This window comes from Pseudomonas sp. SDI (genome assembly GCF_003105155.1).
Taxonomy (GTDB): Bacteria; Pseudomonadota; Gammaproteobacteria; order Pseudomonadales; family Pseudomonadaceae; genus Aquipseudomonas.
On the sequence record NZ_QETK01000001.1, the window covers coordinates 169753 to 282493 of the forward strand.

At 63.2% G+C, this 112741-nt stretch carries 107 protein-coding genes and 1 pseudogene (2 of these 108 running past the window's edge); 58 read left to right on the plus strand and 50 right to left on the minus strand.

All coding sequences use genetic code 11. The features are described from left to right. From DCO48_RS00870 to mtnA, 5 genes are all read right to left on the minus strand, one after another. Positions 1-479: the 5' end (the start) of a bifunctional prephenate dehydrogenase/3-phosphoshikimate 1-carboxyvinyltransferase gene (locus tag DCO48_RS00870; RefSeq protein ID WP_116548743.1), read on the minus strand. Its footprint begins 1762 nt before the window's first position; 479 of the gene's 2241 nt are visible here — the first part of the coding sequence; its start codon is at positions 477-479; the stop codon falls past the left edge of the window. Between the two features lie 40 nt (positions 480-519). Beyond that, positions 520-1614, minus strand: a complete 1095-nt coding sequence (gene pheA, locus DCO48_RS00875; protein ID WP_116548744.1) for a prephenate dehydratase — start codon at positions 1612-1614, stop codon at positions 520-522. 1 nt (position 1615) lies between these two features. Then, positions 1616-2701: a 3-phosphoserine/phosphohydroxythreonine transaminase gene (serC, locus tag DCO48_RS00880; RefSeq protein ID WP_116548859.1), complete on the minus strand. Its 1086-nt coding sequence runs from the start codon at positions 2699-2701 to the stop codon at positions 1616-1618. Positions 2702-2798: 97 nt separating this feature from the next. Further along, positions 2799-5588 (minus strand): DNA gyrase subunit A, encoded by a 2790-nt coding sequence (gene gyrA, locus DCO48_RS00885; RefSeq protein ID WP_116548745.1) that lies wholly within the window; start codon positions 5586-5588, stop codon positions 2799-2801. Positions 5589-5916: 328 nt separating this feature from the next. Next, positions 5917-6981, minus strand: coding sequence for an S-methyl-5-thioribose-1-phosphate isomerase (gene mtnA / locus DCO48_RS00890; RefSeq protein WP_116548746.1), 1065 nt, complete (start codon positions 6979-6981; stop codon positions 5917-5919). A gap of 109 nt (positions 6982-7090) precedes the next feature. Here mtnA and DCO48_RS00895 point away from each other — a divergent pair, with 109 nt between their 5' ends. From DCO48_RS00895 to DCO48_RS00910, 4 genes are all read left to right on the plus strand, one after another. Next, positions 7091-8422 carry a TRZ/ATZ family hydrolase gene (locus tag DCO48_RS00895; protein ID WP_116548747.1) on the plus strand — a complete coding sequence of 444 codons (1332 nt, stop codon included), beginning with the start codon at positions 7091-7093 and terminating at the stop codon, positions 8420-8422. A gap of 60 nt (positions 8423-8482) precedes the next feature. Next, positions 8483-9181 carry a bifunctional 2-polyprenyl-6-hydroxyphenol methylase/3-demethylubiquinol 3-O-methyltransferase UbiG gene (gene ubiG, locus DCO48_RS00900; RefSeq protein ID WP_116548748.1) on the plus strand — a complete coding sequence of 233 codons (699 nt, stop codon included), beginning with the start codon at positions 8483-8485 and terminating at the stop codon, positions 9179-9181. 2 nt (positions 9182-9183) lie between these two features. After that, complete coding sequence (gene mupP, locus DCO48_RS00905; protein ID WP_116548749.1) at positions 9184-9855, plus strand: N-acetylmuramic acid 6-phosphate phosphatase MupP; 672 nt, start codon at positions 9184-9186, stop codon at positions 9853-9855. A 100-nt stretch (positions 9856-9955) separates the two neighbouring features. Further along, positions 9956-10696: a YciK family oxidoreductase gene (locus tag DCO48_RS00910; RefSeq protein ID WP_116548750.1), complete on the plus strand. Its 741-nt coding sequence runs from the start codon at positions 9956-9958 to the stop codon at positions 10694-10696. A 3-nt stretch (positions 10697-10699) separates the two neighbouring features. On the opposite strand, the gene DCO48_RS00915 is transcribed toward DCO48_RS00910, so the two are convergent. From DCO48_RS00915 to DCO48_RS00945, 7 genes are all read right to left on the minus strand, one after another. After that, positions 10700-11494: a TenA family transcriptional regulator gene (locus DCO48_RS00915; protein WP_116548751.1), complete on the minus strand. Its 795-nt coding sequence runs from the start codon at positions 11492-11494 to the stop codon at positions 10700-10702. Between the two features lie 41 nt (positions 11495-11535). After that, complete coding sequence (locus DCO48_RS00920) at positions 11536-13995, minus strand: EAL domain-containing protein (RefSeq protein WP_116548752.1); 2460 nt, start codon at positions 13993-13995, stop codon at positions 11536-11538. A gap of 106 nt (positions 13996-14101) precedes the next feature. Continuing rightward, positions 14102-15934 (minus strand): ABC transporter ATP-binding protein, encoded by a 1833-nt coding sequence (locus tag DCO48_RS00925; protein ID WP_116548753.1) that lies wholly within the window; start codon positions 15932-15934, stop codon positions 14102-14104. Continuing rightward, positions 15927-16577 carry a DsbA family protein gene (locus DCO48_RS00930; RefSeq protein WP_116548754.1) on the minus strand — a complete coding sequence of 217 codons (651 nt, stop codon included), beginning with the start codon at positions 16575-16577 and terminating at the stop codon, positions 15927-15929. Before DCO48_RS00930 ends, DCO48_RS00925 begins: the two co-directional genes overlap by 8 nt. Positions 16578-16580: 3 nt before the next feature. Next, complete coding sequence (locus DCO48_RS00935) at positions 16581-17519, minus strand: rhodanese-related sulfurtransferase (RefSeq protein WP_116548755.1); 939 nt, start codon at positions 17517-17519, stop codon at positions 16581-16583. A gap of 107 nt (positions 17520-17626) precedes the next feature. Next, positions 17627-17926, minus strand: coding sequence for a BolA family transcriptional regulator (locus DCO48_RS00940; RefSeq protein ID WP_116548756.1), 300 nt, complete (start codon positions 17924-17926; stop codon positions 17627-17629). 12 nt (positions 17927-17938) lie between these two features. Beyond that, complete coding sequence (locus tag DCO48_RS00945; protein WP_116548757.1) at positions 17939-18463, minus strand: DUF2059 domain-containing protein; 525 nt, start codon at positions 18461-18463, stop codon at positions 17939-17941. Positions 18464-18620: 157 nt separating this feature from the next. Here DCO48_RS00945 and DCO48_RS00950 point away from each other — a divergent pair, with 157 nt between their 5' ends. The 3 genes from DCO48_RS00950 to DCO48_RS00960 all read left to right on the plus strand — a co-directional run bounded on the left by DCO48_RS00950 (position 18621) and on the right by DCO48_RS00960 (position 22209). Beyond that, complete coding sequence (locus tag DCO48_RS00950; RefSeq protein ID WP_116548758.1) at positions 18621-20015, plus strand: class II fumarate hydratase; 1395 nt, start codon at positions 18621-18623, stop codon at positions 20013-20015. A 141-nt stretch (positions 20016-20156) separates the two neighbouring features. Beyond that, positions 20157-21080 (plus strand): RHS repeat-associated core domain-containing protein, encoded by a 924-nt coding sequence (locus tag DCO48_RS00955; protein WP_116548759.1) that lies wholly within the window; start codon positions 20157-20159, stop codon positions 21078-21080. Positions 21081-21195: 115 nt separating this feature from the next. Then, a complete protein-coding gene (locus tag DCO48_RS00960) occupies positions 21196-22209 on the plus strand; it encodes an RHS repeat-associated core domain-containing protein (RefSeq protein ID WP_116548760.1) in 1014 nt (337 codons plus the stop codon). 18 nt (positions 22210-22227) lie between these two features. Here the strand turns inward: DCO48_RS00960 and pap are convergent, their stop codons facing one another. Next, positions 22228-23721 carry a polyphosphate:AMP phosphotransferase gene (gene pap, locus DCO48_RS00965; RefSeq protein WP_116548761.1) on the minus strand — a complete coding sequence of 498 codons (1494 nt, stop codon included), beginning with the start codon at positions 23719-23721 and terminating at the stop codon, positions 22228-22230. 215 nt (positions 23722-23936) lie between these two features. Here pap and DCO48_RS00970 point away from each other — a divergent pair, with 215 nt between their 5' ends. From DCO48_RS00970 to DCO48_RS00985, 4 genes and pseudogenes are all read left to right on the plus strand, one after another. Continuing rightward, positions 23937-26342: a hypothetical protein gene (locus DCO48_RS00970; RefSeq protein ID WP_116548762.1), complete on the plus strand. Its 2406-nt coding sequence runs from the start codon at positions 23937-23939 to the stop codon at positions 26340-26342. Positions 26343-26473: 131 nt separating this feature from the next. Further along, the gene (gene mnmC, locus DCO48_RS00975) at positions 26474-28465 is read left to right on the plus strand and encodes a bifunctional tRNA (5-methylaminomethyl-2-thiouridine)(34)-methyltransferase MnmD/FAD-dependent 5-carboxymethylaminomethyl-2-thiouridine(34) oxidoreductase MnmC (protein ID WP_116548763.1); all 1992 of its coding nucleotides are present in this window, start codon (positions 26474-26476) and stop codon (positions 28463-28465) included. A 27-nt stretch (positions 28466-28492) separates the two neighbouring features. Then, positions 28493-28636 (plus strand): annotated as a pseudogene (locus DCO48_RS00980) (osmoprotectant NAGGN system M42 family peptidase); the annotation flags it as partial. 63 nt (positions 28637-28699) lie between these two features. Next, the gene (locus DCO48_RS00985; protein WP_116548764.1) at positions 28700-28927 is read left to right on the plus strand and encodes a YheU family protein; all 228 of its coding nucleotides are present in this window, start codon (positions 28700-28702) and stop codon (positions 28925-28927) included. Here DCO48_RS00985 and csrA read toward each other — a convergent pair whose 3' ends face one another. The 3 genes from csrA to DCO48_RS01000 all read right to left on the minus strand — a co-directional run bounded on the left by csrA (position 28928) and on the right by DCO48_RS01000 (position 30488). Beyond that, positions 28928-29113: a carbon storage regulator CsrA gene (csrA, locus tag DCO48_RS00990; protein WP_116548765.1), complete on the minus strand. Its 186-nt coding sequence runs from the start codon at positions 29111-29113 to the stop codon at positions 28928-28930. It lies immediately after the preceding gene. A 178-nt stretch (positions 29114-29291) separates the two neighbouring features. Then, positions 29292-29621 carry a YnfA family protein gene (locus tag DCO48_RS00995; RefSeq protein WP_116548766.1) on the minus strand — a complete coding sequence of 110 codons (330 nt, stop codon included), beginning with the start codon at positions 29619-29621 and terminating at the stop codon, positions 29292-29294. Between the two features lie 51 nt (positions 29622-29672). Further along, a complete protein-coding gene (locus DCO48_RS01000; RefSeq protein WP_116548767.1) occupies positions 29673-30488 on the minus strand; it encodes an SDR family oxidoreductase in 816 nt (271 codons plus the stop codon). Between the two features lie 196 nt (positions 30489-30684). Between DCO48_RS01000 and DCO48_RS01005 the strand changes: the two genes are divergently transcribed. Continuing rightward, positions 30685-30837, plus strand: a complete 153-nt coding sequence (locus DCO48_RS01005) for a DUF3309 family protein (RefSeq protein WP_116548768.1) — start codon at positions 30685-30687, stop codon at positions 30835-30837. Between the two features lie 106 nt (positions 30838-30943). On the opposite strand, the gene DCO48_RS01010 is transcribed toward DCO48_RS01005, so the two are convergent. The 3 genes from DCO48_RS01010 to DCO48_RS01020 all read right to left on the minus strand — a co-directional run bounded on the left by DCO48_RS01010 (position 30944) and on the right by DCO48_RS01020 (position 33952). Next, positions 30944-32602: a cation acetate symporter gene (locus DCO48_RS01010; protein ID WP_116548769.1), complete on the minus strand. Its 1659-nt coding sequence runs from the start codon at positions 32600-32602 to the stop codon at positions 30944-30946. Next, the gene (locus DCO48_RS01015; protein ID WP_116548770.1) at positions 32599-32910 is read right to left on the minus strand and encodes a DUF485 domain-containing protein; all 312 of its coding nucleotides are present in this window, start codon (positions 32908-32910) and stop codon (positions 32599-32601) included. The genes DCO48_RS01010 and DCO48_RS01015 overlap by 4 nt, the downstream gene beginning before the upstream one ends. Positions 32911-33103: 193 nt before the next feature. Further along, positions 33104-33952: a glycine betaine ABC transporter substrate-binding protein gene (locus tag DCO48_RS01020; protein ID WP_116548771.1), complete on the minus strand. Its 849-nt coding sequence runs from the start codon at positions 33950-33952 to the stop codon at positions 33104-33106. A gap of 226 nt (positions 33953-34178) precedes the next feature. On the opposite strand from DCO48_RS01020, the gene DCO48_RS01025 reads away from it, so the two are divergent. Then, positions 34179-35732 (plus strand): beta (1-6) glucans synthase, encoded by a 1554-nt coding sequence (locus DCO48_RS01025; protein WP_116548772.1) that lies wholly within the window; start codon positions 34179-34181, stop codon positions 35730-35732. 47 nt (positions 35733-35779) lie between these two features. Here the strand turns inward: DCO48_RS01025 and DCO48_RS01030 are convergent, their stop codons facing one another. Further along, a complete protein-coding gene (locus DCO48_RS01030; RefSeq protein WP_116548773.1) occupies positions 35780-36160 on the minus strand; it encodes a hypothetical protein in 381 nt (126 codons plus the stop codon). Between the two features lie 243 nt (positions 36161-36403). Between DCO48_RS01030 and DCO48_RS01035 the strand changes: the two genes are divergently transcribed. Continuing rightward, entirely contained in the window at positions 36404-37702 is a 1299-nt protein-coding gene (locus tag DCO48_RS01035) for a serine/threonine protein kinase (protein ID WP_116548774.1), read from the plus strand. Then, entirely contained in the window at positions 37695-38480 is a 786-nt protein-coding gene (locus tag DCO48_RS01040; RefSeq protein WP_116548775.1) for a VacJ family lipoprotein, read from the plus strand. Before DCO48_RS01035 ends, DCO48_RS01040 begins: the two co-directional genes overlap by 8 nt. A gap of 6 nt (positions 38481-38486) precedes the next feature. Here DCO48_RS01040 and DCO48_RS01045 read toward each other — a convergent pair whose 3' ends face one another. Both DCO48_RS01045 and DCO48_RS01050 read right to left on the minus strand, forming a co-directional pair. After that, the gene (locus tag DCO48_RS01045) at positions 38487-39650 is read right to left on the minus strand and encodes a patatin-like phospholipase family protein (protein WP_116548776.1); all 1164 of its coding nucleotides are present in this window, start codon (positions 39648-39650) and stop codon (positions 38487-38489) included. Positions 39651-39714: 64 nt separating this feature from the next. Continuing rightward, positions 39715-40644, minus strand: coding sequence for a lipid A biosynthesis lauroyl acyltransferase (locus DCO48_RS01050; RefSeq protein ID WP_116548777.1), 930 nt, complete (start codon positions 40642-40644; stop codon positions 39715-39717). A 111-nt stretch (positions 40645-40755) separates the two neighbouring features. On the opposite strand from DCO48_RS01050, the gene minC reads away from it, so the two are divergent. The 7 genes from minC to DCO48_RS01080 all read left to right on the plus strand — a co-directional run bounded on the left by minC (position 40756) and on the right by DCO48_RS01080 (position 47402). After that, a complete protein-coding gene (gene minC, locus DCO48_RS01055) occupies positions 40756-41514 on the plus strand; it encodes a septum site-determining protein MinC (protein WP_116548778.1) in 759 nt (252 codons plus the stop codon). A 96-nt stretch (positions 41515-41610) separates the two neighbouring features. After that, entirely contained in the window at positions 41611-42423 is an 813-nt protein-coding gene (gene minD, locus DCO48_RS01060) for a septum site-determining protein MinD (protein WP_116548779.1), read from the plus strand. Positions 42424-42426: 3 nt separating this feature from the next. Continuing rightward, positions 42427-42681 carry a cell division topological specificity factor MinE gene (minE, locus tag DCO48_RS01065; protein WP_065760412.1) on the plus strand — a complete coding sequence of 85 codons (255 nt, stop codon included), beginning with the start codon at positions 42427-42429 and terminating at the stop codon, positions 42679-42681. 95 nt (positions 42682-42776) lie between these two features. Continuing rightward, a complete protein-coding gene (locus DCO48_RS01070; RefSeq protein WP_116548780.1) occupies positions 42777-43412 on the plus strand; it encodes an RluA family pseudouridine synthase in 636 nt (211 codons plus the stop codon). A 186-nt stretch (positions 43413-43598) separates the two neighbouring features. After that, complete coding sequence (locus DCO48_RS01075) at positions 43599-44888, plus strand: M18 family aminopeptidase (protein WP_116548781.1); 1290 nt, start codon at positions 43599-43601, stop codon at positions 44886-44888. 125 nt (positions 44889-45013) lie between these two features. Continuing rightward, positions 45014-45178 carry a hypothetical protein gene (locus DCO48_RS22650; protein ID WP_165840713.1) on the plus strand — a complete coding sequence of 55 codons (165 nt, stop codon included), beginning with the start codon at positions 45014-45016 and terminating at the stop codon, positions 45176-45178. 82 nt (positions 45179-45260) lie between these two features. Further along, the gene (locus tag DCO48_RS01080) at positions 45261-47402 is read left to right on the plus strand and encodes a mechanosensitive ion channel family protein (protein WP_371919477.1); all 2142 of its coding nucleotides are present in this window, start codon (positions 45261-45263) and stop codon (positions 47400-47402) included. On the opposite strand, the gene phnR is transcribed toward DCO48_RS01080, so the two are convergent. After that, positions 47399-48112 carry a phosphonate utilization transcriptional regulator PhnR gene (phnR, locus tag DCO48_RS01085; RefSeq protein ID WP_116548782.1) on the minus strand — a complete coding sequence of 238 codons (714 nt, stop codon included), beginning with the start codon at positions 48110-48112 and terminating at the stop codon, positions 47399-47401. The two genes, DCO48_RS01080 and phnR, sit on opposite strands and share 4 nt — an antisense overlap. A gap of 357 nt (positions 48113-48469) precedes the next feature. Here phnR and DCO48_RS01090 point away from each other — a divergent pair, with 357 nt between their 5' ends. From DCO48_RS01090 to DCO48_RS01115, 6 genes are all read left to right on the plus strand, one after another. Continuing rightward, positions 48470-49534, plus strand: coding sequence for an ABC transporter substrate-binding protein (locus DCO48_RS01090; RefSeq protein ID WP_116548783.1), 1065 nt, complete (start codon positions 48470-48472; stop codon positions 49532-49534). A 113-nt stretch (positions 49535-49647) separates the two neighbouring features. Continuing rightward, on the plus strand, positions 49648-50454 hold the full coding sequence (locus DCO48_RS01095) for an alkaline phosphatase family protein (RefSeq protein ID WP_116548784.1): 807 nt from the start codon (positions 49648-49650) through the stop codon (positions 50452-50454). A gap of 5 nt (positions 50455-50459) precedes the next feature. Continuing rightward, the gene (locus DCO48_RS01100) at positions 50460-51293 is read left to right on the plus strand and encodes an ABC transporter permease subunit (protein WP_116548861.1); all 834 of its coding nucleotides are present in this window, start codon (positions 50460-50462) and stop codon (positions 51291-51293) included. Further along, entirely contained in the window at positions 51280-52077 is a 798-nt protein-coding gene (locus tag DCO48_RS01105) for an ABC transporter permease (protein ID WP_116548785.1), read from the plus strand. Before DCO48_RS01100 ends, DCO48_RS01105 begins: the two co-directional genes overlap by 14 nt. Position 52078: 1 nt before the next feature. Next, on the plus strand, positions 52079-53068 hold the full coding sequence (locus DCO48_RS01110) for an ABC transporter ATP-binding protein (protein WP_116548786.1): 990 nt from the start codon (positions 52079-52081) through the stop codon (positions 53066-53068). A gap of 25 nt (positions 53069-53093) precedes the next feature. Beyond that, complete coding sequence (locus tag DCO48_RS01115; protein ID WP_116548787.1) at positions 53094-53747, plus strand: HAD family phosphatase; 654 nt, start codon at positions 53094-53096, stop codon at positions 53745-53747. Positions 53748-53868: 121 nt separating this feature from the next. On the opposite strand, the gene DCO48_RS01120 is transcribed toward DCO48_RS01115, so the two are convergent. Next, positions 53869-54831, minus strand: a complete 963-nt coding sequence (locus DCO48_RS01120) for an NAD(P)H-quinone oxidoreductase (RefSeq protein WP_116548788.1) — start codon at positions 54829-54831, stop codon at positions 53869-53871. A gap of 138 nt (positions 54832-54969) precedes the next feature. On the opposite strand from DCO48_RS01120, the gene DCO48_RS01125 reads away from it, so the two are divergent. Then, positions 54970-57051 carry a carboxy terminal-processing peptidase gene (locus tag DCO48_RS01125; RefSeq protein ID WP_165840714.1) on the plus strand — a complete coding sequence of 694 codons (2082 nt, stop codon included), beginning with the start codon at positions 54970-54972 and terminating at the stop codon, positions 57049-57051. A 114-nt stretch (positions 57052-57165) separates the two neighbouring features. Next, on the plus strand, positions 57166-58950 hold the full coding sequence (locus DCO48_RS01130) for a bifunctional diguanylate cyclase/phosphodiesterase (RefSeq protein ID WP_116548790.1): 1785 nt from the start codon (positions 57166-57168) through the stop codon (positions 58948-58950). On the opposite strand, the gene DCO48_RS01135 is transcribed toward DCO48_RS01130, so the two are convergent. The 9 genes from DCO48_RS01135 to DCO48_RS01165 form a co-directional block, all read right to left on the minus strand. Continuing rightward, positions 58926-59300 carry a hypothetical protein gene (locus tag DCO48_RS01135; RefSeq protein ID WP_116548791.1) on the minus strand — a complete coding sequence of 125 codons (375 nt, stop codon included), beginning with the start codon at positions 59298-59300 and terminating at the stop codon, positions 58926-58928. The two genes, DCO48_RS01130 and DCO48_RS01135, sit on opposite strands and share 25 nt — an antisense overlap. Then, positions 59297-59641 carry a helix-turn-helix domain-containing protein gene (locus tag DCO48_RS01140; protein ID WP_116548792.1) on the minus strand — a complete coding sequence of 115 codons (345 nt, stop codon included), beginning with the start codon at positions 59639-59641 and terminating at the stop codon, positions 59297-59299. The genes DCO48_RS01135 and DCO48_RS01140 overlap by 4 nt, the downstream gene beginning before the upstream one ends. 115 nt (positions 59642-59756) lie before the next feature. Then, positions 59757-60212, minus strand: a complete 456-nt coding sequence (locus DCO48_RS01145; protein WP_256583938.1) for a response regulator — start codon at positions 60210-60212, stop codon at positions 59757-59759. Positions 60213-60347: 135 nt separating this feature from the next. Then, positions 60348-60788, minus strand: a complete 441-nt coding sequence (locus tag DCO48_RS01150) for a YkvA family protein (RefSeq protein WP_116548794.1) — start codon at positions 60786-60788, stop codon at positions 60348-60350. 276 nt (positions 60789-61064) lie between these two features. Further along, a complete protein-coding gene (locus tag DCO48_RS01155) occupies positions 61065-61790 on the minus strand; it encodes an FKBP-type peptidyl-prolyl cis-trans isomerase (RefSeq protein WP_116548795.1) in 726 nt (241 codons plus the stop codon). Between the two features lie 198 nt (positions 61791-61988). Then, positions 61989-62921 carry a pca operon transcription factor PcaQ gene (gene pcaQ / locus DCO48_RS01160; protein ID WP_116548796.1) on the minus strand — a complete coding sequence of 311 codons (933 nt, stop codon included), beginning with the start codon at positions 62919-62921 and terminating at the stop codon, positions 61989-61991. A gap of 187 nt (positions 62922-63108) precedes the next feature. Beyond that, positions 63109-63225, minus strand: a complete 117-nt coding sequence (gene ccoM, locus DCO48_RS23075; protein ID WP_305887839.1) for a cytochrome c oxidase subunit CcoM — start codon at positions 63223-63225, stop codon at positions 63109-63111. Positions 63226-63360: 135 nt separating this feature from the next. Next, positions 63361-63522: a hypothetical protein gene (locus DCO48_RS22655; protein ID WP_165840715.1), complete on the minus strand. Its 162-nt coding sequence runs from the start codon at positions 63520-63522 to the stop codon at positions 63361-63363. An 82-nt stretch (positions 63523-63604) separates the two neighbouring features. After that, a complete protein-coding gene (locus DCO48_RS01165; protein WP_116548797.1) occupies positions 63605-63937 on the minus strand; it encodes an aspartate-semialdehyde dehydrogenase in 333 nt (110 codons plus the stop codon). A gap of 200 nt (positions 63938-64137) precedes the next feature. On the opposite strand from DCO48_RS01165, the gene rapA reads away from it, so the two are divergent. Next, complete coding sequence (gene rapA / locus DCO48_RS01170; RefSeq protein ID WP_116548798.1) at positions 64138-66984, plus strand: RNA polymerase-associated protein RapA; 2847 nt, start codon at positions 64138-64140, stop codon at positions 66982-66984. A 213-nt stretch (positions 66985-67197) separates the two neighbouring features. Here rapA and DCO48_RS01175 read toward each other — a convergent pair whose 3' ends face one another. Further along, on the minus strand, positions 67198-68541 hold the full coding sequence (locus tag DCO48_RS01175; protein ID WP_116548799.1) for an MFS transporter: 1344 nt from the start codon (positions 68539-68541) through the stop codon (positions 67198-67200). 274 nt (positions 68542-68815) lie between these two features. Here DCO48_RS01175 and DCO48_RS01180 point away from each other — a divergent pair, with 274 nt between their 5' ends. Beyond that, positions 68816-71080 (plus strand): bifunctional diguanylate cyclase/phosphodiesterase, encoded by a 2265-nt coding sequence (locus DCO48_RS01180; RefSeq protein WP_116548800.1) that lies wholly within the window; start codon positions 68816-68818, stop codon positions 71078-71080. On the opposite strand, the gene DCO48_RS01185 is transcribed toward DCO48_RS01180, so the two are convergent. Then, positions 70980-71867: an NAD(P)-dependent oxidoreductase gene (locus tag DCO48_RS01185; protein ID WP_116548801.1), complete on the minus strand. Its 888-nt coding sequence runs from the start codon at positions 71865-71867 to the stop codon at positions 70980-70982. The genes DCO48_RS01180 and DCO48_RS01185 overlap by 101 nt on opposite strands. Before the next feature lie 200 nt (positions 71868-72067). Between DCO48_RS01185 and DCO48_RS01190 the strand changes: the two genes are divergently transcribed. Further along, positions 72068-74242: a hypothetical protein gene (locus DCO48_RS01190; RefSeq protein ID WP_116548802.1), complete on the plus strand. Its 2175-nt coding sequence runs from the start codon at positions 72068-72070 to the stop codon at positions 74240-74242. Positions 74243-74446: 204 nt separating this feature from the next. On the opposite strand, the gene DCO48_RS01195 is transcribed toward DCO48_RS01190, so the two are convergent. Next, positions 74447-74752, minus strand: a complete 306-nt coding sequence (locus DCO48_RS01195; RefSeq protein WP_116548803.1) for a DUF2288 domain-containing protein — start codon at positions 74750-74752, stop codon at positions 74447-74449. A 359-nt stretch (positions 74753-75111) separates the two neighbouring features. Between DCO48_RS01195 and DCO48_RS01205 the strand changes: the two genes are divergently transcribed. The 6 genes from DCO48_RS01205 (at position 75112) to DCO48_RS22860 (ending at position 81402) form a co-directional block, all read left to right on the plus strand. Beyond that, a complete protein-coding gene (locus tag DCO48_RS01205; RefSeq protein ID WP_116548805.1) occupies positions 75112-76239 on the plus strand; it encodes a branched-chain amino acid ABC transporter substrate-binding protein in 1128 nt (375 codons plus the stop codon). Positions 76240-76465: 226 nt separating this feature from the next. Then, on the plus strand, positions 76466-77389 hold the full coding sequence (gene livH, locus DCO48_RS01215) for a high-affinity branched-chain amino acid ABC transporter permease LivH (RefSeq protein ID WP_116548807.1): 924 nt from the start codon (positions 76466-76468) through the stop codon (positions 77387-77389). Next, complete coding sequence (locus DCO48_RS01220) at positions 77386-78642, plus strand: high-affinity branched-chain amino acid ABC transporter permease LivM (RefSeq protein ID WP_116548808.1); 1257 nt, start codon at positions 77386-77388, stop codon at positions 78640-78642. The genes livH and DCO48_RS01220 overlap by 4 nt, the downstream gene beginning before the upstream one ends. Further along, positions 78639-79406: a high-affinity branched-chain amino acid ABC transporter ATP-binding protein LivG gene (gene livG / locus DCO48_RS01225; RefSeq protein ID WP_116548809.1), complete on the plus strand. Its 768-nt coding sequence runs from the start codon at positions 78639-78641 to the stop codon at positions 79404-79406. Before DCO48_RS01220 ends, livG begins: the two co-directional genes overlap by 4 nt. Beyond that, positions 79407-80108, plus strand: a complete 702-nt coding sequence (locus DCO48_RS01230) for an ABC transporter ATP-binding protein (protein ID WP_116548810.1) — start codon at positions 79407-79409, stop codon at positions 80106-80108. A gap of 145 nt (positions 80109-80253) precedes the next feature. After that, positions 80254-81402 (plus strand): RHS repeat-associated core domain-containing protein, encoded by a 1149-nt coding sequence (locus tag DCO48_RS22860; protein ID WP_256583939.1) that lies wholly within the window; start codon positions 80254-80256, stop codon positions 81400-81402. Between the two features lie 84 nt (positions 81403-81486). On the opposite strand, the gene DCO48_RS01240 is transcribed toward DCO48_RS22860, so the two are convergent. Continuing rightward, positions 81487-82395 (minus strand): LysR family transcriptional regulator, encoded by a 909-nt coding sequence (locus DCO48_RS01240; RefSeq protein ID WP_116548811.1) that lies wholly within the window; start codon positions 82393-82395, stop codon positions 81487-81489. A 105-nt stretch (positions 82396-82500) separates the two neighbouring features. Here DCO48_RS01240 and DCO48_RS01245 point away from each other — a divergent pair, with 105 nt between their 5' ends. The 4 genes from DCO48_RS01245 to nhaA all read left to right on the plus strand — a co-directional run bounded on the left by DCO48_RS01245 (position 82501) and on the right by nhaA (position 86933). Then, on the plus strand, positions 82501-83100 hold the full coding sequence (locus DCO48_RS01245; RefSeq protein ID WP_116548812.1) for a short chain dehydrogenase: 600 nt from the start codon (positions 82501-82503) through the stop codon (positions 83098-83100). A gap of 70 nt (positions 83101-83170) precedes the next feature. Next, a complete protein-coding gene (locus tag DCO48_RS01250) occupies positions 83171-83842 on the plus strand; it encodes a COG3650 family protein (protein WP_116548813.1) in 672 nt (223 codons plus the stop codon). 107 nt (positions 83843-83949) lie between these two features. Then, positions 83950-85560, plus strand: coding sequence for an NAD(P)/FAD-dependent oxidoreductase (locus tag DCO48_RS01255; RefSeq protein ID WP_116548814.1), 1611 nt, complete (start codon positions 83950-83952; stop codon positions 85558-85560). A 197-nt stretch (positions 85561-85757) separates the two neighbouring features. Further along, on the plus strand, positions 85758-86933 hold the full coding sequence (gene nhaA / locus DCO48_RS01260; RefSeq protein WP_116548815.1) for a Na+/H+ antiporter NhaA: 1176 nt from the start codon (positions 85758-85760) through the stop codon (positions 86931-86933). Between the two features lie 68 nt (positions 86934-87001). Here the strand turns inward: nhaA and DCO48_RS01265 are convergent, their stop codons facing one another. Further along, a complete protein-coding gene (locus DCO48_RS01265) occupies positions 87002-87466 on the minus strand; it encodes a glycine zipper 2TM domain-containing protein (RefSeq protein ID WP_116548816.1) in 465 nt (154 codons plus the stop codon). A 147-nt stretch (positions 87467-87613) separates the two neighbouring features. On the opposite strand from DCO48_RS01265, the gene DCO48_RS01270 reads away from it, so the two are divergent. Then, positions 87614-87847, plus strand: coding sequence for a hypothetical protein (locus DCO48_RS01270; RefSeq protein ID WP_116548817.1), 234 nt, complete (start codon positions 87614-87616; stop codon positions 87845-87847). Here DCO48_RS01270 and pdxH read toward each other — a convergent pair. The 5 genes from pdxH to dinG form a co-directional block, all read right to left on the minus strand. Continuing rightward, positions 87844-88491: a pyridoxamine 5'-phosphate oxidase gene (gene pdxH, locus DCO48_RS01275; RefSeq protein WP_116548818.1), complete on the minus strand. Its 648-nt coding sequence runs from the start codon at positions 88489-88491 to the stop codon at positions 87844-87846. The two genes, DCO48_RS01270 and pdxH, sit on opposite strands and share 4 nt — an antisense overlap. 18 nt (positions 88492-88509) lie before the next feature. Further along, on the minus strand, positions 88510-89505 hold the full coding sequence (locus tag DCO48_RS01280; RefSeq protein ID WP_116548819.1) for an OmpA family protein: 996 nt from the start codon (positions 89503-89505) through the stop codon (positions 88510-88512). Positions 89506-89603: 98 nt separating this feature from the next. After that, positions 89604-90749: a serine hydrolase domain-containing protein gene (locus tag DCO48_RS01285; RefSeq protein WP_116548820.1), complete on the minus strand. Its 1146-nt coding sequence runs from the start codon at positions 90747-90749 to the stop codon at positions 89604-89606. Between the two features lie 99 nt (positions 90750-90848). Next, positions 90849-93104 (minus strand): beta-galactosidase, encoded by a 2256-nt coding sequence (locus DCO48_RS01290; RefSeq protein WP_116548821.1) that lies wholly within the window; start codon positions 93102-93104, stop codon positions 90849-90851. An 81-nt stretch (positions 93105-93185) separates the two neighbouring features. Further along, entirely contained in the window at positions 93186-95330 is a 2145-nt protein-coding gene (gene dinG / locus DCO48_RS01295) for an ATP-dependent DNA helicase DinG (protein WP_116548822.1), read from the minus strand. Between the two features lie 97 nt (positions 95331-95427). On the opposite strand from dinG, the gene DCO48_RS01300 reads away from it, so the two are divergent. Further along, on the plus strand, positions 95428-95892 hold the full coding sequence (locus DCO48_RS01300) for a CopD family protein (protein ID WP_116548823.1): 465 nt from the start codon (positions 95428-95430) through the stop codon (positions 95890-95892). Positions 95893-95959: 67 nt separating this feature from the next. On the opposite strand, the gene DCO48_RS01305 is transcribed toward DCO48_RS01300, so the two are convergent. From DCO48_RS01305 to DCO48_RS01320, 4 genes are all read right to left on the minus strand, one after another. Continuing rightward, positions 95960-96718: a collagen-like protein gene (locus DCO48_RS01305; RefSeq protein ID WP_116548824.1), complete on the minus strand. Its 759-nt coding sequence runs from the start codon at positions 96716-96718 to the stop codon at positions 95960-95962. Next, entirely contained in the window at positions 96711-96986 is a 276-nt protein-coding gene (locus tag DCO48_RS01310) for a DUF1145 domain-containing protein (protein ID WP_116548825.1), read from the minus strand. Before DCO48_RS01310 ends, DCO48_RS01305 begins: the two co-directional genes overlap by 8 nt. A 102-nt stretch (positions 96987-97088) precedes the next feature. Then, entirely contained in the window at positions 97089-97808 is a 720-nt protein-coding gene (locus DCO48_RS01315; RefSeq protein WP_116548826.1) for an OmpA family protein, read from the minus strand. 89 nt (positions 97809-97897) lie between these two features. Beyond that, positions 97898-98587, minus strand: coding sequence for an OmpA family protein (locus DCO48_RS01320; RefSeq protein WP_116548827.1), 690 nt, complete (start codon positions 98585-98587; stop codon positions 97898-97900). A 159-nt stretch (positions 98588-98746) separates the two neighbouring features. On the opposite strand from DCO48_RS01320, the gene DCO48_RS01325 reads away from it, so the two are divergent. The 11 genes from DCO48_RS01325 (at position 98747) to DCO48_RS01375 (ending at position 109717) form a co-directional block, all read left to right on the plus strand. Beyond that, positions 98747-99241, plus strand: a complete 495-nt coding sequence (locus DCO48_RS01325) for a DUF6231 family protein (RefSeq protein ID WP_116548828.1) — start codon at positions 98747-98749, stop codon at positions 99239-99241. A gap of 4 nt (positions 99242-99245) precedes the next feature. Then, on the plus strand, positions 99246-99722 hold the full coding sequence (locus DCO48_RS01330; protein ID WP_116548829.1) for a YchJ family protein: 477 nt from the start codon (positions 99246-99248) through the stop codon (positions 99720-99722). 5 nt (positions 99723-99727) lie between these two features. Next, a complete protein-coding gene (locus tag DCO48_RS01335; protein ID WP_116548830.1) occupies positions 99728-100213 on the plus strand; it encodes an LEA type 2 family protein in 486 nt (161 codons plus the stop codon). A gap of 6 nt (positions 100214-100219) precedes the next feature. Then, a complete protein-coding gene (locus DCO48_RS01340; RefSeq protein ID WP_116548831.1) occupies positions 100220-100423 on the plus strand; it encodes an SEC-C metal-binding domain-containing protein in 204 nt (67 codons plus the stop codon). A gap of 226 nt (positions 100424-100649) precedes the next feature. Then, positions 100650-103088 carry a penicillin acylase family protein gene (locus tag DCO48_RS01345; RefSeq protein ID WP_116548832.1) on the plus strand — a complete coding sequence of 813 codons (2439 nt, stop codon included), beginning with the start codon at positions 100650-100652 and terminating at the stop codon, positions 103086-103088. A 196-nt stretch (positions 103089-103284) separates the two neighbouring features. Continuing rightward, entirely contained in the window at positions 103285-105327 is a 2043-nt protein-coding gene (locus DCO48_RS01350) for a c-type cytochrome (RefSeq protein ID WP_116548833.1), read from the plus strand. Between the two features lie 201 nt (positions 105328-105528). After that, positions 105529-106311 (plus strand): transporter substrate-binding domain-containing protein, encoded by a 783-nt coding sequence (locus DCO48_RS01355; protein ID WP_116548834.1) that lies wholly within the window; start codon positions 105529-105531, stop codon positions 106309-106311. A 72-nt stretch (positions 106312-106383) separates the two neighbouring features. Next, positions 106384-107112 (plus strand): ABC transporter permease, encoded by a 729-nt coding sequence (locus DCO48_RS01360; RefSeq protein WP_116548835.1) that lies wholly within the window; start codon positions 106384-106386, stop codon positions 107110-107112. Continuing rightward, positions 107109-107819: an ABC transporter permease gene (locus DCO48_RS01365; RefSeq protein ID WP_116548836.1), complete on the plus strand. Its 711-nt coding sequence runs from the start codon at positions 107109-107111 to the stop codon at positions 107817-107819. The genes DCO48_RS01360 and DCO48_RS01365 overlap by 4 nt, the downstream gene beginning before the upstream one ends. A 7-nt stretch (positions 107820-107826) precedes the next feature. After that, on the plus strand, positions 107827-108942 hold the full coding sequence (locus DCO48_RS01370) for a succinylglutamate desuccinylase/aspartoacylase family protein (protein WP_116548837.1): 1116 nt from the start codon (positions 107827-107829) through the stop codon (positions 108940-108942). A gap of 10 nt (positions 108943-108952) precedes the next feature. Next, positions 108953-109717, plus strand: coding sequence for an ABC transporter ATP-binding protein (locus tag DCO48_RS01375; RefSeq protein WP_116548838.1), 765 nt, complete (start codon positions 108953-108955; stop codon positions 109715-109717). Between the two features lie 3 nt (positions 109718-109720). Here the strand turns inward: DCO48_RS01375 and DCO48_RS01380 are convergent, their stop codons facing one another. Both DCO48_RS01380 and dcd read right to left on the minus strand, forming a co-directional pair. Beyond that, a complete protein-coding gene (locus DCO48_RS01380) occupies positions 109721-109948 on the minus strand; it encodes a hypothetical protein (protein WP_116548839.1) in 228 nt (75 codons plus the stop codon). 100 nt (positions 109949-110048) lie between these two features. After that, positions 110049-110615 (minus strand): dCTP deaminase, encoded by a 567-nt coding sequence (gene dcd, locus DCO48_RS01385; RefSeq protein ID WP_028943496.1) that lies wholly within the window; start codon positions 110613-110615, stop codon positions 110049-110051. 350 nt (positions 110616-110965) lie between these two features. On the opposite strand from dcd, the gene DCO48_RS01390 reads away from it, so the two are divergent. Then, entirely contained in the window at positions 110966-111175 is a 210-nt protein-coding gene (locus DCO48_RS01390; RefSeq protein WP_010221054.1) for a cold-shock protein, read from the plus strand. Positions 111176-111304: 129 nt separating this feature from the next. Here the strand turns inward: DCO48_RS01390 and apbC are convergent, their stop codons facing one another. After that, positions 111305-112399, minus strand: coding sequence for an iron-sulfur cluster carrier protein ApbC (gene apbC / locus DCO48_RS01395; RefSeq protein ID WP_116548840.1), 1095 nt, complete (start codon positions 112397-112399; stop codon positions 111305-111307). A gap of 154 nt (positions 112400-112553) precedes the next feature. Between apbC and metG the strand changes: the two genes are divergently transcribed. Further along, positions 112554-112741: the 5' end (the start) of a methionine--tRNA ligase gene (gene metG / locus DCO48_RS01400; RefSeq protein WP_116548841.1), read on the plus strand. Its footprint extends 1852 nt past the window's final position; the window shows 188 of its 2040 coding nt (coding positions 1-188); the start codon lies at positions 112554-112556; its stop codon lies beyond the right edge, outside the window.

Here is a 112741-nt window from a genome sequence, read left to right on the forward strand (position 1 = left end):
AGCGGCGTCAAAATGACCTTATGCCGGCGGAACAGAGCCGCGTTGGACGCTTCTACCCCGCTCTGCTCGGAGCCTGCAATTGGGTGGCCAGGCACGAAACGCGGCAGATTGCTCGCCATCGCCGCGCGCGCGGCACGAACCACATTACCCTTGGCGCTACCGACATCGGTAAGCACCGCCCGGCCAAGGTCGAGCAGGGCCAGTTTGGCCAGCAGCTTCTCCATGGCCAGGATCGGCACCGCCAGCTGGATGACGTCGGCACCGACACACGCCGCCGCCAGGTCGTCTTCACAGCGATCGACGACACCCAGCTCCACCGCCAGCTTGCGCGACTGCGGATCCAGGTCGACGCCGACCACTTCCCGGCACAGACCGCTTTCACGCAGCCCCTTGGCGAACGAGCCACCAATCAGCCCCAAGCCGACCACCACCAGCCGCCCGATGACAGGGCTGCCTTGCTGTTTTACGACGTCAACCACGGAGCAGGACCCTGTTCAGAACTTCACGCATTGCCATACCTCAGAGCACAGCTTTCGGGTAGGAGCCCAAGACTTTCAGGGCCACCGCCTCCTGGCTGATCTGTTCGAGCACGGCCTTGATCAATGGATCGCGGTGGTGACCGACAAAATCGATGAAGAACACGTAGGTCCACTTGCCGCTGCGCGACGGACGGGTCTCGATCCGGGTCAGGTCAATACCGTTCTCGTGGAACGGCACCAGCAGCTCATGCAGCGCCCCCGGCTTGTTGCTCATCGAAACGATGATCGAGGTCTTGTCGTCGCCGGTTGGCGGCACTTCCTGATTACCGATCATCAGGAAGCGTGTGGAGTTGTCCGGACGGTCTTCGATCTTCTCGGCCAGGCGAGTCAGGCCATACAGCCCGGCTGCCATGTCACCGGCAATCGCCGCCGAGTTCCACTCGCCCTTCACCCGCTTGGCCGCCTCGGCATTGCTCGATACGGCAACACGCTCGACGTTCGGATAATGAGCGTCCAGCCACTTGCGGCACTGGGCCAGCGACTGCGCATGGGAGTAGATCCGGCTAATGCTGTCGGTCTTGGTGTTCTCGCCCACCAGCAGGTGGTGGTGAATCCGCAGCTCGACTTCGCCACAGATGACCATGTCGTGCTCAAGGAAGCTGTCGAGGGTGTGGTTGACCGCACCTTCGGTGGAGTTTTCCACCGGCACTACACCGAAGTTGACCGCGCCGGCAGCCACTTCACGGAACACTTCGTCGATCGCCGCCATCGGCTTGCTGATCACCGCGTGACCGAAGTGCTTCATGGCCGCGGCCTGGGTGAAAGTACCTTCCGGGCCCAGGTAAGCGATTTTCAGCGGCTGTTCAAGGGCCAGGCACGAGGACATGATTTCGCGGAACAGCCGCGCCATCTCTTCATTACCCAACGGCCCCTGGTTGCGCTCCATGACCCGCTTGAGCACCTGCGCCTCGCGCTCCGGCCGATAGAACACCGGCGCTTCGCCTTCAGCCAGGGTCGCCGTCTTGACTCGCGCCACTTCCTGCGCGCAACGAGCACGGTCGCTGATCAGTTCGAGAATCTTCTCGTCGAGACTGTCGATACGGACCCGCAGCGCCTTGAGTTCCTGTTCCGACATATCAGGAGTGCTCCTTCTCGAATTCCGCCATGTAGGCTACCAGCGCCTCCACAGCGTCCAGGCCCAGGGCGTTATAGATCGAGGCGCGCATGCCACCCACCGAGCGATGACCTTTCAGGTTGAGCAGGCCACGGGCATCGGCACCGGCCAGGAAAGGCTTGTCCAGGCGCTCGTCCGCCAGACGGAACGGCACGTTCATCCACGACCGGGCATTGGTGCTGATCGGGTTGGTATAGAAGTCGCTCTTGTCGATGAAGCCGTACAGGCGGTCTTTCTTCGCCTTGTTGCGCTGCTCCATGGCGGCGACACCGCCCTGCTCCTTCAGCCACTCGAAGACCAGTCCCGAGAGGTACCAGGAATAGGTGGCCGGGGTGTTGTACATCGAGCCGTTATCGGCCGCGACCTTGTAGTCGAGCATGGTCGGGCAAGCACTGCGCGCGTGCCCCAGCAGGTCTTCACGGACGATGACCACCACCAGGCCGCTCGGGCCGATGTTCTTCTGCGCGCCAGCATAGATCATGCCGAACTGCGAAACGTCAATCGGCCGCGAAAGGATGTCGGAAGACATATCGACCACCAGGGGCACGTCGCCAGCCTGCGGCACCCAGTCAAACTGCAGACCACCAATAGTCTCGTTCGAGGCGTAATGCAGATAGGCCGCACCAGGGGTCAGCTTCCACTCGTTCTGGCCCGGGATAGCCAGGTAGTCGTAAGGCTTGGCGCTGGCAGCGACATTGATGTTGCCGTAGCGACGCGCTTCCTCGATGGCTTTCTTCGACCAGATACCGGTTTCGACGTAGTCGGCCGTACCGCCTTCAGGCAGCAGGTTCAGCGGGATCTCGGCAAATTGCTGGCTGGCACCGCCCTGGAGGAACAGCACCTTGTAGTTGGAGGGGATGGACAACAGGTCGCGCAGGTCCTGCTCGGCTTTTTCGGCAATGGCCACGTAGTCGTCGCTACGGTGACTCATTTCCATGACCGACAGGCCTTTGCCGTTCCAGTCCAGCATCTCGGCCTGGGCACGTTGCAGCACAGCTTCAGGAAGCGCAGCAGGGCCTGCGCAGAAGTTAAAGGCTCGTTTGCTCACATCCACTCTCGCTCTGCTCTTGATAACAGCGGGAGCGGACGCCGCGAAAGCGGGTAAGCCCGCCCCCACAGCCGCTCCCAAAGGTTGCGCTTACAGTTTATTCCTGGGGTGTCTCTTCGTCGGCAGCAGCATCCAGTTGCGCCCCGTCCACGACTTCGGCATCGCCTTCAGCAGCCACGCCGCCGACACCATCGATATCGCCGTCGAAACCTTCTTCATCTTCTTCCGAAGGCTCCTGGACCCGCTCCAGACCCACCAGGGTCTCGTCACTGGCCAGCTTGATCAGGGTCACGCCCTGGGTGTTACGACCCAGGCTCGACACTTCACCAACCCGGGTACGCACCAGCGTGCCTTGGTCGGAGATCAGCATGATCTCTTCGCCTTCCTGTACCTGGATGGCGCCGATCAGCTTGCCGTTACGCTCCTTGGTGACCATGGCAATCACACCCTGGCCGCCACGACCGCGACGCGGGAACTTGCTCAGCGGCGTGCGTTTGCCGAAGCCGCGCTCGGAGGCGGTGAGAATCTGCGCGCCGGACTCCGGAATCAGCATGGAAATCAGCTGCTGCCCCTTGCCGATACGCATACCGCGGATACCACGGGCACCGCGCCCCATCTCACGCACCACGCCTTCGGCGAAGCGGATCACCTTGCCGGCATCGGAGAACAGCATGACTTCCTTGGAACCGTCGGTGATCGCGGCAGCAATCAGGGTGTCGCCTTCCTTCAGTTTCAGGGCAATCAGGCCGCTGGAACGTGGACGACTGAACTGCGCCAGCGGCGTCTTCTTGACGGTACCCATGGCGGTTGCCATGAAGATGTACGCGCCGGTAGGCTCGGCCACCAGCTCGGCGGTGTCGCCATCGACTTCTTCGATTTCCTCGGCTTCGATCACTTCGCCTTCGAGCACCGCGTCGTCGGCATCGTCCAGCTCCTCCTCGTCGCCGGCACTCTGCTGCAGGGCCTCCAGGTCGATCTGCAGCATGGTGGTGATGTACTCACCCTCGTCCAGCGGCAGCAGGTTGACCAGCGGGCGACCACGGGCGGCACGCGACGCTTCGGGAATTTCGTAGGTCTTCAACCAGTACACCTTGCCCTTGCTGGAGAACAGCAACAACGTGGCGTGGCTGTTAGCTACCAACAGGTGCGAAATGTAGTCTTCGTCCTTCACGCCAGTGGCCGACTTACCTTTGCCGCCACGGCGCTGGGCCTGGTAGGCAGACAGTGGCTGGGTCTTGGCGTAGCCGCTGTGGGAGATGGTCACCACGCGCTCTTCTTCCGGGATCATGTCACCCAGGGTCAGGTCCAGGCGCGCATCGAGAATCTCGGTACGGCGCACGTCGCCATATTCGGCGCGGATCAGTTCCAGCTCTTCGCGGATGACTTCCATCAGGCGCTCGGCGCTGTTCAGGATGCGGATCAGCTCGCCGATCTGGTTGAGAATCTCCTGGTACTCGGCCAGCAGCTTCTCGTGCTCCAGGCCGGTCAGGCGGTGCAGGCGCAGGTCAAGGATGGCCTGAGCCTGTTCTGGCGAGAGGAAATACTTGCCATCGCGCAGACCGAACTGCTCGTCGAGGTTCTCCGGACGGCAGGAATCGGCGCCAGCGCGCTCGACCATGACCTGCACGGCACTGGACTCCCACGGCGTGCTGATCAGCGCTTCCTTGGCCTCGGACGGCGTCGGCGAGGCCTTGATCAGGGCGATGACCGGGTCGATGTTGGACAGCGCAACCGCCTGCCCTTCAAGGATATGACCACGCTCGCGGGCTTTGCGCAGTTCAAACACGGTGCGGCGGGTAACCACTTCGCGGCGGTGACGGACGAAGGCTTCGAGCAGGTCCTTGAGGTTCAGCACCCGCGGACGGCCATCGATCAGCGCCACGATGTTGATGCCGAACACGCTTTGCAGCTGGGTCTGGGCGTAGAGGTTGTTGAGGATAACCTCTGGAACCTCACCACGACGCAGCTCGATGACGATGCGCATACCGTCCTTGTCGGACTCGTCGCGCAACTCGGTAATGCCTTCGAGTTTCTTTTCCTTAACCAGCTCGGCGATCTTCTCGATCAACCGCGCCTTGTTCAGCTGGTACGGCAGCTCGGTGACGACGATTTGCTGACGGCCGCCGACCTTGTCGATGTCTTCGACAGTGGAGCGCGCACGCATGTAAATGCGGCCACGGCCGGTGCGATAGGCCTCGATGATGCCCTGGCGGCCGTTGATGATCGCGGCAGTCGGGAAGTCCGGACCCGGGATGAACTGCATCAGCTCATCGACCGTGATCTCGGCGTTATCGATCAGCGCCAGGCAACCGTCGATGACTTCACCGAGGTTGTGCGGCGGGATGTTGGTCGCCATACCCACGGCGATACCGCTGGAACCGTTGACCAGCAGGTTGGGGATCTTGGTCGGCATCACCGCGGGAATCAGTTCGGTGCCGTCGTAGTTCGGCACCCAGTCCACGGTTTCCTTGTGCAGGTCGGCCAGCAGCTCGTGCGCCAGCTTGGTCATGCGCACTTCGGTGTATCGCATGGCCGCGGCGTTGTCGCCGTCAACCGAACCGAAGTTGCCCTGACCGTCTACCAGCAGGTAGCGCAGCGAGAACGGCTGGGCCATCCGTACGATGGTGTCGTACACCGCAGTATCACCGTGCGGGTGATACTTACCGATCACGTCACCGACCACACGGGCGGATTTCTTGTACGGTTTGTTCCAGTCGTTACCCAGTTCACTCATCGCATACAGAACGCGGCGATGCACGGGCTTCAAGCCATCACGCGCATCGGGCAGTGCACGCCCGACAATGACGCTCATCGCGTAGTCGAGGTAGGACTGTCTCAGTTCGTCTTCGATATTGACCGGGAGGATTTCTTTGGCCAGTTCGCCCATGAGAAGCCTGATTCCTTTTTCTGGTGAAACCTCGTCACATCCATATGGGACGAACGAAGCTCGCCGCTGCCGGGAGATGCCCTGCAACGACTTACGACAAATCAACGAGTTATGCCATGGATCTGCGCAGTAAAGACAGCCCCAGCGGGCGGTCTTGGAAACCGCCGGATGTTACCACAATCGCCGCAGGCATGGGAGTATGGCAAAGCGCCGCCGGGCATACAGGGGGATAGTGGGGGTTATTGAGACCCCTGCGTGAGCCGGCCTTGCCGGCGATGCGACCCGCAAGCCCGCTATCGCAGGCCAGGCCGCCCCACCCACCGTGCGATCAATGCAACCGCTTGCGACACATCAGCTGCGCGAGCTTCACGATATCCGGCCGCTCTACAATGCCTTTTTCAGTCACGATTACGTCGATCAGGTCCGCGGGCGTCACATCAAATACCGGGTTAAAGACGTCGACCTGCAAGCCGTCGAACTCCAGCAGCTCGCTGCCATCACGCTCCTCGATCAACACGTCGTCGCCACTGGGCAGGTTCATGTCGAGGCTCGAACTCGACGCCACCACCATGAAGCGCACGCCATGGTGCATGGCACTCACAGCCAACTGGTAAGTGCCGATCTTGCTCACCACATCGCCATTGGCAGCGATCCGCTCGGCGCCGACGATGACCCAGGTCAGGCCTTTGGTCTTCATCAGGTGCGCAGCCGCCGAGTCGGCATTCACCGTGACCGGAACCTGCTCCTGCGCCAACTCCCAGGCACTCAGCCGTGCGCCTTGCAGCCAGGGCCGGGTCTCATCGACATACACCCGCTCGATCATCCCTTCCAGGTAGGCCGCGCGGATCACCCCCAGCGCCGTACCCACGCCGCCGCTCGCCAGCGCCCCGGCATTGCCGTGGGTCAGTACCGCCTGTTCGCTACCCTGGTGCTTGCGGATCAGCTCGGCGCCGAGCTGGGCCATGGTCAGGTTGGCTTCGCGGTCGCTCTGGTGGATGGCAATGGCTTCGGCCTCCATGATCGCCAGCACATCGTCGCCGGCCTTCAGGCGCAGCAGCCGCTCACGCATACGATTGAGTGCCCAGAACAGATTGACCGCACTCGGCCGCGCTTCGCCGAGCAGTTCGAAGTCCTCTTCCAGCGCCCGCTCCCAGTCGTCACCCTGGGCCAGGCGTGCGCGCAGCGCCAGCACCAGTCCATAGGCTGCACTGATGCCGATGGCGGCGGCACCGCACACCACCAGGGTGCGGATCGCCTCGGCGACCCCGGCCGCATCGTGATAGACCCGCCAGTCTTGCGCTACCGGCAGCGCGCGCTGATCGAGCAGGTACAGGGCACCGTCCCGCCAATCGATGGCCGTTACCTTCTCTGCAGCCAACAGTCGATCGCGCATCCCTCACCCCGTCATTCGGACATCAAAAGCCGACGATTATAACGAGCCCCTGTCGCGGACGCTCGGGTATACTTCGCCATCCCTTTCGGCCACCCCGGGAAATCCGCGCATGCCCAAGCTTACCGCCCCCCTCGACCTGTTGCTCCTGCCAAGCTGGCTGGTGCCTGTCGAACCGGCAGGGGTGGTACTGCAAGCGCACGCCCTGGGCATTCGTGACGGCAAGATCGTGTTTATCGGCAGCCGCGAAGAGGCCGCACGCCTGAGCGCCAACGAAACCCGCGAGCTGCCAGGCTGCCTGCTCGCTCCCGGGCTGATCAACGCCCACGGCCACGCCGCCATGACCCTGTTTCGCGGCTTGGCCGACGACCTGCCACTGAAGACCTGGCTCGAAGCACACATCTGGCCGGCCGAAAGCCGCTGGGTCAGCGAGGATTTCGTCCGCGACGGCACCGCGCTGGCCATTGCCGAGCAGCTCAAGGGCGGCATTACCTGCTTCTCGGACATGTACTTCTTCCCCAAGGTTGCCGCCGACTGCGTGCATGACAGCGGCATCCGCGCACAAATCGCCACGCCGCTGCTCGATTTCCCGATTCCTGGTGCGCGCACCTTCGACGATGGCCTGCACATCGGCGTCGAGCTGTTCGGCGACCTGCGCCATCACCCGCGCATTACCGTCGCGCTCGGCCCGCACGCGCCGTACACGGTCAACGACGAGAACCTGGAAAAAGTCCGGGTAATCGCCGAAGAACTCGACGCACCGATCCAGATGCACATCCACGAAACCGCCTTCGAGGTGCAGCAGTCCGTCGAGCAGCACGGTGAGCGGCCGTTGGCGCGCCTGGCCCGGCTCGGCCTGCTGGGCCCGCGTCTGCAAGCCGTGCACGTGACCCAGGTCAGCGACGACGACCTGGCCCTGCTGGTAGAAAGCAACACCAGCGTGGTGCACTGCCCGGAATCGAACCTCAAGCTGGCCAGTGGCTTCTGCCCGGTCGAGCGTCTCTGGCAAGCCGGGGTCAATGTCGCCGTCGGGACCGACGGCGCGGCCAGCAACAACGACCTTGACCTGCTCGGCGAAACCCGCACCGCCGCGCTGCTGGCCAAGGCCGTGGCCGGGTCGGCGAGCGCCCTGGATGCGCATCGGGCGTTGCGCATGGCCACCCTGAATGGCGCCCGCGCGCTGGGCCTGGACGCCGTGACCGGCTCGCTGGAACTGGGCAAGGCCGCCGACCTGGTCGCGTTCGACCTGTCGGGCCTGGCCCAGCAGCCAATCTACGATGCAGTGTCGCAACTGATCTACACCAGCAGCCGCGACTGCGTGAAGCATGTCTGGGTGGCTGGCCGGCAACTGCTGGAAGACGGCCGCCTGACGCGGATGGACGAACAGGCCCTGCATGCCAGTGCCTGTGCCTGGGGCCAGCGCATCGCCGGCCAACACGAATAACCCGCTGCCAGCCCCGGCTGGCGCCCGTAGCAAATTATCGAAGTTTCAGAGGACCGTTCCATGAGCAACGTCGACCACGCCGAAATCGCCAAGTTCGAAGCCCTGGCCCACCGCTGGTGGGACCGCGAAAGCGAGTTCAAGCCGCTGCACGACATCAACCCGCTGCGGGTCAACTGGATCGACGAGCGGGTCAAGCTCGCCGGCAAGAAGGTCCTCGACGTCGGTTGCGGCGGCGGTATCCTCAGCGAGGCCATGGCGTTGCGTGGCGCTACCGTTACCGGCATCGACATGGGCGAGGCGCCACTGGCCGTGGCCCAACTGCACCAGTTGGAGTCGGGGGTGAGCGTCGACTACCGACAGATCACCGCCGAGGCCCTGGCCGAAGAAATGCCCGAGCAATTCGACGTGGTTACCTGCCTGGAAATGCTGGAGCACGTGCCAGACCCGTCCTCGGTGATCCGCGCCTGTTTCCGCATGGTCAAGCCGGGCGGCCAGGTGTTCTTCTCGACCATCAACCGCAACCCGAAGGCCTACCTGTTCGCCATCATCGGCGCCGAATACATCATGAAGTTGCTGCCACGCGGCACCCACGACTTCAAGAAATTCATCCGCCCGTCCGAACTGGGCGCCTGGAGCCGGGCTGCCGGCCTGGAGGTCAAGGACATCATCGGCCTGACCTACAACCCGCTGACCAAGCACTACAAGCTGGCCCCGGACGTTGACGTCAACTACATGATCCAGACCCTGCGCGAGGAATAAGCATGCGTTTGCGAGCAGTACTTTTCGACATGGACGGCACCCTGCTCGACACGGCGCCGGACTTCATCGCGATCTGCCAGGCCATGCTGGCCGAGCGCGGCCTGCCGGCAATCGATGAGCAGAAGGTCCGCGACGTGATTTCCGGCGGCGCACGGGCAATGGTCGAAGCCACTTTCGGCATCAGCCCCGACGCGGCAGAATTCGAGGCCTTGCGCCTGGAGTTCCTCGAACGCTACCAGCGCGACTGCGCGGTGCACAGCAAGCTGTTCGACGGCATGGCCGAGCTGCTTGCCGACATCGAGAAAGGTAACCTGCTGTGGGGCGTGGTCACCAATAAGCCGCTGCGCTTTGCCGAACCGATCATGCAGCGCCTGGGCCTGGCCGAGCGCTCGGCCCTGCTGATCTGCCCGGACCACGTAAAAAACAGCAAGCCCGACCCGGAGCCGCTGATCCTCGCCTGCAAAACCCTGAACCTGGACCCGGCCAGCGTACTGTTCGTCGGCGACGACCTGCGTGACATCGAGTCCGGCCGCGATGCCGGCACCCGCACCGCAGCGGTGCGCTACGGCTATATTCACCCAGAGGACAACCCCAACAACTGGGGCGCGGACGTGGTCGTCGACCACCCACTGGAGCTGCGCACGGTGCTGGATAGCGCACTCTGCGGTTGCTGACCCTGTCGCCGGCAACGCCGCCTCCCACACAACGGTGCCAATGGCCTGTGGGAGCCGGCCTTGCCGGCGATCAAGTCCCCCCCTTTTTCGAGGTAACCCCATGTTCGACTACACCGCCCGCCCTGGCCTGCTGCAAGACCGCGTCATTCTGGTAACCGGCGCCGGCCGTGGCATCGGTGCCGCCGCTGCCAAGGCCTACGCCGCCCATGGCGCCACCGTGCTGCTGCTGGGCAAGACCGAAGCCAACCTGACAGCGGTCTACGACGAAATCGAAGCTGCCGGCCACCCACAACCGGTGGTCATTCCGTTCAACCTGGAAACCGCCCTGCCGCATCAGTACGACGAGCTGGCCGTGATGATCGAGAATGCCTTCGGACGCCTCGACGGCCTGCTGCACAATGCCTCGATCATTGGCCCGCGCACGCCGATCGAACAGCTCTCGGGCGAGAACTTCATGCGCGTGATGCACATCAACGTCAACGCCATGTTCATGCTCACCGCCACCCTGCTGCCACTGCTCAAGCTGTCCCAGGATGCCTCGGTGGTGTTCACCTCCAGCAGCGTCGGGCGCAAGGGCCGGGCCTACTGGGGTGCCTATGGGGTGTCGAAGTTCGCCACCGAGGGCCTGATGCAGACCCTCGCCGACGAACTGGAAAATGTCGCGCCGGTACGCGCCAACAGCATCAACCCGGGCGCGACCCGCACCAGCATGCGCGCCCAGGCCTACCCAGGGGAAAACCCGGCAAACAACCCACTGCCGGAAGAAATCATGCCGGTGTACCTGTACCTCATGGGTCCGGACAGCACCGGCATCAACGGTCAGGCGTTCAACGCCCAATAAACGTCATTCGACCAGCGCCGCCCGCGTGGCGGCGCCTTGACGCTTCGGGAGTGCCGGTTCCTCTTGCAGGCAGCGCTCCAGAAACAGGTACATGTAGTGGTAACTCTTGCACACCGCCTCGCGCAGCTCCGCCTGCAATGTCGCCGAGGGGTGATTGCCCGCCAGTGTGCAAACGATCTCCAAGGCTTCCCAGGGGTGCTCATCGTCGTACTGGGCATGCAGCTTCAGCCACTTCATCGCGCGTTTGCGCCCCTCCTCCGGGAGCCCCGCCGCATAGGCACCGCTCGAGCAGACCAACGCCGACCACTCGCCCGTCGCCCCTTCGATGGCGTAGTTGGTGGCGGCTATCGCCACAATCAGCGAATCGGCCGAACTGGTGTGCCAGCACCAATGGCTGAGGGCATGCAGTTCCGGCGGCACCTGCTGCGCCTGCAACTCGGCCAGGCTGATGCCATGGGCATGGCACCAGTTCACCCAGTAGTCGGCATGATTGAGCTCGACGCGGATATTGCGCATCAACCAGCGTCGCGCCAGGTCTTCGCCGGGGTGACGCGCGTAGCGGGTCTTGGTCAGGTTCTGCGCCATGTACAGGGAAAACTGCTCGACCACCGGCCAGCCACCAATCAGGTACTGACGCAGGGCCTTGCTGCCCAGGCGGTTGTCGCGCAAGCGCTGATAAAACTCATGCTCCACCACGCGACGCTTGCTCGCGGCGCAGTCGCGGATCAACTGCTGGGCCCATAACGGGTAGCTTGCGGGGTCCATCAATGGACCGGTTCGAATGAACGCATCAATCACTGTCAGCTCCTTTGATTCCGTGTGATTTTTGCAGGGCAGCGTCAGCCGAAGGTGCCCGGTTCCCTGAACATCAGCGACCGCGCATTGTGGCGCTGGCGCTGCAAGCTTTCGCAGGTGAACACCTGCGGCCGCTCGATCAGGTAGCCCTGGGCATAATCGACACCGATCTCCTGCAGTGCCTGCTCGATCAACGGCGTTTCGACGAACTCGGCGATGGTGCGCTTGCCCATCACATGGCCGATGTGATTGATCACTTCGACCATCGCCCGGTTGATCGGGTCGTCGAGCATGTCCTTGACGAAACTGCCGTCGATCTTCAGGAAGTCTACCGGCAAGTGCTTCAAATACGCGAATGACGACATGCCGGCGCAGAAATCGTCCAGGGAGAAGCGACAACCGAGCCCCTTCAGCTCGTTGATGAAGCGGATCGCACTGCCGAGGTTGGCGATGGCGCTGGTTTCGGTGATCTCGAAGCAGATCAGCCGCGGCGGGATGGCGTACTCGGCAAACTGCCGGTGCAGGTATTCGAGGAAGTTGTCATCGCCGATGCTGCTGCCCGAGAGGTTGATCGCACACATGGCCAGCGCCCCGTCAGGGCGATTGTCCAGGCCCTGGCGGATCACCTGGAACACATTGCGCACCACCCAGCGGTCCAGCGCAGTCATCAGGCCATAGCGCTCGGCAGCGGGAATGAAGCTATCTGGAAGGATGATCCGGCCGCTCTCGTCGTGCAGGCGCAGCAAAATCTCCAGGTGCCCAGCGGTTGCCTCATGCTCATGCAGCGCAGCAATTTCCTGGGCATAGAGACAAAAGCGGTTCTCTTCCAGGGCAATGTGCAGGCGCTGGATCCAGGCCATCTCGCCAAAGCGCATGGACAGTTCGGTGTCGTCAGGGTGATACAGTTGCACCCGATTACGACCTCTTTCCTTGGCCATGTAGCACGCCATGTCGGCGGCCCGCAGCGACGCCTCCAACGAGCTCGGCGCCTGCACCAGGTGCACCAGACCGACGCTGACGGTGGTCATGAACGGCCGCCCCTTCCAGACGAAATGCAGGCTCTGCACTGCCTGGCGCAGGTTTTCGGCAATCCGCTCGGCCTGCTCGGCCGGGCAATTCTGTAGCAGGATGCCAAACTCGTCGCCGCCCAGCCGAGCCAGCACATCGCCCTCACGCAAGCCGGCTTGCAGCACCGCGCAGATGTGCCGCAGCAATTCATCGCCCGCGGCATGCCCGCTGGTGTCGTTGACCAGCTTGAACTGGTCCAGGTCGAGGAACATCAGCGAATGCCGCCCTACCTGCCTGGCCAGTTCATTGAGCGCCTGCTCCAGGCGGTATTCGAACTCGCGGCGATTGGCCAGCCCGGTCAGCGCATCGTGGGTCGCCTGCCACGACAGATTGGCAATGTACTGGCGCTCCTGGGTCATGTCGTGCAGCACCAGGACCACCCCGCCGACCTCGCCTTCGCTGAGGATCGGCGCGCCGACCAGCGTCACCGAAACAGTGCTGCCATCGAGCCGTTGAATCAGCTTGGCCTGCTCGCTACCGCCGCGCAGAGCCCCGTTGAGGATGTGCTCGGTGAGACTGAGGTGGTCCTTCTCGGCGTTGTCGTCAAGCAGACTGAACAGCGCGGCCAGCGGCAGGCCCTGGGCCTGTTCGGCGTTCCAGTGGGTCAGGTGCTCGGCAGCCGGGTTCATATAGGCAATATTGCCTTCGACGTCGGTGGTAATCACCCCGTCGCCAATCGACTCGAGGGTAATCTGGGCGCGATCCTTTTCCGCCTGCAAGGCGCTGGCAAAGGCCTGGCGTTGTGCCAGCAGCTTGCTCGAACGCAGCCAGGCCAGGGCGATCAGGAACAGTGCGGTGGCCAGGTTGACCACCAGCAGCAGGCGCAACAGCACCCGCGAACCTTCCCCAAGGGCATCGCTAAAGGCAGTGGCCGCCGGGGTGACGGCTTCGTTGATCGCGGCGATCCGCGCTTTCCAGTGCGTCACGGTCTGCGCTGAGTGGCGACCGTCGGCGAAACCGGTATGGATCTCATCGGCCAGGCTGTCCAGTTCCTGCAGGAAACCGTCGCCGACCGCCCACAGCTCGATAGCCCGGGCCAGGTAACTGACATGGCGGAAGTTCTGATACAGCCAGATCACCCGGGTGGCGTCATCCGGGTGGTTGCCACCTTGCAGAAAACCGGCGCGGGCGGCGTCGAGGTCCGGCGGCTGGCTATCCATGGCCACGCGCAGGTCGTGCCCGCCCTGGGGCACCGAAATCGCCTTGCGGTACTTGTAGAAGGTGGTTTCGTCGCCGCTATCGGCGTACAGGTTCAGGTAATAGATAGCGTCTTTCTGGCCCTTGGACCAGAGACTCTCGCCGGCAACGTAGCCACGCAGCGACGACAGCGCATAGAGGCTGATACCGCCCAGCATCGCCTGGAACAGCACCACCGCAACAAATGGCCAGATGATCCCCAACAGCCGGGGCGCTTCGAGAGTCCGTTTTCGCTTCATGAGGTCCTTGCCGCAGAGCCGTATGAATCTCAACACATATCATCACAGCCTAGGCTATTTGCCATCAAGGCAAAGGTGGATTTCTCGGCCGCCCCGGCAATTTCTTTCAGCTCTGCTGCAGATGCCCGTACAACTTGGCGTAAAGCCCGCCTTCGGCGATCAGTTGCTGGTGATCGCCGTCCTCGGCGACATGCCCGCCGTCGAACACCAGCACCCGGTCGGCCTGCTTCACTGCCGACAAGCGGTGGGCGATGATCAGCGTGGTGCGCGCACTGAGGAAGCGCGCCATGGCTTCGTGCAGGTTGTATTCGGTAGCTGCGTCCAGCGCCGAGGTGGCTTCGTCGAGAATCACCACTTTCGGTTCGGCCAGAATCATCCGGGCAATCGCCAGGCGCTGCCGCTGGCCGCCGGACAGACGAACACCGGAGCGGCCGACCACGCTGTCCAGGCCCTGCGGCAAGGCCGCAATGGTGGCATCGAGCTGGGCGATGCGCAGCGCCTGCCAACAGGCGTCGTCGCTGCTGTCGCGACCCATGGTCAGGTTGGCGCGCACGGTATCGTTGAACAAGGACGGGTGCTGCAGCACTACCGCGACCTGCTCGCGCAGGGTTTCCAGGCCGATTTCCGGCAAGGTTGCGCCACCGAAGCGGATAGTTCCGGCCTGAGCGGTGTACAAGCCCAGCAACAACTGCACCAAGGTGCTTTTACCGCCGCCGCTGGCGCCGACGATGGCGACCTTCTCACCCGGCGCAATCGACAGGTTGAGCTGGTCGAGCACAGGCTCCTCGCCATAGCCGAAGCGCAGGCCGCGCACGTCGATGCCGACGGTGGTCTGGCCCTTGAATGGGTCGATGCCGCCAGGATATTGCGGTTCGTCGCTACGCGCGAGCAGCTCGTTGAGCCGGCTCAACGCACCGCCGGCGGCGTAATAGGCGTACTGCAAATTAAGCAACTGCTCGACCGGGCCGATCATGAACCACAGGTAGCTGAACACGGCGAGCATCTGGCCGATGCTGAGGTCGGAAAACAACACGGTGAGCATGGCGGCGGCGCGGAAGATATCGATCCCGAACTGGAACAGCAGGCCACTGGCGCGACCGCTGGCATCGCTTTTCCATTGCGAAGCGACGGCATAGTTGCGCACTTCCTGGGCACGCAGGCCGAGCCGGCCGAGGAAATAGCCCTGACGGTTGCCGGCCCGCACTTCCTGAATGGCGTCGAGGGTTTCGGTGAGCGCCTGGGTGAAACGCGAAGTGCTGTCGTTTTCGAGCTTCTTCAGGTGTTTGACGCGCTTGCCCAACTGCACCGTGGCGAAGATCACCAGCGGGTTGAACAACAGGATCAGCAGCGCCAGCTGCCAGTGCATCCAGATCAGGATTGCCGCCGTGCCGGTCAAGGTGAGCATGGCCACCAGGAAGCGGCTGAGGGTTTCGCCGACAAATTTGTCCAGGGTGTCCAGATCGGTCACCAGGTGGGTGGTTACCGTACCGCTGCCCAGGCTTTCGTACTCGCTGAGCGAAATACGCTTGAGCCGCTCAATCAGGCGAATACGCAGTCGGTAGACAATGTCCTTGGCCAACCCTGCAAACAGTTTGGCCTGCACCACGTTGAAGGCCAGCGCGCAGCAGCGCAGGCACAGGGTCACCACCAGCATCAGGCCGATATAGCCGGCCGATACCTGCCAACTGCTCGGCAGAAAGTTGTTCATGAACTTCAGCGCGGCATCGCCATGCCCGAGCAACACTTCGTCGACCAGCAACGGCAGCAACAGCGGAATCGGCACGCTGCACAACGCCGCCAGTACGGCCACGCCGTTGGCGATCCACAAGGCTTTTTTATGGTGCAGGGCCAGGCGGCGGATTTCCGCCCAGCTCAGGCGATCGGCAGGGGTTGGCGCAGGCCCTGGTAGCGGGTCGGGCGAGCCTGGCAGATCAAGCATGCGCGGCGCGCTCCTGGTGCTTCAAGTGCTCCAGCCAGCGCCCGAGCAGCGGCGCCAAGGCGTCGAGCGGCTGATAGCCGTTGGTCAGCAGGGCCAACTGGCCATTACGTTCGGCAAGCAGGGTCGGGAACCCGGCAATGCCCAGGTCCTGCACCCAGCTGAAATCGGCAGCGGTCGCCGCGCGGGTCTCGGCGCTGACGAACGCATCGGAAAACGCCGTGCGCTCGAAACCGGCGCGCTCGGCAAGCTCGACCAGTTGCGGGGCACGGGTGACGTCTTCGGTGTGCTGATAGAACGCTTGTTGAATCGCCTTGAGCAAGGCCCAGCCAAGCTGCGGATCGAGGCTACGGGCCGCGACCAGCGCCCGGCAGGCCGGCTCGGTGTCGTAGACAAAACCGTCGGGCAGCGCGCCGTCGAGCTGGAACGGCTGGCCGGTGGCCGCAGTGACCGCCTGCCAGTGCTCAAGAATATAACGCCGGGTCGAGGCGTCCAGCGCGCTGCTCGCACTGCGCAACCCACCGACCACCAGGTGCGTGTGCACCCCGGCGGCGCTCGCCTGCGCGATCAAGGCCTCGGCTACCGGCGCAAAACCCCAGCACCAGGAGCACATCGGGTCCATCACATAGAGCAGGCGAGCGGTCATGTATCACTCCTCGGCGGCTTTGCGGTAGTTGTGGCCGATCGGGTGCGGCAGGTTGCGGGCCTTGGCCAGTTCGATCTGCTTCTGCCGATCGATGGCGCTACGCCGGGTCTTCTCGCTCAGGCTGTCCCAGCAGTGCGGGCAACTGACTCCGGGCGAGTAGTGCTCGGAGGCGCGCTCTTGCGCACTGATCGGGGTACGGCAAGCGTGGCACTGGTCGTAGTCGCCTTCGCTGAGGTCGTGACGCACGGTGACCCGGTTATCGAAGACGAAGCAGTCGCCCTGCCAGCGGCTCTGCTCCTGAGGCACCTCTTCGAGGTATTTCAGGATCCCGCCCTTAAGATGATAGACCTCTTCGAAACCCTCGCCGAGCATATAGCTGGAGGCCTTCTCGCAGCGGATGCCGCCGGTGCAGAACATCGCCACTTTCTTGTGCCGGGCCGGATCGAAATTGGCCTTGATGTACTCGGGGAACTCGCGGAAGGTGGTGGTTTTCGGATCGATGGCGCCTTCGAAGGTGCCGATCGACACTTCGTAGTCGTTGCGGGTGTCGATCAGCAGCACTTCCGGGTCGCTGATCAGCGCGTTCCAGTCCTTCGGCTCGACGTAGGTGCCGACCTGGTGGTTTGGGTCCACGCCCGGCACGCCGAGGGTGACGATCTCTTTCTTCAGCTTGACCTTGGTGCGGTAGAACGGCTGCTCGTCGCAGTACGACTCTTTATGGTCGACGTCGACCAGACGTTCGTCGCTGCGCAGCCAGGCGAGCAGGCCGTCGATGCCTTCGCGGGTGGCCGAAACGGTGCCGTTGATGCCCTCTTCCGCCAGCAGCAGGGTGCCCTTGACGCCGTATTTTTCCATGGTTTCGAGCAACGGCTCACGCAGCTCGACGTAATCTTTCAGGGTGACGAACTTGTACAACGCCGCCACGACGATAGCTTGGGTCATGCAATAACTCTCCAGGTGGTCACCCTCGTAAAGGGCGGACCGGATGACAAATAAAAACGCGCCGACGGGCGGCGCGTTGCGGATTCTAGCAAAAACCTGATCGGGAATCAGTGTTTGCTGCCTCCGGCACAGGTTGGCGAGGCCGGCGCAGCGCCGATCTTCTGCCATTCCTGCGGGGTATAGGTGTGCAGTGCCAGGGCGTGGAACTGCCCCATCAGGTCGCCGAGGGTGGCGTAGACCTTCTGGTGGCGCTTGACGCTGCTCAACCCGTCGAACTGCTCGCTGACCAGCACCGCTTTGTAGTGGGTCTGCTGACCGCGGCTGTGCATATGGCTCTCGTCGAGCACCTCAAGGTGCTGCGGGCCAAGTGCCTGCAGGCTCTGTTCGATTTTCTGCTGCATGGACATGGACGGCTCCGCTTACGGTTTCTTGGCCGCAGCGGCCTTGCCGGCGTTCGGGTCCAACTCGTTGGTCATGTCAGCCAGCAGCTTGTTGACCACCGGCACCGCGCTTTCCAGCTTCTGCTGGGTCAGCTGGGCCGATTGCTGGGTGACTTGCGGCATTTTTTCCAGGACTTTCTTGCCCAGCGGCGACTGGTAGAAGGCCACCAGATCTTTCAACTCCTGTTCGCTGAAGGTACTGGTGTAGAGCTTGACCATGTCCGGCTTGAGCTTGTTCCAGCCGATGGCCTGGTCCAGGGCAGCGTTGGCCTTGGCCTGGTAGCTGTCGAGCACGGATTTTTTCGAGGCCGGGGCCTTGGTCTGCTCGAAGCGCTGGGCAAACATCTGTTGCACCTGCATGTAGACCGGGGTACCCAGTTTGTCGGCATGCGCCATGACCAGGAATTTTTCGGCGCTGGCGTTGTGGCTGGCGGTGTCGGCAAGTGCCTGGCCGCTGGCGCAGACCAGCGCAACAGCCGTGCAGAGGGCGCGAAGACGGGTCATCTGAATTCCTTGAATTGAAAGTAAAGGGTGTACCCAAGAGTAGAGCATTCTGCGCCGAGTCGGCCGTACTGCTCAAGGGGGGCGACAGGCGATGGAACCGGCCTGTCGATTCAGGGCCTAAACTGCGGAATCGGACCGTTAAAGGAGTGAGAGCCGCATGAGCCGTATCGAAACTGACAGCCTGGGCCAGGTCGAAGTTCCTGACGACGCCTACTGGGGTGCGCAGACGCAACGTTCGCTGATCAACTTTGCCATCGGCAAGGAGCGCATGCCGCTGGCGGTACTGCACGCCCTGGCGCTGATCAAGAAGGCCGCCGCGCGGGTCAACGACCGCAACGGAGACCTTCCCGCGGACATCGCCCGGTTGATCGAACAGGCCGCCGACGAAGTGCTCGCCGGCGAGCACGACGCGCAGTTTCCGTTGGTCGTCTGGCAAACCGGCAGCGGCACCCAAAGCAACATGAACGTCAACGAGGTGATCGCCGGGCGAGCCAACGAACTGGCTGGCAAGGGCCGTGGCGGCAAGGTGCCAGTACACCCGAACGACCACGTCAACCGCTCGCAAAGCTCGAACGACTGTTTCCCCACGGCGATGAACATTGCCACAGCCAAGGCTGTGCAGGAACAACTGCTGCCGGCGATTGCCGAGCTGTCGGCAGGGCTGGCCGAGCTGTCGGCGCGCCATCAGCACCTGGTCAAGACCGGCCGTACCCACCTGATGGACGCCACGCCGATCACCTTCGGCCAGGAAGTGTCGGCTTATGTCGCGCAGCTCGACTATGCCCAGCGGGCGATCCGCGCCTCGCTGCCGGCGGTGTGCGAGCTGGCCCAGGGCGGCACGGCAGTAGGCACCGGGCTGAACGCGCCACATGGCTTTGCCGAGGCCATCGCCGCCGAGCTGGCGGCGCTGTCCGGGCTGCCGTTCGTCACCGCACCGAACAAGTTTGCCGCGCTGGCCGGGCATGAGCCGCTGGTGACGCTGGCCGGTGGCTTGAAAACCCTGGCAGTGGCCTTGATGAAGCTGGCCAACGACTTGCGCCTGCTCGGCTCCGGGCCGCGTGGCGGGATCGCCGAAGTGCGCTTGCCGGCAAACGAGCCGGGCAGCTCGATCATGCCCGGCAAGGTCAACCCGACCCAGTGCGAGGCGCTGTCGATGCTGGCCTGCCAGGTGCTGGGCAACGACACGGCGATCGGCGTGGCGGCAAGCCAGGGGCATCTGCAACTGAACGTGTTCAAGCCGGTGATCATCCACAACCTGTTGCAGTCGATCGTGTTGCTCGCCGATGGCTGCCGCAATTTCCAGCAGCATTGTGTGGCCGGCATCGAACCGGATGCCGCGCAGATGGCCGCGCACCTGGAGCGCGGCCTGATGCTGGTGACAGCGTTGAACCCGCACATTGGTTATGACAAGGCGGCAGAAATTGCCAAGAAAGCCTACGCCGAGGGCACCACCCTGCGCGAGGCGGCGTTGGCCCTGGGCTACCTGACCGACGCCCAGTTCGACCAGTGGGTGCGGCCAGAAAAGATGCTGGAGGCCGGCGGCAAGAGCTGACACAGCGCCCCGAACACCTGTCACCGCGGCTAAGGGCTGCGGTAACAGGTGAGCCCGGTCAACTGATATTTATGCCAGTTTCGCTCCCCCCCTTCGCCGCGCACACTGCATGGGCACATCCCGCCCCCTCAGGAGCATCCTATGGCAGTTTCTCGCGCCAGCCTGCTATGCCGCTACGGTTACACGGCGTCCGACCAGTTGCGTGAAACCCGCACCCATGCCCCAGGCGCCCAGCAGCACTTTTATCGTAACCAGCGCCGGGTGACGCAGATTGACGACCAGGCGCAATACACACTGCTCAATCACCTGCGGCATCTGCTGGCGCAACGGCAATGGGTGAACGGGTTGCCCAGTTCAACCCTACTGGCAACCGACGTTTGCGGCTCACTGCTGCTGACCAGCAAGTTGCCGCTCGGGCAATCGAACTACACACCTTACGGCTACAGCTCGCAAATCGACTCGTTGCCCGCTGTGCCGGGCTTCAATGGCGAATGGCCGGACCCGCTTACTGACAACTATCTACTCGGTAACTACCGCAATTACCGCCCGCAGCTGATGCGCTTCATCGCCGCCGATAGCGCCTCGCCGTTTGCGCAAGGAGGGCTGAACAGCTACGCCTATTGCGCTGGCGATCCAGTCAACCAGCAAGACCCTAGCGGCCATGGCCCCATTTCACGGCTGTTCAAGCTGCTGAAACGGCCACTGGGCAGCTCGACACGGGTTGATGACGACCTGATCAGAGCCGAACACAGCGCCGCACCGGCCGCCTCCCGCCCCTCCCGTTCCGCTACTGCGCAGCCTGCCCGCCTGATCGGGGCCAACCCCATAGCCGACGAATACTACCGACGCGTCGTCCAGGCCCGCCAACCGCAGCACCCAGCGCCCGCAACCCCTATAGCGCAGTCCGATTCGCCGCCGGCCTATGACAGCCTGTTTCCCGAGCCCCCGCCCCCCTCTTATGAAAGCGTGACGCAGGCCGCCCCCCCAGCGCCATATTTGCAGACGAGGAGAAGTCCAGAGCCTGCTCCAGCCACGACACGAGACACCATCAGACGCCGCAGTTGAGCCGCGGACACCCGCCTGAAGTGGCTCGCGGTGGGACCTGTCATTTCTGCCAGTTGTGGCAACACCCCATCGCGCTCAACCTGAGCGTCGTCGCCACCCGCACAAGGGCCCGCACATGACTCGCACCGGTAAAGCTTCAGGCTGTCGCTACCGCTACAACCCATTGGACCAGTTGACTGCCAGCGAACGCCTGGGCCTGGTGACCCAGCGCTTCTACCGCGCAAAACAAGCGGTAACCGAGCTGTCGGCAACCGCACGACGCAGTCTGGTGCAAGCGGACAACCAGCTGTTGGCCCTACAGCAATGGGGCGGCGCCAGCGAAGGCTCGGCCCTGCTAGCCAGCGACGGACACCGCTCGGTCTTGCACGCCCAGGGCGCCGTTGGCCAAGCACTCAGCTATAGCCCTTATGGCTATCGCTGGCGAACCGAGGCGCAAGGCGATCTGCCTGGGTTCAACGGAGAGTTTCCTGAATCGGTCAGCGGGCATTACCTGCTGGGCGATTACCGTCTGCTCAACAGCGCGATCATGCGCTTTCACAGCCCGGACAGCCTGAGCCCCTTCCGCAACGGCGGCTTGAATCCTTATGCCTATGCGCTGGGTGACCCGATCAACCATGTCGACCCGGATGGACACAAACCGATCAGCATCATCGCCAAGATGCTTGGCCTGGGCGCGAGTGCCGAACCCAAGGCGTCGAGGGCAATTCAGAAGATCGCCGCGACGAGCTCAGGAAGCACCGCGGCCAGCGACGATGCACTCAAATTCGGTATAAGACTGAAGCGCGAACCCAGCGGGCTGCTGGAACACAAGCCAGGCACCGCACGCTCGGGCAGCCCGGCAGCCACCCACGAGGGGCCGGTGGTCAGCTCACGCCCCCCCGACTGGGGCAACCAGCATCCCGTCGATACCATGCCGGACGAGGTGCCACGAAATCCGCTCCGCTTCGTCCCCGCGCGGCCATTGCCGCGGCTGAGCACCCGCGATCCCCGACTGAGAGGTAACACGGAAGCCATCGCGCGCCTGGAAGAGAACGCCCATCCTCCCGCCTACAACAACCTCGACATCGGCGGCGGATTGCCGAGTTACAAGGAGGCGAGCGAAAAAATCGCCTCGATACGCCGAAGCTGAACGCTGCCCAACCTGGCACTATTTGCGCTGTTTCTTGAACGCTGCCTCCAGTGCCTCGTTCAAGGTGCGCAATACCTTGACCCGGGCCCAGCGCTTATCGTTGGCCTCGACCAACGTCCATGGCGCGATCTCGGTACTGGTGCGGTCGACCATATCCCCCACCGCCTCCGAGTAAACGTCCCATTTGTCGCGGTTGCGCCAGTCTTCTTCAGTGATCTTGAAGCGCTTGAAGGGAATCTGCTCGCGCTCCTGGAAACGCTCCAGCTGGGTCTGCTTGTCGATCGACAACCAGAACTTCACCACCACCACGCCAGCGTTGCTCAGTTGCTCCTCGAAATCGTTGATTTCACCATAAGCGCGCATCCAGTCGGCCTGGGTACAAAAGCCCTCGACCCGCTCCACCAGCACCCGGCCATACCAGGAGCGGTCGAACACGGTGAACTTGCCGCGTGCCGGAATGTGCCGCCAGAACCGCCACAGGTAGGGCTGCGCGCGCTCCTCTTCGGTGGGTGCGGCAATCGGCACGATGCGGTACTGGCGCGGGTCCAGCGCGGCGGCCACCCGACGGATCGCCCCGCCCTTGCCAGCGGCATCGTTGCCCTCGAACACCGCCACCAGCGCGTGCCGGCGCATGCGCTTGTCGCGCAGCAGGCCTGCCAGGCGCGCCTGCTCGGTGATCAACTGTTCCTCGTAATCCTTCTTCTCCAGCCGCCGGGTCATGTCCAGACTGCCGAGCAGGCTGCGCTGGTCGATGCTCTCGCCCAGTGGTGCGATGTTGGTCTGGCGCGGCACCGGCCCCTGGGACTTGAGTGCGGTCTGCAGCCCCTCCAGCAGGATCTTGCCCACGGCCAGGCTGCGGTAATTGGGATCGACACCCTCGATCACATGCCACGGCGCATAGTCACGGCTGGTTCGGCGCAGCACGCGCTCGCCGAAACGCACGAAGCGGTCGTAGGTTTGCGATTGCTGCCAGTCCAGCGGACTGATCCGCCAACTGTGCAGCGGGTCGTCTTTGAGCGCCTTGAGCCGCGCTTTCATCTGTTTCTTGGACAGGTGGAACCAGAATTTGAAGATCAGCGCACCTTCGTCGCAGAGCATCTGCTCCAGGCGCTCGGCGCCGCTGATAGCCTGGTCGAGCACGGCATCCTTGAACCGCCCATGTACCCGCCCCTGCAGCATCTGGCTGTACCAGTTTCCGAAGAAGATGCCCATCCGCCCCTTGGCCGGCAGTGCCCGCCAGTAGCGCCAGGCCGGTGGTCGGGCGAGCTCTTCGTCGCTTTGCTGGTCGAAGGTGCGCACCTCGATCAGCCGCGGGTCCATCCATTCGTTGAGCAGCTTGACGGTCTCGCCCTTGCCGGCGCCTTCGATGCCGTTGATCAGCACGATCACCGGGAACCGCGACTGCTGCTTGAGCTCGAACTGCGCTTCAAGCAAGGCCTCGCGCAGCGCAGGCACTTCGGCGTCGTAGGTTTCTTTGTCGATGCTATGACCAATTTCGGCGGATTCGAACATACCAGGCTTCCTTTATGATCTGGCACCGTGGAGCGGTAGGTATCCACTATATTGGAAACGCCCCCGTGCAGACACACAGTGCTTAAGGTAGATTTTCAACACGAACCGCCCTTTGCTGGGCCCGCAGAGCGTGCGTTCGATTGAACACGCTGGCGCTGGGGGTTGGGCCCTCAATGGACAGTGAAGCGTAGCGCAAATACCAAGGAGGTCGCGCAATGAGCAACGACGATTTAAAGATCCCAACAGACTACGGGTTTGCCCGTATTGGTGGGGTGATGAACTACCTGACCCGCGAGTTTGTCACGGACCTGCATGCCTTCGACATGGCCGCTCTGGCTTCGCTCTCACGGTTAACGAGCAATCAGCCAAGGGGGGAAATGACCATCCAGGCCAATGCCTACTCCAAAGAAGAGCAAAGCGCATGGAGCGTCAGCGCCGCGGCAAAGGCAAGTGCTAACTTCCCGCTGTGCAGCGTGGCCCTAGAGTTTCATACCGACCAAAGCGCAGGCGAGCTATCAACGGCCTCCGGCATGAAGTTAACCGTCGGTTACGCGGTGCGCGATTATAAAATCAAGCTGTCCAGGGACGTTACTGCCGCCGAGCTGTATCAATGCGCCACTCCCCGATTCAAAGAAGCTTATGATGCCATTGCCAACGCCGAAACACCGGAAGACTGGCTGGCGGCATATATGGACTTTCAGGAAGACTATGGGCACGGCTTCATTACCAGCCTCGAGCTCATAAGCTGCGCGGCCGGAAACCTCAGCGTTCAATACACTTCCCGCGCCACTCAGAACGCTCAGAAATGGGGTGGCAGCATCACCGTTGGCGGCGTGGGAGGCGGCGCCAGCGCCTGTACCGAGTACGCCAAAAGCCAGCAAGCCGCCGGCTCGCAGGGTACCTTGACCGCCAATGTGTGTGGGGTACCTGCGGAGTCGCCCGCCATGAACTGGGCCAGGACGTTGATAACCAGTTATGCCGAAAAAAGCATCGACACCCTTACTCAACGCCCACCGTCGGCCATTGCCATTCCCGTCACCGCTGCCAAGTTACCGGACATCCCGAAGATCACCCCGCCCAGCAAAGGCGATGGTCTTCCGCCGGTGAAGATGAACCTGAACAGCAACAAGGACCTGGTTGACTACCTCAAACTCAAGGCCCTGCTGAAAGACGGTGGAGACATCCATTCGCTGCCTGACTGGGATGAGTGCAAGAAGAAGCCGGACGAAAGTCGTGCTCAGGTTCAGGAGGCGTTGAATCGGCACAGTTCGGCGATCAAGAAATCTGTTGATGAGCTGAAGTTCTCGGATGTCGCGGTCAGCAGCCCATCAGCGATAGAAGCAATACCTTCAACCTTACCCGCCGCGAGACGCCTGCGCGCCAGCGCTCGGGAAAACTCCGCTTCGGGTGATATTGATTTTGGCGACTATGCCATTTGCGGTTTCGGCTTCGAGAGCTACAGCAAATACCTGCCTGCGCTGAAGAGCAAAATTGCCGTACCGACGAAAACAGGGTTCTTTCTGGTAAAGCACAACCTTTTCATTGCAGCTCGACAGATTTTTGCAGCCTACCTTAATTACATAAAAGACTTGCCTGAAGCCATCCGGGGAACCCACATCGATAGTACGATGGCAGCGCGTTTCAGTGAGCTGCTGTCGCAGTACGTTAGCCGCTCCAGACAAGAGCTCAGGAACCGCCGGGAGGACGGTGATAAGTATTTCTCTGGTGCCGACTATGAACATACCGTCGCCACATTCGAGCGCACCCTGAGAAATGATGGCGTACTGCGTGGTGCCGTGAAAATCTACGATTACTTCATGGCGAACTTTGAAACGTTCTCAGCCGCCCCGTTCGGCTTCGCCCTGACAGTCACCAGCCCGAGCAATGAAACCGTGTATTTGAGTAGCGACGAACGCTATTCATTTCTACCTTCCTGGTTTTCGCTCCCCAACAAATCCATGTCTACCATGACCAAGCCTGTGATGGATTACACGGTGGCGAAGAACAGTTGCCGCTTTATTCCAGTCATTCGGATCGTCAATGACAACGCCTGCATTGTCTTGGCCACCTACACCAATAACCTGGCGCCCCCTCTTAAAGACTTTACGTTTCCCTGGCAGTTGAGCGTTCGGACAATCGATGCGTTCGACTATGCTCCCAGCGGTAGCGAGCCCGTCGAGTTTGGAGGCTCCGGCTGGTTGGCCGTCTGTATGGCAAAGGAAAATGGAACGGCCGTCGCGTTCCCGAGCATCGTGCCGGTTAACTATCCCGAATATGTTGTATTTGGCATATTCAGGCAGGGTCTCCCCCCGATACCGGGCGTAATGAAATACACCGCCTCGCTCCAGGGCTTCCATATCGAGAGGACCGCCAGCGGGGAGCTCAACCTCGTCGGCGCTCAGGACCGGGCCGTTCAGCGCTGGCCTGTCAGTAGAACGGGCGAGCCGTACGTCAGCGTTGATTTTTCCACCCCGCCCGGTGCCTTCACCGTTCCAGGGGAGGTAAAACTTAAGCCGATTGACTACGCAAGTTTGCCTGGCGCAACGATCAAGGGCATTCCCATGTGGTATGAGTTTCCGTTTGAACAGTTCAAGAAATCCATACTCGATGGCTACGAATAGCGCACACCGGTCAACTTAGGTTTACCGACGTTGTTGACCGGGCTCAACACCCGGTCTTCGCTGTCAACGCCGCAGCGTTTTGTCGTCGAACGATCGGCTAGAATGGCCTACCCGCCGTTACCGAGCCGACCATGACCGATACCTCCGCCACGCCCTTGCATTACGCCCAGATCGACTGGGACGAACAGGGCCGCCCGCATTCGCGGCAGTACGACGACATCTACTTCTCGAAAGAGCAGAGCCTGGCCGAAACCCAGCATGTGTTCATCGACCAGAACGACCTGCACCAGCGCTTTGCGGCCATGGCCGACGGCCAGTGCCTGGTGATCGGCGAGACCGGTTTCGGCACCGGGCTGAATTTTTTCTGTGCCTGGCGAGTATTCGCCGAATGCGCGCCGGCGGGGGCGCGGCTGCATTTTGTGAGTGTCGAAAAGTACCCGCTGACCCGCGCCGACCTGACCCGCGCACTGGCCCTGTGGCCAGAACTGGCGCCGTACAGCGCGCCGCTGCTGGCACAGTATGTAGCGGTGCACGAGGGCTTTCAGCAGTTCGTCTTCGAGCAGGGCCGGGTAACCTTGACGCTGATGATCGGCGATGCCCTGGAACAATTGCCGCAACTGGATGCGGCGGTCGATGCGTGGTTCCTCGACGGCTTCGCACCGGCAAAGAACCCGGACATGTGGACCCCGGAACTGTTCGCACAGATCGGCCGCTTGTCGGCACCAGGGGCAACCCTCGGCACCTTCACCAGCACCGGCTGGGTGCGCCGCGGTCTGGGCGCGGTGGGGTTCAAGGTGAAACGCATTCCCGGTATCGGTAAGAAATGGGAGATCTCTCGTGGGTTGTTTCTCGGCTGGCCGGAAGATCAGCCGCAGCCGCCCTCGCCGCCCTGGTACCAGCGCCCGGCGCCGCTCAGCGGGCCGCGTCAAGCACTGGTGATCGGCGCCGGCCTGGCCGGCTGCTCGACGGCGGCGAGCCTGGCCGCGCGCGGCTGGCAGGTGACGCTGCTGGAGCGGCATGCAGCGCCGGCGCGCGAAGCCTCGGGCAATCCGCAAGGGGTGCTGTACCTGAAGTTGTCTGCGCATGGTACCGCGCTGTCGCGGTTCATCCTGAGTGGCTACGGCTACACCCGGCGCGTGTTGGAAGCGTTGCCGCGTGGGCGTGACTGGGATGATTGCGGGGTGCTGCAACTGGCCTTCGACGACAAGGAAGAGCAGCGCCAGGCGCGGCTGGCCGAGGCGTTCCCGGCGGAACTGCTGCAACGGCTGGATCGTGCCCAGGCCCAGGCCCAGGCCGGGGTGGCGCTGGCCAGTGGCGGATTGTTCTACCCGGAAGGTGGCTGGGTGCATCCGCCGGCATTGTGCGAGTGGCAGGCACGGCAGCCGAATGTGCGGCTGCTGACCCATCATGAGGTGCTGGAGCTGCGCAAGGTCGAGGGGCTGTGGCAGGCCTGGGACGGCGAGCGCTTGCTGGCCAGCGCACCGCTGGTGGTGCTGGCCGGGGCCGCAGACATTCATCGCTTTGCGCCGTGTGCAGCGCTGCCGCTGAAGCGGATTCGCGGGCAGATCAGCCGCTTGCCGATGACCGACGCGAGCCAGGCGCTGGCCACCGTGGTCTGCGCCGAGGGCTATGTGGCACCACCGCGCCTCGGTGAGCATACGCTGGGGGCGAGTTTTGATTTCCACAGTACCGAGGTGACGCCAACCGTGGCCGAGCATGTCAGCAACCTTGGCTTGCTGGACGAGATTTCGCCGGACCTGGCTGAGCGGCTCGGGGCTGCCGGGCTGGACCCTCAGGCGTTGCAGGGACGCGCGGCGTTTCGCTGTACCAGTCCGGATTATTTACCGATGGTCGGACCGCTGGCGGATCGCCAGCGGTTTGCCGAGGCGTATGCGCTGCTGGCCAAGGATGCACGGCAGGTGCCTGATGTGGCTTGCCCATGGGTTGAGGGGCTCTATGTGAACAGTGGGCATGGATCGCGCGGGCTGATCACTGCGCCGTTGTCCGGCGAACTGATTGCCGCCTGGGTCAGCGGTGGGCCGTTGCCGGTGCCGTTGGCTGTGGCCCAGGCGTGCCATCCGAATCGGTTTATGTTGCGAGAGTTGATTCGGGGTAAGAGGTAAACGTTGAGCGCTGGTTTATCTGGTGGGAGCCTGGCGGCGTTGAGCCGCCTGCTCAGCGCCTACCTGCTGAGCCCGCCGGAGCGCTTCAGTGACCAGCTGGAACACACGGCACAGATGGAAAGCGAGACCCGGGTGCCGACCGTCGACAGCCTGGTGGGGAACAAGCGCTAGTCACGGCCGCAGGAGGTTTCGCGTAGCATGTGCGAAACCTCCTGCGGACCGATGCCCTTACTTATGCTGATTCCTTACGACCAACTCGAAGCCGAGACCCTGACCCGCCTGATCGAGGACTTCGTCACCCGCGACGGCACCGACAACGGCGACGATACCCCGCTGGAAACCCGCGTACTGCGTGTGCGCCAAGCGTTGGCAAAAGGTCAGGCGTTTATCCTGTTCGACCTGGAAAGCCAGCAATGCCAATTGCTGGCCAAGCATGATGTACCGCGCGAACTGTTCGAGTAATCAGGCGTCTTCGGGTTTGCCGCGCAGTGCGACGATGCGGTGATAAACCTCAGCGCGGTGCACCTGGATATCCCGGGGGGCGCTGATACCGAAACGGACCGTATTGCCGTCCACCTCCAGTACCTGAACCTTGATGTTGTCGTCGATGGCGATGATCTCGCCGATTTCGCGTCCTATGACCAGCATCTTCGAATCCTCCACAGACAGGGGAAACGGCAGACTGCGCCTGGAGTAGGATGGCAGCAATGGGCTTTGGGATAATTAGACTTTTCCTACTTTTCGCGGGGAACTTGCCTACAAAATACTGTGGCCAGGCACCCCCTGTAGGCGCTGGCTTGCCTGCGCCTACAGGCGTTACGCTGTTTCATTGCTGCAAGCGCGGCCCCAGCATGAGCACCGTCGCACCGAGCACGCACAACGCCGCCCCCAGCCAGTCGCTGCCCAGCGGCCTGGCCTTCTCCACCAGCGCCAGCCACAGCAACGAGGTGACGATATAGATGCCGCCATACGCCGCATACGCCCGCCCGGCATAGGCCGCCTCGACCCGCGTCAGGATCAGTCCGAACAGCGTCAGGCTGAGCAGCGCCGGGACGATCCACCAGGCGCTCTTGCCCAGCCGCAACCACAGGTAGAAGGCATAGCAGCCGCCAATCTCGAACAGCGCCGCAAGAAAGAACCAAACGTAATTGACCATGCCATACCCCTGGCGCTGCGCAAAAGCGCCAAGGATACCCCAGGCACCACGCTATGCCTGCGCCGGCTTGCCCTTGGCACGCATTTTTTCGGCCATGTTCGCCATCTCGTCGTAGAGCGCCTGCGGGTTGTGCTGCTTGAGCTGCCAGGCCATCCGCCCCTGCTCGTGCGGGAGAATCATGAACGCCCCGGCGGCCACCTGCTGGTAGATGTAATCGGCAATCTCGCTGGCACTGATCGGCGAGCTTTCCAGCAGCTTGCCGACCTGCGCCTTCATCGCCGGGGTGGGGCCACGGAACGAGTCGAGCAGGTTGGTCTGGAAGAACGACGGGCACACCACATGCACCGCCACTTCCTGCTGCCGTAATTCCACCAGCAGGCTTTCCGACAACGCCACCACACCGGCCTTGGCCACGTTGTAGTTGCTCATCGCCGGGCCCTGCATCAACGCGGCCATGGAAGCGATGTTGATGATCCGCCCCTTGCTGCGTTGCAACTGCGGCAGAAACGCCTTGCAGCCCTTGACCACGCCCATCAGGTTGATTGCGATCTGCCAGTCCCAATCCTCCAGCGACAGCTCGGCGAAGAACCCGCCCGAGGCGACCCCAGCGTTATTGACGATCACATCGACACCGCCAAGCTTCTCTTCGCAGGCCTGGGCCAGGGCGGTGAGCTGACTGTAGTCGCGCACGTCGCAGCGCTGCGTGAAGCCGTCGCCGCCGGCCTGGCGGACCAGCGCCAGGGTTTCCTTGAGGCCGGCTTCGTTGACGTCGCTGAGCGCCAGTTGCCAGCCTTCGCGGGCCCAGCGCAGGGCAATTTCCCGGCCCAGGCCGGAACCGGCGCCAGTGATCATCATGCGGTTTTGCATAGCGGGATGCCTTGTTCTGCCTTGTAGGTGAAGGCCAGTGTAGCGAAGGCGATCCGCAGCCCCACGCTGTATCAGGATGCTGAATGGCGCAGGCAAACAATCGATAAAACTTTCCGCCCTACGCCGCGGTCGGAACTACAAGCGGACATGATTCCCCATGACCGAACAGCTCCCTCTCGCCATATAGGACTTTGCCATGGGCACCCTACTCATCATCATCCTGATTCTGCTGTTGATTGGTGGCTTGCCGGTATTCCCCCACTCCCGAAGCTGGGGTTACGGGCCATCGGGGATCATCGGTACGGTGTTGATCATCCTGCTGATCCTGTTGTTGCTCGGCAAGATATGAAAAAGCAGCTGCAAGCCTCTAGCTGCAAGCGCCAAGCCGATCGGCTTGGCGCTTGAGACTAGCGCTTGCAGCTGCTTCTTCTTGCAGCTTGCAGCTTATAGCTGCCTCAATGACTCACTGCACCGCTGGCGCCCAGGCCGGTTTGCGAACGAACGAACTGCGGGAAGAACAGCGCACGTTCCTCGTCAGCCGCTTTCGACTTGTCAGTGATCGAGAAGAACCAGATCCCGACGAACGCAATCAGCATCGAGAACAGCGCCGGGTACTCGTACGGGTAGATGGCTTTCTCGTGACCGAGGATCTGCACCCAGATGGTCGGGCCCAACACCATCAGCGTCACGGCACTGACCAGGCCCATCCAGCCACCAATCATCGCCCCGCGGGTGGTCAGCTTCTTCCAGTACATCGAGAGCAGCAGTACCGGGAAGTTGCAACTGGCCGCAATCGAGAACGCCAGGCCAACCATGAAGGCGATGTTCTGGCTTTCGAAGAGGATACCCAGGCCGATGGCCAGCACTGCCAGGGCAATGGTGGTGATCTTCGACACGCGGATTTCGTCCTTGTCGTTGACCTTGCCTTTGCGCCAGACGCTGGCATACAGGTCATGCGACACCGCCGATGCACCGGCCAGGGTCAGGCCGGCAACCACGGCAAGGATGGTGGCGAAGGCCACTGCCGAGATGAAGCCGAGGAAGATGCTGCCACCCACCGCATTGGCCAGGTGCACCGCCGCCATGTTGTTGCCACCCAACAGGGCGCCAGCGGCGTCCTTGAACGCAGGGTTGGTGCTGACCAGCAGGATCGCGCCGAAGCCGATGATGAAGGTCAGGATGTAGAAGTAACCGATGAAGCCAGTGGCATACAGCACGCTCTTGCGCGCTTCCTTGGCGTCGCTCACGGTGAAGAAGCGCATCAGGATGTGCGGCAGGCCAGCGGTACCGAACATCAGCGCCAGGCCGAGCGAGAACGCCGAGATCGGGTCTTTCACCAGGCCACCCGGGCTCATGATCGCGTCACCTTTCGGGTGAACCTTGATCGCCTCGGAGAACAGCAGGTTGAAGTCGAAGTTGACGTGTTTCATCACCATCAGCGCCATGAAGCTGGCACCGGAGAGCAGCAGCACGGCCTTGATGATCTGTACCCAGGTGGTTGCGAGCATGCCGCCGAACAGCACGTACATGCACATCAGGATGCCCACCAGGATGACCGCCACATGGTAGTCGAGGCCGAACAGCAGCTGGATCAGCTTGCCGGCACCGACCATCTGCGCGATCAGGTAGAAGGCCACCACCACCAGCGAACCGGAGGCCGACAGGGTGCGGATTTCTTTCTGGCCGAGGCGATACGAGGCCACGTCGGCGAAGGTGTATTTGCCAAGGTTACGCAGGCGCTCGGCGATCAGGAACAGAATGATCGGCCAGCCGACGAGGAAGCCGATCGAGTAGATCAGGCCGTCGTAGCCAGAGGTGAACACCAGCGCGGAAATACCCAGGAAGGACGCGGCCGACATGTAGTCGCCGGCAATCGCCAGGCCGTTCTGGAAGCCGGTAATGCGCCCGCCGGCGGCGTAGTAGTCGGACGCCGAGTTGTTGCGCTTGGACGCCCAGTAGGTGATGCACAGGGTCGCGCCGACGAAGGCGACGAACATGAGGATCGCGGCGATGTTCAGCGGTTGTTTGTGGACCTCGCCGGTCAGGGCGTCGGCGGCCCAGACGGCCGGCGCAAAGGCGCCGATGGCCAGTGTTGCGAGTAGGCGCCGGATCATTGCTGAGCCTCCTTCAGGATCGCGTTGTTCAGCTCGTCGAATTCACCGTTGGCGCGACGTACATAGATCGCGGTAAGCACGAAGGCCGAAAGGATCAGACCGACACCGAGGGGGATGCCCCAGGTGATCGAAGAGGTCGCGCTGAGTTTGGCACCGAGGATTTGTGGTCCGTAGGCGATCAGCAGAATGAAACCGGAGTAGAGCCCCAGCATGATCGCCGAAAGAATCCAGGCGAATCGTTCCCTTTTTGTTACCAGCTCCTTGAACCGAGGGCTGTTTTGTATCGATAGATAAATGCTGTCGTTCATTGTTTTTGTCCTCGCAGCACAGATTAGGTAGTACCCACCGCCACTTTATGCTTGCTTCGGACGCACTCCAGACGACCTTAGTCTTAGATGTAAAACTCTTTTGCAGAAGCGGTAACAGCCCTGAACGACAAGGGCCGCACGCCTGTTTGCAAGCGTGCGGCCCCAGAAGGTGCGAGATAGAGGCTTCAGGCCATTATTTGCCGGTCCACTCGGCGACGCGCTCGGGGTGTTTGGCGACCCAGTCCTTGGCGGCGGCGTCGGGCTTGGCGCCCTCTTGAATGGCCAACATGACCTCGCCGATTTCGTCTTTCGACTGCCAGGCGAACTTTTTCAGGAACGCCGCCACTTCCGGCGCCTTCGCGCTCAGCGCCTTACTGCCAATGTTGTTGACGGTTTCGGCAGCGCCGTAGACGCCTTTCGGGTCATCGAGGAAGCGCAGTTTCCACTTGGCGAACATCCAGTGCGGCACCCAACCGGTCACGGCAATCGACTGCTGCTTGGCGTAGGCACGGCCCAGTTCGGCGGTCATTGCCGCGCCGGAACTGGCTTGCAGTTTGTAGCCGGTCAGGTCGTAGTCCTTGATCGCCTGATCGGTCTTGAGCATGACCCCGGAGCCGGCGTCGATGCCGACGATCTTTTTCTTGAAACTGTCGTCGGTCTTCAGGTCGGCCAGCGATTGCGCCTTGACGTACTCGGGCACGATCAGACCAATCTTGGCGTCCTTGAAGTTGGGCCCGTAGTCGACCACGTTGTCTTTATTCTTGGCCCAATATTCGCCGTGGGTGACCGGCAGCCAGGCCGAGAGCATGGCGTCGAGTTTGCCGGTGGCCACGCCCTGCCACATGATCCCGGTGGCAACCGGCATCAGCTTGACGTCGTAGCCGAGCTTTTGCTTGATGACTTCGGCAGCGACATGCGTCGTCGCCACACTGTCGGACCAGCCATCGACATAGCCGATGCTCACTTCCTTGGCCATCGCCTGCAGGGCGCCCATTGCCAGTACCAGAGCGGTGCCCGCCCCCAGGAGTCGTCGCATTTTCATCAAAGCTTCCCCTCGTCACGTCACGGAACCTGCATCATCGGCCGCAGGCGTCGCCGAACCTGCTCTGGCAGCGACCTCGAAACATCGAGAAACGACATCACCTTGCCAGCAGGGCCCGAGGCGCCGGGCGCTACCGCCGCCTCCGCCCGAACTTTGCATGCCAAGGCTTTAGCTGGCGGGATTTGCAGGTAGTATTGGCGGCTTTGTTCCTGCACCGGTTGGTTCCATGCCCTCGACTGCCCGCTTTCCCCTGCTGCCCTATGTTCTTGCCTGCCTGCTCGGTCTGTTGGCCCTGGGGGGGCTCTGGTACGGCTTAGGCAAGCCGGTGGTGCTGCCGGACGCTGCCAGCGCCACGCACAAATTGCAGTGTGCTTCGTACACCCCGTTCGCCAAGGACCAATCACCGTTCGACCAGCCGTTCACCCTGCGACCGGCGCGGATCGATGCCGACCTGGCCTTGCTGGCGAAACGTTTCGAGTGCATCCGTACCTACTCGATGGCCGGCCTGGAAGGTATTCCGGCGGTGGCGCGCAAGTATGGCCTGAAGGTGATGCTCGGGGCCTGGGTCAACGGTAATGCCGTGGACACCGACAAGGAGGTCAAGGCGCTGATCGCTTCGGCCAATGCCAACCCCGACGTGGTCTCGGCAGTGATCGTCGGCAACGAAACCCTGCTGCGCAAAGAGGTGACCGGGGCACGCCTGGCCGAGCTGATCGGCCAGGTCAAGCGCGAGGTGACGGTGCCGGTGACCTACGCCGATGTCTGGGAATTCTGGCTGCAGCACCCGGAAATCGCGCCGGCCGTGGACTTCCTGACCATTCACCTGCTGCCGTACTGGGAAGACGAGCCCAAGGGCATCAGCGATGCCCTCGCGCATGTGGGCGAGATTCGCCAGGTGTTCGGCAACCGCTTTGCACCCAAGGACATCCTGATCGGCGAGACCGGCTGGCCGAGCGAAGGTCGCCAGCGCGAGACGGCCGTGCCGAGCCGGGTGAACGAGGCGTTGTTCATTCGCGGCTTTGTCGCCATGGCCGAGGAGCATGGCTGGAAGTACAACCTGATCGAGGCGTTCGACCAGCCGTGGAAGCGTGCCAGCGAAGGTGCGGTGGGCGGTTACTGGGGGCTGTATGACGCCGACCGCCAGGACAAGGGCGTACTCGAAGGGCCGGTGAGCAACCTGCCGTACTGGCCGCAGTGGCTGGCGGTGAGTGGGCTGGTGTTCTTCGGCACCTTGCTGCTGGCAGGACGGGTGCGCGATGCGCGCGCCGGCTGGCTGTTGCCATTACTGGCGGCGCTGGGTGCGGCGAGCCTGGGCTTGTGGGGCGAACTGGTACGAGTGAACAGCCGGTTTGTCGGCGAATGGCTCTGGGCGGTGTTGCTGGCAGGCCTGAACCTGCTGGTGCTAGCCCACGCGGCGCTGGCCCTGGCCGAGCGCCGCGGCTGGCGTGAGCGGGCGTATGCCTGGCTGCAGGCGCGTGCAGGCTGGTGGGTAGCGGCGGCCGGCTTTGCCGCGGCGGTGAGCATGCTGGCGATGGTCTTCGACCCGCGCTATCGTAGCTTCCCGAGTGCGGCGCTGGTGTTGCCGGCGCTGGTGTACCTGTTGCGCCCGGTACGGGTGCCGCGAGCCGAGGTGGCGCTGCTGGCCTTCATCGTCGGTGCCGGAGTGGCGCCGCAACTCTGGCGCGAAGGGCTGGAAAGCCAGCAGGCCTGGGTGTGGGCCGGAGTGAGCGTGCTGATGGTGGCGGCCCTGTGGCGGTGCCTGCGGGTCAGGGGCCAGTAACCCCAATCACGGGACGAGCCCGCGCCCACAAAGGCAGCGCCTACAGGTCAAACGCAAATGGCTGTGGAACCGCCCTTGCGCACCAGGCGCAACCCCGCCAGCACCACCGCGAACACGGCGATACTCGCCGTGTACAACACCAGCGCCGGGATCCCCACCACCAGCGCCAGTACGGCCACGGCCCAGCCGGCACAGCGTGGCAACACAAACGCCAGCAGCGCCAGCCCCAACGCCAACCAGGCGATCACCCGGAAATGAATCAGGTAGCCCAGCGTCGAGCGCACGCCGCACTCCCACTGCTGCACCTGCGCGCTGCACAGCCCGACCCATTGCGGGTCCTCCATGAACCCATAGCGCACGGCATAACTGGCAGCCAGCCACAGCGGCAGGAATACCAGCAAGGCGATCAGCGGTAATCGGCGGGACATGCACTACTCCACAATCTGAAAAATCGGCGCCCAGCATAATCGCCCAAGCCGTCTATGCAAGGCAAAAGCGCCGGGGCCAGCTACTTTAAACCGCAGAGAAATGGAACCAATTGTTGCCGCAGCCACGCTCGGCACGGCACCATCTGGGACGATAAATGCCGGAGCGCCAGGCAACTTTGCCGATAAGCCAAGTGTCCTAGCCTGCGTAACGCCTTTTGCCTTTGCTTATTCCGGGGATCCGTCATGCTTCGATCACTGCGCCTCGCTACCCTGTTGGGTGGCCTCCTGCTAAGTGCGGCCGCGTCAGCGCGGGACGTCGACGCGGCCACCTACGGTTACCCGCTGACCAACCCATTCGAGGCCACCATCGCCTCTACCCCGCCCGACCTGCGCCCCGAGCTGCCCAGCGACGAGGATATCAACCAGGCCGACTATCAACTGAACCTGCGCCCGGAACGGGCCTTCACCCTGCCGGACAATTTCTGGCCGGTGAAGAAGCTGCGCTACCGCCTGGCCCGTCAAGACCATCCGGCACCGCTGATCTTCCTGATTGCCGGCACCGGCGCGCCGTATTCCAGCAGCCTCAACGAGTACCTGAAAAAGCTCTACTACAAAGCCGGCTACCACGTGGTGCAGCTGTCGTCGCCGACCAGCTACGACTTCATCAGCGCCGCCTCGCGCTTTGCCACCCCCGGGATCAGCAGCGAGGACGCCGAGGACCTGTACCGCGTGATGCAAAGCGTGCGCGCCCAGCACCCGCGCCTGCCGGTCAGCGACTATTACCTCACCGGCTACAGCCTCGGTGCACTGAACGCCGCCTTCGTCAGCCACCTCGACGAAACCCGGCGCAGCTTCAATTTCAAGCGCGTGCTGCTGCTCAACCCACCGGTGAACCTCTACACCTCGATCACCAACCTCGACAAGCTGGTGCAAACCCAGGTCAAGGGCGTCACCAGCAGCACCACGTTCTATGAGCTGGTGCTGAACAAGCTGACCCGCTACTTCCAGCAGAAAGGTTACGTCGACCTCAACGACGCCCTGCTCTACGACTTCCAGCAGTCGCGCCAGCAGCTGTCCAATGAACAGATGGCGATGCTGATCGGCACCTCGTTCCGCTTCTCCTCGGCCGACATCGCGTTCACCTCCGACCTGATCAACCGCCGCGGCCTGATCATTCCGCCGAAGTACCCGATCACCGAAGGCAGCAGCCTCACGCCGTTCTTCAAGCGCGCGCTGCAATGCGATTTCGACTGTTACCTCACCGAGCAGGTGATCCCCATGTGGCGCGCTCGCACCGATGGCGGCAGCCTGCTGCAACTGATCGACCAGGTCAGCCTCTACGCGCTCAAGGACTACCTGCACAAAAGCCCGAAAATCGCCGTGATGCACAACGCCGACGACGTCATCCTCGGCCCCGGCGATATCGGCTTCCTGCGTGCCACCTTCGGCGACCGGCTGACCCTGTACCCGCTCGGCGGCCATTGCGGCAACATCAATTACCGCGTCAACAGCGACGCCATGCTGGAGTTTTTCCGTGGTTAAAAAATTCCTCCTGCTGGCGACCCTGCTCGCCAGCGGCCCCTTGCTCGCCGATGAAACGCCGCCCGCCGCCAGCGCCATCGACACGGACGGTTTCACCGAGCCGCTCAAGGCACTGAAGTTCAACCCGGGCTTGGACCAGCGCGAGTTCGAGCGCTCGACGCTGAACGCGCTCAACGTCTACGACCCGCTGGAGTCGATGAACCGGCGCATCTATCACTTCAACTACCGCTTCGACCAGTGGCTGTTCCTGCCGGTGGTCAATGGCTATCGCTACATCACCCCGACCTTGCTGCGCAGCGGCGTCAGCAACTTCTTCAGCAACCTCGGCGATGTGCCGAACCTGTTCAACAGTTTGTTGCAGCTCAAGGGCAAGCGCTCGATGGAGATCACCGCGCGGCTGTTGCTGAACACCACCATCGGCGTCGCCGGCCTGTGGGACCCGGCGACCAAGATGGGCCTGCCGCACCAGAGCGAAGACTTCGGCCAGACCCTGGGCTTCTACGGCGTGCCCGAGGGCCCGTACCTGATGCTGCCGATTCTCGGTCCGTCGAACCTGCGCGATACCGGCGGCCTGGCGGTGGACTACAGCGCCGAGAACTGGATCAACTTCCTCAACGTTGCCGAGGTCAGCGCCAACCACCCGGAAGTCTGGATACTGCGCGCTATCGACAAGCGTTACACCACCCGCTTCCGCTACGGGCAGACGAACTCGCCGTTCGAGTATGAAAAGGTCCGTTACGTGTACACCGCGGCGCGCAAGCTGCAGATCGCCGAGTAAGCGCGCTCAAGCTGGCGCGGGCAGGCCGAGGAACTGGCAGAGCTGTTCGCGCTTGGCCAGGGCATCGCGCCGGCCCAACTCGATCAGCTCGCTGCAATAGCCGGCTTCGAACAGCAGGTAGCTGAGCACGCCGGCGCCGCTGGTCTTGGTCGCCCCCGGCCCGCGCAGGAATACCCGCAGCGCCGCCGGCAGTTCGCGGCGGTGGCGGGCGGCGATTTCGTCCAGCGGCTGGCTGGGCGCTACCACCAGCACCTCCACCGGGGCCATGCCCAGGCGCCGCTTGTTCAGATCGGCTGGCAGCAGATGACTGAGGTAATTGAGCCGTTGCAGCAGCTCCAGGTCGTCTTCCAGGCTGTCGATGAAGGTGCTGTTGAGCAGGTGCCCGCCGATCTGTGCAAGGCTGGGCTGCACGCCGCTGAAAATCCGTTGCTGTCCATCACCCGGCGCCGGCTGGTGCGGGTTGCCACTGACCCCGACCACCAGCACCCGGCTCGCACCCAGGTGCAACGCCGGGCTGATCGGTGCCGACTGGCGTACCGCGCCGTCGCCGTAGTACTCCTGGCCGAGCTTGATCGGCGCAAACAGCAGCGGAATCGCCGAGCTGGCCAGCAGGTGCTCGACGCTCAGCCGGGTGGGCATGCCGATACGCCGGTGGCGCAGCCAGGGGTCGATGGCGCCCTTGCCCTGATAGAAGGTCACGGCCTGGCCGGATTCGTAGCCGAAGGCGGTCACTGCCACGGCGCGCAGTTGCTGTTGTTCGATGGCATGGCCGATGCCGTCGAGATCGAGGTGGTCGTTGAGCAGTGTGCGCAGTGGCGAGCTGTCGAGCAGGGCCACCGGCGCCTGGGCACCGAGGCCGAGCAGGCTATGGCCGACGAAGCGGCTGGCCTGGCGGATCACCCCGGGCCAGTCGCTGCGCAGCACCTGGTGGCTGCGAAAGCCCTGCCAGAAGGCCGTGAGGCGGCGGATGGCCTCGGGAAAATGCAGGGCACCGCTGGCCAGGGTGACGGCGTTGATCGCGCCGGCGGAGGTGCCGACGATGACCGGAAACGGGTTGGCGGCGCCAGGCGGCAGCAGATCGGCGATGCCGGCCAGCACGCCGACCTGATAGGCGGCACGGGCGCCGCCGCCGGAGAGGATCAGGCCGGTGATGGGTGGGGCTGCTGGCATTGCGATCCTCCCTGGGTGTTGGTGGTGCGGCTATCGCGACCCGACGCGTCCCGCGATGGCGTCCTCAGCGTTTTTCGTAAAGCCGCGGCGCCCCCGGCGGACGCGACTTGAAACGCCGATGCGCCCACAGGTACTGCGCCGGGCAGGCGCGCAAGGCGGTTTCGATCCAGCGGTTGATCCGCAGGCAGTCGGCTTCTTCGGTCGCCCCCGGGAAGTCCTCCAGCGGTGCATGGATCACCAGACGATAACCGCTGCCATCGGCCAGCCGCTCCTGGGTGAACGGGATCACCCGCGCCTTGCCCAGCCGGGCAAACTTGGTGGTCGCGGTTACCGTGGCCGCCTCGATGCCGAACAACGGCACAAACAAGCTCTGTTTGGCGCCGTAGTCCTGGTCTGGCGCATACCAGATGGCCCGACCGGAACGCAGCAGCTTGAGCATGCCTCGCACGTCCTCGCGCTCCACCGCCAGCGAATCGAGGTTGTGCCGCTCGCGGCCACGCCGCTGGACATAGTCGAACAGCGGGTTCTTGTGCTCGCGGTACATGCCGTCGATGGTGTGCTCCTGGCCGAGCAACGCTGCGCCGATTTCCAGCGTGGTGAAATGCAGGGCCATCAGGATGGCACCCTGGCCATCACGCTGCGCCGCCTGCAGATGCTCCAGACCCTCGATGTGTGCCAGGCGCGCCAATCGGGCCTTTGGCCACCACCAGCTCATGGCCATTTCGAAGAAGGCGATGCCGGTGGAGGCGAAGTTTTCCTTCAGCAAACGGGTCCGCTCGACGGACGGTAATGCCGGGAAGCAAAGCTCCAGGTTGCGCGCCGCAATATAGCGGCGTTCGCCGGCAACCCGGTACATCAGCGCACCGAGGGCACGGCCGAGCACCAGCAAAGCCCGGTACGGCAGCTGCACGATCAGCCACAGCAGGCCCAGCCCCAGCCACAGCGGCCAGAAACGCGGGTGTAGAAAGTACGGACGAAAACGCGGGCGATCCATTCAAGATTCCGGAAAGACAATGGCCGCGCATTCTACAACGGTTCGGTGCGGGTTGCGGCTAACCGGCGTTCTCGTTATAAGTCTGGGCACTTTTTCGTAACAAGCCGCCCGATGCAGACCATGAGCCAAACCCAGACGCCAGACCAAGAACCCGTGTTCCAGCTCAAGGGCAGCATGCTCGCCATCACCGTGCTGGAACTTGCGCAGAACAACCTCGAAGGCCTCGATCGACAGCTGGCGACCAAGGTTGCCCAAGCGCCGAATTTCTTCAGCAATACCCCGCTGGTACTGGCGCTGGACAAACTCCCGGCCGGCGAAGGCGCGATCGACCTGCCGGGGCTGATGCGCGTCTGCCGCCATCACGGCCTGCGCACCCTGGCGATCCGCGCCAGCCGCATCGAGGACATTGCTGCCGCCATCGCCATCGACCTGCCGGTGCTGCCGCCGTCCGGCGCCCGCGAGCGGCCGCTGGAGCCGGAGCCCGAGGTGAAGAAGCCTGAGCCGGCGCCTACCCCGCCGCCGCCACCGGAACCGACCATCAAGCCGACCAAGATCATCACCACGCCGGTCCGTGGCGGCCAGCAGATCTACGCCCAGGGTGGCGATCTGGTGGTGATCGCCTCGGTCAGCCCGGGTGCGGAACTTCTCGCCGATGGCAACATCCATGTCTACGGCGCGATGCGCGGCCGCGCGCTGGCCGGGATCAAGGGCAACACCAAGGCGCGGATCTTTTGCCAGCAGATGACCGCCGAACTGGTTTCGATTGCCGGGCAATACAAGGTGTCCGAAGATCTGCGCCGCGATCCGCTGTGGGGCGCCGGGGTGCAGGTCAGCCTGTCCGGTGACGTGTTGAACATCACACGTCTTTAACGGATACTGCCGCCATTTTCCGCGCAACTTTTCCATATGTTGCCGTGTTTGTATTTTTTGGGACGTGAAGTCCTTTTTCTTTAGGGGTGATACACCTTGGCCAAGATTCTCGTGGTTACATCCGGCAAGGGTGGTGTGGGTAAGACCACCACCAGCGCCGCTATCGGTACCGGCCTCGCACTGCGTGGCCACAAGACGGTCATCGTCGACTTCGACGTCGGCCTGCGTAACCTCGACCTGATCATGGGCTGCGAACGCCGCGTGGTGTACGACTTCGTCAACGTGGTCAACGGCGAAGCCAACCTGCAACAGGCCCTGATCAAGGACAAGCGCCTTGAGAACCTGTTCGTACTGGCCGCCAGCCAGACCCGTGACAAGGACGCGCTGACCCAGGAAGGCGTGGAAAAGGTCCTGATGGAACTGAAGGAAAACTTCGACTACGTGGTCTGCGACTCGCCGGCCGGTATCGAGAAGGGTGCCCACCTGGCGATGTACTTCGCCGACGAAGCCATCGTCGTGACCAACCCGGAAGTTTCCTCGGTACGTGACTCGGACCGCATGCTCGGCCTGCTGGCGAGCAAATCGCGCCGCGCCGAACGCAACGAAGACCCAATCAAGGAACACCTGCTGATCACCCGCTACCATCCAGAGCGTGTGAGCAAGGGCGAGATGCTTGGCGTCGAAGACGTCAAGGAAATCCTCTCGGTCGCGCTGCTGGGCGTGATCCCGGAATCCCAGGCGGTGCTCAAGGCATCCAACCAGGGCGTCCCGGTAATTCTCGACGACCAGAGCGATGCAGGTCAGGCCTACAGCGATACCGTTGACCGCCTGCTGGGCAAAACCGTGGAACATCGGTTCCTCGACGTACAGAAGAAGGGATTCTTCGAGCGCCTGTTTGGAGGCAACTAACAAATGAACCTTTTTGACTTCTTTCGTGCCAGCAAAAAAGTAAGCACCGCCTCGGTCGCGAAAGAGCGTCTACAGATCATCGTGGCGCACGAGCGCGGTCAGCGTAGCACCCCGGACTACCTGCCGGCCCTGCAGAAAGAGCTGGTCGAGGTGATCCGCAAGTACGTGAACATCGGCAACGATGATGTGCAGGTCGCGCTGGAAAACCAGGGCAGCTGCTCGATCCTGGAACTGAACATCACCCTGCCCGATCGTTGATCGACGCATTCGGGTAACCAGCCACGGCGGCGGCCGGGCTCGGGCTTCATGGCCCGGGTTCGACCGTCGCCGTTGGCGTTTGCAGAGAACACGCAATGCCGCTGTCGAACGTTCACATCCTGCATGAGGATGCCGCTGTGCTGGTGGTCAACAAGCCCACCCTGCTGCTGTCCGTGCCCGGCCGGGCCGAGGACAACAAGGACTGCCTGATCACCCGCCTGCAGGAAAACGGCTACCCCGATGCCCTGATCGTCCATCGCCTGGACTGGGAAACCTCGGGGATCATCCTGCTGGCCCGCGATGCCGACAGTCATCGCGAGCTGTCGCGGCAGTTCCATGACCGCGAAACCGAAAAAGCCTACACCGCGCTGTGCTGGGGCCAACCGGAACTGGACAGCGGCAGTATCGACCTGCCGCTGCGCTATGACCCGCCGACCAAGCCGCGGCATGTGGTGGACCATGAGCAGGGCAAGCATGCGCTGACCTTCTGGCGCATCGTCGAGCGCTGCGGCGATTACTGCCGGGTGGAACTGACGCCGATTACCGGGCGCTCGCATCAGTTGCGCGTGCACATGCTGTCGATCGGCCATCCGCTGCTGGGGGATCGCTTGTATGCGTACCCCGAGGCACTGGCGGCCCATGAGCGGCTATGCCTGCATGCGAGCATGCTCAGCTTTACCCATCCGGTGAGTGGCGAGCGGCTGCGCTTCGAGTGTCCGGCACCGTTCTAGGCTGAAGATCAAAGGCATCGCGGGACGCGTCGGATCGCGATGCTTTTCAACTACCGCACAGACCAATCCCACAAACTCCTACATACAGAAGTGAAATCTTTGTAGGAAGGCTCTGCCACGCATCCCCGGCGTCACAAACCGGCGACCATACGTTAAACTCCGCGCCACAGCTGTCTGGAGTGACTTATGCGCGACGCCCTGAATCAAGGCCTGATTGACTTCCTCAAGGCCTCCCCCACGCCGTTCCATGCCACCGCCGCCCTGGCCCAGCGCCTCGAAGCCGCCGGTTATCAACGCCTGGACGAACGCGACAGCTGGGCCACCGTGGCCGGCGGTCGCTATTACCTGACCCGCAACGACTCTTCGATCATCGCCTTCAAGCTCGGCAAACACTCGCCGCTGCTCGACGGCATCCGCCTGGTCGGCGCCCACACCGACAGCCCGTGCCTGCGCGTCAAGCCGCAGCCCGAGCTGCAACGCCAGGGCTTCTGGCAACTGGGCGTCGAAGTCTATGGCGGCGCCCTGCTCGCCCCCTGGTTCGACCGCGACCTGTCGCTGGCCGGGCGCGTCACCTTCCGCCGCGACGGCAAGGTCGAAAGCCAACTGATCGACTTCAAGCTGCCGATTGCCGTCATCCCGAACCTGGCCATCCACCTCAACCGCACCGCCAACGAAGGCTGGGCGATCAACCCGCAGCTTGAGCTGCCACCGATCCTGGCGCAGGTGGCCGGCGACGAGCGGGTCGACTTCCGCGCCCTGCTTACCGAGCAATTGGCCCGTGAACACGGCCTGAACGCCGACGTCGTGCTCGATTACGAGCTGGGCTTCTATGACACCCAGGACGCCGCCATCGTTGGCCTGCATGGCGACTTCATCGCCGGCGCACGCCTCGACAACCTGCTGTCGTGCTATGCCGGCCTGCAGGCACTGCTGAGTGCCGACAGCGACGAAACCTGCGTGCTGGTGTGCAACGACCACGAAGAAGTCGGCTCCTGCTCGGCCTGCGGTGCCGACGGCCCGATGCTTGAGCAGACCCTGCGCCGGCTGCTGCCCGATGGCGACGATTTCGTCCGGGCCATCCAGCGCTCGCTGCTGGTTTCGGCCGACAACGCCCATGGCGTACACCCCAACTATGCCGACAAGCATGACGGCAACCACGGGCCGAAGCTCAATGCCGGCCCGGTGATCAAGGTCAACAACAACCAGCGCTACGCTACCAACAGCGAAACTGCCGGGTTCTTCCGCCATCTGTGCATGGCCGAGGAAGTGCCAGTACAAAGCTTCGTGGTGCGCAGCGACATGGGTTGCGGCTCGACCATCGGCCCGATCACCGCCAGTCACCTGGGTGTGCGTACCGTCGACATCGGCCTGCCGACCTTCGCCATGCACTCGATCCGCGAGCTGTGCGGTAGCCATGACCTGGCGCACCTGGTGAAGGTGTTGACGGCGTTCTATCGCAGCCGCGATCTGCCTTGAGCTGAACAGCTTAGCCGGCAACGCCGGCTCCTACAGGGACGGTGCCTGACCTCCATCAACCCCGTCCCGGCGAATCCGGCCTATGCTTGCCCCATCGCCCCACACGCCGAGCAAGGACCTTGCGCATGTCTGAGTTTCAAATGATGTTCCTCCCGGTGATCGCCGGCCTGATCCTGCTGACCATCGGCTTCAGCATGCGCGAGCGCAACAGCGGCGTGCTGATGATGTGGATCGGCATGCTCGGCATCCTCGGCATCATGGTCTGGAAGATCCTCGAGAAACTGGCCTGACAAATGCTCTACACTCGCACGATTGATTGTCGAGGTTGATCGTCCGGTGTCCGCCCTATTGCGCAGCTTTGCCCTGTTGTTCATGCTCCTGCTCACCCCCCTCGGCCAAGCCCAGGCGGTTGGGCTACCCGGCCTGTTGGGCGGCAGCAAGCCGCAAGCCGAGGCCAACGAGCCGCTCAGCCAGTCGCTGGACGAGGTGATCAAGAACCTGGAAAACGACCAGCAACGGGCCAAGCTGCTGGCCGACCTGAAAAAACTCCGCGACAGCACCAGACAAGCACAACCGTCCGCCGAACAAGGCGTGCTCGGCCTGATCGGCAGCACCCTCGGCGAGCTGGAAAAACAGTTCAGTGGCGAAGCCAGCCCGTTCACCCGCTGGCAACGCGAACTGGAACTGGCGCAAATCGAACTCTCCGCCCGCGTGGTGCCACTCCAGGAGTGGCCACCGATCCTGTTCGGCTTCGCCGCCATCATTGCCCTCTGGAGCCTGCTGGCCTACGCCTTGAACTGGGTCGGCCACCAGCTGCGACTGCGCTTCGGCCTGACCGAGGAGCTGCCACAGAACCCGCGTACCTGGGACCTGGTGCGCTTCGCCCTGCGCAAGCTCGGGCCATGGCTGGTGGCGCTGGTGATCACCGTGTACCTGAGCTTCGCCCTGCCGTCGTCGCTGGGCAAGTCCATGGCCATGGTGCTGGCTTATGCGCTGGTGGTGGGCACCTGCTTCTCGGCGATCTGCGTGATCGCCTTCTCCCTGCTCGACGGCCCGCACCGCCACCGCGCCCTGTACATCCTGCGCCACCGTGCCTTCCGCCCGCTGTGGCTGATCGGCAGCTTCGCCGCATTCGGCGAAGCGATGAACGACCCGCGCATGTCCGCCGCCCTCGGCGATCACCTCGCGCACAGCCTGGCAACCCTGGCCAACATCCTCGCCGGTTTGACCAGCGGGGTATTCATCCTGCGGTTCCGCCGGCCGATTGCCCACCTGATCCGCAACCAGCCCCTGTCACGCCGGCTCACCCGGCGTGCGCTGAGCGACACCATCGAGATCCTCGGCAGCTTCTGGTACCTGCCAGCGATGGTGCTGGTGGGGATTTCCCTGGTCGCCACCTTCGTTTCCGCTGGCGACACCAGCACCGCGCTGCGCCAGTCGCTGATGTGCACCGTGCTGGTGGTGCTGTGCATGGTGGTCAACGGCCTGGTGCGCCGCACCGCGACCAAACCGCGCCGGGCCAAGCGCCGTCAGGCGGTGTACGCCGAGCGCCTGCGCAGCTTCGGCTACACCCTGCTGCACCTGCTGATCTGGCTGGTGTTCATCGAACTCGGGCTACGGGTGTGGGGCTTTTCGATCATCGGCTTTGCCGAGGGTGATGGCCACGACATTGCCGTACGCCTGTTCGGCCTGGTCGGCACGCTGATCGCCGCCTGGCTGGTGTGGATTCTCGCCGACACCGCCGTACACCACGCCCTCACCCGCTCGCGCAAGGGCCTGGCCAACACCCGCGCGCAAACCATGATGCCGCTGATCCGCAACGTGCTGTTCGTGGCGATCTTCATCATTGCGGTGATCGTCGCCCTGGCCAACATGGGCATGAACGTCACCCCGCTGCTAGCCGGTGCCGGGGTGATCGGTCTGGCCATCGGTTTTGGTGCACAGTCGCTGGTGGCCGACCTGATCACCGGGCTGTTCATCATCATCGAGGACTCACTGGCCATCGACGACTACGTCGACGTCGGCGGCCACCTCGGCACGGTCGAAGGCCTGACCATCCGCACCGTGCGCCTGCGCGATATCGACGGTATCGTCCACACCATCCCGTTCAGCGAAATCAAGAGCATCAAGAACTACTCGCGCGAGTTCGGCTACGCAATCTTCCGCATTGCCATCCCGCACAGCATGAACATCGACCAGGCAATCACGCTGATCCGCGACGTCGGGCAGAAGATGCGCAACGACCCGCTGCAACGGCGCAACATCTGGTCGCCGCTGGAGCTGCAAGGCGTGGAGAGTTTCGAGTCGGGGTCGGCGGTGCTGCGGGCGCGCTTCAAGACGGCGCCGATCAAGCAGTGGGAGGTTTCTCGCGCATTCAACCTGGCGCTCAAGCGCAAGCTCGACGAAGCCGGCCTGGACCTCGCTACCCCGCGCCTGTCGGTACAGGTGGTGACGGCCGGCGGTGGCGCCGGCGCGGCCAGGGACGTCGCCGCACCGGCCAACGGCGAGGCTTAACCCGCCTCGGCGCCGATGCGGATCGCATCATGGCGCCAGTATTCAAGATCGCAATCGATCAGCCGCCCGTGCTGGTCGCTGTTGACCCGGGTGATATGCAGGCCCGGGCTTCCCGCCGAGACCTTCAAGGCCGTGGCCGCCGCCACCGGCAGCGCCGTGGGCAGGATCTCGAAACGCACCCGGCCGTAGTCGATTGCATAGTGGCGGGCATAGATTTCCGTCAGCGACTGACTCAGGTCCTGTTCGAGGATGCCGGGGAAATACTCCGGGTTCAGGTAGTGCTCGGCGTACAGCACCGCGCGCCCGTCGATGCGGCGCAGGCGGCAGATCTGGATCACGCTGGATAACGCCGGCAATTGCAACCGCGCGCAGATCGCCGCCGCGGCCGGGACCAGCCGCGCCGAAAGCAGCTCGGTACTCGGCTGGCGCCCCTGGTCGCGGACCATCGCATGAAAGTGACTACGCTGGATCAGGTCGTAGGTCAGCCGTTGCGGCGCAACGAACCAGCCGCGCCGTTCTTCGCGATAGATCAGCCCGCGCGCTTCCAGCTGCACCAGTGCCTCGCGCAGGGTGATCCGGGTGGTGTCGAACACCTCGCTGAGCTTGCGTTCGGCCGGCAGCTTGCAGCCGGGCGTCAGCAAGCCGTGCTCGATCTGCTCCTGCAAGGCGTGGCAGATGGCTGTTACTGCGCGGGGTGGCAGAGCACGCATCAAAGGTTACCTATCTGGACTAGTCCAGCCTGTGTCGTGAACCAAAATGGCGCAACGGCGAGCGGCCGGTGAATGCTGCAAGCCTAGGCAATGCAGATGAACGACAGATGACAGCGCCGCCCAACGGTCGTCGTAACGCCCTGCAAATGCGCGGCCAAGACCTTGCGGATCAAGCACTTGAATCTGGTCTACGCTGTATTTCCAGGGCCAGCGACAGCACCCGGAACTGTCTTGCAGACATCAAATTGTCATGCAACGGGCCTACCTTGGCTCAGGTATTGCTGACCTAGACCAACTGCACCGCAACGTCGTTCTACCCCTTCAGTGTTTTGCACGGCACCCAAAAAGGAGCTTCGGATGAAACAGCTTTTCCTGGCCTCACTGTTAGGCACCAGCATCGCGTTCTGCACCTCGGCCATGGCCGCCGGCCCTGACCTCAAAGCCCTCGAAGAGGCCGCCCGCAAGGAAGGCACCGTCAACAGCGTGGGCATGCCCGATGCCTGGGCCAACTGGAAAGGCACCTGGGAAGACCTGGCCGCCAAGTACGGTCTGAAACACACCGACACCGACATGAGTTCGGCGCAGGAAGTGGCCAAGTTCGACGCCGAGAAAGACAACGCCAGCGCCGATATCGGCGACGTCGGTGCAGCCTTCGGACCGATTGCGCTGGCCAAGGGCGTCACCCAGCCGTACAAGCCCAGCACCTGGGAGCAGATCCCCGATTGGGCCAAGGACAAGGACGGACACTGGGCGCTGGCCTATACCGGCACCATCGCCTTCATCGTCAACAAGCAGTTGGTGAAGGAAGAAGACATTCCGAAAACCTGGCACGACCTGGAAAAAGGCAAGTACAAGGTAGCCATCGGTGACGTCGGTACGGCGGCACAGGCGGCCAACGGCGTGCTGGCCGCAGCCATTGCCTACAAAGGCGACGAAAGCAACATTGCCCCGGGCCTGCAACTGTTCACCAAGCTGGCCCAACAGAAGCGCCTGTCGCTGGCCAACCCGACCATTCAAACCCTGGAGAAGGGCGAGATCGAAGTCGGCGTGGTCTGGGACTTCAACGGCCTGAGCTACCGCGAGCAGATCGATCCCAAGCGTTTCGAAGTGCTGATTCCGTCCGATGGCTCGGTGATCTCCGGTTACACCACCATCATCAACAAGTACGCCAAGCACCCGAATGCGGCCAAGCTGGCCCGTGAGTACATCTTCAGCGATGCCGGGCAGATCAACCTTGCCAAGGGCCATGCCCGGCCAATCCGTGCCGAGCACCTGAAGCTGCCGGCCGATGTGCAGGCCAAGCTGCTGCCGAACGAGCAGTACCAGGCTGTGCAGCCGATCAAGGATGCCGCTGCCTGGGAAGCGACGTCGAAGAAGCTGCCGCAACAGTGGCAGGAGCAGGTCATCATCGAGATGGAATAACAGCAGCGGCAAGCGGCAAGCTTCAAGCCGCAAGAAAAAGCATGCCCCACCCCCATCCGCTTTTACTTGCAGCTTGCAGCTTGCGGCTTGCCGCTTAAAGCTCCGGAGCGCCCATGAACCACAACGTCATCCTGGTCCTGCTCGATGGCCTCAATTACCAGGTCGCCCACCATGCCATGGGCCACCTGCATGCCTACGTCGAAGCCGACCGCGCCGCCCTGTACCGCCTGGAATGCGAACTGCCAGCGCTGTCACGGCCGCTGTACGAGTGCATCCTTACCGGCGTCACGCCGATCGACAGCGGTATCGTGCACAACAACGTCAGCCGCCTGTCCAGCGAACGCAGCGTTTTCCACTACGCCCGCGACGCCGGCCTGAACACTGCCGCAGCGGCCTACCACTGGGTCAGCGAGCTGTACAACCGCAGCCCGTTCGAGCCGCTGCGCGACCGCCACACCCACGCGCCCAAGCTACCGATCCAGCACGGCCTGTTCTACTACGCCGATCACTACCCCGACTCGCACCTGTTCGCCGACGCCGAGTACCTGCGCCGCCAGCACGCGCCGAACTTTCTCCTGGTGCACCCGATGAACATCGACGATGCCGGGCACAAGCACGGCCTGGACAGCAGCCAGTACCGCAACAGTGCGCGCAGTGCCGACATCATCCTCGCCAACTACCTGCGTACCTGGCTCGACAGCGGCTACCAGGTGCTGATCACTGCCGACCACGGCATGAACAACGACCACTCGCACAATGGCCTGCTGGCCGAGGAGCGCGAAGTGCCACTGTTCGTCTTCGGCGCCGGGTTCAGCCTCGACCCGGCGGCCAAACCGCTGCAAACCGAGCTGTGCGGGACCATCTGCGAACTGCTCGGCGTAGCCCATGACAAACCGGTCTGCCGGGAGCTGCTCACGTGAATTCGATCCAACGCGGCAAACGGCTGGCGCTGCTTTGCCTGCTGCCTTTCGCAGTGTTCTTCATCATCTTCCAGATCGCCCCGCTGGTCTGGGTGGCCATCCACAGCGTGCAGGCCGAAAACGGCTGGGGGCTGGACAATTTCAGCAAGATCTTCAGCTCGAAGTTCTACCGCCAGGCGATCCAGCACAGCCTGGAAATCAGTTTCTGGTCGAGCGTGTTCGGCCTGTTCATCGCCATCCTCGGCAGCTACTCGCTGCGCCGGGTCGACTCGCGATTGCGCGACTTCGTCAACGCGTTCGCCAACATGACCAGCAACTTCGCCGGGGTGCCCCTGGCCTTCGCCTTCATCATCCTGCTCGGTTTCAACGGTGCGCTGACCCTGCTGCTGAAACAGGCCGGGATCATCGAAGACTTCAACCTCTATTCGAAAACCGGGCTGATCATTCTCTACACCTACTTCCAGATCCCGCTCGGCGTGCTGCTGCTCTACCCGGCCTTCGACGCCCTGCGCGAGGACTGGCGCGAGTCGGCCGCGCTGCTCGGCGCCGACGCCTGGGCCTACTGGCGGCATATCGGCCTGCCAGTGCTGACCCCGGCGCTGCTCGGCACCTTCGTCATCCTCCTGGCCAATGCCCTGGGCGCCTACGCCACGGTGTATGCGCTGACCACCGGCAACTTCAACGTGCTGCCGATTCGCATCGCCGCGCTGGTGGCCGGCGATATTTCCCTGGACCCGAACCTGGCCAGTGCGCTGGCGATCATCCTGGTCGGGCTGATGAGCCTGGTGACCCTGGTCCATCAATGGCTACTGAAGCGGAGCTACCATGTCGCGCGCTGAACCCGGCTCGTCGAGCCTGTACCACCGCGTGGTGGTCTACTGCCTGTTCGTGATCCTGCTGCTGCCGCTGGCCGGCACCCTGCTCTACTCGCTGGCCACCAGCTGGTCGGCAAGCCTGCTGCCCAGCGGGCTGACCTTCAAGTGGTACCTGGCGCTGTGGAGCGACCCACGCTTCCTGGCCGCCTTTGGCCAGTCGCTGCTGGTCTGCGTCGGCGCCCTGCTGCTGTCGGTGCTGCTGATCCTGCCGCTGCTGTTCGTTGTGCATTACCACTTCCCCAGGCTCGACGCGCTGATGAACATTCTGATCCTGCTGCCCTTCGCGGTGCCGCCGGTGGTGTCGTCGGTGGGTCTGCTGCAACTGTATGGCTCGGGGCCGATGGCGATGGTCGGTACGCCGTGGATCCTGATCGGCTGCTACTTCACCGTGGCCCTGCCGTTCATGTACCGGGCGATCACCAACAACCTGCAGGCGATCAACCTGCGCGACCTGATGGACGCCGCCCAGTTGCTCGGTGCCAGCACCTGGCAGGCCGCCTTCCTGGTAGTGCTGCCGAACCTGCGCAAGGGCCTGATGGTAGCCCTGCTGCTGTCGTTCTCGTTCCTGTTCGGCGAGTTCGTGTTTGCCAACCTGCTGGTCGGCACCCGCTACGAGACGCTGCAGGTGTACCTGAACAACATGCGCAACAGCAGCGGGCACTTCAACAGCGCGCTGGTGATTTCCTACTTCTTCTTCGTCCTGGTACTGACCTGGGCTGCCAACCGCCTGAACAAGGACAACCGCTGAGATGAGCTTCGTCGACATCCAGAACCTGCAAAAGAGCTACGCCGGCAGCCCGGTGTTCAACGACATCAATTGCCAGATCGGCCGTGGCGAGTTCGTCACCCTGCTCGGCCCGTCCGGCTGCGGCAAATCCACCCTGCTGCGCTGCATTGCCGGGCTGACCGCCGTGGACAGCGGCAAGATCCTCCTCGACGGCACCGACCTGGTGCCACAGAGCCCGCAGAAGCGCGGGATCGGCATGGTGTTCCAGAGCTACGCACTGTTCCCCAACATGACCGTCGAGCAGAACGTCGCATTCGGCCTGCGCATGCAGAAGGTCAATGCCGATGACAGCCGCAAGCGGGTGCACGAGGCGCTGCAACTGGTCGAACTGCAGAACTTCGCCGCCCGCTACCCGCACCAGCTTTCCGGTGGCCAGTGCCAGCGGGTGGCGCTGGCCCGTTCGCTGGTCACCCGGCCGCGCCTGCTGCTGCTCGACGAGCCGCTGTCGGCGCTGGATGCACGGATCCGCAAACACCTGCGCGAGCAGATCCGGCAGATCCAGCGCGAGCTGGGCCTGACGACGATCTTCGTCACCCACGACCAGGAAGAGGCGCTGACCATGAGCGACCGGATCTTCCTGATGAACCAGGGTCGCATCGTCCAGAGCGGCGATGCCGAAACCCTCTACACCGCACCGGTGGATGCGTTTGCCGCCGGCTTCATCGGCAACTACAACCTGCTCGACGCCGACAGCGCCAGCCGCCTGTTGCAGCGCCCGGTGAGTAGCCGCCTGGCGATCCGCCCGGAGGCCATCGCACTGAGCCTGGACGGTGAGCTGGACGGCCTGGTGCGCAGTCACAGCCTGCTCGGCAATGTCATCCGCTACCGGGTTGAGGCGCGTGGCGTCGAGGTGCTGGTGGATGTACTCAATCGCTCGTCGGCCGATCTGCACGCGGACGGCCAACGCGTATCATTGTCGATCGATCCCACTGCCCTCTGCGAAGTTGCCTGAGGGGTTGCACAGGAGTTTTCTTGAAATGGCTTTAGCAATCTTCGATCTCGACGAAACCCTGATTCACGGTGACTGCGCCTCGCTCTGGAGCGCGCAGATGGTGCGCCTGGGCTGGGTCGATGGCGAATCCTTCCTGCGCCGCGACAAGGAACTGATGGACGCCTATGGCAGGGGGCACCTGGCCATGGAGGACTACATGGCCTTCAGCCTGGAGCCCGTGGCCGGGCGCACGCCGGAGGAAGTCGAGCACCTGGTCGAGCCGTGGGTCGAGGACGTCATCGAACCGATCATCTACAGCGATGCCTGCACGTGCATTGCCGCGCACCGCAAGCACGGTGACCGGATCCTGGTGATTTCCGCTTCGGGCGCGCACCTGGTCGGGCCGATTGCAGCGCGACTGGGCATCGACGAGTTTCTGGCGATCGACCTGGAGGTGCGCAACGGCGTGTTTACCGGCAACACGGTGGGCACGCTGACCTACCGCGAAGGCAAGATCAGCCGCCTGCTGGAGTGGCTGGATCAGGAGGAAGAGAACCTGGAAGGCGCGAGCTTCTATTCCGATTCGCGCAATGACCTGCCGTTGCTGCTGAAGGTCGATCACCCGCATGTGGTGAACCCGGACCCGGTGCTGCGCGAGCATGCCGAGCAGCATGGCTGGCCGATCCTGAGCTGGCGCTGAAAACGGGGCTAGTGTACGGCCCATCGCGGGACGAGCCCGCTCCCACAAGCGCAGCACAGGGTACGTCTTGTTGGAGCGGCGGGGCGGCGACCCGACTGGTCCCGCGCGAGGCCCTCAGCTTTTACACAAGGCCGGGGTCAATCACCAGCACCAGCTTGCCCGAGACCTGATTGCCCGCCAGCTCGGCATATGCCGCCTGCGCCTCGGCCACCGGATAGCTGCCCACCAGCTGCGGCTTCAAGCGGCCTTCCTCGAACAGCGGCCAGACCTTCTGGCGCAGATCGCTGAGCAGCTCGGCCTTGAACGACTCGTCGCGGTTGCGCAGGGTCGAACCGGTCACCTGCACGCGCTTGGCCAGTACCTGGGCCAGGTCCAGCTCGGCCTTGCGCCCGCCCATCAGACCGATGATCACCCAGCGCCCATCGCGGGCCAGCAGCGTCAGGTTCAGCGCGGCATAGTTGGCGCCTACCGGGTCAAGGATCACATCGAACGGCGCGAACTCGTTCAGGCGCTCCAGGTTTTCACCACGCAGCACACCGTCAGTGGCGCCCAGGCCCTGGCAGTAGGCCAGCCGATCTGCCGAGCCCACGCTCACCCAGCATGGGTTGCCGAACGCCTTGCACAGCTGGATCGCCGCCGAACCGACACCGCTGGCACCGGCATGCAACAGCACCTTCTCGCCCGGTTTCAAGCCACCGAGCTGGAACAGGTTCAACCAGGCCGTGGCATACACCTCGGGGATCGCCGCCGCTTCCTGCAGGCTCAGGCCTTCAGGTACCGGTAGCACATGACCGGCATCGACCACCACTTCCTCGGCCATGCCACCGCCGGCCAGCAACGCGCAGACGCGGTCGCCCACCTGCCAGGCCGAACCCGGCCCGACCTCGCTGACAACCCCGGCGCACTCCAGCCCCAGGTACTCGCTGGCACCCGGTGGTGGCGGATACAGCCCGGCACGCTGCAACAAGTCGGCGCGATTGAGTCCGGCAGCGGCGACACGAATTCGTACTTGACCTACATCGCAGGTTGGACTTGTCGCCTCAACCCACTCCACATGTCCGTCAACGCCTTGCAATGCCTTCACAGTGCCTCCATAGTTGAGTCATGACTGAGCCTGGGCGCTGTAGCCCAGGCTTTTTGCATTATGCGTCCGGCTCCATGGAACCGGCGAATCCAAAGACGGCCTAATATGCGTGATCAATTGCCCCTACGTCGAATCAGCATGAAGCATTTCCTGCCCAGCACCGCCTTCGCCCTGATGATCGGCCTTGGCAGCTTGCCGCTGGCCGGCAGCGCTCTGGCTGCCAACAGTTGGGACAAGTTGCAACCGGATCGCGACGAAGTCGTTGCCAGCCTGAACGTGGTCGAGCTGCTCAAGCGCCACCACTACAGCAAGCCGCCGCTCAACGATGCGCGTTCGGTCATCATCTATGACAGCTACATCAAGTTGCTCGACCCGTCGCGCAGCTACTTCACCGCCAGCGACATCGCCGAATTCGACAAGTGGAAGACGCAGTTCGACGACTTCCTCAAGGCCGGTAACCTCGACCCTGGCTTCACCATCTACAAGCGCTACCTGGACCGGGTCAAATCGCGTCTGGACTTCACCCTCGCCGAACTGAACAAGGGCGTCGACAAACTCGACTTCAGTGCCAAGGAAACCCTGCTGGTCGACCGCAAGGACGCCCCGTGGATGAAGAACGAAGCCGAGCTCGACGACCTCTGGCGCAAACGTGTCAAGGACGAAGTGCTGCGCCTGAAGATCGCCGGCAAGGAAACCAAGGCGATCCAGGAACTGCTGACCAAGCGCTACAAGAACCAGCTCGCGCGCCTCGACCAGACCCGCGCCGAAGACATCTTTCAGGCCTACATCAACACCTTCGCGCAGTCCTACGACCCACACACCAACTACCTGTCGCCGGATAACGCGGAAAACTTCGACATCAACATGAGCCTGTCGCTGGAAGGCATCGGTGCAGTGCTGCAAAGCGACAACGATCAGGTCAAGATCGTGCGCCTGGTCCCGGCCGGCCCGGCCGCCAAGACCAAGCAGGTGGCCCCGGCCGACAAGATCGTCGGCGTGGCCCAGGGCGACAAGGAAATGGTCGACGTGATCGGTTGGCGCCTGGACGAAGTGGTCAAGCTGATCCGCGGGCCGAAAGGTTCGGTGGTGCGCCTGGAAGTGATCCCGGCCAGCAATGCGCCGAACGACCAGACCAGCAAGATCGTCGCCATCACCCGCGAAGCGGTGAAGCTCGAAGAGCAGGCCGCGAAAAAGTCGGTGCTCAACCTCAAGCAGGATGGCCGCGACTACAAGCTGGGGATCATCGAGATCCCGGCCTTCTACCTCGACTTCAAGGCCTTCCGTGCCGGTGACCCGGAGTACAAGTCGACCACCCGCGACGTGAAGAAACTGCTCACCGAGCTGCAGAAGGAAAAAGTCGACGGCGTGGTCATCGACCTGCGCAACAACGGCGGCGGGTCCCTGCAGGAAGCCACCGAGCTGACCAGCCTGTTCATCGACAAGGGCCCGACCGTACTGGTGCGTAACAGCGACGGCCGCGTCGACGTGCTTGAAGACGAGAACACCGGTGCCTTCTACAAGGGCCCGCTGGCGCTGCTGGTGAACCGTCTCTCGGCCTCGGCCTCGGAGATCTTCGCCGGCGCCATGCAGGACTACCACCGCGCGCTGATCATCGGCGGCCAGACCTTCGGCAAAGGCACCGTGCAGACTATCCAGCCGCTCAACCATGGCGAGCTCAAGCTGACCCTGGCCAAGTTCTACCGGGTTTCCGGACAGAGCACCCAGCACCAGGGCGTGCTGCCGGACATCGATTACCCGTCGGTGATCGACACCAAGGAAATCGGCGAAAGCGCGTTGCCTGAAGCGATGCCGTGGGACACCATTCGCCCGGCGATCAAGCCGGCCGCCGATCCGTTCAAGCCGTTCCTCGCCCAGCTGAAAACCCGCCACGACACGCGCAGTGCCAAGGACCCGGAATTCGTCTATATCCGCGACCGCCTGGCGCTGACCCAGAAGCTGATGAACGAGAAGACCGTCAGCCTCAACGAAGCCGAACGCCGTGCCCAGCACGCCGATATCGAAAGCAAGCAGTTGGCCCTGGAGAACACCCGGCGCAAGGCCAAGGGCGAAGAACCGCTGAAGGAGCTGAAGAAGGAAGACGAGGACGCCATCCCCGCCGAACCGGACGACAGCAAACCGGAAGACGATGCCTACCTGGCCGAAACCGGGCGCATCCTGCTCGACTACCTGAGCCTGAACTCGGCGCTGGCCAAGCACTAATGGCAAAATAATATGACTGCGCACTATTGAGTCATCAAACAGTCATCATTCTGTCGTGAAATAAGGGACTGAGCGCCACTGGCCTCAGTCCCTTTTTTTCAAGGTAGTCCTGCCATGACCGTGACCGAACAGCTCAGCGCGTTGAGCTCCATACTGGCTCAAAGCGGCTTGCACAGCCTGTTCCAACCCATCGTCTGCCTGTCCGAGCGACGCCTGCTCGGTTATGAAGCCTTGAGCCGCGGCCCGTCCAACAGCCCGCTGCATTCGCCGATCAACCTGTTCGCAGTGGCTCGCCAGGCCGGTCGACTGACCGAGCTGGAAGTGGCCTGCCGGGAAAGCGCCTGCCGTCGTTTCAGTGAGCAGCAACTCGATGGCAAGCTGTTCCTCAACGTCTCGCCCGAATCCTTGCTCGAACCCCAGTACCAGTCCGGGCGCACTCTCAAGCTGTTGCAGAGCCTCGGCATTCCGCCCAGCCGGGTGGTGATCGAGTTGACCGAACAAACCCCGACCGACGACTTCCAACTGCTCTACAACGCCCTGCACCACTACCGCGACATGGGCTTCTCGATTGCGCTGGACGATCTCGGCGCGGGCTATTCGAGCCTGCGCCTGTGGTCGGAACTGCGCCCGGATTACGTCAAGATCGACCGCCACTTCATCGACGGCATCCACCTCGATGCGGTCAAGCGCGAGTTCGTCGGTTCGATCCTGCAGATCGCCAAGGCCTCACGCGCACAGGTCATTGCCGAGGGCATCGAGCTGGCCGAAGAACTGGCCGTGCTGACCGAGATGGGGGTCGACCTGGTGCAGGGTTACCTGCTCTGTCGCCCGCAGGAACACCCGCCACGCGATGCCGCCGCCATGCTGCCGAACTCGACGACAGCGGACGTGCCGGCGCTGGTGGATGAAAGCCTGGACCTCAGCGCGCTGCTCAACGAGCAGCCGGCGGTGTCCCGCGACACGGCCACGCCACAGGTGCTGGAAGCGTTCCGCCGGCAAGCCAACCTCAACTCGCTGGCGGTACTCGACGAGCGCCAACGGCCATGCGGCATCGTCCACCGCCACTCACTCTCGGACGTCCTGCTCAAGCCATTCGCCACCGATCTGTTCGCGCGCAAGCCAATCAGCCGGCTAATGAGCGACGACTTTCTTGCAGTGGAAATCAGCCAGTCGCTGCAGACCGTCAGCCGCCTGTTGACCAGCCGTGCGCGGCAGCGCATCGAGGAAGATTTCATCATCACCCACAACGGCCGCTACCTGGGCCTCGGGCGGGTGATCGACGTGCTCAAGCTGATCACCGAACAGAAGATCCAGCAAGCGCGCTACGCCAACCCGCTGACCCTGCTGCCCGGCAACGTGCCAATCCAGCAGTGCCTGACCCGCCTGCTCCAGCAACAGCGCAGCGCGGCGATCTGCTACGTGGATATCGACAGTTTCAAGCCGTTCAACGACATCTATGGCTACGCCCGTGGCGACGAGGTGCTGCTGTGTCTGGCGCAGTGCCTGAACGACAGCGTCGACCCCAGCCGCGATTTCGTCGGGCACATCGGCGGCGACGATTTCATGCTGGTGCTCGGTTCGACGGACTGGGCACTGCGCTTGCAGCAACTGCTGGACGATTTTCAGAAACAGTGCCGGCGCTTCTACCGCGCCGAGCATCTTGACGCCGGCTGCTTCATTGCCCACAACCGCCTCGGGCAGCGCCAGGAGTTCCCGCTGCTGTCGCTATCGATCGGCGTGGTGCAACTGCACCCGCAGACCTGCGCCGAGCTGGATGCCGGGCAATTGGCCGATCTCGCCTCACAAGCCAAGCACCACGCCAAGGATCTCAGCGGGCACAGCCTGTACCTGATCGATACCGCCGGAACGCCAGCTCAGGCGCTTTCGGTATCGGGGTAAGCGTACTCGAACACCCGAACCACTTCCGAGGCATGCCAGGATGCGGCGGCGATGCCGTCGGACGGCCCGGAAAACCGCCCAAGGCGCTCCACACATTCGAAGAAGCCGGTGCGCGGCAGGCGGCTGGCACCCTGGCTGATTACCAGCGAGCTGCGCAGCGGCTGCTCGGCGCGGGCATCGAGCACGGCCAGGTATTCCAGCGCAGCGGTCAAGGTCTGCATAGCCGGGGTGGGCAGTTGCAAGCGTTCGAGCAGGGCGCGGTAGGTGAGCAAATGGCGCTGGCGGCGGGCGACATCGAGTTCGCCGAGCAGCCCTTGCCATTGCTCGCGACTGATCCGCACGCTGCTCATGTTGGCTCGCTCCAGCCCGGCACGCCCAGCTCCCAGGCCAGGCTGCGGCGGATCGCTGCATCGGGCTCGCGCTCGCCGCTTTCGATCAGGCCCAGGTACACCGGGCTGATGCCGACGCTGCGCGCCAGTTGTTCGGCCGACAGGCCCTTGGCCTGACGCAAGGCCGCCAGTTCGCCGAACGCCCGCAACGCGGGTGCGGCGATAGCAGGTTCGGTGGTTTCAGCTGTGCTGTCGGTACTCGCCGCAGGTTGCCCCGCAGCCTTGAGCAAGGCCTGGTACTGCTCCCAAGGTACAACCGCGTATTCGGGTTGACCCTCTCGGCTGATGACCTGAATACCCATTACAACCCCCTTGTCGGACTTATCGCATGTAATCGGTAGGCATAATCGTTATGCCAATTATATTACTAGCAGATGCAATCGTGGGAGGTTGGATTTCCCTGGGCTCGCGGACGGTCTATTTCGCCTGTTTCGCCCCGCCGGGCAGCAGGCACACGAGGGGCTCGGCCAGTTCGACACGGCGGTACGGCTTGTTCAACACCTCGAAACGGCTCAACTGTTCGGCATTCAGATCGGTGTAACCGCTCACGACCAGCACCGGCAAGCCGGGAAAGCGCTGGCGCAGCTCGGCGGCCAGTTGGACGCCATTCATCTGCGCCATGACGTAGTCGGTCACGAGGATATCCGGCACCAGGCCGCCCTCCACCGCCTCCAGCGCCAATGCCGCCGAAGCACACGCGCTGATCTCATAGGCCAGGTCGCGCAGTTGCAAGGCGGTGGTCTGACGTACCAGTTCTTCGTCGTCGACCAGCAGCACCTGGGTATGCTGCGGCGCCAGATAAGCCACGCCTTGGCCCGCGCGCCGGGCGATGACCGGGCATGGTTGAGCGACAGCCGGCGCACCAGCAGACACTCGACTTCCTCGACTTCGGACATCCCCCGCACGGGCAGAATGGTGGCCATCAGGGCCTTCAGGCTCAGCGACCAGGTCGACGGCGCCCCCAGTGGCGAATCGCTCCAGTCACGCTCACGCAACAGCCTGGCGATGTCAGGGTTTCTCCTGCTCCAGGCGGAGCGCCTCCGGGGTGTCCGGCAGACGTTCGACTACCCGCAGTTTCTCCGGGGTCTGGCGGTTGCGCCAGGCGCGGAAGGCGGACAATTCGTCGTCAACGGTTTTCAGCACCCAGGCCAGCACGGCGATATCGTCGAGCAGACCAACGCCCAGCAGCCAGTCGGGGATTGCATCCAGCGGGCTGACGAAATACAACAGGCCGGCGACGATGGTCAACAGGGCGCGCGGGCTCACCGCACGGTACTCGCCACGCCACCAGGCCAGGCACAGCGCCTGCAACAGGCGCACGTCGTCTTTAAGTTTGCCGAGCCGGGGGCCCTTGCGCGCCACGGCAAAGATCAGCGCCGGCAGACGTCCACGGCTGAGCAGGCGTTCGGCCAGCGGCAGGAAGCGGGCGAAACTCCAGGGTGCACTCATAGATCCTCCACGGGCTGACTGGCAAAGGTTATCCACAATAATTGTGGATAACCTTGTGAACAGCGCTCAGTTTTAAGCCCAGGGTGCCCACAGGGCAAGGCTCCGGCTTAAATCGGGCGTTTTTTACACACTTGTTTCAATGCGCAATCGTTTTGCCTAAGGGGTCACAGTTTGTGTGTCGCCCCCTGTGAGACGTCGGATGTCGGCTTCAGTTCAGTCCCCTGCATAAACGACAACGCCCCGTCGAGACGGGGCGTTGCGCAGGCAGACGGCAGCTTACTGCTTGGCCGCTTCCTCGGCTTCAGCCTTGGCTGGATCCTTGATGGCCAGCAGTTCCAGGTCGAAGACCAGTACCGAGTTGGCCGGGATCATCGGACTTGGGCTCTGTGCGCCGTAGGCCAGGTCAGCCGGAATATACAGCTTGTACTTCTCGCCAACGTGCATCAGTTGCAGGCCTTCGACCCAACCTGGGATCACGCCGCTAACCGGCAGGTCGATCGGGCTGCCACGCTCAACCGAGCTGTCGAAGACCTTGCCGTCGATCAGCTTGCCTTCGTAGTGAACAGTGACCACGTCGGTTGGCTTTGGCTGAGCGCCATCGGCCTTCTTCACGACTTCGTACTGCAGGCCCGAAGCGGTGGTGACGACACCGGCTTTCTTGCCGTTTTCTTCGAGGAATTTCTTGCCGGCAGCGGCCGACTCTTCGCTCATTTTGACCAGACGTTCTTCTGCACGTTTCTGCAGGGCGGCGAAAGCTTCAACCAGCTCTTCGTCCTTGATCTTCTGCTCTTTCTTGCCGACGGCGTCTTCGATGCCTTGCGCTACAGCTTTCGAATCGAGGTCGTCCATGCCTTCCTGAGCCAGGCTTTTGCCCATGTTCAGGCCGATACCGTAGGAGGCTTTTTGTGCCGGAGTCTTCAGCTCGACGCTGGTCTGCGAATCGCAACCCGCCAGGACCAGGCTAACCAGGGCAACCGCAGCCGCCAACCGATGCTGTTTCATGCTATTTCCTTGTTCATGCGCCAATAGGGCAATCGAGTAAAGCCGCGAGCTTATCAGGCGGCCACGACCAATGGCTACCGGCATGAGAGCGACGAAAGGTGGATAAGTTCAGCAGATGAATGCTTCTTCATCGACGCCTTCGGCAACGACCGGGCCAAGAGCCAGTATTGTCGGCTTCACCGCACCTGCACGCTGAAATTAAGGGCAGTGGCCTTCACGGTATTGCGCCGCAACTTCACGCAGCACCTGGCACAGCCATTGTGCCGGCAGCGACTGCGGCAGCGCGGCGTTGCTGCAGATGCCAACCGAACCACCGGGCTCGCGCGCGCCCAGCTCAAGCTCGCACAGCTCGCCACGATCGAGGTCGACGCGCACCGCATCGCGCGGCGCGATCCATACCGCGTCGCTGCCCAGCACGTAGCGTCGGCTGAGCGCTGGAGAAAGCGTTTCAAGGCGTTGCGCGGGGGGGGCGATAGCGCATTGCACGAACAGGCTGTCGGCATGCTTGCGGATGGTCGTGCCGGCCAGCGGCAGTACCAGCGGGTAGTGCCCGACCTGGCTGCGCTCCAGGGGCACACGGGCCAGCAGCGGGTGACCGGGGCGCACCACCAGCGACATCGATTCGCTGTACAGGTGTTCGAACAGCAGGCCCTGGATTTGCGGGCTGTCGGTCATGCGCCCGATCACCAGGTCAAGCTCACCGACATGCAGTTGTGCCAGCAGGTGGGCGCTGGGCCCGGTGACGACGCTGACCACCAGAGCACTGTGGCGCTGGTGCAGGCGACAGAGCACTTCGGGCATGAGCAGGCTTTCTACCGTCGAGAGCACCCCGACACGCACCTGCGGCGGCTGGTGCTCCTCACCGCGCAGGGTGCTGACGCCTTCGCGCAGGGCCTCTACGCAGGGCCCGGCGTAGCGCATGAAACGCACGCCGGCCGGGGTAAGCTCGACGCCCTGTTTGCCGCGTTCGAACAGGCGGGTCTGCAGCAGCGTTTCCAGCTCCTTGAGGGTCTTGGAAATGGCCGGCTGACTGACAGCCACGGCATCGGCGGCCTTGGCGAAACTGCCCTGGCGGGCGATTTCGAGAAAGCACAGCAGGTGGCGAAATTTGATCCGGGTGTCGAGGTTCATGGCCGGGAGTTTATCCGGGGCAACCGGGTTTGTCAGGGCTGCCCAGGGGGCGCCGGTCTTTGTGGGGCCGGAACGCCATCGCGACAGTCGGCTTCCACAGCAACGTGCCGCCACGCAATTCAAGGCAAAAAAAATGGGCGACCGAAGTCGCCCTAAATGCCTTGCGTGCTCGTGCTACCTGGAAGCATCAGCGCTGCTTGCGCTTGTTCGAATCCTTCCAGATGAAAATGCCGAAACCGACGAAGAAAAGTAACATCAGGCCGACCGTAACCACCCCAGCGATAACCACATTATCGAAGAACATGGAGGCCTCCATTTGCCTGCACCTGTCTGATGGGTTAACAGTAGCGAATGTGCCGGAAGGGAACATTGACCGAGGTCAATGGCGCCCAAGGCAGGGCGCCGGAGGGGGGATGCAGGCTTGACCTGCATCAAGTTTTCAACGCTTCTTCGGTTTGCCCTTGGGCTTTTTCTTGGCCTTGCCCAGCGGCATGGCCTGCTCGAACGCCTGACGCACCTCGTTCAGGCGTTTTTCGTTGAGGTCATGCACACGACGGGCGCGCTCGGCACCGAAGTCGATCAGGTTGTCGTCTTGGCTCATGGTCTGGCTCGGGTAGCAACAGCAGATGAGGCAATAATGAAGGCTCGCAGCGACGCTGACCAGCAGCGCGTTCAGCCGCGCCTCACACTTCTATATCCACCAGCAGCCCCTGGCGAGGCTGATTGCCCATCAACGGCGCCACCGGCACAGTGTTGTCGGCATTCACTTCGTCGCCCGGCATGGGCTGGTACAACGCTTCTTCGTCCTGCTGTGCGTTGCGCCGGCCCTGACGTCGGCGCTGTTCTTCGCGCAACAGCACCACCGCCTGCTCGGGGTTACGGTGCTTGAGATCGATGGCCCCCTCGCTGGAGCTCGGCTGGGTGGGCACCACGGGCTTGATGTCCGGGGTCGGCTTGACCGGGTCGAGTTGCGAGGTGACCGGGGCAGCACTGAGCGGGATGATCGGCGGCAGCATGGGGTGGGTTCTCCTGTCACCTGCTGTATCGGCCAGGCAGGCACCGGCTTGAATAGAGCGCTGCAGTCAGGTGCGCGGGCACACAGTCGACCAGTTGTCGGGCCCGACGTTCGGTCGCCGGCTATATTGCTAGAACCTTTGGTCAATGAGCCCCTATCCGTTAAGATAGTCGGCTTTTTCATGGCGGGAGCAAGGCATTTATGGCGCAGCAGTATCAACCGGGGCAACGCTGGATCAGCGACAGCGAAGCCGAGCTAGGTCTGGGCACCGTTCTGGCACAGGACGGCCGCTTGTTGACCGTGCTCTACCCGGCCACTGGCGACACCCGCCAGTATTCTCTGCGCAATGCCCCGCTCACGCGGGTGCGCTTCTCGCCTGGCGACCAGATCACCCATTTCGAGGGCTGGAAGCTGACCGTGCGCGAAGTCGAGGTGATCGACGGCCTGATCGTCTACCACGGCCTCAACGCGCAGAACCAGCCGTGCACCCTGCCGGAAACCCAACTGTCGAACTTCATCCAGTTCCGCCTGGCCAGCGATCGCCTGTTTGCCGGGCAGATCGACCCGCTGCCGTGGTTCGCCCTGCGCTACAACACCCTGGAACACACCAGCCGCCAGCTGCAATCGCCGCTGTGGGGCTTGGGCGGCACCCGTGCGCAGCCGATCGCGCACCAGTTGCACATTGCCCGTGAAGTGGCCGACCGCATTGCCCCACGGGTACTGCTAGCCGACGAAGTGGGCCTGGGCAAGACCATCGAAGCCGGCCTGGTGATCCATCGGCAGCTGCTTTCCGGGCGTGCCAGTCGCGTGCTGATCCTGGTGCCAGAGAACCTCCAGCACCAGTGGCTGGTGGAAATGCGCCGGCGCTTCAACCTCGAAGTGGCACTGTTCGACGCCGAGCGCTTCATCGAGAGCGACGCCAGCAACCCGTTCGAAGACGCCCAGCTGGCGCTGGTGGCGCTGGAATGGCTGAGCGAAGACGACAAGGCTCAGGACGCGCTGTTCGCCGCCGGCTGGGACCTGCTGGTGGTCGACGAAGCCCACCACCTGGTCTGGCATGAAGACCAGGTCAGCCCCGAGTACGCCCTGGTCGAACAACTGGCCGAGACCATTCCCGGCGTGCTGCTGCTCACCGCGACCCCGGAACAGCTCGGCCAGGACAGCCATTTCGCGCGCCTGCGCCTGCTTGACCCGAACCGTTTCCACGACCTCGCCGCCTTCCGCGCCGAGAGCGAGAACTACCGCCCGGTGGCCGAAGCCGTGCAGGAGTTGCTCGACGAGGGCCGCCTGTCGCCGAAAGCCCAGGCCACCATCAGGGGTTTCCTCGGCGCCGAAGGCGAAGCACTGCTCGCTGCGGTCAACGATGGCGACACCCAGGCCAGCGCGCGGCTGATCCGCGAACTGCTCGACCGCCACGGCACCGGCCGCGTGCTGTTCCGTAATACCCGTGCCGCCGTGCAGGGCTTCCCGCAGCGCCAGTTGCATGCCTACCCGCTGCCGTGCCCGGACGAGTACCTGGAGTTGCCGGTTGGCGAGCATGCCGACCTGTACCCGGAAGTGAGCTTCCAGGCTCAGGGCGACAGCGACGAAGAAAACCGCTGGTGGCGCTTCGACCCACGGGTCGACTGGCTGATCGACACGCTGAAGATGCTCAAGCGGGTGAAGGTACTGGTGATCTGTGCCCACGCCGAAACCGCGATGGACCTGGAAGACGCCCTGCGCGTGCGTTCCGGCATCCCGGCCACGGTGTTCCACGAAGGCATGAGCATCCTTGAGCGCGACCGCGCCGCCGCCTACTTCGCCGACGAAGAGTTTGGCGCCCAGGTGCTGATCTGTTCGGAAATCGGCAGTGAAGGCCGTAACTTCCAGTTCGCCCATCACCTGGTGTTGTTCGACCTGCCGGCTCACCCGGACCTGCTGGAGCAGCGAATCGGCCGTCTCGACCGGATCGGCCAGAAGCACACCATCGAACTGCACGTGCCGCACCTGCAGAACAGCCCGCAAGAGCGCCTGTTCCAATGGTATGACCAGGCCTTGAACGCCTTCCTCAACACCTGCCCGACCGGCAACGCCTTGCAGCATATGTTCGGCCCGCGCCTGCTGCCGTTGCTGGAAAGCGGTGACGACGGCGAATGGGACAGCCTGGTCAAGGAAGCCCGTGCCGAGCGCGAGCGCCTGGAAAGCGAGCTGCACAGTGGCCGCGACCGCTTGCTGGAACTGAACTCCGGGGGGGCCGGCGAAGGCCAGGATCTGGTCGAGGCGATTCTCGAGCAGGACGACCAGTTTGCCCTGCCGATCTACATGGAAACCCTGTTCGACGCCTTCGGCATCGACAGCGAGGACCATTCGGAAAACGCCCTGATCCTCAAGCCGAGTGAAAAAATGCTCGACGCCAGCTTCCCGCTGGGTGACGACGAAGGCGTGACCATCACCTACGACCGCAATCAGGCGCTGTCGCGCGAAGACATGCAGTTCATCACCTGGGAACACCCGATGGTGCAGGGCGGCATGGACCTGGTACTCAGCGGTTCGATGGGCAACACCTCGGTGGCGCTGCTGAAGAACAAGGCGCTGAAACCGGGCACCGTGTTGCTGGAGCTGCTGTACGTGAGCGAAGTGGTCGCACCGCGGGCCTTGCAACTGGGTCGCTACCTGCCGCCAGCGGCGTTGCGCTGCCTGCTGGACGCCAATGGCAACGACCTCGCCGCACGGGTGACCTTCGAAACCCTCAACGACCAGCTGGAAAGCGTGCCGAAGGCCAGTGCCAACAAGTTCATCCAGGCCCAGCGCGACGTGCTGACGCCACGGATCAATGCTGGCGAAGCCAAGGTCCTGCCACGGCATGCCGAGCGGGTGGCCGAGGCACAGCGCCGTCTGGCTGCGGAAACCGACGAGGAACTGGCGCGCCTGACCGCGCTACAGGCGGTCAACCCGACCGTTCGCGACAGCGAGATCGAAGCGCTGCGCAAGCAACGTGAAGACGGCCTGGCGATGCTGGAGAAGGCCGCCTTGCGCCTGGAAGCGATCCGCGTGCTGGTCGCCGGCTAACAGCAATCGCGGGACGAGCCCGCGCCTACAGGGTTACACACCACCTGTAGGCGCTGGCTTGCCTGCGATCGAGCCGGGCCACGTTCGGACGAAGCGGTCGCAGAGCCTGCGCGCGTGATTTACCTGTCACACCGCAGTTGCAGGTTTTGCTGGCGCTATGCACCAGGTCGCAGGCAAGCCCGCGCCTAGAGGTAGTGCAGTAGCCGAAAATTCCTACACAGCCGCCCCCACCGCCACACTGTCCTCCACCAGCCCCTCCTTCATCCGCTGCGCATCCCGGCTGAAGCAGCGCGACGCCAACAGCAGAAACACCAGGGTCAGCGCCAGCGCCACCGGAATCAGGTACATCGCATCGTGCAGCCCAATGGCCTTGAACGCCTCGGTCATCTGCCCTTCACCGGCCGCGAGCATCGCCGCTTGCGCAAAGTGGTCCGAGAGCAACCCCACCACCACCGGCCCCAGGCCACCACCGAGCAGATACAAGCCGGCAAAGAACAACGCCATCGCCGTCGCGCGCAAGCGTGGCTGCACCACGTCCTGAATGGCCGTGTAGACGCAGGTATAGAAGTTGTAGGCGAACAACCAGCCCACGCCGAACACCGCCACGAATACACCGATCTCGACTCGCCCGGCCTGCAGCGCCCAGGCCGTGGCCACGGTCGCGACCAGCATGCTGAACGCGCCGAACAACAGGCGCCCACTGGGCATACGCTGGTGGATCTTGTCCGCGACCCAGCCGCCAAGGGTCAACCCGACCAGCCCGGTAAGGCCGACAATCACCCCGGTGGCCACTGCCGCCTGCTGCAACGACAAGAGGAAATAGCGTTGCAGCATCGGCACCATGAACGAGTTACAGGCATAGGTGGCAAAGTTGTAGGTCAAGCCCGCCAGCACCAGCCAGCCGAAGGTCGGGATCATCAGCACCCGGCGCAGCGGCCGATCGACCGGCGCCTGCGAGACGTTCACCACTTCTGCGGCGCCACGCGCCGGCTCGCGAATCATGAACATGAACAGCGCCAGCACCAGGCCCGGCAGCGCCGCGATGAAGAACGGCGCGCGCCAGCTGCCGAACGCCTGCACCATCGCACCAATGCTGAAGAACGCCAGCAACAGCCCCAGCGGCAGCCCCAGCATGAAGATGCCCATCGCCCGCGCGCGGCGTTCGGCCGGGAACAGGTCGCCGATCAGCGAGTTGGCCGCTGGCGCATAACTGGCCTCGCCAATACCGACCCCCATGCGCACCAACAGGAAGCTCCAGAAGCTGCCGACCATGCCGTTCACCGCCGTCAGCCCGCTCCAGGCGGCCAGCCCCCAGCCCATCAGCTTGCTGCGCGAACCGGTGTCGGCCAGGCGCCCCAGCGGCAAACCGGCCAGCGCATAGACCAGGGTGAAGGCGGTGCCGATCAGGCCGATCTGGAAGTCGCTGAGGTGCCATTCCAGACGGATCGGCTCGATGATGATGGCGGGAATCGTGCGGTCGAAGAAGTTGAACAGGTTGGCCAGAAACAGCAAAAACAGAATGCGCCAGGCATTGGTCGCTTGGGTGGGGCTCTGCATCGGTCGATCCCTCTGTTGATGGCGAAACGTGCCAGCACGCCGATGAAATCTAGAAGCCCGGCACCGATCTGTCTGCCACCATTGACCGCCGTGATACCGGGTAATTGTAACCATTTGCGGCGTTATAACCGGCAGCGATGGCGTCAATGAACAAATCGTAGAAGTCAATGTGCCATTAATGCGGATGGGTTAATCCGCCCTCTCTATACTCTGGCGACACGGTCTCCGGTGAAGTCGAGAGGGGACGGGCACAATCTCGATCAAGAGGCATGCTATGGAGTGGCTGGGGCTACATGTGCTCGCCGATCTTCCGGCAACCGGGCAGACCGTCCTCGACTGCCGGCACAACCCGTACCTGGTGGTGCTGGCGTACCTGGTCGTCTGCACCGGCAGCTTCGCCACCCTGCACATGCTCGAACGCGTCGCCAGCACCGAACAGCCGACCGCCCAGCGCCAATGGCGACTGCTCGGGACCTGCTGCCTGGCCGGCAGTATCTGGGCCATGCACTACATCAGCATGCTGGCTTTCGAAGCCACCGTGGAGGTGCACTACGACGTCGCCCTCACCGCCACCTCGCTACTGCTGATGCTACTGGCCGCCTGGCTGGCCATGAACGTGCTCAGCCGGCCAACCTGGCAAACCCGCCACTATCTGCTCGGCGCCACCTATATCGGCCTGGGTATCGGCGCCATGCACTACACCGGCATGGCGGCCATGCGTTCCAACGCCCTGCAGTACTATCGCCCCGAACTGCTGCTCGGTTCGGTGCTGATCGCTTTTGCGTCGAGCCTGGTGTCCTTGCTGCTGGCCAAACGCTTCCGCCACGGCCACGGCACCGTGCATCAATTGCTCAAGTACGGCGCCGCGCTGGTCATGGCCGGCGGCATCATCACCACCCATTTCACCGGCATGTGGGCACTGACCCTGGTCCTGCCCAACGGCGTGCCGCTACGCCTGCCGATGACCGACAACAGCCTGCAACTGAGCCTGAGCATCGCCTTCATCACCCTGCTGATCAGCGCCAGCAGCATCAGCGCGGCCCTGGCCGACAAGAAGCTGCAAAGCAAAGAGCACGACCTGCGCCGGGTCAACATGCTGCTCAGCCAGCTCGACCAGGCCCGTGTGTCGCTGCAGCAGGCGGCGCATTACGACGCCCTGACCAACCTGATCAACCGCCGCGGCTTCAATCAGGTGTTCGCCGAGCGCCTGGCCGAACAGAGCAGCAACGAAGGCATGCTGGCGGTGATGTTTCTCGATATCGACCATTTCAAGCGGATCAACGACAGCCTTGGCCACGATGCCGGCGACCAGTTGCTCAAGGTGATCGCCGGGCACATCAAGGCCGCCACGCGCCCGCAGGATGTGGTGGCGCGCTTTGGCGGCGATGAATTCTGCATCCTGATCAGCCTGCACAGCCGGGATGAGGCGCGCCACCTGGCGCAGCGGGTGATGCACAAGCTCAAGGAGCCAATCGACCTTGGCGGTCGGCGCATGGTGATGACCACCAGCATCGGCATCAGCGTGTTCCCCGACGACGGCAGCAGTTGCGACGAACTGCTGAAAAACGCCGACCTCGCGCTTTACCAATCCAAGGGCTGTGGGCGCAATAACCTGAATTTCTTCAGCAGCAACCTGAAAACCCGCGCCACCCTTGAACTGCAACTGGAAGAGGAACTGCGCCTGGCCTTGCTCGAAGACTGCGGGCTGCGCCTGCACTACCAGCCGATCTTCGACCTGCACAGCGGCCAGGTGTCCAAACTCGAAGCACTGATTCGCTGGCAGCACCCGCAGCACGGCCTACTCAGCCCCGACCGGTTCATCGGCATCGCCGAGGTCAACGGGCTGATCGCCGACCTTGACCTGTGGGTGCTACGCCACGCCTGCCAGGACCTGGCCCTGCTCAACCGCCACGGTTTCTCCGACCTTCGGGTCACGGTGAACTGCTCGGCCTTGACCCTGGGCCGCGAAGAACTCGCCACGGAAGTCGAGCACGCACTCAGCGCCGCCGGCCTGCCGGCCTGGCGCCTGGAGCTGGAAGTGACCGAGAACGCCCTGATGGGCAATATCCACAGCACCATCAGCCTGCTCAAGCGCATCCGCGCTACCGGCGTGTCGCTGTCGATCGACGACTTCGGCACCGGCTATTCGTCGCTGGCCTACCTCAAGCGCCTGCCGCTGGACACCCTGAAGATCGACCGCTCGTTCATCCAGGACATCCCGCGCTCAAGCCAGGACATGGAGATCGTCCAGGCCATCATGATCATGGCCCACACCCTGCACCTGAAGGTGATCACCGAGGGTGTGGAAACCGTCGAGCAATACGCTTTCCTCAGCGAGCACGGCTGCGATGCGATCCAGGGCTACCTGCTTAGCCGGCCAGTGCCACTGGGCGAGTTGCGCACTGTGCTCGCTGAGCTCAATCAGCGCGAGGAGCGCCTCATGGCGTACAGCGATACAGCTCAATCAGGGTCGCCGGATCTTTTTGCAGATGCCCCTGGCTACCGTGCAAGCGCATCAGCTGCGCCGCCAGGCCGCTGATCGGCGTCGCCGAACCCTGCTCGCGAGAGAACTTCACCGCTGTATCGAGATCCTTCAACAGGGTGCGCACATGCCACTTGATCGGCTCGAAACGGCTTTCGGCCATTTGCGGGGCCAGGATCTGCAGGGGTTTGGAGTCGGCAAAGCCGCCCGCCAGGGCTTCGGCGATCAAACGCGCGTCGACCCCCGATTGCTCGGCCAACGCCACCACTTCGGCAATCACCAGCGCGTTGCAGGCCACGATCATCTGGTTGCAGGCCTTGGTCACCTGCCCTGCGCCCACCGCGCCCATGTGGGTGACCCGTTGACCGAGGGTCAGCAGCACCGGGCGGACCCGTTCAAGGTCCGCAGCGTCACCGCCGACCATGATCGCCAAGCTGCCGGCTTCGGCGCCCGGGGTGCCACCGGACACCGGCGTGTCGAGCCAGGCCATGCCGGTGCGTTCGGCCAGGGCGGCGGCCATTTCCCGGGTAGCGGTCGGCTCCAGGCTGGAAAAGTCCACCAGCAGCTGCCCGGCCCGCGCGCCCTCGACCACACCGCCGGGGCCGAACACCACCTCGCGCACCACCTGGGTATCGGCCAGGCACAACATCACCACATCCGCCGCCGCGCACAGCTCGGCCGGGGTTGCCACCACCCGTGCACCGGCGGCGACCAGCGCCGCGCATTTGTCCGGCGAGCGGTTCCACACGGTCAGCGGATAACCGGCCGCGAGCAAGCGGCGACACATCGGCAGGCCCATCAGACCGATACCGGCAAACCCAAGGGAAGGCAGTGCAGTACTCATTCAACGCTCCAGGCAAATTAAAGAAGTTCAAGAATTGGACGATTCAGTCTAAGACGTGACAGGAAAACCCCTAGAGGGTTATCGGGCAAGACCCTATCGCTCACGCCAAACGCGCACTGCTAAAGTCGCGAAACTTATCCCGTGATGGCTCGATGATATCTGCCTTGTACAGGCCATCCACCCCAGGCAAATGGCGAAAAATGACCTCCAAGAACACTTCTGCCAACGCGGTTTCCGAGCTGACCCCGTCCGCCACCGTGACCGGGCCTCGAGAATACTACAGCCCTCGTTCGCTCACCCCGCAGCAGTACCTGTACTTTACCGAGTCGGACATCCAGCGCATCCTCGATAACCTCGACGGCCTGCGCGACCTGGTGTTCCCGCCCAGCGTGCATGTCGAAGACGACACTCAACTGCGCCTGGACCAGCAGTTCCCCTCGGTGTGCCTGATCGGCCTGGGTCGTTGTGGTTCGAACATCGCCCTGGATGTCGCCGAGCTGGTGTACAACGCGCGGACCTTCTACCTGAACGAGTTCAACAACGAAGACCGGGTCGGCAACGACCCGAGCTACAGCCCGGCCCGCTGGATTCGCAACAACCTGCGCCTGGTCCAGAACAAGGGCGCCAAGCCGGTGTTCCTGGTCGAGCCGCTGGTGATGCTGGGCGACCTGGACAAGGACATTGCCGGGCGGATCCGCTTCTCGCGCAAGGGCGAAAAGAGCGGCTTTTTGCGCGACTACAGCAAGATGAAAATCATGGACCTCTCCGAGGTGCATGCCGGGGGGGCGGGTAACGCGCCGATTCTCGGCCAGTACCTGGCCAAGATCATCCTGAACAAGGAAACCCAGCGTTTCTCCAGCGCCGACTGGAAGCTGATCCACTCGTACCTGATCGACTCGTGCGGGATCAAGGCCAACCAGTCGCGCCTGTATTTCTACATCTTCAGCGCTGGCGGCGGTACCGGCTCGGGCATGGCCTCGGAGTTCGGCCTGGCTCAGCAGTACTCGTACATGAACAAGACCTTCGACACCAAGCCGGCCGACGAGAACGACGGCAAGAGCGGGCACTCGTTCGTTTTCGAGCCGATCTTCACCAGCGGCATCTGCGTGCTGCCGAACATCTCCGACCACCGCAGCGAGATGTCCGAGGCGCTGCACATCAACGCTGGGCGACTGCTCTGCAAATACCTGTCCGAAGAATGGGACTTCTCCTATAACTTCGACAATGAAGACAGCAGCGAAGCCAGCGTGATGGGGCGGATTCGCCCGTGGAACGCGATGATGCTGATCTCCAACGACATCATGCGCTATGCCGAAGAGAACGACGACGGCAACATCCAGAACATCGACGTGAACGCGATGGAGAAGCATGCGAACCAGTACATCTCGCAGCAGATCTTCAACATCCTCACGGCCCAGGCGGTGACCACCGACTACGACCAGAACTACTTCCGCCGTGCCGGCATCGATATCGGCGAAACCATTCGCCTGGACGCCAATGACCTGTTCATGAGCCTGGCCGGGCCGGTGGCGATCGCCTACGCCGAGTCGGTGGTGCCAGAACAGCCGCACCCAAGCTCCGACAAGTTCAAGGTGTTCGAGAAAGAGCAGCCTCGGCTGAACATCGACGACCTGTTCTTCCGCTCGATCGACCTGCCGCACTTCAACAAGGTGACCCAGGCCATCGAGGGCATCAGCCTGCTGCCGATCGAGTCCAAGCGTTATCGTGCGGCGCTGGAGCAGTACAAGGCGTCCGGCTATGACGCGGCGGCGCTGCATGACCTGCACTTCTTCAAGAACTGCTCGTCGGTGGTGTCGATCGTTTCGCTGCCCAAGGACTACAAACTGTCCTACATGGACCTGAACCGCCTCAAGACCCACCTCAACAGCCTGTTCCCGAACACCACGCTCAAGCGCTATGCGCTGGTGATCGGCGCCTCGGCGAACCTGTCGCTGACCACCTTGATCGCCAAGAGCCCGTGCCTGTCGGACGACTTCCTGACACTGATCGTGGCCTTCATCAAGCGTTGCTTTGCGCGTGCGCCGTATCGCTTCGACGATACCCTGGACAACGCGATCCTCGACTTCATCACCAGTGAGGCATTCGAGGAAGAGCGGATCGACGACCTGCTCAACGAGTTCGAGAACCCGGCGAAGATCCTCGACACCAACTGGTATGCGATCAAGCCGATGTACGAGAAAAAGTACCGCGAGCTGATCAACGACAAGAGCAAGTTCGTCTCGATCAACGATATCCGCCTGTCGCGCGAGTGCGTGAAGAAGGCGGTGAAGTACCTGCGCGAGATCTACCGTCACCGCATCGGCAAGACGCGGGTGATCTCGCTGAACAGCCATACCGGGAAAGTGGATTACTAAAGACCCCGCTGCAACCTATCGCGGGACAAGCCCGCTCCCACAGGGTTTATAGCAATGCCTCTGGGAGCGGGCTCGTCCCGCGATTGCGATCTCAACGACTGTTACTTTTCCAGCCCCACTGTTACCAACAACCACCCCGCCTGATCGCTCCTGCGCACCAAAAGCAGAGGGCTGTTCGTTTTCGCGCACCAAATCAGTGCGCGATCAGGCAGCTTTCTTTTCCTGAATCACGATGAACGGCGAAACCACCACCGCCCAGATCTGCGGATCGCGCGTCTGAAGGTCTAGCGCCTGCTCTGCGCTGAGCGGACCAACCGTGCCGGCATTACGCCACACCGCGAAGGTTTCGCTACGGTTTTCGGCCATTGCCTGCGCCACCTCGATCAGGTCCAGGCTCGGCTCGACCCAAATCAGGTCACCCTTGGCCCAAAAACGCTCCAGCGCTTTCCACTCGATTACTGCCGTCTCGCCGAGCAATTTGGCATAGAGGGTGCTTGGTTGATCAGTCATGGGTTCCTACCAGAAATAATTCGACCACTGAAAGGTCGGTATTTTTGCAGAAAAACCCAGTTTCAAATAAGTAATTGATCGACAAGGCACGAAAGGCACAGCGTAGCCGCGCAATAGCGGCATTTTAATGGCGCCTTTCTGTATCTTTATGTCGATTAGGCGACACCCCTGGATTTTGCCCCGACAGGCCCGCTTTTCAAGCGATCAAGCGGCGCTCTACACTGTACCGGTACAGTTGCCGGGGCACTTTTCGGGACAGCGGGGCTTGCGTTACGGCGTGGCCGTAGCGATGCTGCCGATCCGGTCCTGTGCCCTGGCCGCCAGGACTATAAAAATTACAACAGAATGAGTGGAGCACTATGAGTAAGGCTACGAAGCAGATTTCCAAACTGTTCGCCGCAATGGTTCTGGCCGGGGTTGCCAGCCATTCGTTTGCAGCCGATACCATCAAGATCGGCATTGCCGGCCCGAAAACCGGCCCGGTCACTCAGTACGGCGACATGCAGTTCATCGGTGCCAAACAGGCCATCAAAGACATCAACGCCAAAGGCGGCGTCGACGGCAAGATGCTCGAGGCCAAGGAATACGATGACGCCTGCGACCCTAAACAGGCCGTGGCAGTCGCCAACAAAGTGGTCAACGATGGCGTTAAATACGTGATCGGCCACCTGTGCTCCAGCTCCACCCAACCTGCCTCCGACATCTATGAAGACGAAGGCGTGATCATGATTACCCCGGCGGCCACCAGCCCGGAAATCACCGCCCGTGGTTACAAGCTGATCTTCCGCACCATCGGCCTGGACAGCGCTCAGGGCCCGGCAGCGGGTAACTACATCGCCGACCACGTCAAACCGAAAGTGGTTGCCGTGCTGCACGACAAGCAGCAATACGGTGAAGGTATCGCCACCGCGGTCAAGCAGACCCTGGAAGGCAAAGGCACCAAGGTTGCCGTGTTCGAAGGCTTGAACGCCGGTGACAAGGACTTCTCCTCGATCATCCAGAAGCTCAAGCAGAACAACGTCGACTTCGTCTACTACGGCGGCTACCACCCAGAGCTGGGCCTGATCCTGCGCCAGGCTCAGGAAAAAGGCCTGAAAGCCAAGTTCATGGGCCCAGAAGGCGTCGGCAACGACTCCATCTCGCAGATCGCCCAGAACGCTTCCGAAGGCCTGCTGGTCACCCTGCCGAAGTCGTTCGACGCCGAGCCTGCGAACAAGGCTATCGTTGACGCGATCAAGGCCGACGGCAAAGACCCAAGCGGTCCGTTCGTGTTCCCGGCCTACTCGGCTGTCGAACTGATCGCCCAGGGCATCAAGGCTGCCAAGTCCGAAGACACCGACAAGGTCGCCGCCGCGATCCACGCCGGCACCTTCAAGACCCCGACTGGCGACCTGTCGTACGACAAGAACGGCGACCTGAAAGACTTCAAGTTCGTCGTCTACGAATGGCATTTCGGCAAACCTAAAACCGAAGTTTCCCCTCAGTAATCCCGTCTGACTCATGACCAGAAGCCCACTGTGCGAGCAGTGGGCTTTGTTTTACGAGGTTCATGGGCCCGATTCCCGCGATCCGGGAGCGGGTTCACCTGAAAATCTTAAAACCGTCACCAGCGGTTCTCTGGCAGCGCACGCGTCGAAGTGGCTCAAGACCACACGGCCGGGCCGGGCTCACCCCCACCAGTGAAATGCGTATCAGGTTTTTAGGAGCGCTGTAATGCCTGAGATCTATCACTTCTTCCAACAGCTGGTTAATGGCCTGACCATTGGCAGCACCTATGCCTTGATAGCCATTGGCTACACAATGGTTTACGGCATCATTGGAATGATCAACTTCGCTCATGGCGAGGTGTACATGATTGGTTCCTACGTGGCCTTCATCGTCCTTGCCGGGCTGGCCATGATGGGTATCCATTCCCTGCCGCTGTTGATGACCGCCGCGTTCGTCGCGACGATCCTCGTAACCAGTGCCTACGGCTACAGTATCGAACGGGTCGCCTACCGGCCGTTGCGTAACAGCAACCGCCTGATCCCGCTGATCTCGGCCATCGGCATGTCGATCTTCCTGCAGAACACCGTGCTGTTGTCCCAGGACTCCAAGGACAAATCCATTCCCAACCTGATTCCGGGGAGCTTCTCCTTCGGCCCGGGCGGTGCGGAAGAAGTCCTGATTTCCTACATGCAGGTGCTGGTCTTTGTGGTCACCCTGATCGCCATGACCGGCCTCACCTTGTTCATCTCCCGTTCCCGCCTGGGTCGCGCCTGCCGCGCCTGTGCCGAGGACATCAAGATGGCCAACCTGCTGGGGATCAACACCAACAACATCATCGCCCTGACCTTCGTCATCGGTGCTGCCCTGGCAGCCGTGGCGGCGGTACTGCTGAGCATGCAGTACGGCGTGATCAACCCCAACGCCGGTTTCCTGGTGGGCCTGAAGGCCTTTACCGCGGCCGTGCTGGGTGGCATCGGCAGTATTCCGGGCGCGATGCTCGGTGGCCTGGTGCTCGGGGTGGCCGAAGCGTTCGGCGCCGACATCTTCGGCGATCAGTACAAGGACGTAGTGGCGTTCGGTCTTTTGGTTCTGGTGCTGTTGTTCCGGCCGACTGGCATTCTGGGCCGTCCGGAGGTTGAAAAAGTATGAACAGACATCTCAAATCGGCGTTTTTCAGCGCCTTGCTGGTGTGGGCCGTGGCCTTCCCGGTGCTGGGCCTGAAGCTCAGCATTGTCGGTATCAACCTTGAAGTGCATGGCCAGGGCCCGCTGACCCTGACCGTGATTGCCGTGTGTTCGGTGCTGATGTTCCTGCGTGTGCTGTTCGACAAGCAGTGGAGCGCCATGATGAAGTCCGGGCCGAAAGGCTCGCTGGTATCGCCCAAGGTCAGTAACTTCCTGACCCTGCCGCGCACCCAGCGCTACATCATCCTCGGCCTGATCGCCGTAGCCCTGATCTGGCCGTTCTTCGGCTCGCGGGGCGCCGTCGACATCGCCACCCTGATCCTGATCTACGTACTGCTCGGGCTGGGCCTGAACATCGTGGTCGGTCTGGCCGGCCTGCTCGACCTCGGTTACGTCGGCTTCTATGCCGTCGGCGCCTACAGCTACGCGCTGCTGTCGCACTACTTCGGCCTGAGCTTCTGGATCTGCCTGCCGATTGCCGGCCTGATGGCGGCCACCTTCGGCTTCCTGCTCGGCTTCCCGGTATTGCGTCTGCGCGGCGACTACCTGGCGATCGTGACCCTCGGCTTCGGCGAGATCATCCGCCTGTTCCTGCGTAACCTCACCGACCTCACCGGCGGCCCGAACGGTATCAGCAACATCCCGAAACCGAGCTTCTTCGGCCTGACCTTCGAGCGTACCGCCAGTGAAGGCATGCAGACCTTCCACGAGTTCTTCGGGCTGCAGTACAACTCGGTGAACAAGGTGGTGTTCCTCTACCTGGTCGCGCTGTTGCTGGCACTGCTGGCGCTGTTCGTCATCAACCGCCTGCTGCGCATGCCGATCGGGCGTGCCTGGGAAGCGCTGCGTGAAGACGAAATCGCCTGCCGGGCACTGGGCCTGAACCCGACCGTGATCAAGCTGTCGGCCTTCACCCTGGGCGCCTGCTTCGCCGGTTTCGCCGGTAGCTTCTTTGCCGCACGGCAAGGCCTGGTGACCCCGGAATCGTTCACCTTCATCGAATCGGCGATCATCCTCGCCATCGTCGTGCTTGGCGGCATGGGCTCGCAACTGGGGGTGATCCTCGCGGCCATCGTGATGATCCTGTTGCCAGAGCTGATGCGCGAATTCAGCGAGTACCGCATGCTGATGTTCGGCGCACTGATGGTGCTGATGATGATCTGGCGTCCGCAAGGCTTGCTGCCTATGCAACGTCCTCATATGGAGCTGCGTCGATGAGCCGCGAAATTCTGCAAGTCAGCGGCCTGAGCATGCGCTTCGGCGGCCTGTTGGCGGTCAACGGCGTGGCCCTGTCCGTCAAGGAAAAACAAGTGGTGGCACTGATCGGCCCGAACGGCGCCGGCAAGACCACCGTGTTCAACTGCCTGACCGGTTTCTACAAGCCGAGCGGCGGCAGCATCCTCCTCGACGGCCAGCCGATCCAGGGCCTGGCCGGCCATGAGATCGCCCGCAAGGGCGTGGTGCGGACCTTCCAGAACGTGCGCCTGTTCAAGGAAATGACCGCGCTGGAAAACCTGCTGATCGCTCAGCATCGCCACTTGAACACCAACTTCTTCGCGGGCCTGTTCAAGACCCCAAGCTTCCGCCGCAGCGAACGCGAGGCCATGGACTACGCGCAGTTCTGGCTGGACAAGGTCAACCTGACCGAATTCGCCAACCGCACTGCCGGAACCTTGGCCTACGGTCAGCAACGTCGCCTGGAAATCGCCCGCTGCATGATGACCCGCCCGCGGATCCTCATGCTCGACGAACCAGCGGCAGGCCTCAACCCGAAGGAAACCGAAGACCTCAAGGCGCTGATCAGCCTGCTGCGCGAGGAACACAACGTCACCGTGCTGCTGATCGAGCACGACATGAAACTGGTCATGAGTATTTCCGACCATATCGTGGTGATCAACCAGGGCACCCCGCTGGCCGACGGTACCCCGGAGCAGATCCGTGACAACCCTGAAGTGATCAAAGCCTACCTGGGGGAAGCGTAAATGCTGCAGTTCGAAAACGTTTCCACCTTCTACGGCAAGATTCAGGCGCTGCACAGCGTCAACGTCGAGATCCGCCAGGGCGAAATCGTAACCCTGATCGGCGCCAACGGTGCCGGCAAATCCACCCTGCTGATGACCCTCTGCGGTTCGCCGCAGGCGCACAGCGGCAGCATCCGCTACCTGGGTGAGGAACTGGTCGGGCAGAGTTCGGCGCAGATCATGCGCAAGAGCATTGCCGTGGTGCCGGAAGGCCGGCGGGTATTTTCCCGGCTGACTGTCGAGGAGAACCTGGCCATGGGCGGGTTCTTCACCGACAAGGGCGACTTCCAGGAGCAGATGGACAAGGTCCTGCACCTGTTCCCGCGGCTCAAGGAGCGCTTCAGCCAGCGGGGCGGGACCATGTCCGGCGGTGAACAGCAGATGCTGGCAATCGGCCGCGCGCTGATGAGCAAGCCCAAACTGCTGTTGCTTGATGAGCCGTCGCTGGGTTTGGCGCCGATCATCATTCAGCAGATCTTCGACATCATCGAACAGCTGCGCCGCGATGGCGTGACCGTGTTCCTGGTAGAACAGAACGCCAACCAGGCACTGAAGATCGCCGACCGGGCCTACGTACTGGAAAACGGCCGGGTGGTGATGGAAGGCAGCGGTGAAGCGCTGCTGACCGACCCGAAAGTGCGCGATGCGTATCTGGGTGGTTGATCGCTACTGGTAACACCCGAATGCCCTGACTTGCGAGAGTCGGGGCATTTTTGTTTGCCGGTGACGCACACCTGATATTTCTGCTAGTTGCTGTAACCTATTCAGGCGCCGAGTATCCAACGACGTAACACGACTAGGGCCGAACATGAGCCTGACTACGTTGCTCAGCTACACGTACACGTCACTGGACGAGTTGCGCAGTCGTAGCACTGCACAGGCGCCGCCGGTGCAGGTTTTTCATCAGCACAATGGATTGATTGTGGAGATCAATGGGCAACGGCATTGCAGAGTCCTGCGTGGGGGGACAGCCATCCTTGCGCAACTTTCTGGCGCTGGCGACAGCGACAGTCGCGAATTACTTTTGACCGACAAACAGCACTCGGTGGTGGGCAAGTTCAGCAGCGAATGTAGTCACTTCCATTGCTACACAGCCTATGGCCATACAGCCGCTGGTGCCATCGATTTACAGGGTTTCAACGGTGAACGCCGCGAACCTGTGAGCGGCCATTATCTGCTCGGCAGCTACCGTGCCTTCAACCCGGTGTTGATGCGTTTCAATAAACCGGACACGCTCAGCCCGTTCGGCAAAGGTGGTTTGAACACCTATGCGTACTGTGCCGGGGACCCCGTGAACCGCGCCGATCCGAGTGGTCATTCATTCCTTTCTGGCCTCCAGAAATTAATGGGTATAGGCGCCAAGCGCAATGCCAAATTATTACTGGAACGACGCAATATCCTTGCCAACAACCTGAGGAACGAAGCCCTGAGGAGGATATCGAACCGACTTGCTGGTGTCGGCCCTTATCTTGTTAAACGGCCCAAAGTTGAAATGGACTGGGTGAATATTCGTGATTTCACCAAACTCGATGCCAAACATGCCCACATGTATACAAACAGCGACGGCAGCGAATTTCATATCAGGCTCCACGGTGTCCCTGGGCAGGTCGAGTTACCTAACCAGCGACTCGTTTCGGGCCAACAGTTCGCGGACAACTTGGAAGGGTTATACAATCCAGCCACTGTAAAGCGCATCAACTTGCACATGTGCTACAGCGCGACTGCACCAAGGCCCGGACTACCTTCAACGGCTGAATCAGTTGCCCGAACCACAGGCAAACCGACAACAGGCTATGCAGCCAACCAGTTTGATATTTATGCCAGTACGGACGCACCAGGCGCAGATCCTTATTGGTATTACTATTCCGCTGTCGGTCCTGCGCAGAACGGTAACAACATCGGAACTACCTTTCTCCCCAAGGCGATAAAAAATGTACGGCGCGTGAGTAAATCATGAACACCTAGCCACTCATCGCTAGCAAGGTCGAGTCGTCGCACCGAAGCTCCCATAGGGGTCGCAGGGCCCGCTTCATTGGAGGTATCACAACGCCCCCAGCAGCTGACTCCCGCGCTGGAACCAGCGATTCAAATACGCCACCAGCACCTGCACCTTCTTCGGCATCGCGCCCTGGTATGGATGCACCAGGAACATCGGCGTGCTGCGCGTCTGGAAATCCCGTAACAACCACTGCAAGCGGCCATCGGCCAGCTCTGCTGCGAGCATGTACGACGGCAAGCGTGCCACCCCTGCCCCGAGCAACGCAGCCTTCTTCAGCAAGCTGTAATGATTGCTGGCAAACGACCCCGAGACCGGCACCCGCAACAACTCATGCTGCTGGTGATACAGCCATTCTTCGCGGCCCTGATAGTGACTGTTGAGCAAACAGCGATGCTCGCTCAGTTCTGCCGGCCGCAACGGCTCGCCATAGCGCTCCAGGTACGCCGGGCTGGCGCAGGTCAGTTCCTGCATCGCCAGCAAGGGCCGCGCCACCAGCCGCGCATCGCTCTGCACATCGGTACGGATGGCCAGGTCGAAGCCATCGCCGAGCAAGTCCCGGTAGCCGTTATTCAGTTCCAGCTCCACGTGCAGGTCCGGGTGGGCCTGGGCGAACTCCAGCAGCAGGCCCTCGAAAAACGTCTCGCCCAGCGACACTGGTACCGTCAACCGCACCGGCCCGGCCAGTTCGTCCTTGAGCATGGCCAGGGTCTGCCGCGCGCCATCCATTTGCCGCACCAGCGCCTGCGCCTGCGGTAGCAGCATCGCCCCGGCCTCAGTCAGGCTCAGCTTGCGCGTGGTGCGGTGCAGCAATTTCACCGAATGGCTGGCCTCCAACTGGCTGATCCGCTTGGATAGCTGCCCCTTGCTCCAACCCAGCTGCTGCGCGGCCAGGGTGAAACTGCCGGCATTCATCAGCACGGCAAAAGCCGCCAGATCGTCGAGGTCGCTCATAGATTGTTTCCAGACGAAAACCAAAGGTTGCCTATTAGCACGCTTATCTGGGAAAAAATCCACCCTAGACTTGAGCGACACCCTACCCTTGCGAGGAACCGCTGCATGAAAATCCTGCTGATCGGCGCCAACGGAACCATCGGCTCGGCCGTCGCCACCGAGCTTGCCCAACGCCACGAAGTGGTGCGTATCGGCCGCAACAGCGGCGACTTCCAGGTCGACATCAGCGACAGCGCCTCGATTCGTCGCCTGTTCGAACAGACCGGCCGCTTCGACGCCCTGGTCAACGCGGCCGGCAGCGTCACCTTCGCGCCCCTGCAAGAGATGAACGCAGAGCACTTCGCCCTCGGCCTGAAGGACAAGCTGATGGGCCAGGTCAACCTGCTGCTGATCGGCCGCGAGTTCATCAACGACGGCGGCTCGTTCACCTTCACCAGCGGTATCCTCAACCGCGACCCGATCCGTACCGGCGCCTCGGCCGCACTGGTCAACGGCGCCCTCGATGCCTTCGTCAAGGCCGCCGCGCTTGAGCTGCCACGGGGCATCCGGGTCAACTCGGTCAGCCCCACCGTGCTGGTCGAAGCCATGCCGCACTACGCGCCCTACTTCCGTGGCTTCAAGCCGGTGCCGGCAGCCGAGGTTGCGCTGGCCTACGCCAAGAGCGTCGAAGGCTTGCAGACCGGGCAGACCTTCATCGTCGGCTAAGCGCTTGTGGTTGCGCCCAAGGCTAAGTAACGTGGCGGCACTTTCTGGTCGAGACTCTGGAGTTCCCTCGATGCGTGCCGCCCCTTCGCTGTTGTTAGCCGCCCTGCTGCCCCTCTTCGCCGGTTGCCAGATGCTGGACGAAAAGCCGCTGCAGTCCACGGTCGGGCAAACCCGCCTGCAGGGCGAGCTGAGCGCGGCCGGCGGCCAACTGCTGTTCAAACCGTGCAACGAAACCCGCCGTTTTGCCATTGCCGACAGCGGCAACACCGGCATCCTGCAGGAAGCGGTCGCCCTGGCCGCCACCCCCGGCACGCTGTTCGCCGACCTGCGCGGCACCCTCGGCAGCAGCCAGGGTGCCGGCAACGATGGCCAGATGAACGTGCAGAAGCTGTTCCGTATCGAGCACTCGGCCAATGCCTGTAGCGACCCGAACTTCAAAAAGCTGACCCTGCGCGCCCACGGCAACGAGCCGGACTGGAACCTCAATGCCGGCGGCAAAGGCATGGTGCTGACCCGCCCGGGCGTGCCGGAACTGGCGGTGCCGTACCTGGAAGAGCAGATGCCCGATGGCCGCTTCAGCCTCAGCACCGAAGCCAACGGCCAGCGCGTCGACCTCTGGGTGGCGCCGCAACGCTGCGTCGACAGCGCCACTGGCGCGGTCAGCCACCTGACCGCCGAGCTGCGGGTCGATGGGCAAACGCTGCGCGGCTGCGCCTATTACGGCGCCGGGCGTAACGACTGAGCGTCGGCAGGTGGCTTTTAAGCTGCCTGCCAGCGCTTCTACAGCTTATACTTGGCGGTTTGTGCAAAGCCGCCGGCCCATTCATGGCCGGGATACTGGACCCTGTCATGCTACGAATCACCGAACTGAAGTTGCCGCTGGACCATCCCGACGAAGCCCTGCGCGACGCCATCGTGCAACGCCTGGGGATCAGCGACGAGCAGTTGCTGGACTTCACCCTGTTCAAGCGCAGCTACGATGCGCGCAAGAAGAACAGCGAGCTGCTGTTCATCTACACCATCGACCTGAACGTCAGCGACGAAGCCGCCGTGCTGAACAAGTTCGCCGACGACCACAACGTCAATCCGGCACCGGATGTGAGCTACAAGTGGGTCGGCCAGGCGCCGGACGGCGGCCTGAGCGAGCGCCCGGTGGTGGTCGGTTTCGGTCCGTGCGGGATCTTCGCCGGCCTGCTGCTGGCGCAGATGGGCTTCAAGCCGATCATCCTCGAACGCGGCAAGGAAGTGCGTCAGCGCACCAAGGACACCTGGGGCCTGTGGCGTAAAAGCGTGCTCAACCCCGAGTCCAACGTGCAGTTCGGCGAAGGCGGCGCCGGGACCTTCTCCGATGGCAAGCTGTACAGCCAGATCAAGGACCCGAACCACTATGGCCGCAAGGTCCTGCACGAGTTCGTCAAGGCCGGCGCGCCGGAAGAGATCCTCTACGTCAACAAGCCGCACATCGGCACCTTCCGCCTGACCGGCATGGTCGAGAACATGCGCGAAGAGATCATCGCCCTGGGCGGTGAAGTACGCTTCGAGCAGAAGGTCACCGACCTGCTGATGGACGACGGCCAACTGACCGGCGTGGTGCTGGCCAGTGGCGAGCAGATCGACTCGCGGCACGTGGTGCTAGCCTTGGGCCACAGCGCCCGCGACACCTTCCGCATGCTGCATGCGCGTGGCGTGTTCATGGAAGCCAAGCCGTTCTCCATCGGCTTCCGTATCGAGCACCCGCAGACCCTGATCGACCAGGCGCGCCTGGGCAAATATGCCGGGCACCCGAAACTCGGCGCAGCGGACTACAAGCTGGTGCACCACGCCAAGAATGGCCGCTCGGTGTACAGCTTCTGCATGTGCCCAGGCGGCACTGTGGTCGCGGCGACCAGCGAGCCGGGCCGGGTGGTGACCAACGGCATGAGCCAGTACTCGCGTAACGAGCGCAATGCCAACTCCGGCATCGTCGTCGGCATCACCCCCGAGCAGGATTACCCGGGCGGCCCGCTGGCCGGTATCGAGCTGCAGGAGCGGCTGGAAGCGCACGCCTATGTCCTCGGCGGCAGCAACTACCAGGCCCCGGCGCAACTGGTCGGCGATTTCGTTGCCGGCAAGCCGTCGACCGCGCTGGGCAGCGTCGAGCCATCGTACAAGCCGGGGGTGAGCCTGGGCGACCTGGCACCAAGCCTGCCGGACTTCGCCATCGAGGCGATCCGCGAAGCGTTGCCGGCGTTCGATCGGCAGATCAAGGGTTACAACCTGCATGACGCGGTATTGACCGGGATCGAGACGCGCACCTCGTCGCCGTTGCGAATCACCCGCGATGCAAGCTGCCAGAGCCTGAACCTCAAGGGCCTGTTCCCGGCCGGCGAGGGTGCCGGTTATGCCGGCGGGATTCTGTCGGCAGGTGTCGACGGGATCCGCATTGCCGAGGCCGTGGCCAAGAGCATGCTGGGCCTGTAACGGCCTGGTCGCGGGCCCTGCCCGCTCCCGCCGCAGGCCGCTATGCTGTTGTGGGAGCGGCGCGCGCGCCGCGATGGGCTGCGCTGCAGGCCCCTTGGCAATCACTTATAACAAAAAAGAATATATTTTTTGTTTTAATGCCTAACCCACCGGGTTAGGGTGATCCACCTTTTCGTACATCGGATGGAGGAGCACCCTTGCCTCTACGTAGCACTTTCACACGGTTCTTCCAGCTGGAAGCTGCCAGCGGTCTACTCCTGATCGCCGCAGCGGCCCTGGCACTGATCATCAACAACTCACCGCTGTCGTACCTGTACAACGGCCTGCTGGAGGTTCCAGTGGTCGCCCAGGTGGGCGCGCTGAAAATCGCCAAGCCTTTGCTGCTGTGGATCAACGATGGCCTGATGGCCCTGTTCTTCCTGCTGATCGGCCTTGAGGTCAAGCGCGAGATCATCGATGGTCATCTGTCGAAACCCTCGCAGATCGTCCTGCCGGGCGCTGCCGCGATTGGCGGCATGGTGGTGCCGGCCCTGATCTACTGGTTCCTCAACAAGGACAACCCGGCCGCCGTGGCCGGCTGGGCGATCCCGATGGCCACCGACATCGCCTTCGCCCTCGGCGTGCTGGCGTTGCTCGGCAAGCGCGTACCGGTATCGCTGAAACTGTTCCTGATGACCCTGGCGATCATCGACGACCTCGGCGCCATTATCGTCATTGCACTGTTCTACTCCGGCACCCTGTCGAGCGTGTCGCTGATGCTGGCTGGCGCCTGCCTGGTCGCCCTGGTGCTGATGAACCGGCTGGGGGTGATCAAGCTCGGCCCGTACATGGTCGTCGGCCTGATCCTCTGGGTGTGCGTGCTCAAAAGCGGCGTGCATGCGACGCTGGCCGGGGTCACCCTGGCGTTCTGCATTCCGTTCCGCACGAAAAATGCCGAACCGTCGCCGTCGCTGGCGCTGGAACATGCCCTGCACCCGTGGGTGGCGTACGGCATCCTGCCGCTATTTGCCTTCGCCAATGCCGGGGTATCGCTGGCTGGGGTGAACCTGGAAAGCTTCACCCATCACGTACCAATGGGCATTGCCGCCGGCCTGCTGATCGGCAAGACCCTGGGCGTGTTCGGCCTGACCTGGCTGGCGATCAAGCTGGGGCTGGCGGCATTGCCAGCCGGGGCCAACTGGGGCCAGGTGCTGGGCGTGGCGATGCTGTGCGGGATCGGCTTCACCATGAGCCTGTTTGTCGGCTCGCTGGCCTTTGTGCCGGGCAGTAGCGAGTATGCTGGCATGGACCGCATGGGGATTCTCACCGGGTCGATTCTGGCCGCACTGGTGGGGTATGCGGTAACGGCGCTGGCCAGCCGCAAGTCCGCCTAAAAAGCATCACGGGACGCCTCGGAGCGACGGTACGGCGATCCGACGCGTCCCGCGATTGCTTTCAGGGCTTAGTGCGCAACCCGGCTGGTGCCATTCACGGTCATGATCCGCACACGCTCGCCCACGCGGAAGATCTCGTTTTCCTGCACCGCCTGCACATAGGCCCGCATGCTGCCGTCGTCTTCACGTACGGTGATCTCCACCCCTTGCGTACGGGTCAGGCCCTCCTCGGTTGCCGAACCCAGCAAACCACCCGCCACCGCACCGATCACCGCCGCGACAATGCTGCCGCGACCGCCGCCGACCGCACTACCGGCGACACCGCCGACCACGGCACCGGCGCCGCCGCCGATTGGGGTCTTGGTACCCTCGATCTTCACCGGGCGCAACGATTCGATGGTACCCATGCGCACGGTCTGCACCCGACGCGCTTCTTCACGGGAATAGGAGTCGCCGCTCAGGTTAGAGGCACAGCCACCGAGCAACAACGACATCGTGGTGAACGAAGCCACCAGCAGAGCAGATTTACGCATAGGATCATCTCCAGAAGACAGGTAGTCATTAGACGCCGCGTGTTGACCGCTGTCACGACACACGCAGTATAAAATTGCTTCCATTCAGCTTCGGTACAGCCAGCACCCTCGCGCTGGCACACACGCACCTAGCAGGCAAGGATAGACATGGATTACTTCATCATCGCCATCACCACCGCGGCGGGGCTGTATTTCCACTGGTGGCTGTATGTGCGCATCAAGCGCTGGAGCGACCGCGACCTGGCCTTGTCGCTGGCGGGTAACGATGAGCGCAAGCGTGCCTTCATGCTTGAACGTCTGGACCACGCCCGCGCACAAAAGGTCAAACGAAAGGAACTGGCGGCCTGGCTGGAACGCGCGGCCGCCGAGTACAGCGCTTAAGGCGCCAGACGCTCGCGGGTCCAGTGGCCCGCTTCCAGGCGATAGTTCAGGCGGTCGTGCAGGCGGCTGGCGCGGCCCTGCCAGAACTCGATGCGCTCCGGCAGCAGGCGGTAGCCACCCCAGTGCTCCGGGCACTCCGGCTGGCTATCGCTGAAGCGCTGTTCGGTGGCCTTGAGCAGGCCTTCCAATTCGCCACGGTCGGCAATCACCCGGCTCTGCGGCGAGGCCCAGGCGCCCAGGCGGCTGCCCATCGGGCGTACCTGGTAATACGCATTGGATTCCTCCGCCGACACCTTGACCACCTTGCCTTCGATCCGTACCTGACGCTCCAGGGTCGGCCAGAAGAAGGTCATCGCCGCGTACGGGTTGGCCAGCAGATGCTCGCCCTTGGCGCTTTCGTAGTTGGTGAAGAAGGTGAAGCCGTGCTCGTCCAGCCCCTTGAGCAACAGCACGCGGCAGTGCGGCCGGCCCTGCTCGTCCACCGTGGCGAGCATCATGGCGTTGGCCTCGACCGGCGCCTGTTCGGTTTTCAGCGCATCGGCGAACCATTGATGAAACAGCGCGAAAGGCTCGGCCGGGGCCTGAGCCTCGCTGAGGCCATCGCGGGTATAGTCGCGGCGCATGTCAGCCAGTGATTGAGTCATTACAGCGTTCCTTGGCGATCAGTTGGTCTTCGCAGGGCTGTTGTTGGCAGCGACTTTCTTGTCGGCCGGCGCGGCTTTTTTAACGGCCGGCTTGGCCGCAGCAGCTTTCTTCTTCGGCGCAGCAGCGGCCTTGGCCGGTGCTGCTTTCTTCGCGCTGCTGGCAGCGGTTTTCTTGGCCGGGGCCTTGGCTGCTGGCTTGGCCACCGCGGCAGCCTTGGCCGGCGCCTTGACGCTCTGCACCGCGACGATTTCCGCTGGCGGCGGGGTCGGTTGCTGGTAGCGCGCCAGAATCGCGAGCATGGTGTTCTGCGGGGTCAGGACCATCTCCACGCGACGGTTCAGCGAACGGCCCTGCAGGCTGTCGTTGGCCGCACGCGGCATCACCGAGCCCATGCCGCGCAGGTTCAGGCGGTCACGCTGCAGGCCGCTGAGGCGGAAGATCGCTGCCACCGACTGGGCGCGTTCCTGGCTCAGCTTCTGGTTGGCCGGCGCCGCACTGCTGGTGTCGGCATGGCCGAGTACCAGCACGGCAGTCTTGCTGTCGACTTCGACAATCTTGGCCACCCGGGTGATCGGGCCAAGGGTGATCGGCAGCAGCATGGCCGGGCGGTCCGGGTTATAGCCGCTGTCGACCGGCAGGGTCACCACCAGCACATCGTCGCGGCGCTCCAGTTCCAGCTTGCTGTCCTTGATCGCTTCGCGCAGTTTCGGCTCGTAGGTGTCCAGCCAGGCCTGGGTGGCCTTGGTGTCGATCTTCGGCACGGCGTGGGCCTTGGCTTCGACCTTGTCGCTGTCGCCGAACGGCCACCACCAGCGGCTGGCGCTCTCGGACTTGGCATCGGCCTTGGCGACCTTCTCGGCGACCACTGCTTTCACTTCCTGCTTGGCCACTTCGTCCGAGCCAAAAGGCCACCAACTGCTGCGGCCGCTCTCGGCCGAACCGTTCTGCGGGTGCTGGGCGCAACCGGTCATGACCAGGCACAGCGCGAGAGCTAAGGTTTTATGTGAAGACATCACTGATACACCATGAAAATGAAAGAAAAATAGGCCGCCAACGCAAACCGTTGGCATGCAGAATAGCTAATGAGTTTCCAAAGCACAGGGTTGCCCGATCAAAGGCAACCGGCCAGAACCCGCACCAGCTGTTGCGCGCGTGGGTCCATGAGGATGTAAGGGCCGAGGGTGTTGGTGACGAAGCCAAACGCCACGTCGTGTTCCGGGTCGGCGAAACCGACCGAACCGCCCGCCCCCGGGTGGCCGAACGCGCGGGCACCGAGGCCAAAGGTGGCATTGGCCACGGTTGGCTGGTCGAGCATGCAGCCGAGGCCGAAACGGGTTTGGGTAAGCAGGGTGCGGTCGTCGCCCAGGCTGTGCTCGCGGGTCAGTTCGTCGAGCAGCTCGGACTCCAGCAGGCTGCCGTCCAGCAGCCCGGCATAGAACCCGGCCAGGCTGCGCGCATTACCGTGGCCGTTGGCCGCCGGCTGCTGCATGCGCCGCCACTCCGGCTTGTTGGTGCTGGTGAGGATCGCCGGCGGGTTGGTGAACGCACGGGTCGACAACGCCTGTGGTTCGGTCATGGTGACTTTCAGCAGGCGCTTGGCCGCCTCGTCGCCCAGGTTGCCCTTGCCGCGGGCGATGTGGGCAACCCGGTGGAATTCGCTGTCGTCCAGGCCGACATGGAAGTCCAGCCCCAGCGGCCGCGCCGTGCGCGCGACAATCGACTCGCCGGGGCTACGCCCGTCGGCGCGGCGGATCAGCTCACCAACCAGCCAGCCATAGGTGATGGCGGCATAGCCATGAGCGCTGCCCGGCGTCCACCACGGGGTTTCGGCGGCCAGGCTGTCGACCATGGTCTGCCAGTCGTACAGGGCTTCGGCCGGCAGCAGCTCGCGGATCGCCGGCAGGCCGGCGCGATGACTGAGCAACTGACGCAGGGTCACCGAGTCCTTGCCCGCCTGGGCGAATTCCGGCCAGTAGCGCGCGACCGGAGCATCGAGGGCCAACTTGCCCTCGCCGACCAATTGCAGCGCGGTGACCGCAGCGAAGGTCTTGGTGCAGGAGAACAGGTTGAGGATGGTGTCGCTGTGCCAGGCCTCGGCACCGTCCTTGTCGGCGCTGCCGGCCCAGAGGTCGATCACGGTTTCCCCGCCGACCTGGATGCACAGCGCAGCGCCGCGCGCCTGGGGATCGTCGAAGAGTGCCGCAAAGGCTTCGCGTACCGCTTCGAACTTGAGCTCGTAATGACCCTGAATCTGCACCCACCGACTCCCTGCACAACCTGATTTCAACGTGGCGTGCATTGTTTCAGCCCGCAGCCGATTTGGGAACCGATTGTGGTCAGATGGTCGCCGCGCCGGTTACGGCTTGGCAGCGGCGACCGGCTTGTTGAACTGCTCGAGCACTTGCAGGTTGGCCTTGCGCACGCTGTCGACAAAGCCGGCATACGGCACGTCGGTGATCGCCACCAGGCCAAAGTGACCGTTTTCGCCATCGAGCAGACGGCCGCTGGCCGGCTGGTCGAGGTACTGGAACCAGTGCGCACCGACAATCGATGGCTCAGCCGCCGCCGCCTTGAGGAACGCCGCATAGGCCGGGCCACGGTCTTCCTCGCGGGCCACTTCCATCGGCCCCGGACCGAACGGCCCACGGTCACGCGAGCCGAACTGGAATTCGGACACCAGCACCGGCTTGTTCAGCGCCGCCAACTGGGCGAAGTCGTAACCGTCCTGCGGTGTGGGCGCATAGACGTTGAAACTGAGCACGTCGCAGTAGGTGGCGCAGGCCTTGACCGCCTCCGGCGTGCTCACCGCGTAGCGCCCCCCCAGCAACAGGTGGTTCGGCGCATGCCATTTCAGCGAGTCGGCAATGGTCTTGAAATAGGTCTCGGCAAACACCTGCTGGAAGTACTGGAAGTCCGCCTCGATTTCCGGGTGCTCCGGGTTCGGCAACGGCGGCTCGAAGCCTGGGTCTTCCATCAGTTCCCACGCCGGCAGGTCGATACCCCAGGCCTTCGACAGCCCCTGCTGGTTACGGTACTTGTCGCGCAGCTGCTTGAGGAAGGCGCGCTTGGCCGGCACGTCGGTGGTCAGGCGCAAGGTGCCGTAGGCCAGCGCATAACGGGCTTTCGGATCGTTGCCGGGCGCGGCCCAGGCCAGTTCGTTGTCGGCAAAGTAGCCGATCAGGAACGGGTCGTCGCGGTGGTCACGGGCGGCAATCGCCACCGCGCGCTCGGTGGCCATGGCAAAGCGCGGGTCGAACGGGTCGGGCATGGCGCCCCACCAGTCCATGCCCGTGCTGATGCTGGTGTAGTCGCCGACGATGGCCAGTGGCAAGGTGTACGGCAGGCGCTCGGCGGCTTCCAGGGCCGGCTCGCTCCAGTTGCCGAGGGTGTTGAAGCCCCAGGCCTGCAAGCGGTCGAGGCTGTGCGCCTGCCAGCGGTTCTGGTCGAACACCGCCGGTGGGCACGCCGCGGCCGGTGGCTGGCCCTTGGCGATCGTCTCGGCAGTGGGTGCCAGGCAGGGTTTACTGTAGGTGCGTTCGAGGTTGGCGGCATAGAAGTCGAACCAGCGGCCCTGGTCGAAATTGCGCCCCTTCGACGAGCCGTTGCCGTCGTGGTTGTTGCCTTCGCCATAGAACGGCGCCAGTTGGCTGCCCTCCGGCGGCAGCGCAGTGAACATCGATTCGCGCCCGGCGACATAGGTACGCCCGCCATCGGCGGCCACCGCGTTGACGCCCAGCGAGTAGAACGGGTGCCCTTCCGGGGTCACCAGGTACCAGCGCCCCTCATGCTTGTGGGTGCGGAAGAAGCCCTTGGCTTCGAAGGTCTGGCCGCCAGTGAGGCCGCCGAACTTGTCCAGCTTGAGCTTGCCGCGCTCGGCCAACCAGCCCTTGAGCTGCTGCTGTTCGCGGTTGGCGGCGGCCTTGAGCTGGTCGTCGCTGGCAATTTTCTCCGGCCAGCGGCCACGGCTGAATTGCCCGAAGCCGTCGATCAGGCCGTTGTAGGCGGCCTTTTGCAGCAGATCGTCGTCCTGCACGCCGAACCGCTCGATGAGGATGCTTTGCGCCACATTCGGCTTGTGCATCGACAGGGTCACCGAGACCACCTGCTTGAGGTCCAGCTCCCCGGCGCTGCTGGTCAGCAGCAGGCGCTGGCCTTCGTGCACCCACGGCATCGGCGGGCCGACGCGCATGCCCTGGCTCAGCGGCGAACTGGCGGTCAGCGGCACCAGCACTGTTTGCGCCGGGCCGGCCGGCAGGTCGATGCGGCTGACCAGGGTTTTACCGTCGGCGCTGAGCACCGTCACCTCCACGGTCAACGCCCAGTCCATGCCACTTTGCAGGCGCAGGGTCATGGCGCTGGCAGCGGACCAGTCCCACACCCCGGTTTGCGGGCTCAGGCGCAGGCTCGGGCGCTCGACCGGGTTGAATACCACGCGACGCAGCACCTCGCCTTGCGCCGTCTGCTCGGCGTTGTATTGCGGCAGGCTGGCATCCTCGGTCACCACGTTGACCACGGCGGCCGGGCGGACGAAGTTGAACAGCGTCTGCTGGCCAGCCAGCAACGGCGAGCTGAACAGCAGTGCGAGTACGGCAGGCAGGGTACGGCGCAACATAGGGCTGGAGTTCTCCTTGAAGGCCCGGTCGGGCCTTGATCTCACTGATAGACAACACCTCGGTGCATTCCGCTCCGAGGGTCAGGAAATTTCCCGGCGGAACGGCGGCAACGCATTGAGGATAGCCTTGCCGTAGCGCTGGGTGACGACTCGGCGATCGAGCAGGGTGATGGTGCCGCGGTCCTCCTCGGTACGCAGCAGCCGCCCGCAGGCCTGGATCAGGCGCAGCGAGGCATCGGGTACGGCAATTTCCATGAACGGATTGCCACCGCGCGCTTCGATCCACTCGGCCAGGGCCGCTTCGACCGGGTCGTCGGGCACCGCAAAGGGGATCTTGGCGATCACCACGTGCTCGCAATAGGCCCCCGGCAGGTCCACCCCTTCGGCGAAGCTGGCCAGGCCGAACAGCACGCTGGAATCGCCGCCATCGACCCGCGCCTTGTGCTTGTTGAGGGTTTCCTGCTTGGACAGGTTGCCCTGGATGAACACCTGCTTGCGCCAGTCGCGGTCGAGGCCGTCGAACACATCCTGCATCTGCTTGCGCGACGAGAACAACACCAGCGAGCCGCGCGAACCTTCGACCAGCGCCGGCAGGTCGCGGATGATCGCTGCGGTGTGGGCAGCGGCATCGCGCGGGTCGGCGCGCAGGTCGGGCACCCGCAGCACGCCGGCGTCGACGTGGTGGAACGGGCTCGGCACCACCGCCGTCACGGCGTCGCGCGGCAGGCCGGCACGCATGCGGAAACGGTCGAATTTACCCAGGGCCGTCAGCGTCGCCGAGGTTACCAGAGCGCCATGGGCGACATTCCACAGGTTGCGCCGGAGCATTTCCGCGGCCAGGATCGGGCTGGCGTTGACCTCGATGTCGAACAGCGCGCCCGTTTCGGCCAGGGTCAGCCAGCGTGCCATCGGCGGGCTGTCTTCCGGGTCTTCGGCGGTGAACGCGGTCCACAGCTCCCAGTTGCCCTGGGCGCGCACCAACAGGCTGCCGAACAACGGGTACCACTCTTCGGCCTGGTGGCTGGCGATGCCGATGTTGTTCTCGCCGTCCATGCCTTCCTTGAGCAGGTCGGTCAGACGGGTGAACAGGTCGTTGAGGCGGCCGAAGCCTTTTTTCAGTTCCAGGCCCATTTCGCGTATGTGCTCGGGCACCACCCCACCGACGAAGCGATGGCGCGGCCGCTCACGGCCCTCCATGTCTTCGCCGGGGCGGAAGTCGGCCACCTGCTCGCAGGCAGCGAACATGAACTGCTGTTGATCCTTGATTTCGCGAGCCAGTTCCGGCACCTGCTCGATCCACTTGCCGAGGTCGCCCGGCAGCGGGTGCTGGGCGAGCAGCTTGGTCAGGTTCTTGGCGGTGCTTTCCAGCCAGTCGGAGGTGGAGCGCAGGCGGCTGTAATGGGCGAAGTGGCCGATGGCCTTGTCGGGCAGGTGGTGGCCTTCGTCGAACACGTAGATGGTGTCGCGCGGGTCGGGCAGCACGGCGCCACCGCCCAGGGCCAGGTCGGCCAGGACCATGTCGTGGTTGGTGACGATTACATCGACCTTGCCCATGCCTTCACGGGCCTTGTAGAAGGTGCACTGGCCGAAGTTCGGGCAATGGCGGCCGGTGCACTGACTGTGATCGGTGGTAACGCGGGACCAGTCCTGGTCCTCCAGGGCGACGGGCCAGCTGTCGCGGTCGCCGTCCCATTTATTCCCGGCAAGCTTCTCGATCATGCTGGTGAACAGCTTCTGGCTGGCCTCATCCACTTCGATCTTGAAGCCTTCTTCGGCGAACAGCTGGGCGGTGGCGGTTTGTGCGTGACCTTCCTGCAGCAGCACGTCGAGCTTGGACAGGCACAGGTAGCGACCACGGCCCTTGGCCAGGGCGAAGCTGAAGTTCAGGCCGCTGTTGCGCATCAGGTCCGGCAGGTCCTTGAATACGATCTGTTCCTGCAGGGCGACGGTGGCGGTGGCGATCACCAGGCGCTTGCCGGCAGCCTTGGCCGCCGGAATCGAGGCGAGGCTGTAGGCCACGGTTTTACCGGTGCCGGTACCGGCCTCGACCGCAACCACGGCCGGCTCGCCGTCGCGCCGACCTTCGTCGTCGACCGCGATATCGCCGAGCACCTTCGCCACTTCGGCGATCATCAGGCGCTGGCCATAGCGGGGTTTCAAGCGCTTGGCTTCGAGAAAACGCGAGTAGGCGCCCTGAATCTGGGATTTGAGTTCGTTGCTGATCATGGTATCGGGGCGCCCGGAGGGCTGGATAAATTTTCAGTGTTTCGTGTGGGCCGCTATCATACCCCGCTATTGCCCCTTGCGCCGAACGGAGTTCCCGATGACTGCTTTTGCCCTCCCCTACAGCCTGCATGTTCTGGCCGCCCTGATCTGGGTCGGGGGGATGTTCTTCGCCTGGCTGGTGCTGCGTCCGGCGGCGGTGGTAGCCCTGGAGGGGCCGGCTCGCCTGCGCCTCTGGGTAGAAGTGTTTCAGCGTTTTTTCGGCTGGGTCTGGGTGGCCGTGGTGGTGCTGGCGGTGAGCGGGGTGGCGATGATTCACCTGCACTTCAGCGGCTTCGAGACGGCGCCAAAGTACGTGCAGGTGATGATCGGCGGGTTTATCGCGATGGTCGCGCTGTTCATCCGGGTGCAGTCGTTGCTGCTGCCGGAGCTGCGCAAGGCGGTGGGCAGCGAAGACTGGCCGGCCGGCGCTGGCGTGATGGCACGGATTCGACGGGTGGTGGGGATCAACCTGTTGCTGGGGGTGGCGGTTGTGCTGGTGGCGGCTTCCCGGGCGGTGATCTGAGGACCGCTCCCGCATGGATCACCTGACGCCATGTGGGAGCGGGCTCGTCCCGCGCTGCTTTTGGGTGTTACAGCCGTTGCACCGTCAACTCCCCAGCCGCCCCGGCCAAGCCGGGTTGCCCCGGCTGTCCGGCGCGCCCGGCAGCGCCAGCATCGGTACGATAGAGCCAGCAGCCCTTGCTCGCCCCGCCGGCGCCCGGTTTGCCCGCAGCCCCCGGCGCACCCGGTGCGCCACCTTCGAGACGAACCTTGATCTGCTCGGCCGGATAGCCCGCCGGCAACAGCAGCCGCACCCGACCGCCCGGTGCGCCATTGTGCCCGTCGCCACCGTTGTCGCCATTGAAGCCGCGCGACGCCTGGCCCCAGGTGCAACCAGCGGCCTCGCCATTGGCGCCATCCAACCCGGCATAGCCCGGCGCACCGGCGCCTCCACGGGCATCGATCGATAACTGCGGTGCCTGCAACGCAGCCACCTTCAATTGCAGCGTGCGCCCCGGCCGCGCCGGCTTCTCGTAGGTGCCTGGCGACCCGTGCGCGGCAATCTCGCTGCCCGCGCCCAGTTGCGCCCGGCCCACCTCGATACGTAGCTCATTGTCGGCCGGCACCACGGCGATCCGTGCATCCTGGCCCAGGTGCAGCTCATCGACCGTCAGCTCGACCAGGCTCGCCGGCAGCAGCAGGGTTGCCGAATCTGCCACGTCAAGCCGCTGCAGGTGCACCACGCTGGTCGTGTTCGGCAAACGCAACAGCGAGTGCGATGCCACGCTGATCGCATCGGCCAGGGCCAACGGGCTGAACAGTGCCGCCAGCAGAATCCATTTACGCATGCTTGGCCTCCTGGCGCGGCGCCGGAATCGATTGAATATGGAAGATCCCCACCAGCAGGATCTGCAGGCGGTCGAACCAGCGGTGGCTGCGCTCGCGCAGGCAGGCATTGAACAGCAGCACTTCCAGCACGTGCAGCGTCAACAACGCCGCAGCAGCCGCATTGATAAGCAGATGAAAGGGTTTGTCTGCCGGCATCAGCAGATTCACCAGCACGACCCACCAGAAGACCACCGTCAGGGCTTTACCCAGCCCCCACAACGCTTTCATAAGTGCCCCTTGCGATTTTTTATAGTTGGCAGCCCGCCCGTCGAGCGCGGGCAGTGCCTGCAACATAAACCACAGGCACCACCGGCGGCCAGCCCGCCGCCATCAGTTGAGGTGCAGGTCTACGCGGCGATTTTGCGCGCGCCCGGCATCGGTTTCGTTATCGGCCACCGGCTCGCTCTCGCCCTTGCCCTGGCTGGTGACCTTCTGCGGCGACAGGCCCTGCCCGATCAGGTACTCGGCAACGCTGCTGGCACGGCGTTCGGACAGCGCCTGGTTATAAGCGTCGGTACCCTTGCTGTCAGTATGCCCGATGACCTTGATCCGGCTCACCGAAGGGTTGTTGAGCTTGTCCAGCAGCCCTTGCAGTTGCTGCTTGGCGGCGGACGTCAGCTCGGCAGAGTCGAAGGCAAACAGCACGTTGCCCTGGTCGCTGAGGGTGATGACTTCCGGGGTGGCCTCGGGCGCGGGCGCCTTCTGCGTCGCCGGGTACTGCGGCAATGGGCAACCGGTATGGCTGACCGGGGTATTGGCCGGGGTGTCCGGGCAGCGGTCACGACGGTCGAAGACGCCATCGCCATCTTCGTCGCCGTCCTGCGCGTAGCAGATCAGGCCGCCGGCTACGGCACCAGCCAGCGCCCCGCCACCGGCCCAGGCGGAACTTTCGATTGCACCCAATCCGCCACCAACCAGGCCGCCGAGCAGGCTGCAGATGGGCCAGGTCCTTTGGTTGAGTGGCGCGCTGCCATCGCTGTGGGTGGCACAACCGGAGAGCAGGCTGCCGGCCAACAGCAGGGGAAGCGCGGCTTTGCTGAATACACTCATTGCTAATGCTCCTGTGTCACCGGCCTCTACCGGTAACACAGGAGTAAAGACCGGCCTGCGGCACTTCTCAAGCAGCAGGCCGACGTTGCCTAGCGCTCGATACGGATCTCGGTACGGCGGTTCTGCGCCCGACCATCCTCGGTCTTGTTGTCGGCCACTGGCTGGCTTTCGCCGGCACCACGCACCGAAACGAAGCTGGCGCGCGGCACGCCGCTACCGATCAGGTAGTCGGTGACCGAATGCGCACGACGTTCCGAGAGTTTCTGATTATAGGCATCCGAGCCACGGCTGTCGGTATGCCCGGTCACGCTCAGCCTGGCACTTGGCGCTTCCTGTTTCAGCCGGGTGGCGATGGTGTTCAGGCGTTCCTTGTCGGCGCTGGTGAGCTTGGCCGAGTCGAAGTGGAAGTGCACATCGCGGATGACGATGGTTTCCTCCTTGACCACCACGACCTCTTCCACCACCGGCGCGGCCAGCGGGCAGCCGGTGGCATCGACTGGGGTCCCGCGCGGTGTGCCAGGGCACTTGTCGCGGCTATCCGGAACGCCATCGCCGTCCTCGTCGCCATCGCCGTGGACCCAGCAATAGCCCGCCGCCAGGCCACCGCCGAGCAACGCGCCCCAGCCAGCCCAGCTCGAGCTTTCGATCGCGCCCAATGCTGCGCCACCTACACCCCCGACGGCAGCACACTTCGGCCAGTCGGTTTTTTGCAAACCTGCACAACCAGTCAACACGCTGGTTAGCAGAACCAGAGGTAATGCTGTGCGTACAATGCTCATTTTGTTGCTTCTCCTTGGGGGAATCGGTGCAAAACCGATGCTCTGGGAGTAAAGACCGCGCCTCCCATCTCCGCCAGCAATAAGCCATGAGGCAATTGCCCTGCCTCTATGCCTACGCGTGCGGGACAGCTAGTCTTGAGCTTCTGACGAGGATCTTCGATGACTGAAAGCTTTTCTTCGCGTACACCGCAGCAGGCACTCGCCGCCCTGCTGGCCCAGCATGCGCCGCAACGTCTGCTGCTGGTGGGTAGCCAGTTCCCAGCCCTGGCGGCCTTCGCCACAGCGCATCCGCAGGTGGAAATCGCCGTGACCGCGCCCGGCCCGTTGCCGGCCGCGCTGGCGGCCCAGCGCTTCGACCTGGCCTTGCTGGTCGACTGCCTGGAGCACCTGCCCAAGCGCGACGGCCTGGAACTGCTCGGCGGTATTCGCAACCTCAATGCCAGCCGGGTCGCGGTGCTGGCCGACCTGAGCGCCTGCGGCTGGCAGGACACCGATTTCTATGCGCTGGCCTTGCAGGCCAACGAACGCTTTCAACGCGACGAACAGACCTTGAGCCTGTTCACCTATGATCTACGTGACTACAAGCAGGTCCCGGACTGGTTGAATGCCAAGTTCTGGGCCAACCCGCAAAATTTCGGCAAGTACTGGTGGTGATGCAATGAGTGTTTCGGTTTGCCCGTGTGGCAGCGGCAACCTGCTGGATGCCTGCTGCGGGCACTATCACGCCGGCCATCCGGCCCCCGACGCCCAGGCGCTGATGCGCTCGCGCTACAGCGCCTACGTGCTGGGCCTGATCGACTACCTGGTGGCGACCACCCTGCCGGTGCAGCAGGACCGTCTGGACCGCGCCGGGATTGCCGCCTGGAGTGCCCAGAGCACCTGGCTGGGGCTGCAGGTGGAAGCGGCGGAAGTGTTCGGCGGCCAACCCGAGCATGCCTTCGTGACCTTTACCGCACGCTGGCACGACCTCGACGGCGAGCACAGCCATCGCGAGCGCTCGGCCTTCGTCCAGCACGCCGGCCACTGGTACTTCATCGACCCAACGGTGGGCCTCAAGGCCAACCGCAACGACGCCTGTCCGTGCGCCAGCGGGCAGAAATTCAAGAAATGCTGCGCCAGTTACGTGGGTAGCTAGCGCTCATGCCCCGGCGCACCGGTCTGGTCCTGCTCAGCCTCCTGCTGCTGAGCCTGGCTGGCTGCGCCGGCGGCCTTGGCGACGATGGGCAACGCCGCGAACCGCAGGTGCACCTGATCAAGGTCGAGACGGTGAAAGCACGCTTGATGGAGCAGCAGTTCATCCTGCATTTCCGTATCGACAACCCCAGCGACTCGACCCTGGTGGTACGCAGCCTCAGTTACCGCGTGCGGCTCAACGAGATGCTCCTGGCCGAGGGCGATGCCCGCCTGTGGTTCAGCGTGGGCGGACATGGCCGGGAAAGCTTCGAGGTGCCGGTGCGCACCAACCTCTGGCAGCACCTGAAGCCGATTGCCAAACTGCTCAAGCACCACGAGCAGCCGATCCATTACCAGTTGCAGGGCGAACTGACCACCGGATTATTCTTCAGCCACGACCTGCACTTGTCGCGCAGTGGTGAGATAATTCCCGGCGATCTTTTTCCGGAGTAAGTTTCAATGACCCAGCAACCCCATGTTCACGGCCCAGACTGCAACCACGATCATGACCATCATCACGATCACGACCACGGTCATGTGCACGGCCCGCATTGCAACCACGGCCACCAGGAGCCGGTGCGCAACGCCCTGAAGGACGTCGGCCGCAACGACCCATGCCCGTGCGGCAGCAGCAAGAAGTTCAAGAAGTGCCACGGGGCCTAAGCCACCCGTAACGGCACCTCTGCACCCTGTGGGAGCTGGCTTTGCTGGCGAGAGACCAGCATGGTCCGCATCGCTGGCCAGGCCAGCGCCCACAGAGGCAGCCCCGGCCTTCCCCCACCGTGCGTCGCCTGCCGGCGAAAATAAAGCCCCACCCCCCGCTTGCATGGTGTCATCGGCCTCACTAACGTAGCGCCTTTTATACGCCACACCCTGCAGGAGCCCCACCATGGCCTCGCCAGCCCTTTCACACGTACTTCCCCGGTTCGGCGTCGCCGCGACCCTGCTCGGGCTGCTCAGCCTCGGCGGGTGTCAGTTGGGCAACCCGCGCGACAGCGTGCCGCCCAGCGTCGGCGTGCAGCCGCTCAAGGGCCTGGCACAGAACGTTTCGGTGCGCCGCAATGCGCTCGGCATGCCGCTGATCGAAAGCAGCAGCTTCCATGACGCCCTGTTCAGCCTCGGTTACGTGCATGCCGGCGACCGCATCGGGCAAATGCTCGGCATGCGCCTGCTGGCCCAGGGCCGGCTGGCCGAACTGGCCGGCCCCGAGGTGCTCGAGGTCGACCGCTTCATGCGCGCCGCCAACCTGAAAAAGAGCGCCAACGAACGCTACGCCGACGCCTCGCCTCGCCTGAAACGCTTCTTCGAGGTCTACGCGCGCGGCGTCAACGCCTACCTGTTCCGCTACCGCGACAACCTGCCCGGCCCAGTGGCCCAAAGCGGCTACCGTCCCGAGTACTGGAAGCCGGAAGACTCGGCGCTGATCTTCGCCCTCTACAGCTTCAGCCAGTCGGTCAACCTGCAGGAAGAAATCGCCGCGCTGACCCTGGCCGAGAAAGTCGGTGCCGACCAGTTGGCCTGGCTGCTGCCCAGCTACCCCGACGAGCCGCTGCCGTTCGCCGAAGCCGACAAACTCAAAGGCCTCAACCTCGGCAGCCAGCTTGCCGGGCTGGCCCCCCTTGCCGCCGTCAGCGAACAGCTGGCCGCGCTCAACCTGCTCGGCAGCGCCGGTTCCAGCAACTGGGCCATCGCCCCGCAGCGCAGCCGCAGCGGCAAGAGCCTGCTGGCCAGCGACACCAGCGGCGCCTGGGCACTGAGCCCAGTACAGATCCGCACCAGCAAATACCAGGCGGCCGGCTTCAGCCTGCCAGGCCTGCCGTTCGTGCTGTCGGGCTTCAACGGCAAGCTGGCCTGGAGCAGCAGCGCGGCTATGGGCGACAACCAGGACCTGTACCTGGAAAAACTGCGCCGCGAAGGCAGCCGCCTGATGTACCAGGTCGACGGCCGCTGGCAGCCGGTGCAGGCGCGCAATGAAACCTTCTTCGTCAAAGGCCAGCGCCCGCAACGCGAAACCCTCTACGAGACCCGCCACGGGACCCTGCTCAGCGGCACCCAGGGCAGCCTCGGCCTGGCCCTGAAGATGCCCGAGCTCAAGGGTGACAAGAGCCTGGATGCGCTGTTCGACCTGACCCGTGCGCAAAACGTCGAGCGCGCCTTCGACGCCAGCCGCGAAATCGGTGGCGCCGCGCTGAACCTGGTATTCGCCGATGCCAACAATGTCGGCTGGCAGGTCACCGGACGCTACCCGAACCGCCGCGAAGGCCAGGGCCTGCTGCCGTCGCCGGGCTGGGACAGCCGCTACGACTGGGACGGCTATGCCGACCCGATGCTGCACCCGTATGACCAGGACCCGGTCCAGGGTTGGCTGGGCAATGCCAACCAGCGCAGCGTGCCGCGCGGCTATGGCATGCAGCTGTCCAACAGCTGGTACTACCCGGAGCGCGCCGAGCGCCTCGCCCAGTTGGCCGGCAACGGTAAGCACGACCGTCGCAGCCTGATCGCCATGCAGAACGACCAGACCAGCCTGTTTGCCGCCAAGCTCAAGGCAATGTTCGAAGCGCCGGGCATGGCCCAGCCGCTGAAGCAGGCCATCGACGCCCTGCCCAGCGAGCAGAGGGCCAAGGCCCGCGAAGCCTACACTCGGCTGATGGCCTTCGACGGCCGGCTGAGTTCGCAGTCGAGCGACGCAGCGATCTACGCGCTGTTCCTCCAGGAGAGCGCCAAGCAGACCTTCCTCGACGAACTCGGCCCGGAATCCGGCGCCGCCTGGCAGGCCTTCGTGGCCAACGCGCGGCTGTCCTATTCGGCGCAGGCCGATCACCTGCTCGGGCGCGACGACAGCCCGTTCTGGGACGACCGTAAAACCCCGGCCAAGGAAGACAAGCCGACGATCCTCGCACGCAGCCTGGCCGCGGCGATCAGTGCCGGCGAAGCACAACTGGGGAGCGACCGCCGCACCTGGCAGTGGGGCCAGCTGCACCAGTACCGCTGGCCGCTGAGCACCTTCCATGGCCTGGGCGATGTGCAGCAGCGCACGGCGCAAGCCAGCGGCGGCGATCACACCACGCTGAATGCCGCGCCCTATGCCTGGGGCCAGGACTTCAGCGCGCGGCTGGCACCGTCGCTGCGCATGGTAGTCGACTTCGGCCAGCCGGAACCGCTGCTCGGCCTGAGCAGCAGCGGCCAGTCAGGCAACCCGGCCAGCGCGCATTTCGCCGACGGCCTGGGCGCCTGGTTCAAGGGCCAGTACCTCAGCTTCCCGATGCAGACGCAGAACTTCGAGCGGGTCTACGGCAGCAAGCGCCTGACCCTGGTCCCCGGCAAGTAATCCCCTCCCCCACAACGCGGTGAGCCCGGCTCACCGCGTTGCCGCTGATCCACATCAACGGGGCCCCACGCCCATTCGGTTACAACAAGGCTGGGGGCCGTGTGCCTCCAGCATCAGCCTGATGCGCCTATAAAAACGACTGTGCACCTGCGCCGAGGGGACCACCCCAGGCACAGGTATTTAAAGGACTATTGCAATGGTTTCTTCCTTCCTGCGCCTGGCCGCTGTCGGCTCGGCGTTGCTGTTTGGCGGCCCGTTGCTGGCCGGCGAGTCGACCCCGACAGCCGCCAGCGACGGCGCCCAACTGGATCGCGGCAAGTACATTGCCCAGCTCGGCGACTGCATCGCCTGCCACACCGCGCCACAGGGCGAACTGATGGCCGGCGGGCTGGAGCTGAGCACGCCGATGGGCACGATCTACTCCAGCAACATCACCCCCGACCCGAAGACCGGCATTGGCGCCTACAGTTTCGAGCAGTTCGACAAGGCCATGCGCGAGGGTGTGAACGCCGCTGGCCAGAATCTTTACCCGGCAATGCCGTACCCGTCCTACGCGAAGATGACCGAAGCGGACATGCGCGACCTCTACGCCTACCTGATGCACGGCGTGCCGGCAGTGGCCAAGGACAACCGCGAAGCCGAGATGCAGTGGCCGTTCAACCAGCGCTGGGGCCTGGCCCTGTGGAACTTCGCCTTCCTCGACAACACCCCGTTCGAGCCGCAGCCGACGCGCGACGAGGTACTCAACCGCGGCGCCTATCTGGTGCAGGGCCTGGGCCATTGCGGTGCGTGCCACACGCCGCGCGGCATCGCCTTCCAGGAAAAGGCCATGAGCGACGACGGCCGCAGCGGCAAACACTTCCTCGCCGGAGAAACCGTCGAGCACTGGCAAGCCCTGAGCCTGCGCGACCTGTGGACCGTGCCGGACACCGTACAATTGCTCAAGACCGGGCAGAACCGCTTTGCCACGGTTTCCGGGAACATGGCCGAGGTCATTCACCACAGTACCCAGCACTTTACCGACGCGGACCTGACCGCCATCGCCACGTACCTGAAGTCGCTGCCGCCGGGTGAGAACGACCTGCCGATGCCGGCCGTGGCGCAAGCGCCGGCCGCGCCACCGGCGACACTGTTCAGCAGCCGTGGCGGGCTCGGTTACACGCAGTTCTGCGCCGACTGCCACCGCCCGGATGGCGGCGGTGTCCCGGGGCTGTTCCCGCCGCTGGCGCACAACCCGAGCGTGGCCTCGAACAACCCGACATCGCTGATGCACATCACCCTCACCGGCTGGAAAACCGCAGAAACTGCGGCCCATCCACGGGTCTATACGATGCCCGGGTTTGCCCGCCTGAGCGATCAGGAAATTGCCGAGATCCTGACCTTCGTCCGCGGCAGTTGGGGCAACGATGGCACGCCGATCAGCGACAAGCAGGTGGCGCAGCTGCGCAAGCAGTTGAACCCGCAGTTCAACAATTCCACGGCGTTCGAAACACCACGCCTGGCCAACCTGCTGGCGGCGGCGAACGCCGATCAGGTGGTGCGCGGCATGCGCCTGCACCTGCAAACCAAGGAACTGCTGCCGGATAACGTCGGCAACGCGCTCAATTGCACCAGTTGCCACCTCAACGCCGGCACCGTGGCCGATGGCTCGCCGTTTGTCGGGGTGTCGGCGTTCTTCCCCGGCTATGCGCCACGGGCGGGCAAGGTGATCACCCTGGAGGAGCGGATCAATGGCTGTTTCCGTCGCTCGATGAACGGCAAGCCGCTGCCACCGCAATCGGCCGATATGCAGGCGATGGTGGCGTATTTCGACTGGATGAAGTTCAACACCAAGCCTGAGGACAAGGTGCCCGGACGCGGCGTGGGCAAGGTGGACCCGGCGATCAAGCCTGACCTGGCCAATGGCGAGCTGATTTACGCCAAGCAGTGTGCGGTGTGCCATGGCAACCAGGGTGAAGGCTTGGCCCGTGCCGATGGCACGCCGATCTACCCACCGTTGTGGGGCGATCAGTCGTTCAATATCGGCGCAGGGATGGCACGCACCTATACCGCGGCGGCGTTCGTCAAACGCAACATGCCGATCGGCTTCCATGAGCAATTCCCGCTGGGCCAGGGCGGCCTGTCGGACCAGGAAGCGGTGGATGTTGCGGCATGGTTCTCGCAACAACCGCGGCCGGACTTCCCGGACAAGGTCAAGGACTGGCCCAATGGTGGACGGCCGGTGGATGCGCGGTACTGAACCATAGCGCATGAGGTGGGGGGCAGCAGCAGCTGCCTCCTGTGGGAGCGGGCTCGTCCCGCACCTCCCCAGATCTCTGCCACCGCCCCTGGCGAACCGAATCCAAAGTGTGGTGTGAAACTTGCTATCACTTTGCTGTCTGGCATCGACCGGTAACGGCCTCCTGCCAACCCAACATTTCTCGGTTCTAAGGACGACACAATGAAAAAAGCATGGCTGACGCTTTCTGCACTCGCTCTGTGTCTGGCTGCAGGCAATACCCTGGCCAAGGAATACAAGGAGCTGCGCTTTGGCGTCGATCCGTCGTATGCCCCGTTCGAATCCAAGGCCGCCGACGGCAGCCTGGTCGGCTTCGACATCGATCTGGGCAACGCCATCTGCAAAGAGCTCAAGGTCAAGTGCAAGTGGGTTGAAAGTGACTTCGACGGCATGATCCCGGGCCTCAAAGCCAACAAGTTCGACGGCGTGATCTCGTCCATGACCGTCACCCCAGCCCGGGAAAAAGTCATCGACTTCTCCAGCGAGCTGTTCTCCGGGCCGACCGCCCTGGTGTTCAAGAAAGGCGCCGGCCTCAGCGCCGATCCGGCCTCGCTGAAGGGCAAAACCGTCGGTTACGAACAAGGCACCATCCAGGAAGCCTACGCCAAAGCCGTGCTCGACAAGGCCGGGGTCAAGACCCAGGCCTACCAGAACCAGGACCAGGTCTACGCCGACCTGACCTCCGGGCGCCTCGACGCCTCGATCCAGGACATGCTGCAAGCCGAACTGGGCTTCCTGAAGTCGCCACAAGGCGCCGACTACGAAGTCAGCCAGCCGGTCGACAGCGAATTGCTGCCGTCGAAAACCGCCGTCGGTATCAAAAAAGGTAACACCGAGCTGAAGGCGCTACTGGACAAGGGTATCAAAGCGTTACACGACGACGGCACCTACGCCGAAATCCAGAAAAAGCATTTCGGTGAGCTGAACCTCTACAGCGGCAAATAAGCCCTCGCTGTGTACGCCGCCCCTGGCTTGCGCGAGGGGTGGCTCTTTTCCGACTGGTAAAGGTTCGCGTCAATGCTCGACGACCTGCTGCAGCATCTGGGGCTCTCGGCATTCAGCTTGCGGGGCTTCGGCCCGCTGCTGTTGCAAGGCACCTGGATGACCATCAAATTATCCTTCATGTCGCTGCTGGTGAGCGTCGGCCTCGGCCTGCTCGGTGCCAGCGCCAAGCTGTCGCCGCTGCGCCTGCTGCGCGTGCCGGCCCAGGCCTACACCACGCTGATCCGCGGGGTGCCCGACCTGGTGCTGATGCTGCTGATCTTCTACAGCCTGCAAACCTGGCTGACCAGCCTCACCGACTACCTGGAATGGGAATACATCGAGATCGATCCGTTCGCCGCCGGGGTCATCACCCTGGGCTTCATCTACGGTGCCTATTTCACCGAAACCTTCCGCGGAGCGATCCTCGCCGTGCCGCGCGGCCAGGTCGAGGCCGCCACCGCCTACGGGCTCAAGCGCTGGCAGCGGTTCCGCTTCGTGGTCTTCCCGCAGATGATGCGTTTCGCCTTGCCGGGCATCGGCAACAACTGGATGGTGATGCTCAAGGCCACCGCGCTGGTGTCGATCATCGGCCTGGCCGACCTGGTCAAGGCGGCCCAGGATGCCGGCAAAAGCTCCTATCAACTGTTCTATTTCCTGGTGGTGGCAGGCTTCATCTACTTGATGATCACCAGCGCCTCGAACCTGGTCCTGCGCTGGCTGGAACGGCGCTATAACGTCGGCACCCGGGAGGCCCTACGATGATCGAATTGCTACAGGAATACTGGCGCGCCTTCCTCTACACCGACGGCACGCACATCACCGGCCTGGCGATGACCTTGTGGCTGCTCAGCGCCTCGTTGCTGATCGGCTTCCTGGTGTCGATTCCGCTGTCGATTGCGCGGGTTTCGCGGCGCTTCTGGGTACGCTGGCCAGTACAGTTCTACACCTACCTGTTCCGCGGCACCCCGCTGTATATCCAGTTGCTGATCTGCTACACGGGGATCTACAGCCTGCAAGCGGTGCGCGACCAGCCGCTGCTCGACAGCTTCTTCCGCGACGCGATGAACTGCACCATCCTCGCCTTTGCCCTGAACACCTGCGCCTACACCACGGAGATCTTCGCCGGGGCGATCCGCAGCATGAACCACGGCGAAGTCGAGGCTGCCAAGGCCTACGGCCTGCGCGGCTGGAAACTTTATGCTTATATCATCATGCCGTCGGCGCTACGGCGTTCGCTGCCGTTCTACAGCAACGAAGTGATCCTGATGCTGCATTCGACCACCGTGGCCTTTACCGCCACCGTGCCGGATATTCTCAAGGTCGCCCGCGACGCCAACTCGGCAACGTTTCTGACTTTCCAGTCGTTCGGCATCGCCGCGGCGATCTACTTGTGCGTGACCTTCGCCCTGGTCGGTCTGTTCCGCCTTGCCGAGCGACGCTGGCTGGCCTTCCTCGGCCCTGCTCACTAGGACTGCTATGCACCATTCAACCCATGACATTCTGGCGCCGGTCCCCGGCATTGCCCGCCAGATCCACAGCTTCCACTTCGGCCCCCGTGGCGCCGGCAAAATCTACATCCAGGCCTCGCTGCACGCCGACGAACTGCCCGGCATGCTGGTGGCCTGGCACCTCAAGCAGCGCCTCGGCGAGCTGGAAAGCCAGGGCAAGCTGCAGCGCGAAATCGTCCTGGTGCCCATCGCCAACCCGGTGGGCCTGGAACAGGTGCTGATGGACGTGCCGCTAGGCCGCTACGAGCTGCAAAGCGGCGAGAACTTCAACCGCCACTTCGTCGACCTGAGCGACCAGATCGGCGACCAGATCGAGGCTAACCTGAGCCAGGATGGCGCCCGCAACGTCGAACTGATCCGCGAAAGCCTGCGCCGCGCCCTCGACGCCCAGCCGGCGCAGACGCCGCTGCAATCGCAGCGCCTGACCCTGCAGCGGCTGGCCTGCGACGCCGAAATGGTGCTGGACCTGCACTGCGACTTCGAAGCCGTCGAGCACCTTTACACCACCCCGGAAGCCTGGCCGCAGGTCGAGCCACTGGCGCGCTACCTGGGTACCCAGGCCAGCCTGCTGGCCACCGATTCCGGCGGGCAGTCGTTCGACGAATGCTTCACCCTGGTCTGGTGGCAATTGCAGCAACGCTTCGGCAAGCAGTTCCCGATCCCGCAGGGCAGTTTTTCGGTCACCGTCGAGCTACGTGGTCAAGGCGATGTCAGCCATCCGCTGGCCAGCAAGGACTGTGCAGCCATCCTCGATTACCTGAGCCATTACGGCGCTATCGAAGGCCAGGCCGCGCCACTGCCGGCCCTGACCTACCCGGCCACGCCGCTGGCCGGGGTCGAACCGGTGGCTACGCCACTGGGCGGCTTGCTGGTGTTCCACGCCAAGCCGGGGCAGTACCTGGAAGTCGGGCAACTGATCGCCGAGGTGATCGACCCGCTCAGCGACCGCGTAACCCCAGTGCGCAACAACCAGGCTGGCCTGATGTACGCCCGTTCGCTGCGGCGCATGGCCACGGCCGGCATGGTGATCGCCCATGTCGCGGGCAACCAGGCCTATCGCAGCGGCTACCTGTTATCGCCTTGAGGGCCCGTGCATGTACAAATTGACCATCGAAGACCTGCACAAGCGCTACGGCGATCACCATGTGCTGAAAGGCGTATCACTGAAAGCCAAGACCGGCGACGTGATCAGCCTGATCGGCGCCAGCGGCTCGGGCAAGAGCACCTTCCTGCGCTGCATCAACTTCCTCGAACAACCCAACGACGGCAGCATGACCCTCGACGGCCAGCCGATAAAGATGGTCCACGACCACCACGGCATGCACGTCGCCGATGCCGACGAGCTGCAGCGGATCCGCACGCGGTTGGCCATGGTGTTCCAGCATTTCAACCTGTGGAGCCACCTCAGCGTGCTGGACAACGTCAGCCTGGCACCACGGCGGGTGCTCGGGGTGAGCAAGCATGAAGCCGAGGAACGGGCGCGGGCCTACCTCGACAAGGTCGGACTGGCGCCGCGGGTGGCCGAGCAGTACCCGGCGTTTCTCTCCGGCGGCCAGCAACAGCGGGTGGCCATTGCCCGCGCGCTGGCCATGGAGCCGGAAGTGATGCTGTTCGACGAACCGACCTCGGCGCTCGACCCGGAACTGGTCGGCGAGGTGCTCCGGGTGATCCAGGGCCTGGCCGAAGAAGGCCGAACCATGATCATGGTGACCCACGAGATGAGCTTTGCCCGCCAGGTATCGAATCAGGTGCTGTTCCTGCACCAGGGGCTGGTCGAGGAGCACGGGGCACCCGCCGATGTGCTCGGCAATCCGAAAAGCGAGCGTTTGCGCCAGTTCCTCAGCGGCAACCTCAAATAGGTGTCAGGCCATCGGTGCGGGCGGCGGCTCGTCGGGCAGGGTCGGTTCGCCAGGCTCCATCGGTTGGGTTTCGCCGGGTTGTGGCGTGTCGGGGGTGTCCGGGTCGGGCTGACCAGGCACGCCGCCGGCCTGGGCGAGCGGCGGATGCGCCAGCAGCGACCACGCCAGCAGCCCGATCTGATTAGGCTGCAGCACGGCCAGTTTAGCGCTGATAACGGGATCGAGTTTCATCGGCGGCTCCTGAGCTGAAGTCCACCGCGCTTCGTGCGCGGCGGGACGGTTCAACCCGTTGGAGTGCCATTACGTCGAGGAATTCCCCCGGTTCGTCGCCTCAGGTACGCGGCAGGGTGACGCCACGTTGGCCCTGGTACTTGCCGCCACGGTCCTTGTAGGACACTTCGCACTCTTCGTCGGACTCCAGGAACAGCATCTGCGCCACGCCTTCGTTGGCGTAGATCTTCGCCGGCAGCGTGGTGGTGTTGGAGAACTCCAGGGTCACGTGGCCTTCCCACTCAGGTTCCAGCGGGGTGACGTTGACGATGATGCCGCAGCGCGCGTAGGTGCTTTTGCCCAGGCAGATGGTCAGCACGTTGCGGGGAATACGGAAATATTCGACGGTACGGGCCAGGGCGAAGGAGTTCGGCGGGATGATGCAGACGTCGCTCTTGACGTCGACGAAGCTGCCGGCGTCGAAGTTTTTCGGATCGACGGTCGCCGAATTGATATTGGTGAACACCTTGAATTCATCGGCGCAACGCACGTCGTAGCCGTAGCTGGAGACGCCGAACGAGATCAGCCGGTTGTCACTCTCGCCGCGCACCTGACGCTCGACGAAAGGTTCGATCATGCCGTGTTCCTGCGCCATGCGGCGAATCCACTTGTCCGATTTGATGCTCATGGCGGGTGTCCTGAAATAGCGAGGTGAAGAAATTCTGAGGCGCATCTTACCGGGCCCGGCGCCGGACTCAAAGTTTCCTGCGGTTTCAACGGTCGGATCCGTGTTTCCTCGGGCTTCCCGGCACATGCCGATGGCCGCCAGTCCTGAATTTCGCGAAAGCTGAACAAGACCATTGGCACGTTCTGGAAAAAGGGTTAAGGTGTTGTCACTGTGCTGCACGTGTCACTGAGAATCTCTACCTGATGCAAGATCTCGATCAACCCATCTTCATGAATTTTCTGCCTCTTTGCACTCAGTCTCGGTCAGGGCGTTTCCTGATCGGTAGTTAACTTTGTCCAAGGAGACAGACTATGTCCAATCGCCAAACCGGTACCGTTAAGTGGTTCAACGATGAAAAAGGCTTCGGCTTCATCACCCCACAATCCGGTGACGACCTGTTCGTACACTTCAAAGCTATCAAAGCTGACGGCTTCAAAAGCCTGAAAGAAGGCCAAGCGGTCTCTTTCATCGCTACCCGCGGTCAGAAAGGTATGCAAGCTGAAGAAGTAGAAGTTATCTAACTTCCGCTTTATCGCTTAAAAAAGCCCCGTCCTTCACCGGTCGGGGCTTTTTTTATGCCCGCGTTTTAGCACTATCGCCGACAAGGCAAGCTCCTTGTGGGAGCCGGCCTTGCCGGCGATAGTCGCGACTCAGTCTTCGCTGATGGTGATAGTCGGCATCGTCGGCGTCGCCGCTTCCTGCAGCACGATCCGTGCACCCACCTGGCGCGCCAGTTCCTGGTAGACCATGGCAATCTGGCTTTCCGGCTCGGCAATCGCCGTTGGCTTGCCACTGTCGGCCTGCTCACGGATCAGCATCGACAGCGGCAACGAGGCCAGCAGCTCGACACCGTACTGCGAGGCGAGCTTCTCGCCACCGCCCTCGCCAAAGAGGTGCTCGGCATGCCCGCAGTTCGAGCAGATGTGCACGGCCATGTTCTCGACCACACCCAGCACCGGGATATTGACCTTGCGGAACATCTCCACGCCCTTCTTGGCGTCGAGCAGGGCCAGGTCCTGTGGCGTGGTGACGATCACCGCGCCGGCCACCGGCACCTTCTGCGCCAGGGTCAGCTGGATATCGCCGGTGCCCGGCGGCATGTCGATCACCAGGTAATCGAGGTTGTCCCAGGCAGTCTGGGTGACCAGTTGCAACAGCGCCCCGGAGACCATCGGCCCACGCCAGACCATCGGTGTGTTGTCGTCGGTGAGGAAGGCCATCGACATGACCTGCACGCCATGCGCCTGCAACGGCACAAACCACTTCTGGTCCTTGACCTGCGGCCGGGTCCCTTCGGCGATGCCGAACATCACGCCCTGGCTTGGGCCATAGATGTCCGCATCGAGGATGCCGACCCGCGCCCCTTCACGGGCCAGCGCCAGCGCGAGGTTGGCGGCGGTGGTGGATTTGCCCACGCCGCCCTTGCCCGAGGCCACGGCCACGATGTTCTTCACATTGGCCAGGCCCGGGATCTGCGCCTGGGCCTTGTGCGCGGCGATCACGCAGTCGATCTCGACCTTGGCCGCCGTCACCCCGTCAATGCCTTCCACTGCGGTCTGCAGCACCTGGGCCCAACCGTTCTTGAACAACCCGGCGGCATAGCCGAGTTGCAGGCGCACGCTGACGTGTTGGCCCTGGATGTCGATGGCCTGCACACAGCCGGCGCTGACCGGATCGAGGTTCAGGTATGGGTCGGTGTATTGGCGAAGGACGGCTTCAACTGCTGCGCGGGTGACGGCGCTCATGGAGACTCCCGATATAAAGGCTGAGTAAAACAGGCCGCTATGCTAACCCGTGCGGCCGGCGCAGATGCGCGCATGGGGTGAAATATATTTCCCGGCGCTTTATAGTGGCCGATCATCTTTTTCAAACCTGTAGCCGAAAAGTAGCCGAGCCCCCATGTCCGAGCCACGTCAGATTCTTGTCACCAGTGCCCTGCCCTATGCCAATGGTTCCATCCACCTGGGTCATATGCTTGAGTACGTCCAGACAGACATGTGGGTGCGCTTCCAGAAGATGCGTGGCAACCAGTGCACCTACGTGTGCGCCGACGACGCGCACGGTTCGGCGATCATGCTGCGCGCCGA

Excerpts from the sequence above, each read along its gene's own strand:
- DCO48_RS01035 (WP_116548774.1), top strand. The coding sequence starts at position 36,404 with ATGCTTCGATCACTGCGCCTCGCTACCCTGTTGGGTGGCCTCCTGCTA.
- DCO48_RS01150 (WP_116548794.1), bottom strand. The coding sequence starts at position 60,788 with ATGAGTGCACCCTGGAGTTTCGCCCGCTTCCTGCCGCTGGCCGAACGC.
- DCO48_RS01290 (WP_116548821.1), bottom strand. The coding sequence starts at position 93,104 with ATGTTGCGCCGTACCCTGCCTGCCGTACTCGCACTGCTGTTCAGCTCG.
- DCO48_RS01335 (WP_116548830.1), top strand. The coding sequence starts at position 99,728 with ATGCCCCGGCGCACCGGTCTGGTCCTGCTCAGCCTCCTGCTGCTGAGC.
- DCO48_RS01390 (WP_010221054.1), top strand. The coding sequence starts at position 110,966 with ATGTCCAATCGCCAAACCGGTACCGTTAAGTGGTTCAACGATGAAAAA.
- DCO48_RS00945 (WP_116548757.1), bottom strand. The coding sequence starts at position 18,463 with ATGACCCGTCTTCGCGCCCTCTGCACGGCTGTTGCGCTGGTCTGCGCC.
- pheA (WP_116548744.1), bottom strand. The coding sequence starts at position 1,614 with ATGTCGGAACAGGAACTCAAGGCGCTGCGGGTCCGTATCGACAGTCTC.
- DCO48_RS01330 (WP_116548829.1), top strand. The coding sequence starts at position 99,246 with ATGAGTGTTTCGGTTTGCCCGTGTGGCAGCGGCAACCTGCTGGATGCC.
- dcd (WP_028943496.1), bottom strand. The coding sequence starts at position 110,615 with ATGAGCATCAAATCGGACAAGTGGATTCGCCGCATGGCGCAGGAACAC.
- DCO48_RS00895 (WP_116548747.1), top strand. The coding sequence starts at position 7,091 with ATGCCCAAGCTTACCGCCCCCCTCGACCTGTTGCTCCTGCCAAGCTGG.
- DCO48_RS01015 (WP_116548770.1), bottom strand. The coding sequence starts at position 32,910 with ATGAACGACAGCATTTATCTATCGATACAAAACAGCCCTCGGTTCAAG.
- DCO48_RS01270 (WP_116548817.1), top strand. The coding sequence starts at position 87,614 with ATGGATTACTTCATCATCGCCATCACCACCGCGGCGGGGCTGTATTTC.
- DCO48_RS01165 (WP_116548797.1), bottom strand. The coding sequence starts at position 63,937 with ATGCTGCCGCCGATCATCCCGCTCAGTGCTGCCCCGGTCACCTCGCAA.
- DCO48_RS01180 (WP_116548800.1), top strand. The coding sequence starts at position 68,816 with ATGGAGTGGCTGGGGCTACATGTGCTCGCCGATCTTCCGGCAACCGGG.
- DCO48_RS01110 (WP_116548786.1), top strand. The coding sequence starts at position 52,079 with ATGAGCTTCGTCGACATCCAGAACCTGCAAAAGAGCTACGCCGGCAGC.
- DCO48_RS01240 (WP_116548811.1), bottom strand. The coding sequence starts at position 82,395 with ATGAGCGACCTCGACGATCTGGCGGCTTTTGCCGTGCTGATGAATGCC.
- mtnA (WP_116548746.1), bottom strand. The coding sequence starts at position 6,981 with ATGCGCGATCGACTGTTGGCTGCAGAGAAGGTAACGGCCATCGATTGG.
- DCO48_RS01340 (WP_116548831.1), top strand. The coding sequence starts at position 100,220 with ATGACCCAGCAACCCCATGTTCACGGCCCAGACTGCAACCACGATCAT.
- DCO48_RS01365 (WP_116548836.1), top strand. The coding sequence starts at position 107,109 with ATGATCGAATTGCTACAGGAATACTGGCGCGCCTTCCTCTACACCGAC.
- DCO48_RS01045 (WP_116548776.1), bottom strand. The coding sequence starts at position 39,650 with ATGCCAGCAGCCCCACCCATCACCGGCCTGATCCTCTCCGGCGGCGGC.
- DCO48_RS01355 (WP_116548834.1), top strand. The coding sequence starts at position 105,529 with ATGAAAAAAGCATGGCTGACGCTTTCTGCACTCGCTCTGTGTCTGGCT.
- DCO48_RS22655 (WP_165840715.1), bottom strand. The coding sequence starts at position 63,522 with ATGAGCCAAGACGACAACCTGATCGACTTCGGTGCCGAGCGCGCCCGT.
- DCO48_RS01190 (WP_116548802.1), top strand. The coding sequence starts at position 72,068 with ATGACCTCCAAGAACACTTCTGCCAACGCGGTTTCCGAGCTGACCCCG.
- DCO48_RS01135 (WP_116548791.1), bottom strand. The coding sequence starts at position 59,300 with ATGAGCAGCGTGCGGATCAGTCGCGAGCAATGGCAAGGGCTGCTCGGC.
- DCO48_RS01130 (WP_116548790.1), top strand. The coding sequence starts at position 57,166 with ATGACCGTGACCGAACAGCTCAGCGCGTTGAGCTCCATACTGGCTCAA.
- DCO48_RS01175 (WP_116548799.1), bottom strand. The coding sequence starts at position 68,541 with ATGCAGAGCCCCACCCAAGCGACCAATGCCTGGCGCATTCTGTTTTTG.
- DCO48_RS01345 (WP_116548832.1), top strand. The coding sequence starts at position 100,650 with ATGGCCTCGCCAGCCCTTTCACACGTACTTCCCCGGTTCGGCGTCGCC.
- livG (WP_116548809.1), top strand. The coding sequence starts at position 78,639 with ATGAGCCGCGAAATTCTGCAAGTCAGCGGCCTGAGCATGCGCTTCGGC.
- DCO48_RS00995 (WP_116548766.1), bottom strand. The coding sequence starts at position 29,621 with ATGGTCAATTACGTTTGGTTCTTTCTTGCGGCGCTGTTCGAGATTGGC.
- DCO48_RS00950 (WP_116548758.1), top strand. The coding sequence starts at position 18,621 with ATGAGCCGTATCGAAACTGACAGCCTGGGCCAGGTCGAAGTTCCTGAC.
- DCO48_RS01310 (WP_116548825.1), bottom strand. The coding sequence starts at position 96,986 with ATGAAAGCGTTGTGGGGGCTGGGTAAAGCCCTGACGGTGGTCTTCTGG.
- rapA (WP_116548798.1), top strand. The coding sequence starts at position 64,138 with ATGGCGCAGCAGTATCAACCGGGGCAACGCTGGATCAGCGACAGCGAA.
- DCO48_RS00930 (WP_116548754.1), bottom strand. The coding sequence starts at position 16,577 with ATGACCGCTCGCCTGCTCTATGTGATGGACCCGATGTGCTCCTGGTGC.
- DCO48_RS00925 (WP_116548753.1), bottom strand. The coding sequence starts at position 15,934 with ATGCTTGATCTGCCAGGCTCGCCCGACCCGCTACCAGGGCCTGCGCCA.
- DCO48_RS01300 (WP_116548823.1), top strand. The coding sequence starts at position 95,428 with ATGACTGCTTTTGCCCTCCCCTACAGCCTGCATGTTCTGGCCGCCCTG.
- DCO48_RS01070 (WP_116548780.1), top strand. The coding sequence starts at position 42,777 with ATGCCGCTGTCGAACGTTCACATCCTGCATGAGGATGCCGCTGTGCTG.
- DCO48_RS00960 (WP_116548760.1), top strand. The coding sequence starts at position 21,196 with ATGACTCGCACCGGTAAAGCTTCAGGCTGTCGCTACCGCTACAACCCA.
- DCO48_RS01025 (WP_116548772.1), top strand. The coding sequence starts at position 34,179 with ATGCCCTCGACTGCCCGCTTTCCCCTGCTGCCCTATGTTCTTGCCTGC.
- DCO48_RS22860 (WP_256583939.1), top strand. The coding sequence starts at position 80,254 with ATGAGCCTGACTACGTTGCTCAGCTACACGTACACGTCACTGGACGAG.
- DCO48_RS01205 (WP_116548805.1), top strand. The coding sequence starts at position 75,112 with ATGAGTAAGGCTACGAAGCAGATTTCCAAACTGTTCGCCGCAATGGTT.
- DCO48_RS00920 (WP_116548752.1), bottom strand. The coding sequence starts at position 13,995 with ATGAAGCGAAAACGGACTCTCGAAGCGCCCCGGCTGTTGGGGATCATC.
- DCO48_RS01315 (WP_116548826.1), bottom strand. The coding sequence starts at position 97,808 with ATGAGTGTATTCAGCAAAGCCGCGCTTCCCCTGCTGTTGGCCGGCAGC.
- DCO48_RS01050 (WP_116548777.1), bottom strand. The coding sequence starts at position 40,644 with ATGGATCGCCCGCGTTTTCGTCCGTACTTTCTACACCCGCGTTTCTGG.
- DCO48_RS01105 (WP_116548785.1), top strand. The coding sequence starts at position 51,280 with ATGTCGCGCGCTGAACCCGGCTCGTCGAGCCTGTACCACCGCGTGGTG.
- DCO48_RS01030 (WP_116548773.1), bottom strand. The coding sequence starts at position 36,160 with ATGTCCCGCCGATTACCGCTGATCGCCTTGCTGGTATTCCTGCCGCTG.
- DCO48_RS00910 (WP_116548750.1), top strand. The coding sequence starts at position 9,956 with ATGTTCGACTACACCGCCCGCCCTGGCCTGCTGCAAGACCGCGTCATT.
- DCO48_RS01140 (WP_116548792.1), bottom strand. The coding sequence starts at position 59,641 with ATGGGTATTCAGGTCATCAGCCGAGAGGGTCAACCCGAATACGCGGTT.
- DCO48_RS01360 (WP_116548835.1), top strand. The coding sequence starts at position 106,384 with ATGCTCGACGACCTGCTGCAGCATCTGGGGCTCTCGGCATTCAGCTTG.
- DCO48_RS01185 (WP_116548801.1), bottom strand. The coding sequence starts at position 71,867 with ATGAGTACTGCACTGCCTTCCCTTGGGTTTGCCGGTATCGGTCTGATG.
- pap (WP_116548761.1), bottom strand. The coding sequence starts at position 23,721 with ATGTTCGAATCCGCCGAAATTGGTCATAGCATCGACAAAGAAACCTAC.
- ccoM (WP_305887839.1), bottom strand. The coding sequence starts at position 63,225 with ATGTTCTTCGATAATGTGGTTATCGCTGGGGTGGTTACGGTCGGCCTG.
- DCO48_RS01155 (WP_116548795.1), bottom strand. The coding sequence starts at position 61,790 with ATGAAACAGCATCGGTTGGCGGCTGCGGTTGCCCTGGTTAGCCTGGTC.
- livH (WP_116548807.1), top strand. The coding sequence starts at position 76,466 with ATGCCTGAGATCTATCACTTCTTCCAACAGCTGGTTAATGGCCTGACC.
- minE (WP_065760412.1), top strand. The coding sequence starts at position 42,427 with ATGAACCTTTTTGACTTCTTTCGTGCCAGCAAAAAAGTAAGCACCGCC.
- DCO48_RS01095 (WP_116548784.1), top strand. The coding sequence starts at position 49,648 with ATGAACCACAACGTCATCCTGGTCCTGCTCGATGGCCTCAATTACCAG.
- dinG (WP_116548822.1), bottom strand. The coding sequence starts at position 95,330 with ATGATCAGCAACGAACTCAAATCCCAGATTCAGGGCGCCTACTCGCGT.
- DCO48_RS01380 (WP_116548839.1), bottom strand. The coding sequence starts at position 109,948 with ATGAAACTCGATCCCGTTATCAGCGCTAAACTGGCCGTGCTGCAGCCT.
- DCO48_RS01195 (WP_116548803.1), bottom strand. The coding sequence starts at position 74,752 with ATGACTGATCAACCAAGCACCCTCTATGCCAAATTGCTCGGCGAGACG.
- ubiG (WP_116548748.1), top strand. The coding sequence starts at position 8,483 with ATGAGCAACGTCGACCACGCCGAAATCGCCAAGTTCGAAGCCCTGGCC.
- DCO48_RS01000 (WP_116548767.1), bottom strand. The coding sequence starts at position 30,488 with ATGCAAAACCGCATGATGATCACTGGCGCCGGTTCCGGCCTGGGCCGG.
- DCO48_RS01230 (WP_116548810.1), top strand. The coding sequence starts at position 79,407 with ATGCTGCAGTTCGAAAACGTTTCCACCTTCTACGGCAAGATTCAGGCG.
- DCO48_RS01245 (WP_116548812.1), top strand. The coding sequence starts at position 82,501 with ATGAAAATCCTGCTGATCGGCGCCAACGGAACCATCGGCTCGGCCGTC.
- DCO48_RS01265 (WP_116548816.1), bottom strand. The coding sequence starts at position 87,466 with ATGCGTAAATCTGCTCTGCTGGTGGCTTCGTTCACCACGATGTCGTTG.
- DCO48_RS00935 (WP_116548755.1), bottom strand. The coding sequence starts at position 17,519 with ATGACCCAAGCTATCGTCGTGGCGGCGTTGTACAAGTTCGTCACCCTG.
- DCO48_RS01350 (WP_116548833.1), top strand. The coding sequence starts at position 103,285 with ATGGTTTCTTCCTTCCTGCGCCTGGCCGCTGTCGGCTCGGCGTTGCTG.
- DCO48_RS01375 (WP_116548838.1), top strand. The coding sequence starts at position 108,953 with ATGTACAAATTGACCATCGAAGACCTGCACAAGCGCTACGGCGATCAC.
- phnR (WP_116548782.1), bottom strand. The coding sequence starts at position 48,112 with ATGCGTGCTCTGCCACCCCGCGCAGTAACAGCCATCTGCCACGCCTTG.
- DCO48_RS01320 (WP_116548827.1), bottom strand. The coding sequence starts at position 98,587 with ATGAGCATTGTACGCACAGCATTACCTCTGGTTCTGCTAACCAGCGTG.
- DCO48_RS22650 (WP_165840713.1), top strand. The coding sequence starts at position 45,014 with ATGTCTGAGTTTCAAATGATGTTCCTCCCGGTGATCGCCGGCCTGATC.
- DCO48_RS01220 (WP_116548808.1), top strand. The coding sequence starts at position 77,386 with ATGAACAGACATCTCAAATCGGCGTTTTTCAGCGCCTTGCTGGTGTGG.
- DCO48_RS01370 (WP_116548837.1), top strand. The coding sequence starts at position 107,827 with ATGCACCATTCAACCCATGACATTCTGGCGCCGGTCCCCGGCATTGCC.
- DCO48_RS01080 (WP_371919477.1), top strand. The coding sequence starts at position 45,261 with ATGCTCCTGCTCACCCCCCTCGGCCAAGCCCAGGCGGTTGGGCTACCC.
- DCO48_RS01280 (WP_116548819.1), bottom strand. The coding sequence starts at position 89,505 with ATGTCTTCACATAAAACCTTAGCTCTCGCGCTGTGCCTGGTCATGACC.
- DCO48_RS01115 (WP_116548787.1), top strand. The coding sequence starts at position 53,094 with ATGGCTTTAGCAATCTTCGATCTCGACGAAACCCTGATTCACGGTGAC.
- DCO48_RS01305 (WP_116548824.1), bottom strand. The coding sequence starts at position 96,718 with ATGCGTAAATGGATTCTGCTGGCGGCACTGTTCAGCCCGTTGGCCCTG.
- DCO48_RS00970 (WP_116548762.1), top strand. The coding sequence starts at position 23,937 with ATGAGCAACGACGATTTAAAGATCCCAACAGACTACGGGTTTGCCCGT.
- minC (WP_116548778.1), top strand. The coding sequence starts at position 40,756 with ATGCAGACCATGAGCCAAACCCAGACGCCAGACCAAGAACCCGTGTTC.
- DCO48_RS00955 (WP_116548759.1), top strand. The coding sequence starts at position 20,157 with ATGGCAGTTTCTCGCGCCAGCCTGCTATGCCGCTACGGTTACACGGCG.
- DCO48_RS00985 (WP_116548764.1), top strand. The coding sequence starts at position 28,700 with ATGCTGATTCCTTACGACCAACTCGAAGCCGAGACCCTGACCCGCCTG.
- DCO48_RS01125 (WP_165840714.1), top strand. The coding sequence starts at position 54,970 with ATGAAGCATTTCCTGCCCAGCACCGCCTTCGCCCTGATGATCGGCCTT.
- apbC (WP_116548840.1), bottom strand. The coding sequence starts at position 112,399 with ATGAGCGCCGTCACCCGCGCAGCAGTTGAAGCCGTCCTTCGCCAATAC.
- DCO48_RS01010 (WP_116548769.1), bottom strand. The coding sequence starts at position 32,602 with ATGATCCGGCGCCTACTCGCAACACTGGCCATCGGCGCCTTTGCGCCG.
- mnmC (WP_116548763.1), top strand. The coding sequence starts at position 26,474 with ATGACCGATACCTCCGCCACGCCCTTGCATTACGCCCAGATCGACTGG.
- DCO48_RS01075 (WP_116548781.1), top strand. The coding sequence starts at position 43,599 with ATGCGCGACGCCCTGAATCAAGGCCTGATTGACTTCCTCAAGGCCTCC.
- DCO48_RS00940 (WP_116548756.1), bottom strand. The coding sequence starts at position 17,926 with ATGTCCATGCAGCAGAAAATCGAACAGAGCCTGCAGGCACTTGGCCCG.
- DCO48_RS01250 (WP_116548813.1), top strand. The coding sequence starts at position 83,171 with ATGCGTGCCGCCCCTTCGCTGTTGTTAGCCGCCCTGCTGCCCCTCTTC.
- DCO48_RS01005 (WP_116548768.1), top strand. The coding sequence starts at position 30,685 with ATGGGCACCCTACTCATCATCATCCTGATTCTGCTGTTGATTGGTGGC.
- gyrA (WP_116548745.1), bottom strand. The coding sequence starts at position 5,588 with ATGGGCGAACTGGCCAAAGAAATCCTCCCGGTCAATATCGAAGACGAA.
- DCO48_RS01020 (WP_116548771.1), bottom strand. The coding sequence starts at position 33,952 with ATGAAAATGCGACGACTCCTGGGGGCGGGCACCGCTCTGGTACTGGCA.
- csrA (WP_116548765.1), bottom strand. The coding sequence starts at position 29,113 with ATGCTGGTCATAGGACGCGAAATCGGCGAGATCATCGCCATCGACGAC.
- DCO48_RS01255 (WP_116548814.1), top strand. The coding sequence starts at position 83,950 with ATGCTACGAATCACCGAACTGAAGTTGCCGCTGGACCATCCCGACGAA.
- DCO48_RS01090 (WP_116548783.1), top strand. The coding sequence starts at position 48,470 with ATGAAACAGCTTTTCCTGGCCTCACTGTTAGGCACCAGCATCGCGTTC.
- pcaQ (WP_116548796.1), bottom strand. The coding sequence starts at position 62,921 with ATGAACCTCGACACCCGGATCAAATTTCGCCACCTGCTGTGCTTTCTC.
- mupP (WP_116548749.1), top strand. The coding sequence starts at position 9,184 with ATGCGTTTGCGAGCAGTACTTTTCGACATGGACGGCACCCTGCTCGAC.
- pdxH (WP_116548818.1), bottom strand. The coding sequence starts at position 88,491 with ATGACTCAATCACTGGCTGACATGCGCCGCGACTATACCCGCGATGGC.
- DCO48_RS01325 (WP_116548828.1), top strand. The coding sequence starts at position 98,747 with ATGACTGAAAGCTTTTCTTCGCGTACACCGCAGCAGGCACTCGCCGCC.